We start from the raw sequence: 115,343 nt of genomic DNA on the forward strand, positions 1-115,343 counted from the left end.
AACAGGTGTCGGTTATAATCAGTTGAGTACTCCACGGCAAGGACAGTTCCGGCTGGTATTGGCAGACGGAACAAAAGTCTGGCTGAATGCTGCCAGCTCTATCCGCTATCCAACAGCGTTTACCGGAAAAGAAAGAAATGTGGAAGTAACCGGGGAGGCCTATTTTGAGGTAGCAGCGAACGCGCATCAACCATTTATAGTAACAGTGAACAATACAGCCATACAGGTGCTGGGGACCTCTTTTAATATTAATGCTTATCCCGAGGAAGGCCATACAAGTGCCACTCTGGTATCGGGATTGATAAAGGTAAATACCGGGCAGGAAAGTCTTTTGTTACAGCCCGGCAAAACAGCGGCTGTAATGCCCAATGGAAGCACCACTGTTTCAACTGCTAATCTGAAAGCGGTGATGGCCTGGAAAGATGGCTTCTTCTGGTTTGAGAACGCAGATATTAAAACAGTGATGCGGCAACTGGCTCGCTGGTACAATATAGAAGTGGAATTCCGGGGAGCAGTGCCCAAGACCACTTTCAGCGGAGAAATTGAAAGATCGCTCACCCTCGAACAGGTATTACAGGGGCTGGGATCTAATGAATTACATTATATTTTCGGGAATGGAAATAAGCTTATCATTCAACAGTAACATAATGCCATAATAGAAGCCAAAATCAAGCAGCGGAGAAAATTCTGAAACAAGTTGGTGAACAAAATGAAAAAACCGGGTGTCAGTGAGGCGTCCTGCCCCCGGCTTGTCATGACGTTTAACTTGAATCAGCATAAACCGCTGCTCATTTCTTAAACTCAAATGATGCAAGCGTATGCAAATTAAAGGTGACAATGTCCCTATCATCCTTCCTATGAGGAGAAGAAAGCCTACAACAATCAAAAACCAATCATTCAGTAAAGCCGGCAGCGTGGTGCTGCTGGCGCTACTACTGCAACTCAGTACGGCTGTGCAGGCACAAAAAGTCAGCTATTCAGGGAAAGCGTCGCCTGCGCAACTGTTTTCCATGCTCTCCGAGCAAACGGGGTACAAGTTCTTTTATACGAATGATGGCCTTAGCGGCATGAAACCTGTCTCGGTGCAACTAAAAGACGTGCCGCTGGAAAAAGCATTGAGCACTATACTGGAGGGGCTGCCATTGGAATATGTGATCCAGGGCAAGACCGTATTTATCCGGAAAAAGGGTGGGGCAAAAAATTCACTTGTTCAGGAGCAGGAACAAGTGCAGCAGGAATTGCCACGTGTACATGGTGTTGTAACAGATGAACAGGGAAACCCACTGCCTGGTATTACAGTCATGACAAAGCGCGACAAACGTGTTGTTGCAACAAATGAAAAAGGCTTTTTTGTGTTTCCCGCAGAGAAAGGCGATACGCTGATATTCAGGAGTATCAGTTATGAAACGCGCCTGGTACCAGTAAGATTCGGTGAACAGATGAGTGTGACGCTGAAACAACAGTTGTCACAATTATCAGCTGTAACCGTAGTATACAATACCGGTTACCAGCAGGTGAGCAAGGAAAGGGCTACTGGCTCTTTTGCTAAACCTGACATGGAGATTTTCAAGAATAGGGTAGGCAGCCGGGATGTAACAGATATCATTGGCCGATTGGATGGACAGGTGGCAGGTCTCAATGTGAGCGCTGGTCTCAACAATGTAAAGGCCAGGTCCAATGCTAATGGCATTGTATCAAGGAAAAGCCTGATCCGGGGAAATAGCAGCGTGATGCTGGATATGGAGCCGTTGTACGTGATCAATGGTATGGTTTCCCCTGATTTCAGTGCTGTGAACCAGGATGATATAGAAGACATCACGGTGCTCAAAGATGCGGCGGCAGCTGCCATCTACGGTGCCCGGGCAGCTAATGGTGTGGTGGTCATCACTACCCGTGAAGGTAAAAAGAACCAGCGCATGAACATTGATTATAGTGGTTCTGTAACTGTTCAGAGCAAGCCGGAGTGGGCTCATGATCCAATGCTTAACAGCAGGCAGTTCATACAGGCGGCACGGGAAGTATTTGACCCGGTACGCTATCCATGGGCCAGTGTTTCCTCTGGTTATGTAGCTCCTCACGATATGATCCTTTACAACCAGTATCGGGGACTGATTTCCGCAGATCAGGCCAACAAGAGCCTTGATAGTCTGGCCAACATTGATGGAAGATCACAGATGTTAAGTCTTACCACCCGGCCTTCTGTAACTACCAGCCATACCATCTCTGCCTCCGGCGGTACCAATATTTATTCCTATTACCTTTCCATGGGGTATGTAAATGTTCAGGGCATCAATAGAGGACAGGAGAGCAATAGTTACAGACTGAACCTCACCCAGCATTTAAATGCCGGCAAACGCGTCACCATTACCTTGAACACTGCACTGAACAACACCGTCAATACCAGTAAGGCCATATTGAGCCTCATGAATGATGTGTTGCCTTATCAGCAGTTCCAGGATGCAAATGGCAGAAGTATCAATATGCCTTATATGACAGGTTATGGCGATTCACTTCGGCAGGATTACCAGGCCCGCAGCCGTATTAACCTGGACTATTACCCACTGGAAGATCTAAACTATCAGCAAAATAAACAGACCAATCTGAGCGCGAATGTAAACGCCAGAGTGGGCGTGAAGCTGTGGAAAGGGCTCCGGTTTGAGGGCGCTTATGGCTATCAGAAAACCCCTGGTACCTATGATACTTATACCGACAATAGGAACCTCAACCTGCGGAAAACGCTGCTGAGCTTTACCGTGGCGCCTACCGCTGCTTCTACCCCTGTGTATTATCTGCCGGTGACGGGAGGCACTTACAATACCAGCACCAACGACCAGCATAACTGGATGGTGCGTAACCAGCTGGTGTATGAGGCCAAGCCACGGCAAGGAAAAGATGCACTTACCCTGCAGGCAGGACAGGAAGCGCAGGAACAATACGCTTTTAACTCCAGTACTTACATATATGGATATAACCGGGATTTGGGTACGTATCCGGTGCTCGACTATCTTACCATGTCCAAAGGAGTACAAGGTACTGTAACCGGCACAGGGTATCTGAACGGTACTTTCTACACGGTTGCTAAAACTGTCACACGTTTCAATTCCTACTTTGCGATGGCAAGCTACTCTTTTAACCAGAAGTACAGTGCTGACATGAGCTGGAGACAAGACCAGAGCAGCCTTTTTGGTAGTGACGTGTCTTCACAGAACAAACCGGTATGGAGCTTGGGTGGCAAATGGAGGATAGATAAGGAATCATTCATGTCTGGGGTCAAATGGATTGATGCGCTTGCGCTGAGAAGTACTTATGGCATTCTGGGAAATTCGCCTTACGTAGGGGCTGCAACGTTGTATGATGTACTGAGTCCCAATTCACAGGCATCGAGTGGTGGTATAGCCGGAGATGGCATGAGCATCAGAAGTGCGGCCAATAGAAAACTCTCCTGGGAAAGTGTGAAAGTTATCAATATGGGGATCGACTTTGCCTTGTTCAACAATCGCATCAATGGTAGTATTGAAGGATATAGTAAGACAACAGTTGACCTGCTCAGTTATCTTCCTGCAAATCCATTTACAGGATTCACTCAAATCGCCGGTAATCTCGGAAAGGCAAACAACAAAGGGATAGAGATCACGTTGAATTCAGAGAACATCCGCACGAATGATTTCAGGTGGACTACCCGGTGGGTATTCGGCTATAACCAGAATAAACTGCTATCCTGGGGCGTAAATTCACCGATGTACAACACAACAAGTTCTAAAATAGGGTCCGCTAAGGTGGCTGGTTATGCACTCGGCGCGGTGTTCGCCTACAATTATGCAGGGCTCGACAGTTTAGGCGATCCGCAAATAAAGCTGGCCAATAATAAGGTGACCAAAAATCCCAACATCGCAACTGGTGACGACCTGGTATATAAGGGCGTTTCACAGCCTAAATTCAGCGGAGGACTTACCAACACTTTCAGTTATAAAGGTATTTCCCTGTCTGCAAATCTCATCTACAACCTTGGTCATGTGATGCGCAGGGTTGTGACCTATACAAGCTCCGGCCGTCTTGCCAACCGTGCCTACTTCGGTGGTAATCTCAGAACAGATTTTCTTGACCGCTGGCAAAAACCAGGTGATGAAGCATTTACCAATGTGCCTTCCTATGTTTCCAGTCCGGCAATTGATTATAACCGCAGAAATATGGACTACTTTAACTATGCAGACATAAATGTGGTAAGCGCTTCCTATATAAAACTCAGGGATATTTCCTTATCATACGAGCTGCAGCCGGCTTTGGTGAAAAGTTTAAGATTACAACGTGCCAGTGTCTTTGCGCAGGCCAGCAACTTTATGATATGGAAAGCCAATCATTACGGTATTGATCCGGAATACAATGCGGACCCGAGTGTCGGAAGTTCATTTGTTCCATTGTCTAAACACAGCTATAGCCTGGGGTTAAGAGTAACACTTTAATCTGATTTTAAATAACACAGCATGATGAAGAAATTACTATATATCCTGATCTGCGTCACAACCCCTGTAGCTTTTACCGCTTGTAGCAAAAGCTTTCTGGAGATGGTGCCACTGGGCAGTCAGGTGGCATCTTCTACATCCGATTATGATAAACTGATGAACAGTCCTGATTTCTATCAGTCCCGTAATGCAGGGGGATGGCAGGAAGTCGTATTAATGGAAGATGACCTGGCGGCAGAGGATGGACTGTTCAGTCCTGTTTCCCAACATATGACCAGGCTTTTCCAGTGGCAGGATGTGATCTACTATCCGAATGATTCATATCAGCGTCAACCATTGTTGCTGAGTGGCCTCATGAGCAATATGTACCAGTTGAACAAGATTATCAACGAGGTCATGAATTCCACCGAAGGAACGGACGCGCAGAAAAGGAGCATCCGCGCGGAAGCCCGTGCAACCCGTGCCTGGAGCAATTTCCAGCTCATTAATCTTTATGGAAAACCATATCAGGCTGCTACGGCAGGCACTGACCTGGGTTTCCCTATTATTACGCAGGCGGATATCACAGTTACCGAATTTAAAAGAGGTACTGTGCAGGAAATGTATGATTTTATTATCAAGGACCTTACAGAAGCCCTGCCCGACCTGCCGGTAGTTCCTGCTATCCGTACCCGTATGTCCAAACCGGCAGTAGAAGGTTTGTTAGGTAAAATATACCTGTTTATGGGTCGGTATAATGATGCCTTGCCAATGCTGAATGCAGCTTTCAACGACCTGGGAGCAGGCAGTGCCCAATTGTATGATTATAACCAGACCATGGGAACCGGCGGCTCCTTCCTGCCTATGGACCCCAATCTTGGTCCAACCAAAGGGCCTGGTAATAATTTTATTGACCTGAGAGAATCCGTGCTCTTCAAGGTCTATTCTAATGGCCGATATAATGGGAATTTGTATGGTAATAACGGGCTGGTGCTGACACCGCAAACAGCAGCCCTGTACGGAGCTTCCGATCTTCGCTTGCTCCTGTATACCAACAAGAATCCTGACGGGTCCCTCAATGCCGGTGGACGCCTGAGAAAATATGGTGTGCAGTACACCAGGTATGGGCTGGAGTTATCGGAATTATATCTGTTGCGAGCCGAATGCAAAGCACGGCTCAACGACCAGCCGGGTGCTGTAGCGGATGTGGAAACACTGCGTCAGCATCGCATGCCGGCTGCCGACGCAGCGGTGCCGGCTGTTGTAACGGGCGACCAGGTTGCACTGATCAAATTCATTATTGAAGAGCGTATCCGTGAATTTGCCATGGAAGGTTACCGCTGGTTTGATATGCGCCGCCTTTCTGTAGACCCACTGTTCGCCGGAATAACGTTTACGCATACACTGTATAAAAAGGATGGCAGCACAACGTCATATACGCTGCGCCAACCAGACCGCCTGGTCTTGCAGCTACCGTACCTTTTCATGCAATACAATCCAGGCATGCCTAACAACCCATAAATCATAGCAATCATAGCAATAAACATAATGAACAGCATCGTAAAAATTGAGCATCTCTCTCACAAATATTCCGCTGCCTGGGCGATCCGTGATATCAACATGGAGTTCAGCCAGACAGGCATAGTGGGACTATTGGGTTCTAATGGCGCGGGAAAGTCTACCACAATGAATATCCTTTGTGGAACGCTTAACCAAACCGAAGGACAGGTGTATATTAATGGATTCAACATGAGAGAACAGCCGCAACTGGCCAAAAGAGAAGTGGGCTTCCTGCCACAGCAGGCGCCCCTTCACCTGGAGCTGACGGTAGACGAGTATCTGACCTATTGTGCCAACCTGCGGCAGGTGCCGAAAGATAAGGTGCAGAAAGCATTAGCGGAAGTAAAGGAACGTTGCAGTATTACCCATTTCAGCAAGCGGTTGTTGCGTAACCTCTCCGGTGGCTACCGGCAGCGTGTGGGCATCGCTCAGGCTATTATTCACCGTCCCCGCCTGGTAGTGCTGGACGAACCTACCAATGGTCTGGACCCTAACCAGATCATAGAGGTGAGAGCACTGATCAAAGAGATAGCGAAGGATTGTCTCGTAATCTTTTCATCACATATCCTCACAGAGGTACAACTGCTCTGTAAAGACATCAGGATGATTGAGGGTGGCAAGATTGTTTTTGCTGATACGATGGACGCCTTTAATAATTACGTAGAACCCCGCAGTGTAGTCATACACCTGGAAAACGCACCGGCTGAGGCTGCACTGCATCAAGTAGCCGGTGTGACCAGGGTGGAGTTCCTCACAGAAAAGCTGCTGCGGGTACATTTCGACTGCGACCAGGAAATAGCTGAAAGGCTGACTGCTGCTGCAGTGCATAATGGCTGGCGCCTGCGTGAGATCAACTTCGATAAGACCGCGCTGGATACCATCTTCAAACAACTGTCTATTAAATCCTCTCAATCTTAATTCTCTGATCATTCATAAATGAAAACGATTATCAAAATTGCAAAGACGGAACTACGTACACTTTTCTATTCGCCGATAGTCTGGTTCCTGATGATTGCGTTCCTCGTACAGTGTGCCCTGACCTACATGGGCCTGCTGGAGCGTTACCTCAATTACCAGGAAGCTGGTGGCATATCTGCAACGTTCATAGCGAACCTCACCCAAAGAATATTTCTCAGTCAGGATGGCTTTTTTAATTCAGTGATGGATAAGCTGTATCTCTATATACCATTGCTGACAATGGGGCTTGTCAGCCGGGAAACCAGCAGTGGTACCATGCGGTTGCTTTATTCTTCACCAGTAAAGGTATGGCAGATCGTACTTGGGAAGTATGCGGCCACCATGGTATATAGCCTGATGATGGTCGGAATTGCCGCCATTTTTATGGTGGCAGGCGTCTTCAATATCCAGTCGGTAGATGTGGGTATGCTGCTTTCCGCTACCCTGGGCTTTTATCTGTTGCTGTGTACTTATGCAGCCATCGGTCTTTTCATGTCATGCCTCTCCACTTACCAGGTAGTAGCGGCCATCAGTACATTTGTAGCGATTGCAGCCCTGAGTTATGTTGGTTCTCTTTGGCAGAATATTGATTTTGTAAGAGATCTTACCTATTTCCTTTCGTTGTCAGGACGTGCACACAAGTTATTGGGAGGGTTAATCTCCACAGGCGACGTACTTTACTTCGTACTGGTTACGGCCATGTTCCTGGCTTTTAGTTATCTCAAACTGAAAGGTGGAATGGAGTCTAAGCCAATGATCGTAAAAGGTGCGCGGTATGTTGTCGTGTTCATGCTGGTGCTGTTATTAGGATATTTCAGCTCACGCCCCCGTTTTACCGGTTACTATGATGCCACTGCTCTGAAATCCAATACACTTACGCCTAAATTGCAGAACATTACTAAAGCGTTTGACGATGGTCCTCTTGAGATAATTGCTTATAACAATCTGTTAAACCGGAATTATTATATGGGCCTGCCTCAAGCCCGGAACGGATTTATCGGGAGATGGGGAACCTATTTAAGGTTCAAACCGGACATCAACTTCCAGTTTGTAAACTATTATGACAGCACATATGATGACAGCCAGGACGACCTCAAATACTACAAGGGTAAAAGCCTTAAGGAAATAGCAGAGCAGAAAGCAAAGGCACAGAAGCTGGATATAAATATTTTTAGAACACCAGCAGAGATCCGGAAAATGATAGACCTGAAGCCGGAGCTCAGTCGCTTTGTTATGCAACTGCGCTATAAGAATAAAACCACCTTTCTTCGTGTCTTTAAGGATATGGAATTTTTTCCGGGTGAATCGGAGATAGCTGCTGCCTTTAAACGTCTGCAACAGTCTAGGATGCCCAAAATCGCTTTCCTGACAGGAGAACTGGAACGTAGCATTCATAACTCAGGAGACAGGGAATACAAGAAGCTGAACAATGAACCCACCTTTAGGCATGCTCTGATAAACCAGGGGTTTGATGTAGATACGGTTAATGCGCAAGCAGCCGATATTCCGACCGATATTACTGCCCTGGTGGTGGCTGATCCTAAGGCATCCCTTAGCGAAACTGTCCTGACAAAACTTAGAAAATACATTGATAACGGTGGCAACCTGTTGATAGCCGGTGAGCCCGGAAAACAGGCAGTGCTTAATCCCCTGCTGCAAAGCCTGGGTGTACAGCTGATGGATGGTATCATTGCGCAGCCAGGCAAAGATATGGCGCCCGACATGGCACTACCTTACCTGACCAGTACAGCTGCGACGTTTACGCAACAAGTAGGCAAAGCTTATAAAGACAGTTTGCGTGTATCCATGCCTGGTGCAACTGGCCTTACATGGGATAACAATAGTGGCTTTACTGTAAAACCGCTGTTAATCTCCGATGCTACTCAGAGCTGGATTAAAAAGGACAAGCTGGTGACTGATTCTGGTCAGATCGTTTTTTCTGCCGCCAATGGCGATGACAAAAGATCAGTGCCGCTGGCCCTGAGCCTTAGCCGGAAAGTGCACGGTAAAGAACAACGCATCATTGTAACAGGTGATGCAGACTGCATCTCCAACAGTGAGTTGACTGCTGTGCATGGAGATAAGCAATTTGCCAATTTCTATTTTAGCACCTCGCTTTTCAGTTGGTTAAGCTATGGTGAGTTTCCTATCTATACCATCCTTCCGGAAGGTAATGACAAAAAAATAAACATAACAGCCAGCGGCCTTGAAGTACAGAAGATCTTTTTGCTGTGGGTGTTGCCAGGATTGTTGCTGGCTCTTGGAGCTGCTATATTGATCAGACGCAAAAGAAGATAAACACAATGTTATTTGTCACAGATAAGGAACACAGGACGATTAGCCATCCAGCGTATTCCTTATCTGTGGCCTTGTTGACTAAATATCTTGATTCTGTTTTATAATCTGACAATGCAAATTTCCTATATATCTCATTGTCATAAAAATTATTAAAACAATCATGATGCATCATTTAAATAATAGTTTTCTGATGGCTGATTGTCCAGGTATCTGAAACCTGCTCATTGGATTTGATCCCATTTATAACGGGATAAAGTACATTTGTTGGGGTTTTATCAACCTCACATGATTATGCCATACTTATTTGTATTCCTATTTACCCTGACAGGAGTGATATTTCTGTCTATCAATCAATACAAACGCAGGAGAAGCAGGCAGCTTCATATGATACGCCAGCAATGGGGAATGATGAAGGATGAGTACTTCAACTTCAATAGGATTGGGAGTTATCTGGCATTGAATATTGGTGATGACTTTCATCTGTTATCAAGTCAGACTAAGGCTGATATTGATTTTGATGACGTATTCCGTTTTATAGATCGCACCAGCACACCTGTAGGACAACAGTTCCTATATGATTTAATGAGTAAGCCCGGAAATGATGCCGCCAGACTGAGACTGCTGGAGGAGCAGGTGTCTTTCTTTGCAGGCAATACTGCCACACGGGAAGAAGTCCAATTACTCATGACAACTTTACAAAGCAATGATGCTGCTTATATCTCGAGCCTGCTGGAAGATAATCTTCCATCCCGGCCGGCCTGGTATAACCTTGTGGTGGCTTCCCTGGCTAGTGTTGTGCTGCTGTTGGTGTTATCGCCGCGATATCCTTTTTTGCTGATATGGTTGTTGCTGCCGTTGTTTTTTAATGTCTTCCTGCATTACTGGAATAAGAATAATACTGCACGTTTTATCCGGTCGATCCCACAACTTCATCTTTTAATGGAGCTGACGCGCAAATTGTGTGCGCGGGAACTGCCATTTAACAATGATGAGGCATTACAAAGTTTACGGCGGATGAAAACCTTCAGGCGTAAAAGTCTTTTTATCAATTTTGGATATAGTGGTAGCCAGGATGATATCAGTAGGTTGTTTGCTTATCTTTTTGAATATGTGAAAGCTTTCCTGCTTGTAGAGTTTTTTGCCTTTTATTCCCTGGCAGATGAACTCCGGAAAAGGAGGCAGGATATTATGGTGATCTTCCGTTTTATTGGGAATATGGATGCCTGTATTTCCATTGCTTCGCTGCGTGCGGGCGTTGCAGAAACCTGTGTTCCGGTTTCCTTGCCTGTGTCTCGTGTACTGGAAGCAACAAAGCTTTGTCACCCGCTGATACCAGATTGTGCGGCTAATGATATCAATGTGAATGGTAAAAGTGTTTTAATTACAGGGTCAAACATGTCTGGTAAAACTACTTTTCTGCGTACGGTTGCACTTAATATAGTGCTGGCGCAAACGATCCACACTTGTTTTGCGACATCTTTCCATGCGCCTTTCTTCCGGCTTTTTTCCTCTATCCGGATTGATGACAGTCTGCAGGATGGCAGGAGCTATTATTTCCAGGAGGTAGAAGTAATGCATGCCCTGATCCGGGAAGTGGTACCTGCTCCACAAAGCTTCTTTATACTGGACGAGGTTTTTAAAGGCACTAATACCGTTGAGCGTATTGCTGCAGCCAGTGCCATCCTTTCTTATCTGAACAGGTACAATAATCTCGTATTTGTTTCCACGCATGATATAGAGCTATCTGCAATGCTGTCCGATGATTATGAGCTGTATCATTTTTCAGAAACTATAATAGGAGATCAGCTTCATTTTGATCACAAGTTGAAACATGGTCAGCTTACGACGAGAAATGCTATTAAGCTGCTGGAAATAGCTGGTTATCCACGGGAGATCATCGATGAAGCAACGGAGATTAGTAGTAAACTCCGCATACAACTGTGATGGTATAAGGCTCACAGAAGGCATTCTGAAAAAAAGTGTCTCCCGAAACCAGGAGACATCCTTAAATATTTATATCATATAGGCAGATCATAACTGCGCAACTGACCTTCACCGGTCGTCAGCAACAGCTTGTCATGCACAATCATTACATTGATAATACTACTGCTGTAATCAAAGATATAATCCGGGTTGGTAGTAGGATTACCATCCAGGTCATATGCTGTAAATTCAATACCCTCTGGCATTACCTCTGCCTTACAACGTAAATCTTTTCTGTCGAGCAATAATAATCTCCCAAACTGGGAAACTACCAGGATGTTATTATCATCTACAAAGAATACACTGTAGTTGATATTATCCGGTTCTGACGCAGGAAAATCTTTACTGCCATCGAAAATAGAATCCTGGTCCTGCTCCGCTATTCTGTCAATTTCAGGGAAAGAGTAAATTTCCAACGGCCCATCATAATGAGGAGCCATAGCAAACTCTTTTCCGGAAGGTGCAAAGTTGCCCATGATCACATTCTCACATTGGGTAAGTTCTGTCAGCGAGATGATACCCTCGTTCAGCTGCAACTGCATCAGTATCGTTTCCTCCTGGCCGGCAGAGGCCTCCAGCAGGATAATGCCATTGTCTGGCGTGGCATGAAATGTATAGGCGTATTGATGGCTTTCCAGCAGTGGATAAGAAGCAATTACTTCAAAAGTAGCAGCATCCATTATCTGCAGCTCGTCAGTTTCATTTTCTTCACCTGGCAATACATACCAGATTGTTTTATTATCCTTGGCGAAGTAACAGGCAGCACCCAGGAACCAGCCCCAGGAGCCATGTTCCACAGTATGTAATACGGTAGTCCCTTCTGCATCGAGGATCCGCATATCGCTCATGCCCGCAATAGCAATCAGGCGGCCATCAGAAGAGGCAGACAGCTTACTGCTTACATAGTTTGTATTCTGTCCCTGCATAATTTTTTCCCAAACAATCTCAAGGTTGGAATTGAGCTTTGTAATCAGTGGCTGACTCGCAAAGTTCATCAGGATCTCTCCATTTGGCAATGGCACTACATTTACCGGGTTAGCGGTGAATGTCAGTTTGTTCTTTAATGGCAGGTTTATATGCGGAAATTGACTCATGTTTTTTGTTTATACCGTCGCAAAGGTAATACACAAATCACTTTTCCGGCAACCTGGATCTTTTATTTTATTCCTCCGCCCACATCCCGGTACGCTTTGCCAGGTCAATCTTTTCCTGGCCATGCGCTGTCATCAGTCCCTTTGCGATCATTCGTTCTGCCCGTTCTATATTAGGTTTGCTCCATTTGCTTTTCGCCTTGCGGGGGGTAAATGTCAGATAGAAACTTTCCTCATTACGTTTTTTGGCTTTACTGTCTATCCAGCCGAAGCACAGCGCTTCTTCAGTTGCCTCAATAAGGGAGATGCAGGGAACTGTACTTTTTTTATGATACTGGATGAGCCATACACCGGTTTCTGCCTGGCAGTTTTCTTCCAGCCATTTCCGCCACTCAGCTCTGGTGGAGGCGTATACGGCTTGTCTTCCATCAAGTGTTTCCATCGCTATAAACTGTTTTTTTGTTGCAGTATTTGCAGATAATGTGGGTTGGTCATGATACCGATAATATTACCGAAGGGGTCTGTTACGGCTGCTGTAGCAAAACCGCTCCCTTCCTGGCCGCGTTCGGTGATGGGTTCAAATTCAATGGCTCCCAGTGCTATCAGTTGGTCGAAAGTAACTTTAATAGCATCCACATGCCAATAAGTAATAGCGCCACCGGTGTCAGCTAATCTGGCTGGAGGAGCGTATTTGAGGTCAATTACCCCTAACTCATGCTGGTAGTCACCCAGGCGGAATTCAAAATAACCAGGCATGTCAAAATAGGGTGCTACGCCGAAAAATTCCGAATACCATTTCTTTGCTGCTGCGTGGTCTGCCGCATAAAATGTAAGAGTGGCTATGCCGCGTAATACTGATGATTGTGCCATTTGGATAGTTTTTTGGTTATTGTTTTAACAAAAATAGAACCCGGGTTCGACAACCCTATGTCAGTAGGCTTGATAAAAATTTAAAAAATGTTCTGATCCATATATCGGGGCCGGCATAAGGCAAGGCTATACGAAACAAAAGGGAAGAGGCCATCTCAGTATTAATGAGACGGCCTTCTTCTCTATTTTGGCATTAAAAATGAATGATTTATATATTAGAAGTACGAAGAAACCAGGACTACAGATGGATTATTCTTTTGTAAACAGGAATACTTGTCCTTTCTGCTTTAAAGTCATTTGCTTTTTTTCTGTATTAAATTCAATGACTACTCCGGCTGTTTCAAATTGAAAAGTGTTTGCAGATATCGCTTCCAGTGGAAAGGATGACTGTCCTGTGGCCTGGCCAAATAGTTTATTTCCAATCTTCTTTATCTGAATTTTTAAAGGAATTTGCGTACTGGCGTAGTTGCCTAAGAATTGATCTAATTCCTCCGGTTTTAGCTCCACTGTTTTAAAAGTTGGTATTTCAAAAGGTCTGTTGAAATAGCAGCTTAATGCGCATAACAGGATATCATTGTTTGCATATATCAATCCGTTTGAAGTTAAGGCCACCGACAGTTTCTCTTCAGGGAAATATACTAAAACGGACTGGAACCCGTCAATTCCACCGGTATGTCCATAACAGTACTTTTCGAAATAGGGAAGCTTAAACATTCCCATTCCAAATGTTCCGTTGAAGGTTTTCATGGAATCCAATGATCTGTCTGAAACGATTTTGCCGGCAAAAAGTTTTTCGATGAAAGTCGTTAAGTTCGCAGGGGTTGATACAATGGTTCCTGCTCCCATGGGTATGGATGGATCTGTTTCTGTTTCTTTAGTCCATTTATCATTAAATCTGTATGAGTAACTCTCGTTTTTCCGGAGATCGGTTTTGCCTCCGAAATAGGTGCTGGTTAAACCTGCCGGTGTTGTGATTTTAGTCTTTAGGATATCAGCATAAGGCTTACCATAGAGCTTCTGCAGGATATAGCTTAGTACTACATAGTTCGAATTGCTGTATTCGGATTGTGTATCCGGTTCAAAATCACTTTTCGGCCCGGCAATGATCTCTATCATTTCTTTCTCTGACTTGGCCTGTGTATTATATGTCATATAGGCCTTATCGTTAGTAAAGTTATGAATACCGCTTCTATGCCTGAGCAATTGTGTAATCGTTATTTTATTTGCATTGGGGATTTGAGGATAATATTTATCAATTGTTTGATCTAATGATAGTTTATTTTCTTCCACCGCCTTCAGGATAAGTGCGGCGGTAAACATTTTAGAGATAGACCCGATTTTGTATTTGGTTTTGGTGTCTGCTTTAAGGGAAGATTCAATATCACTATACCCGATAGCTCTTGTGTATAGTGTCTTGCCGTTTTGTGAAACAGCTATGCTACCCATATATTTATCTTTTGCTTCCAAAATATTAAACAGGCTATCCAGACGTTGGTGATTAAAATTTTGGGAAAATGAAGTGTTGGCGGTTAACGTCAACAGGCTGGCAATAATTACTCTTTTTAACATAGTTTTTGATTGAGGCTTTTTTTCAATTTTAAGAGAGCGGTGATGAGTATATAAAACAAAACAATTGCGAACAGCATAGTAGGAATAAACCAAAAACCCAGTACCTCTTTTAATCCCTCCTGATCCTTGTTACTGGCCATTCCCAGCACTACGAAGGAAGCATCCCTGTAAAACAATCCAACTCCGGATGGATTTATCAGTTTGGCAATAATCAGGAATACAAATCCGAATAACAGAAGATAGAGCACCAGGAAGATGATATAGGAAACACCATTGGTGATGTTTAACAATAGAGCTTTAAAAACATGGATGGGGTTGAAGGTTTTGGTGGCTTGTTCCAGTTTTTTATCGGCTACCAGGGGTTTTAATACTTCTTCCGGAGGCCCCAGCTTTTCTAAAATATCCAGTAATGAATCTATTTCATTGGACTTGTCTTTATGTTGAATAGCTTCAAAAATATGACTGTTAAGTTCCATGTAGATATCATCCTGGTTCTCCGTCGAAAGGGAACGGGTAGCTTTCTTAACACGCTTCATGTAATCATTGTATACTCTATTTGAAGCTGGCAGGTTAAATTTTATGTTCTCTATTTTCATTTGATTATTTTATGGATGGAGCGTTCCAGATTTTTCCAGTATTCGTTCATAGGGGCCAGGGTTTTAGCGCCCATGGTGGTCAGGCAATAATATTTCCGGGGGATGCCCGTTTCCTGTTCCACCCACTTTGAATCGACCAGGTTTTCGGCTTTTAACCTGTTCATCAACGGATAAAGTGTTCCTTCGGCGATTTCCATATCAGTATGCTGCTTTATCTGTTCAATAAGCTCGTAGCCGTAGTATTCGTTGTCTTTAAGGATATTCAGGATGATAAAAGTTAACGTTCCCTTTTTAACCTGAGATTTCCAATTTGCCACAAAGGTTTCATTCATATTTCAAATGTATAACAAAATACATAGCATTACTAGGTATTTTAAATGTAGATAAGATGATGTTGTTTAGCTTTTGTTTATCAGGTGATTAGATGAATGTATTCCGGAGATCCGGAGACGGCGGGATGCTTGAATGTGAGAGGAGACTTATCTTTTTTGTAATCAAAAGATCACTTAAATTACCGGCAGGCAAAGCATAATAGCTCAAAAAGTAAAAAAATGGACGCTAAAATAATACTTCCGATATCATCCCTTCGAAAATACATTCGTTTCTTTTGGGTATTGGAAAATGACAGCACCGACCTTATTGAGAAATTTAAGATAATTCCTGAGGGAGTACCAGGCTTTGTTTTTCAGGAAAATCCAACAGCTATTTACAATAAAGACAATCAGGTATTGCCTCAGTCTTTTTTATTCGGACAAGCTACGCAATATGCAGAGCTTAGTGCAAGAGGGTGTTTCCGGAATATAGGGGTTAGTTTTCAGCCCACAGCATTGAAGAGTGTGTTTGGAATAGAGGCAATAGAATTAACACAGCAGCATATTGATATCAACGATCTTGTTAAGACTACCATCAATAATCAACTTTTAAATTCATCATCATTAGCGCAGCAAATCGCGGCACTGGAACAGTTTTTCCTGCAACAAACGGCTGGCTGTAAAGAAGAAGGCGATAAAATAACCGTTGCGATCCTGCAGATTCAGAAAGGCAGGGAACTAAAACAGGTACAGGCGGATTTAAAAATATCAGAACGTTCATTGGAACGCTTGTTTAAAAAGTACGTCGGAATTTCTCCTAAATTATATTCAAGAATATGCCGTTTTCAGGCATCTCTAAAAATGCTGCGCAAAGCCAGCGTTGCATCTCTGACAGAAATTGCTTACCGGGAAAACTATTTTGACCAATCTCATTTTATAAGAGAATTTAAATTTTTTGCAGGCACCACGCCTACATCTTTTCTGCTAGATGCAAATGAGCGATTCCCTGATTTTCCGGAATGGAGATGATAGCAGCTGTCGGTTTTATCCAATTGTATAAAAAGAATGCTACTTAATTTTGACGGGTTAACTGAAATCAATATAAAGTGAGAAAATGGGAACAAATAAAATAATACAGCCTGATAATACGGCAGTCAGAACAGCATTATGGAGAGCTTTACATGTTCAGATAGATGCAAAGCCTTCTATACTTGAAGATGAAATTGGATTGAAACTGATAGTTCCGCCTGACGATTGGCAGGAGCGTCCGGACATGAAATATACCAAACGGCTTCGGGCTTCTATTGTAGCGCGTTCGCGCTTCATTGAAGATGTCGCCAAAGAACAAATTGAAAAAGGAGTTAAACAGTATGTTTTGCTGGGTTCAGGACTTGATACTTTTGCCCAAAGGAATACAGACATCAGTTCGCAGGTTGATATTTATGAAATCGACCAGCCCGATACGCTGGCATGGAAAGAAGAGAAGCTCATTGAAAATGGATACAAAATTCCCGGAAATCTCCATTTTGTACCTGTCGATTTTGAAGTTTCATCCTGGTGGGACGAGTTATTGAACAAAGGATTTGATATTCACCAACAGGCCTTTGTATCCTGTACGGGTGTTACGCTCTACCTTACCCGGGAAGCAATTACAGACACCCTGAAAAAAATGACTTTGCTTGCATCCCGTTCTACCATCGCAATTGCGTTTTATCTGCCGTTGGAATTACTGGAGGAAGAAGACCGGCCTCTGTTGGAAATGGCAATTAAGGGAGCTGCCGCTTCCGGAACTCCGTTTGTAAGTTTTTTTTCAGTCGAAGAAATAGTAGAACTTGCGAAGGATGCAGGTTTGAAAGAAATTCAAACCATTTCTACAAAGGATATGACAGATATGTATTTTAAGGACAGAACCGATAATCTCTTGCCTGCAAGCGGAGAGGTGTTTCTGGTAGCAACTACCTAAGTGCCGTTTAATACCTAAAATCCGAATATTATACCCATACTTATCCGGGCATATCTGCTATGGGCTCCGTTGAACTGTGTTACTACCTGGGCATTGTTGGATAGATAGGCAATATCGGTGCCTGCTTTGGTGGTTGATCTGCCAAGGACACCATTGGCCATTACGCCCAAATGGGTATTGAGCTGGTATATTATTCCGAGTTTAACATCCAGGCTATTGCCATTGGCTTCCTGTTTAAAGCTAACCGGATGCTGAAATTCACGTGCAAGGTTCCAGTTGGCTACAGCATTGTATTGCAGCAGTCCAAATGTAAAAACACCCTCCAGGTACAAGGATTGGGTGATATGGTATTTCCCGCCTGCTGAGAGGGTAGGACCTCTCCACTTTGCCAGATATGTAGTCCTGAGTTTTTCATTATCCGGACTTAACAGAAAATAATTCTGCTGCGTATTGTTATAGCCAATACCTATGTTCAGGGTGTAGTTCTTCCTGATAAGTCCATTTAAAACAACACGGGCTGAAAAGGCTTCGAGGTGTCCCTGATTGCTTTGGAAATATTCATCATAGGTGATTTTACTTCTGTTGTCGCCATTGTAATCCGCGTCATGCACTGTGCCACTTATGGTACCATTTTTCTGATAATGGCCCTGTATTTCTATTCTTTTGAAAGGCCGGAAAACACCTTCTGCGTAAACACCCAATGCGGTGACCTGGTTAAATTTCAGTTCAGATAAAATATTGGGTGCCATGCCCTGTATGTTTCCCGCAATGGACCAATTGAAGCTGTTTATGTTTGCAACACCACCAGTGGAGATGCTAAAGCGATGCTCCTGACCTTTGCTTTCCAAAGCAAACAAAATCAGGATAAAAAGCCGTGTTAATCTTTTTATGTTGCAGGATAGATAGAAAGGAAACATCCGTTATTTTTTATGATGTTGAAAAATTTCAGGACATGCTCAACTATGTTGGCATGTCCTGAAACATGGATGAATAGTAAAATGAATCTATGGTAATATTTCATATCCCTGGCCCGGACGTGCTTCATACCAGCTGGTTGTTTCCGGTTGGCCGTTGACGTAAGCCTTATAGGAGCCATAATCCCTTCCTATATACATTCTGTTTGCATCTACGATCCTGATGGTGCTCGGCGGATTAGAAGAATAGGATATTATACCGGTCTTCATATCTTTTGAAGCACGAACATATGGAACGGTAATATCCCTCACGGTAGCAGGAGTAACTTTATCTTCCTTGTAAAAGTTAACGTAGTAGTCATAGAATGTTCCTTCTCCCCATTGGTCCTTTTTGAAAACGGGATTCTCCGCCGTAATCTTTACATAGGTCCGTAGCAGGAAGGCTGCATTGTTTTGCAGATAGTTTCTGAGATAATCGATAACAGCCTGTTTCTTTACAGGGTTGTCGATAAACTCGTAAATAGGGATCATTCCTTCTTTGTTGAAGTCAATCAACTCTGAATTGTTGACAGAGGAAGATGCTTGCCAGGCTGAGATATCCACGGCTGGTGCGGTGCTGCCTGCAGGGATATCGCCTATCACGCTTTTAGACGGATCACCTCCGATTGTTTCATAGTGCAGTGCCTGGGAGAAGTTGGCTTCTGTTTCCTTTTTGGTATAGGTATAGTTTAAGCCAACGCTTACACTGAACACTTTATTTACACTAACGTCAACGCCTATCTCGGAAGCTCTCTCTCTGGCGCTGTTGGTGGTTTCAGACCGGTACATCACACTCAGTTTGGCGCCCAATGTAATGTCAGTCAGCACGTGGGTGCCGTAAGCGCTGACAATCCATTCCGGACTTTCATTTTCGATGTCCCATACAAAACTGGGTTGGAGATACTGTTTCAGCAGCGTAAGACCTCCGCTGATCTTACCTCTCTTCTGCTGGATCAGCAGATCAAAACTACTGTAAACATACTTGGAAGAAAAGGCGTTGCTGTCTGAATATGCTGCTTTGATACTTCCCTTAAAAATGCCAAAGCCAAAAGTGCCGTCCAGATTGACTTTGAGTTTGTCAAGATAAGAAACTGCATTCTCACCGGATACCAGTTTTCCAATCTGCTTTTTGGAGAGGTCCCATTCCATGCGGGTAGGATTATCTTTTTGAAAAGCTGTTATATTCAGTACGCTGAACTTGGAGGCACTGGAATGCGCATATTCTCCGGTGACATCGTATCCGTAGCCCAACAGATCATTTTTACCATCTCCGGCGCTGCGGGGCCTGGTTCTTTCATAAGGGTTGCTTTTAGGTTTTTCTTCTTTCTTACAACCGGGCGTTACAAAAAATGCGAGACATGCCATAACCAGCAACCAGGGCATATTTTTTTTAAAATATTGTGGTATCATTTTTTTAAAAATTTGTCGTTATCAAACATTGTGTTATTCGGGCATAGGTTCGTAACCATTTCCTGGCAGCACTTCCAGTTTTTTAAATGTAGTGATGGAATAACTATCGTAGCGATCTGTGTTTTGGTATACATCCCTGCCTAAACTGATATAGTTGGAATTGGTGACCTGATAGGTTTTTGTGGCGCCGGTTTGGTTTAATCGGGGATCATCCGAACTGGAAGTATTGATCCTGTAGTTAACGGTCAGGTTGTTGACTGTCACCGGAGTAACTTTATCTGCTTTGTAAAAACGAATGTAATAATCGTAAAAATAAGAAGTCCAGGAATAGTCGTCGCTCGTAGACATACCAGGGTTTTCATAAGAAATCTTTGCATATATTTTGTTCGGCAATTCCACTAAAACCACCTGACGGTCTTTCAGATATTGATCGATATATGCTTTTAAGGCAGCCTGTTTGACAGGATCGCTGACCAGGTCATAGAGCGGGACCAATGATTCAGTATTAAAATCGATCATTTCAGCGTTAGCAACAGTGGAAGAAGCCTGCCAGTCTGTAATGCTCACCTTGGGGACTGTTTGGCCGATAGGGATCTGGCCGATCAGTTTTTTCGAAGGATCTCCGCCGATGGTCTGATAGTGCAGCGACTGAGAGGAATTCGACTGTGTTTCCTGTTCGGTGTGACTGAAACCGGTATTGATACTGAATACCTTTCCAACGCTTACGTCTATACCGGCTTCTGAAGCTTTCATTTTATCGGAGCTGCTGGTCTGTGACCGGTATAATACCTGTAGTTTAGCCCCCAGTGTGATGTCTCCCAGAACGTGTGTTCCGTAGGTCTTTACGATATACTGTGGCGTTTCATTCTGAATATCGGCCACGAAGTTCGGGGTCAGGTATTGCTTCAGCAAAGCAATGCTGGCATTCATTTTTACTCTTTTCTGCTGAATGATCAGGTCAAAGCCGCTGTACACATACGTCGATGAAAATGCATCGCTGCTACTGAAGGAAGTGGTAATGGTGGCCTTAAAAACCCCTATACCAGCGGATCCTTTAACTTTCAGCGATTTTTTTTCGAGAAATGATTTGGCATTTTCTCCGGCCACCAGGTTGCCCACCTGTCTTTTAGACTGGTCCCATTCTATACGGGTGGGCTGGTCCAGCTGTAATTGCTCAACATTGATCACCTTGAATCGGGATGCGCTGGAGTTGGCGTATTCGCCGGTAACATCATAGCCATAGCCCAATAGGTCATTTTTCCCATCTCCGGCAGACCTGGGCATGGTACTGGATTGTGGAGATGTTTGCGATAGGTCGTTCTTTTTACAGCTGTAGAAGCTGAATGTAGTTAGTCCTGCTAACAGTAGTAGCGTTTGAGATGTTCGGGTAACTGATTTCATATGGATTTTTTGTTCTTGACGGTATATAGGAGTGCCTGCCCGATTGGTAGTCGGGCCAAACTATGTTTGACAGATTATTTTATCTGGTGGAAAACCTTTTAACTAATAGATAGGGTGTTATAGGTATTTTGAATGCTTATAGGCGTTTGATTTTATAGGTTATGGGTAACGGGTTATCAATTTACAGTACAGTATAGCAGACTGCTATTATAATTCAAGATATGTATAAATGAAATTAATTATCGTTAGGATGGATTAACAAATTGTTAAGTAGATATTCTTCTGGTGAAATAGTGTAAGTGCATGGTAGTTTTCCTTAAAACCGAACAAGGAAAGATGAGTGCTCATCTTTCCTTGTTCAGTTAAGTTAGCGGCTATAAGAAAATTATATCCGCCGATATAAGACATTTGGTTCTACTGAGTGTTACTTTTCTAATTAAACAATAGTTCATCCACAAATACCCAGGCATGTTTTCCTTTGCCGGGATGCCAGGATGGAAGTATGGCTGGTGTCATCATTATCTTCATACAGGATACCTGTGTGAGGGGAAATGAACAGTCAATATCCATGGCTGTAACCGGATCATCTTTTTTGCCTGCGGGAGGAGTGATCTTTTTCAACAATTTGAGATGCTGCGGATCGGCGCCGCCCCATATCTGAATCTGCTGCGGCAGGAAGATGTATGAACCGACGTTACGCAGCGCGCCTATTGTTACAGATTTAAGTGGTACTGGTTGAGGGAACCGCACAATAGCTTGCAGTTCGTTTTTCGTATAGCCGAGCCATTTACCATTGTTATAGTCCATGCCGCCCTTTTGTCCGTCTGTTAGCGTACTGCCACCGTTGGCAATATACGCGCCTTCAGGCTGGTTTAACAGTGAGATGCTGTCGGGTGCATAAGCCGTTTTGTGGAAGGAGAACTGTACAGGATCGCTGGCATACCAGCCTTGTTTACAGGCGATAGCACGCACTGTGGTATTGGCGGTAATCAGGAGACTGTCTTTGAATACAGGCGAGTGCAGGCTGTCGGGAGCGCTGCCATCGGTGGTGTAATGTATCTCTACTCCTTTTACGGGATGTTGCAGTATCAGTTGCATACTGTTCCTGAAAACAGCCAGGGTATTGAGTATAGTCGGCTGATTCAATTTCAGTTGCTCTCCCTTGTCATTAGTGAAGCCTTTCACCACGGTGACCTGTTGGAGATTTTTTTGCACCTGCAGGATATCGGCGGGGGATAGGCCGGTATTCCATACATACAGTTCTTGTAAGGCAGGTGCAGATTTCAGGCTCATGAGCTGTTGTAGTGTAACCGGTGTGCCAGACAAAGAGAGGCTCCGCAGGTGTGGCAATTTAGCGAGTGCGGTTAGTGTTTGCCCGGTGATATTGGTGAAACTCAGATTGAGTACCCGCAACTGTTTAAACTGCGCCAATACGTCAAGATCAGCATCTTGTACCGGCATCTTCTGCAAATGCATTTCTATCAGCTGTTCCTTTACAGGCAACAGTTCACTGACAGATTTGATGTTGAACTTGTCTTTATTATACCAGTTCGCCACCAGGGGCGCGGCATGTAACGCTATCGGGTACACGACGCGATAGTTGTTATTCAGCTGCTGTACCAGTTTATCATCTGCGGGAGAGAAATTATATACCGGCTCTTTGGATACTGCGGGTTGCAGGCGTGCAGCGGCGAGTAACCGCAGGCTATCATGCGCTGGTAGTGATGCCACCGGTGTTTTGAAGTCGGCACCTCCTTTGATCCAGTAATAAAGCAGGGCCACTTCTTCTTCGCTGAGCTGTGGCTTGCCGGTGGGAGGCATATGTTTTTTATCTTCCGCCGGAAGATGCAATCTCTCCATCATCAAACTGATGGCGGGATTACCGGGGATGAACAACTTACCGGTTTTACCGCCGGCGAGTAATTGTTGTGGTAACTCCATCGACAGGCCACCTTTCGCTTTCCCTGCATTGTGGCAGTTCATACATTTTTCTTCCAGAATGGGCTTCACGAGATGTTCATACACAAGAGCTTTCTCCAATGGCACAGCTGTATTACGCGGTGTAACAGGTGCCAGTACGAAATTATTACCATGTGTGACGTTGGCACCGAAATGGCCGGTCACGAGTAACAAGACTACAGTTGCGAGTGCACTTGTTTTCGGTAACCAGGGCTTGCGGTAGTCGCGCAGCCAGTATAAGGCGGAAGCGCCCCATAACACAGCTATCCCGCCCCATTTATGCCACTGTATATTGCCATTGTCAGTATAACCTTCTTCCCGCGCGAGCAGTAGTCCCATGATAACGGTGACGGCTGTACTGATTGCTGCCCCGAGTATGAGCCAGGAAGTAAACCGGATTTTCCAGCGGTTGGCCTCCGGCTCGCGCAGCTGTATAAACAGCAGCAGTCCGCCCAGTATGAGCAATACGATCGGGAAATGCAGCACCAGAGGATGCATACGCCCCAGTACCTGCAACCATGCCGGCACCAGGATCCTGCTACCAGCCACGAATAAGACCAGCACGAAAATATTAGTGGCGAATAAGAGCTGGCTGCCGGCCTCCTGCCAGCGGATACGATTCCACTTCATCATACCCTCCTGAGTTTATATGGATACACTTTGCCAGCGGCCCATTGCGCTACATAAATATTTTCATCGTTATCTACACATACATCATGCGGGTGAACGAAGAGTTTCTCTGCCTGCTGCATCGGTTGCAATTCACTGCCGTTATACACTGGTGCGGTACCGCCAATATTGGATACTACCTTGTTGTTTTTGTCGAGAATGGTAACAAAGCCGCTGCCGCTGACATTCATGTCGGGTGAGCGCAATACGGCCGCATACAGATGATCACCCTTAATCACCGGACGACATACACAGGCACCGGGCAGGGATATCACTTCCTGTAGTTGACCACTCATGCTGAAACGCTTGAAACAATTGCGGGTGCGGTCTGTCACCAGCAGGGAAGGAGCGCCCTGGCGGCGGTCGATACAGATACCGTGAGCATTGTCCAGATGTGCATCGCCCTGGCCACGGCCGCCAAAAGTATTCAGGAGCTTGCCATTGCGGTCATAATGTATAATATACTGCGCGCCATAACCATCTGCAATATAGATATCGCCATTATCCGCGATGGTGGTTTCGGTAGGCACAAATTCCTCTTTCTTGGTGTAGTGTCCTGTTTCTGCCGGATAGTCGATTGTCATTATTATCTTGCCATCCATGGTAGTTTTATAGACCTGGTGTTTTTCCGTATCAGTGATAAACAGGTATTCGGTACCGTTTTCATTGGCGAGCGTAAGACCATGTGCTCCGGGAAACTCATGCCCCCAGTACTCCAACAGCTTACCGGATTTATTGTAAACGAGGATATTGTTTTTTGTTTCATTGGTGAGCAGGATAATACGGCCTTTTTTGTCCTGTACCATCTCATGGCAGTCCTTTACGGGATGCCGGCTGCTGTCGAGTGTGCCCCAGCGGGTATCGAGCGTGTAGCGCATATCCTGGTGGCCATACACTGGTCCTTTAGGATGTGCAAAGAGATCACGGGAAATATAAAAAGATGCGGCAACTAACGCAGACGATTGTATGAATTTTCTTCTCTTCATGAATAATGTTTTTATCAGGCCATGAGCCCTGGTATAACTTTTCCGGCGACGTCGGTGAGGCGGTAACGGCGGCCCTGGTGTTTGAATGTGAGTTTTTCGTGATCAAGTCCCATGAGATGTAATACGGTGGCGTGGAAATCGTGTACGTGCACAGGATCTTTCACGATATTGTACCCAAACTCGTCGGTTTCGCCATAAACGATCCCCGGCTTTACTCCGCCGCCGGCCATCCAGATGGAGAAGCAGCGTGGGTGGTGATCGCGGCCATAATTGTCTGCTGTCATTTTACCCTGGCAAAAGTTTGTTCTGCCAAATTCACCGCCCCATATCACAAGTGTTTCATCGAGCAGGCCACGTTGTTTGAGATCGGTGATTAGTGCAGCGGAGGCGCGGTCTACATCCTTTGCCTGGCCAGCCATTTCATTGGGCAGGTTGCCGTGCTGGTCCCATCCCTGGTGATAGAGCTGCACAAAACGCACACCACTTTCAGAGAGTTTTCTTGCGAGCAGGCAGTTGGCTGCAAAGGTGCCAGGAACAAGGCATTCAGGTCCATAAAGTTTAATGATGTCATCCGATTCCTTTGAGAGATCGGTCAGTTCGGGCACAGCTGTTTGCATACGGTAGGCCATCTCGTATTGCTGGATCTTGGTGCTGATTTCCGGATCGCCAAAGTCTTTGTACGACTGGTCATTCAAAGCAGCCAGCTGGTCGAGCATCTGGCGGCGGTTGGCCATATCAATACCTTCGGGATTGTTGAGATACAGCACCGGGTTATCGCCGCTGCTGAACTGCACTCCCTGGTGGATACTGTCGAGGAAACCGTTGGACCACAGTTTGGAATACACTCCCTGACCGTTGCCTTTGCCGCGTGACAGTAAAACGCAGAAGGCGGGCAGGTTCTTATTTTCGCTGCCGAGGCCATAGCTCATCCAGGAGCCAAAGCTGGCGCGGTTTCCCTGCTGTGCACCCGTCTGGAAAAAGGTGAGCGCCGGATCGTGGTTGATCGCTTCGGTAAACATCGACCGCACGATACAGATATCATCTACAATCTGTGCAGTATGCGGAAAGAGATCACTCACCCATGCCCTGGCTTCTCCATATTGTTTGAAGTCAAAATGGGAACCTACCAGCGGGAACGACGACTGCCCGGAGGTCATACCGGTGAGCCTTTGTCCCATACGTATGGATGGGGGAAGCTCCTGGCCCATCATGTCGCGCAGTTTGGGTTTGTAGTCGAAGCTCTCCAGTTGTGAGGGTGCGCCGTTCTGGAACAGGTAGATGATCCTTTTGGCCTTGGGTGCGAAGTGTGGCATACCGGGGATGAAGGGCGTTTCATTAGTACTGCTCTTCCCGAACAGATCGGGTATCAACAAAGAACCAAGTGCTACGCTGCCGATACCTAAACTGAGCCGTGACAGGAACTTCCGGCGGTTCATATTCAGGTGATGCTCTATGAATTCGTTTTTCATCTTGTCATTTTTTTAAGAGAGAATGATGGTGAAGCGGGTATGATCATCGCCGGTTTATGTTTTGGACAGTGTTTCTTCCAGGTTATAAATGGTGGTGATCACCTGCATCATAGCAGCCCAGGAAGCCTGATCCAGGTTGGCTGCCATCGGGTATTCTCCATGGTGCAGCAGTTTAGCGGCATTGGCCGGTTGCTTTTTATAATACGATTGTTGTTGTTCATAGTATTTGAGCAGGGCGGCAGTTTCCTGTGCTTGCGGTGTGCGGCAAACGATCATGCGAAAGGCCTGTTGTATGTCCTGTTGTGTGTTGCCTCCTTGCTGCAGCAGGCGGGAAGCCAATACCCTTGAAGCTTCCAGCACGGTAGGATCATTGAGCATCATGAGGGCCTGCAGCGGTGTGTTGGTAGCGGAGCGTTTCACTTCACACTGATCGCGGTTGCTGGCATCGAATATCATCATAGAAGGTGGCGGCACCGTTCTTTTGATGAATGTGTAGAGCCCTCGGCGGTAAAGGCTTGGGCCATGATCCTGCCGGTAGGTGGAAAGCTGCCCCCGACCCGAGGTGGCCATTTCCCATAGTCCTTTGGGCTGGTAAGGTTTTACGCTGGGGCCTCCGATTTCATGTACGAGCAGCCCGCTGCTTTGTAACACGAGGTCACGCACTGTTTCCGCCGGGAGACGGAAGCGCGGCCCTCTCGAAAGGTATATGTTCTCCGGGTCAGCCTTCAGCTTCTCCCTGGTAATCACTGCTGATTGACGGTAGGTGGCCGACATCACCAGTTGTTTTACCAGTCTTTTGATGTTCCAGCCATGTTGTCCGAAATCCGCAGCCAGCCAGTCGAGCAGCGCGGGGTTGCTGGGGAGGTCGCCCTGCATACCAAAATCACCAGTGCTTTTTACAAGACCTCTGCCAAAGAATTCCTGCCATAGCTGGTTCACAAAAACGCGCGCGGTGAGTGGGTTCTTTGCGTCGAACAACCAGTTAGAGAGACCCAGCCTGTTGGCCGCGTAGCTGGTAGTACTGAAAGGCAATATGGCCTGTGGTGTACCAGGTGTTACTTCGATAGTGGGATTGTCGTAGTTGCCGCGGCCTAAGATAAATGTCTTTCTTGTTGTATCTCTTTCTCCCATTACAGATACGATCAGCCTGGCAGTGTCCTGTTTGTTGAGGAAGTGCAGTACGCCTTTGAGATCTTCTTTGGTGATCTCCATGAAAGGCTTTTTGGCATATGTTTCAGGGCCACCTACGGTTGATTCCAGTCCTACTTCCTTTACGTTGTTGAAGAAGGCAAAGAGCTGGTAGTATTCTTTCTGTGAGAAGGGATCGTATTTATGGTCATGGCAGTGGGCGCACTCTATGGTGATGCCCAGCAGGCTTTTGCCAAAGGTGTTGGTGCGGTCGGTCACATATTCGATGCGGTACTCTTCATCTATTACGCCGCCTTCTTCCGTGATTTTATGATTGCGGTTGAAACCTGATGCCAGCAGTTGTTCGCGGGTGGCGTTGGGGATCATGTCACCGGCAAGTTGCCAGGTCACAAAATCCTTGTAGGAGAGATTGCTGTTGAAAGCATGTATTACCCAGTCGCGCCAGGGCCACATGCTGCGGTAGTTGTCGTCCTGATAACCGTGGGAGTCTGCATAGCGGGCAACATCCATCCAGTGAACGGCCATTTTCTCTCCATAGGCGCTGTCTTGCAGCAGTTCATCCACCATTCGCTCATAGCCTTTGTCGCTTGTATCTTTAGCGAAGCGCTCCATCCGATCCAGGGTGGGAGGGAGGCCGGTGAGGTCGATACTGAGACGTTTCAGCAGGCGTTCGTGATCTGCCACAGGATTGGGTGACAGACTTTTTTCCGTCATCTTTGCGAGTGTGAAAAGGTCGATCTCGTTGTGTGCCCATTTGGGGTCCGTTACCTTTGGTAATGCGGGTAATACCGGTACAACGAAAGCCCAGTGTGGTTTATATTTAGCACCTTGTTTGATCCATTTCTCAATGAGTTTTACTTCAAAACTGCTGAGCGCCATATTACTAGTTGGCGGCGGCATGCGCATGGAAGTATCGGTGGTGCTGATGCGCTGGTACACTGCCGATGCCATGGGATTGCCGGGTACCAGCGCATGTGCGCCAGGGTCGTCTTTCAGTGCTTTGTAGGCGCTGTCGGCGATGTCGAGACGTAGTCCGGCTTCCCGCTTGTTAGCGTCGGGGCCATGACAGGCAAAACATTTATCGGAAAGGATTGGCCGGATGTGGAAGTTATAGTCCACTATCTCAGGCACCTTTTCAGACGACTGGTCCTGCGTATCCTGATGATTGCAGGCCGTAAAGATGGTGAGGATGCAGGCAGCAGCCTTTACATAACGTTGGAACATAATGTGGTTATCGATATACTATTGTTCACTATTGACCTGAATGATATTCCTCTTTCCGGGCTATAGGCGTGGTATGCCCGGTGCCGGGCATATCTATGCTATTTTGATTCTGATTGATGTTTTCTTTACTTTTCCTAGCTGACCAACAATTCGTTCATATGTATGAACATAAACAAATATAGTGTTTCTATTTACAAATCAAAGGGAAGAAATATATTTTTTTATGAACGGCGGGTCTGATGATTCTCTGCGCATAAATAACATATAATTATGTCAATATCCTTGTAGTATTATGCTGACTTCTGCCCGATATTTAAGGCTCTCTGCTTTACTTAATATATATCGCATGATATTGGTACATTTTCGATGGATAGTTTCCCGGAATATGATTTCCAGGTTTATTGTATGTTTTCTGTTTTTCCTGTCGGTCAGGTTGGTTGTTGGTGCGCAGGATAGGGCGGAGATGATTATCAGTCGTCATAAATCTGTGTTTAATGCTGTTCCTGTAAAAACACCCAATAATGTTGCAGTAGACGGTCCTCTTTTAGGTAATGGTTCCGGAGCTGCTGCTCTGGGCGGAGCTCCGGATCGTTTGTCGTTTTATCTGGCGAGGAACGATTTCTGGAGATTGAAGTCTGGATTCGATGAGTCATTTCCTGCATCTCTTGCCAGCCTGGTTATTCATATACCCTCCTTACAATCCGCGACCTATCATGTAGAGCAGGACTTTTATAATGCAGTAACCACCGGGGATTTTCTCAAAGGAGATACAGCATTGCATATGGTTGCCTGGATGGCTGCACAGCATGACTGGTTGATTATTGAGTTAAAGAATACCGGGCATACGATGCTCAGTGGTAGTATCGAATTGGTTTCACCAGAGAAGGGGGACCATAAGTTTGCAGACAGCATAACAAAAGGTGTTGGCCCTGATGGCATACTGTGGTTGAAGCGTGGCTTTTATGAGGATGTTGATATAAAGACCCGTGCCTGTGTTTCTTTTCGTGTAGTTGGAAGTACTTCAGGAAAGATAAGTCTTCAGCCTGGAGAATCCAGAACTATCATTTGCGCCAGTACATCGGGTTTCAAAGGTGATAAAGCTGTGGACAGGATGATGACGGAGCTACGGAAAATGAACCCCGAAGGTATCAGGGCTGCCGGAAAAAAGCATAAAGACTGGTGGCATAACTTCTGGCATCAAAGCTATGTTTCAATCAATGATAGTGTGGTGGAAGCTCAATACTACAGGTCGCAGTATACAATGGCTTCCTGTAGCCGCGATCCTAAATTTCCACCTGGGATTTTCGGAAGCTGGATCACACGCGAAATTCCAGCATGGAACGGCGATTACCATCTCAACTACAACTACATCGCTCCATTTTATGCATTGTATTCGAGCAATCATCTTCAGCAGGCCATTCCCTATGAAGCGCCGCTGCTGGATTTTATGGAACGTGGAAAATATTATGCAGCCCGTATTACAGGGATATCGGATGGCATACTGTATCCGGTGGGAATTGGGCCATGCGGTATAGAAACGACCAGGAAAAATGGAATCATGATGCGGCAGCACCCGGACTATATCTCCGGAGGACAGGTGGAGGACGAAGGGCTTTTCTTTGGACAGAAAAGTAATGCAGCCTACTGTGTGACCAATTTGTCTTTCGCCTTCTACACCACATATGACCCAGTATTTGCGGAAAGAGTTTATCCTTTCATCAGGGCAGTAGCTGAATTTTGGAGACAGTACCTGCAGCTGGACAACGGCAGGTATGTAATTAAAAATGACGCCATCCATGAAGGAACAATTGGGACCGTTAATCCCATTCTTTCCCTGGGGCTTGTAAGGATGGTGTTTACAACGGCAACGGATATGGCGAAATTCCTGAGAAAGGACAGCGAATTGCAGGGACAGTGGCAATACATGCAGGAGAAGATGGCAGCCTATCCTGAACAGATAATGAAAGGACGAAGCGTTTTTCGATATACAGAGGAAGGCACTGCCTGGTGGGGAGATAATACGCTCGGAATCCAGCATATTTACCCAGCCGGACAAATTGGGCCCGACAGCGATACCGCCATACTTCGCACGGCCTTCAATACGGTAGATATAATGAAACGCTGGCGCGATTTTAATGGATCAAATAGTTTCTTCCCCGCTGCTGTACGCATTGGTTATCCGGCAGACAGTATCTGGAACGAACTCCGGACATATAGTAATCATACTTACCCTAATGGCTTCCAGCTCAATAATCCGCATGGGATTGAAAATTGTAGTACCGTTCCGAATACCGTTAATGAAATGCTGTGTATGTCGAATGGAAAAGGCTTGCGCATTTTTGGGTGCTGGCCGCAAAACAGGGACGCTTTTTTTGAAAATATCAGGGCCAGCGGTGCATTCCTGATATCCTCGGCAATAGAGAGTAATCAGGTTGTATTTGTTCGGGTGAAAAGTGAAAAAGGCAGATCCTTAAACCTCCGGAATCCCTGGAGCGGCAAGCCTGTGGAAGTTTATTCGAATAAAAGAGGTACTCGAATCGCAGAAGGCGAATGGTTAAATATAAATACGCTGGCCGGGGAGATGCTGGAATTCAAGCCTGCTCAACGGAGCCCTGCACATTTGTAATCACACATAGCATGCACAAAGAGGTTTGGGAGTTTTTTGTTTAATATAGAACTATACTTGATTAATCAATTGGTTCCCAAAGCTCAATGGCGTTGCCTTCCGGATCAAGAATATGGACGAATTTTCCGTATTCGTAGGTTTTAATATCATCTGTAATGACTACACCATTACTTTTTAGCTCTTCCACCAGCCTTTCAATATTTTCAACGCGGTAGTTGATCATGAAATTCTTTTGTGAGGGGGCAAAGTAGCTGGTGTCATCCGGGAACGGACTCCATGTGGTGGAACCCGTTTTTTCAGGGTTATCGATATCCCTCCAATAAAACGTGGCGCCGTAATCGGTAGCTGGGATACCAAGGTTTTTTGTATACCAGTCATTCATCGCGGCGGCGTCATTACATTTAAAAAATATGCCGCCAATCCCGGTAACTTTTTTCATAAAAATGATGGTTTAAATTGTTCTCTAATTTAGGTACTGGGGAGCATTGATTTATATCTTTTGCGAAGAAAATTTGGTGTTTGCTCAAATTTTTTTGTTTACCAGTCATCTCCTTATATTAAGGAGCCAGATTTATCCCGGCGGGCGATTCGCCTGCCGCTTTTGATTTATCGTGAATATACTTTTTTACTTTTATTATAAGTAATAGCGATATCGATGAACATTGGTATTTCAGGTTCATATCTATCTTTTATGAAGTGACAATCCGCAATCACCTTATCTGTAGCAAGCATATCAATACTCTTACCTCCTGACAAATAAATGATAGTTTTTTTCTAAAAAAGAGACTTTTCATGTCCTCTTTTGAAATATTCAATCGTCATGGTAATAAACATATCATTCTATGACGAAGAAGAAGACGGTTTTGCACATTATTTCCAGTGCCCGGGAAAACGAGTCGTACAGTAAAGGCCTGAGTTTGGCTATTGTTGATAAATTAATCAGCAGGCAGGAAGTTGATGTTGTAATTGAAAGAAATCTGGCAAAGGAATTACCACCATTTCTTCATGGGAATCTGATCGGAGCTTTTTATAAGGACCCGCGGTCAGTAAATGAAGAGGAGCGCCGGTTGTTGGAATATGCCGATGCTGTGGTCAATGATGTAAGCAATGCAGATATTCTGGTACTTGGTACTCCCATGTATAACCTGGGTATGTCGGCCTTACTAAAAGCCTGGATAGATCAATTGGTTCGGGTTGGTGTTACTTATGGTTTTGATGAGAATGGCATGAGAAAGTGCAACCTGAATGGCAAAAAAGTGTATCTGGCTATAGCCTCTGGCGGGAAACTGGAATATTGGCCTAAGGATTATGAGTTTATTGCCTCCCATGTCAGTGCCGCGTTTAATGCGTATGTAGGAGCTACAGAAGTTCATACGTTTAGGGTAGAAGGAACAGCAATGCCTGGTTTTCAGGCAGACTATCAAAAGATTTTAGAGAGCTTGTAAAAATATAAGACCATGAAAGAATTCACATTAATATTTAGATTAAACGATATCGCCGATTTTAAACCATCTCCTGAACAGATGCAGGAACGTATGGCTTGGCTGGCCGGTATCGCCGCTCAGCATAAATTAGCAGACAAGGGAAACACGCTGCTACCAACTCCTGGAAGCGCAAAAGCGGTGAAGGCTGTTAATATGGTCATTGACGGGCCTTATACAGAAGTCAAAGAGTTTATTGTTGGCTATGTGGTTGTTAAAGCAGAAGATATAGATGAAGCGGTGGCCATGGCGAAAGAGAACCCGATCTTCAAAATTGGCGGATCTGTTGAAGTGCGGGAAATACTAAAAAGGGATTAGCCTGGATCAACAGAAGGTCAATATTCTATTACCACATTTTATCCGGCAGGAATATAGCAGGATGACGGCATTGTTATGCCGTAATTTTGGATTGTTCAATGAGGGTTATTCTTCTAAATCAGATAGACAATTGATCCGTAGGGAGCTGTGTTCAGAAAAGACCCCAGAAAGAAAAAGAATAGTCCCTGTGTTTGCATTTGCACAGGGACCGTAAAGCCATGACTTTTATTTCTAAACAAGACACTTAGTGTTTTTGCTGCCCCGGTGCATATGGTCTGGCAGATTGAGAACCAGTCATTTTTTTAGCCTGTCCCGGAGGTATTTTCCCGCTATTGCCCGCAGGGGATACTGTATAGCAGGAGCTGAAAAGCATTACAGTTACAGTGGTTATAAACAGATATATTTTTTTCATTAAGTGATTTTCCCATATAACCACCAGAACTGTGCCATTGTTTGCGGCCGCTAACATTTCATTTTACAGAAGTGGCTTCCTGCCCACCAACCGCACCACAGCACCGGTCCCGGTATGATAAATGCCTTCCTTCTGCTGTACTTCTGTTTCTTCCAGCAGTTGTATATCGTAATGTCCGAAACTTTGCAGCAGTTCTTTGGCGGAGTACAGATGTTCCTCGTTCTTTGGCCCGCCTGCAGTAGGATTGAGTTGCTGGTGTTTTACATGCTGTTTACTGTATGCCTCGAAGATCACGTATCCTCCTGGCTTCAGGCTGCGGTCTACCATCTGGAATAAAAGAGATTTCTGATCCGGCTGAACATGCGCAAAGATGAGCCCTGCGGCATCGAACGCCGATTCCGGAAAACTGAGCTCCTCGAAGTTACCCACCAGGTATTCCAGCGTAACGCCTCTCTCGGCTGCCAGCTGCAGGGCTTTTTTGCGGCCTTCCTGGCTCAGGTCGCAGGAAGTAACGGTCCAGCCGTTTACCGCAGCATACACGCCATTGCGGCCTTCCCCATCAGCGGGCATCAATATTGATCCTATCGGGAGACGATCAAGCTGTAATTTGAAAAAAATGTTAGGCTCCTTGCCGTAGACGAATTCCTGGTTCGCGTAGCGTTCATCCCATATGTTTTGCATAGTAGATAGTTTATAATTTATACAAATCTACCCGATATGGATAGCCGGAAGTAGGACAAAAACCAAAATTGATAGGATTTATCTGAAGTTGTTGCGATAGGATTTAGGGGAGAAGCCGGTATGTTTTCTGAAAAAGCGAATGAAGTAGGAGATGTCCTCGTAGCCGAGCATCGCGGCGACCTGGTTTACCTGGTTGGTAGTGGCGAGGAGTAGTCTGCGGGCTTCGAGAATAATCATGTCATTGATGAGTTCAGAGCAGCTTTTACCCAGCAGTGTTTTGGTGACAGCATTCAGCTGGTAGCTGCTGAGATGTAGTGCTGCAGCATAGAATGCAACCTGTTTATGCTCCGGTAGATGTTTTTCTATCAGTTCCAGCAATTCATCCAACCGTTTCTGCATATATTCCTGATGTTCATCGGGCGATTCCTGTTGCCCCTCCTGTCGCAGCATTTCCAGAAAGACGATATCCAGCGCGGATTTTATCGCTTGTTTATATCGGTCCTGCTTTTCGGTGTATTCGCGGTGTATTATTTCAAGTACCTGGTATAGTCTTCTGAATTGTGCCTGCTCCATGGGAAAACAGTTCCTGGTGCTGATACGTCGTAATACTTGTCTGGCAGCTGCTTCAGCTGGTGCGTAGAAATCTTCCGTAAAATGTATGAGGTAACCCCGGCTGCTCTTTTTCAGGAATAGTTGATGTATCTGCCCGGGCCGCATAAAAAATACAGTATCATCTTTGACAGGGTAGGGCGTGAAATCGATACTGTGTTCGCCAGTGGCTTTTTTCAGTACCAATACGTAGTAGAAGTTATGCCGGTGCAGTTCCTGCAGCATATCCTTTTTTTCCATGAAGTCTTCAAGGGCCCGCATACTGAATCCACCGGAGAAGCCGGGTTCCTGAAGTGCCTGGTTGATATATCGGACCGGGATCTTTTGCATTGTACTGCAAATTAGGAAAAGTTGTCTGATGCAACAATTGTGGAAGATAGAACGACTGCCATGACTATAACATGGGCTCCTGTTTCTTCATGCCCCGGATTTTAAAGTAAATTTAATTTGTAACTATACCTACTTAATTAATTTGATATTACTTTTGAGCCCAAATGATGAGAATAATAATCGGATGTATTCTGTCATTGTTTTTTATTTTATTGAAGGGGTATGCGCATACGCATGGAGCCAGTGTCGATTATTCTTTCAAACAGAACTTTGGAAAATCGGTCCAGAGGGAGTTTGAAGCCATGAAAGGCCACAAAGACCATCTAAGCAAAGTACCATCTTCCGGTAAAAGAAAAACAAGTGATAGAATAAAAGAAACGGAAATCGAAGAGGAAAGTGAATCGGGCTCTTTCAAAAAATTGTTAGAGACCGGTATCTGCCATATTTCCTCTTTTTATGCACTCGAGCCTGGATGTATTTTTCCCAGCCAGAACACTACCCACCCACCTTTCTTCGCCCTCTTTTCCTATGCGGCTACTGATAAGGTTATCGTAAACCGTGTCATAAGGATTTGATTCCTGTCTTACTAGGCAGGCTGAAAGCACGCGTCTGACCTTTTCCATATTTTATTTACAAAACATTGTCCGGTTGTCTGCATGGCACATTGCTGTGTAGTCCGGGATGTCATGTGCCTATCAACAAGAATGATCAAACCCACCTGAATCAAGTATAACATACTATGAAAAGAATCACCATGCTCATGGGCTTGTATGCCTTGCTATGCCATACAAGTTGTAAATCATCAAAAGGAGAAGAAAAGGAAGCTGATACCAAGTTCCTTGTTACTAGTCCTGTAAAAATGGATACTTCCGTTACGAGGGAGTATGTATGTCAGATCCGTTCTATCCGAAACATTGAACTGAGGGCCCAGGAAAAGGGCTATCTGCAGGGTATCGCCGTAGATGAAGGCCAGGCCGTGAAAACAGGACAGCTGTTGTTCAGGATCATGCCCAAGCTCTATGAGGCTGAGTTAGCCAAGGCAGAGGCTGAAAACAAAGCGGCAGAAATTGAAGTACAGAACACACAAACGCTGGCCGACAAAAATGTAGTGTCCAAAAATGAACTGGCACTGGCGAATGCCAAGCTGCAAAAAGCCCGGGCAGAACTCTCGCTGGCCAAAGTGCACCTGGCCTTTACTGAAATAAGAGCCCCCTTCGATGGTATCATCGACCGCCTCCATTTAAAACTGGGAAGTCTGGTAGGAGATGGTGATCTGCTGACCACTTTATCTGACAACAGCCGCATGTGGGTATACTTTAATGTTTCTGAACCTGAATACCTCGACTACCAGGCCAGCCTGAAATCAAAAGGAGCTGTAAAAGTAAACCTGCTGATGGCTAATAAACAGGTGTTCAAATACCCTGGTGAAGTAGAGACCATTGAAGGCGAGTTTAATAATGAAACCGGCAACATCGCGTTCAGGGCTACTTTCCCTAATCCCGATAAACTGCTGAGACATGGAGAAACCGGTAGCATACTCATGAATATGCCGCTGAAAGATGCGCTGATCATTCCTCAGAAAGCGACCATGGAAATCATGGACAAGAAATATGTTTTTGTAGTGAATAAAGATAATGTGGTGAAGTTAAAACTCATCACTATCAGTGCTGAAATGCCCGATTTGTATGTAGTGAAAGAAGGTGTTTCTGAAAATGATAAAATATTGCTGGAGGGTTTACGGAAGGTGAAAGATAATGATAAGATCTCCTTTGACTATGAAGAGCCAGCGAAGGTGATCTCCCATTTAAAATTACCAACGGAATAATGTAAACCTCCAAAAGCAATAGCCATGTTCAATATATTCATGAAAAGGCCGGTCTTTGCGATAGTGATATCCCTTGTCATTATCTTCATGGGCGTACTGGCAATTAATACACTACCTACCTCACAGTTCCCTTCCATTGCACCGCCAAGGGTTATCGTGAGTGTAGCCTATCCGGGGGCCAGCGCAGATGTGCTGGTCAAATCGGTGCTCATTCCACTGGAGAAGTCGGTTAACGGCGTACCCGGGATGAAATACATGACTTCAGACGCTACCAGCGCCGGTGAAGCAAACATACAGGTGGTTTTTGATCTGGGTACAGATCCCAACCAGGCTGTGGTAAACGTAAAAAACCGTATTGAGCAGGTAACAAACCGCCTGCCCGAACTGGTGCAGCGCGAAGGGATTGTGGTGAATATCCTGCAGCCCAACATGCTGATGTATGTTAACGTATACAGTAAAGATCCCAAAGCGGATGAAAATTTCCTGTATAACTTTTCCAACGTTAACATCTTACGCGAGCTGAGCAGGGTAAAAGGTATCGGTAATGCCCAGATCCTGGGTAGCCGGCAGTATGCGATGCGTATCTGGCTGAAACCCGACAGGATGCGTGCTTACAACGTATCAACGGATGAGGTGATGGCCGCACTGGGAAGCCAGAGTGTGATCGGTTCCCCCGGACGTCTTGGCCGAAGTGATGGTAAACGTTCGGAAGCGCTGGAATATGTACTCACCTACCAAGGCCGGTATAATCAGCCGGAACAATATAAGGATGTGATCATCCGGGCTAATCCAAACGGAGAGCTGCTGCGACTGAAAGACATTGCAGACGTGGAGCTGGGTAGTGAGTTCTATGATATTTATTCCAACCTCAACAATCATCCTTCTGCGGCGATTGTGCTGAAGCAGACCTATGGCAGTAACGCCAGCGATGTGATTAAGGAAGTAAAAGCGAAACTGGAAGAACTGAAAGGCTCTTTCCCGCCGGGGATGGACTATGAAATCAGTTATGATGTGTCCAGCTTCCTTGATGCTTCTATAGAAAAGGTAATCCATACACTGGCCGAGGCTTTTGTGCTGGTTGCCATTGTGGTGTTCCTGTTCCTGGGTGACTGGCGTTCTACGTTGATTCCTACACTGGCTGTTCCGGTATCACTGGTTGGGGCCTTCTTTTTTATGCAGCTTTTCGGGCTTACGATCAACCTCATCACCTTGTTTGCACTGGTACTGGCAATCGGTATTGTGGTAGATAATGCGATTGTGGTGATTGAGGCGGTGCACGCCAAAATGGAGGAGGAACATCTTTCTCCTTATGCGGCTACCAAAAAAGTATTGCATGAGATCAGCGGTGCTATCGTGGCCATCACTTTTGTAATGGCGGCGGTATTTATTCCGGTGGCGTTTATGTCTGGACCCGTCGGTATTTTCTACCGTCAGTTCTCCATTACTATGGCTACTTCCATCGTGCTCTCCGGTATCGTGGCGTTGACGCTTACACCGGTACTTTGCGCTATCCTGCTGAAGAATAACCACGGAAAGCCTAAGAAAAAAACGCCGATCGACAAATTCCTGGATGCTTTCAACAGAGGATTCGAAAAACTAACGGGCAGGTATACACGACTCATGGAAAAAATCGTGAACCGCCGGGTGGTCACTTTCGGTATCCTGCTGGCTTTTGGATTCGGCATATTTGGTGTCGGCAAAACGCTTCCTTCAGGCTTTATCCCCAGTGAAGACCAGGGTATGATCTACGCCATTATCCAGACCCCGCCCGGTTCTACGCTGGAAAGAACAAACGAGATGGCCAAGAAGGTACAGGAGATTGCTGAACATGTGGAAGGTATTCAGTCTGTTTCTGCACTGGCAGGGTATGAGGTGCTGACCGAGGGTCGCGGCTCCAATGCCGGTACCTGTCTGATCAACCTCAAAGGCTGGTCTGAACGTAAACATTCCGTTAACCAGGTCATCGCTGAGCTGGAAGAAAAATGCCGGGACATTCCCGGAGCCACTATCGAATTCTTCGGTCCACCGGCAGTACCCGGTTATGGTGCAGCAGGCGGTTTCTCGCTGCGTCTGCTCGACAAGACTAACGGAGACGACTATAAGGAGATGGAAAAGGTAAACGATGAGTTTATGGCGGCATTGAGAAAAAGGAAAGAGCTGACAGGCTTATTCACTTTTTACAGTGCCAACTATCCGCAATATGAGCTGCAGATCGACAACCAGGCCGCCATGCAGAAAGGTGTTTCTATCGGCAAAGCGATGGACAACCTTTCCATCCTGATCGGTAGTACCTATGAACTGGGCTTTATCCGGTTTGGTAACTTCTTTAAGGTATATGTGCAGGCTGCGCCCGAATACAGAAGGCTGCCCGACGATCTGATGAACCTGTACGTAAAAAACAACCGTGATGAGATGGTACCTTATTCTGCTTTCATGAGTATCAAAAAAACACATGGGCTGAATGAGATCACCAGGTATAATATGTACAACTCGTCTGCTATCCGTGGGGAGCCTGCTGCAGGATACAGCAGTGGTGAAGCAATTAAAATCATCCAGGAAGTGGCCGCTAAAACGTTGCCCCACGGCTATGGTATTGACTGGGAAGGCCTTTCCAAAGATGAAGCCGGCAGGGGAAATGAAGCGATCTACATCTTCCTGGTGGTGCTGTTCTTTGTATACCTGATCCTGGCGGCACAATATGAAAGTTTCGTATTGCCGTTGGCGGTAGTGCTCTCGCTGCCTGCAGGCGTTTTCGGTTCCTTTTTGCTGATTAAGGTAATGGGCTTGTCTAATGATATCTATGCACAGGTGGGCCTGATCATGCTGGTAGGTTTGCTGGGTAAGAACGCCGTACTGATCGTGGAATTTGCAGCACAGCGTCATCGTGCAGGCGTGTCCGTATACCAGGCGGCCATAGAAGGCGCCCGCACCCGTTTCCGTCCGATATTGATGACTTCCCTTGCATTTATTGCGGGCCTGATTCCGCTGGTGTTTGCTACCGGTCCGGGTGCCATTGGTAACCGTACCATCGGTGCGGCATCACTGGGCGGAATGCTGATCGGAACGATGTTCGGGGTGGTCCTCATTCCGGGCTTGTACTACATATTTGGCAGCATCGCCGCGAAACGCAAACTCATTAAAGACGAAGATGAGAAACCGTTAACCGAACGTAAGATCATCATTCTGGAAGAAGATACCATTAACGCGAGAAACTGATCATAATGCCAAGAAGAAAATATAAATATATAGGAATAGCCTGTCTTTCTCTGACCTATGCGGCCTGTAAAGTGCCGGCGCTGGTTGGGAAAACAGCTGACAAGACCGTTCCTGCGAGTTACAACAATTCACAGGATACCGTCAATACTGCCCAGGTGAAGTGGAACCAGTATTTTACCGATCCTTACCTGGTGGCCCTGATCGATACTGCGCTGAAGAATAATCAGGAACTGAATATTGCCTTACAGGAAATAGAAATATCCAGAAATGAGGTAAGGGCCAGAAAGGGTGAATATTTACCCTTCGTGGGCATAAAAGGCGCTGCTGGTTTAGACAAATCAGCCCGGTACACCAATATCGGTGCTATGGAAGCTAATACAGAGATCAAGCCGGGAAAAGAAATGCCAGACCCATTACCGGACTATCTGTTAGGGGTATACGCTAACTGGGAAGTGGATATCTGGCATAAGTTGCATAATGCCAGCAAAGCGGCCGTGGCCCGCTATCTGTCTACAGTAGAAGGCCGGAATTTCGTGATCACCAACCTGGTGGCTGAAATCGCGAACTCCTACTACGAACTGCTGGCATTGGATAACCAGCTCGACATTGTAAAAAAGAACATGGAGATCCAGCACAATGCCCTCGAGATCGTAAAACTGCAGAAAGAAGCCACCCGGGTAACGGAACTGGCTGTACGTAAATTTGAAGCGGAGGTGCTGAATACCCAAAACCTGCAGTATGGCATTCTGCAGAAGATCACGGAAACAGAGAACAGGATCAACTACCTGCTGGCCCGGTATCCGCAGCCCGTCCTCAGAAACGGCCAACGTTTTGATGAGCTGGTTCCGGCTTCCATTCATGCCGGTATTCCTTCACAGTTACTGGCCAACCGCCCCGATATCAAACAGGCGGAGCTGGCGCTAACTGCTGCCCAGCTGGATGTGAAAGTGGCAAGAGCCCGTTTTTACCCTTCTCTGGGTATTTCCGCTTCCGTCGGCTATCAGGCATTTAATCCGGGCTATCTGTTAAGAACGCCGGAGTCCCTGCTGTATTCATTAGCAGGAGAACTGGTGGCGCCGCTGGTCAACAGGAACGCGATCAAAGCGACCTATTACAGTGCCAACGCTACGCAGATACAAGCCGTTTATAATTATGAACGTACGATTCTGAACGCATACGTGGAAGTGGCCAACCAGCTGGCTAAAATCAATAATCTTGAAAAAAGCTACGATCTGAAATCCCAACAAGTAGTGAAGCTGACCCAGTCTATTGACATTTCCAACGACCTGTTCAAATCGGCCCGTGCTGATTACATGGAAGTGTTGATGACACAGCGTGATGCACTGGAATCGAAGTTTGAACTGATCGAAACAAAAAAACAACAGTTAAATGCGATGGTGAATATTTACCAGGCATTAGGTGGAGGATGGAATTAGTTTTTGCTGATCAGAAAATTAAAAATAGGACGTTTCTACAATTGAAGTGCCCCCAAAAAGCCAAGGAGCTTTTGGGGGCACTTTCAGTTTAAAGTGTTCAGTGGAAATCCGGAAGATGATGAATGAATCGATGGTTATCATTGATATGCTAGTACTGCTTACCTTCTCTTCTTAATAATGCCTCAGTTAATTTAAAGTAAATAAAAAATAAGTGTAATTTTTCAAGGGTTATATAACCTGTTGATTTATAGTTTAGGGAATTAAATTTGCCCAACGAATAACGTTAGTATTTATTTTCTTGCTGGTTTTCTATTTTGAAAATAATTTTTCTTGTCCTATCATTACATAAAATAACCAAAGTCAGAATAATCATTTATTAGTATTTCCTCGTTTCCATCATTGTAAACCTATATTTGAGTTAACCATGAATTATCCCTTGTTGCCTTTGCTGGTGAAAGCCAGACTATGCCATAAGTTTAAGTACTGGCGGAGTATTGCCTGTACAGTCTTTTTTTGTGGTATCCTCTGTCTTTCGCTGTTAACTGCCTCCATTGCGCATGCGCAAATCGATGTCAGTAAACCTGTAGGAGGAACAACCGCTTTCCTTGATCAGACCGCCACTGGCGGAGCTGCCTACACGGTTCCCATACAACTGCCGCCAGGAACAAATAATGTGGAGCCCCAACTGAATCTTTCCTACAACTCCCATGCAGGGAGCGGTATTGCCGGCGTTGGATGGAACCTCAGTGGATTGCCCTCCATTGCCCGGGCCGGCCGGAATAATTATTATAACGGTATTACCTATCCTGTTTCTTATGAAAACAGTACGGACGCCTTTGTGATGGATGGCATGCGAATGTTTCCCACCACCGGCAGTAATGGCGCCAATGGTACCGTGTATGGTTTTGAGAATGAAAATTATTCTAAAATAGAATCATTCGGAGGTACAGAGTACACCGGCCCCACCTCGTTCAAAGTGACCAGTAAAGATGGGACCATCATGGAATTCGGGAACACTGCCGATTCCCGGCTGATGACTGAAACTGCCACTACAGGCGGTTCACTGGCAACTATGGTATGGTATCTGAATAAACTAACTGACCGGAATGGTAATTACATCCTTTTTAATTATACAACGATCAACTTTTCACGGACAGTAGTCATCAATGAAATCAGCTACACGGGCAATACCGCCGCGGGACAGGCTCCGTACAACAAGATCAAATTTAATTACGACAGTCGCCCGGATGTAACCACCACCTATGAATCCGGCTTCTCCTCCATATTGGGAGCTCTGTTGTCTTCTATTGTGATCACTACCTCCGGGCAGACATTCAAAACCTATCAGCTGGCGTACAACAATGTACAAAGCCAGCCCTTTCTGCAAACCATCACAGAAATAGGTACAAACGGGGTGGCATTGAACCCGCTCCGCTTTTACTATGGAAACAATGCTACCGCAGAAGATGTACGCATACTACCTCCTTATCCTTTTTTGCCTTCGCAGGATTGTATCGCAGGGGATTTTGATGGAGATGGCCAGACAGATGTACTAACAGCCTCCTATAATTTTGATAATAACGGTTTTAAGTACCATACCAAATATCAGATATTCAGAAACTTTAATGCTTTCGGATCGGTAGGTATGGTATCTGCCCTTTACACTTATCCTTCTTTGCCCTCCAATGTGGAAGTAATGGGAGTGAAGGAAAATTCCTACTATAATTTCCTTGCACAGGATTACGATGGTGATGGTAAAGATGATGTGGTATTCATGCAAACAGGACAAACCGGTAGTGGTAGCAGTGCCAGGAGATACCTGCAGCAGATCACTATCAACCATACCCGGACCTATACGCCTTCTTCCGGTTGGGGTTACCTCTCCAAAGTCTACAACCAGCTGCCGCAGAAAGCATTGTATGCGAACCCCTGTAAATATATCAGCCAATCAGGCCGTTTCTTTATCCCCGGCGACTTTGACGGTGATGGCAGCCAGGATTACCTGCTGATACTGGGTATTAATCCTGATAATTCATACGGCGCATTTCTCTCCAGTCCCGGAAAGCAGGTGCTGAACCGCGAAATAGCCAACTTCGGGGTTGGCGCTAATACTTTTGGCGACTTTTACGCTACCAGCATCGCAACTGCTGACGATATCATTCCCTTTGATGTAGATGGCGATGGTAAAACGGAGCTGCTGGTGATAAAAGGAAGTACATCCTATGTGGTGTCTATCTACCCTGTATCCGTAGCCACCGGTTATAGCTATGCTGCCAAGGTATTATTCACCACCAATGAAATTGCAGCTGGTTATCGTGTATTTCCGGGAGATTTTAATGGAGATGGCAAAACAGATTTGTTTGTACGCAATACCAAAAATAACTCCTTCGGTACCTGGAAAATGCTGATCAGCAAAGGTAACGGCCTGGTGTCATCTGCTATCCCCTTGCTGAGAAACAGATTTATCCTGCCGGGTGACGATGTTTATCCGGTAGCACATCAGTTGGTGGTAGGCGACTTTAACCAGGATGGTAAATCTGACCTGCTTCATTGCCTGGACGAGTCCGGCACTTCTGCCAGATACAATATTTATTATAGCACCGGCAATGGGTTTATTGGGGAAACGTATACCAAAAATGGTAGCATCAACGGAGATAATGCTATCAGCGGAGATCTCAATGGCGATGGGAAAATGGATTGTGTAAGCCTGAAAGGACAAACCGGTTTGATTGTAAGTCTGAAGCCAGATAAGGAAGAAAGGCTGCTGTCAAAGGTGGTAAACGGCTTCGGTGCGGAAAACACCATCACTTACTCGCCTCTTTCCAAAAGTGCATCCGCTGTTTACAGCCGGTCTCCGGAATATGAGTATGCCAATGCAAGTGAAATAAACGGCGGATCATCATACCTTTATGCTTACCCTTATCAGGTAATTCAACCCAGTCTGAATGTAGTTACTTCCATCGGCTCTCCTGATGGTATTGGAGGGACTGCCTATAACCGCTATACCTATCAGGACGCCATGTTTCAAAAAACAGGCCGCGGTTTTCTGGGCTTCCGGAAAATAGCGGTTGATAATGGCAGCAATTATTCCACTACCACCACACTAAGTGAAATCAATACCCAGTTCCTGGCGCCGTATGTCACTAAAAAAACTGTGACCTATGGTGGCAATGTTTCAGAGACACGCCCCACCTATACTTTCGTGCCGGTTGGATCAGGATATTTTGATAAACGTTTTGAACAACGGCTGACCAAACTATTGGATATTGACTACATTACCAACACTGGCCGACAAACGACCAACACCTATGATAACACTGGTAATATCACTAACAGTGTAATCGTCAAAGGTGCATGGAATGGAACAGACATCGCAGCTACTGAAACCAATACGCAGGACATTACTTATGGTAACTATGGATCTCCTGTTCCTTCCAGCCCGGAGTCCATTACCGTTACCAATACCAGACAAGGCTCACCCGCTGTAACAAAAAAAATAGCATATACCTATAAACCTAATGGCCTCACTGCCACCAAAACAGAGTTTGATGGTAAGCCCAAAGCAGTTACCACTACATTAACCTACGATGCTTTTGGCAACGTGACGAACTCTGTGTTGTCTGCAACAGGCCTTACATCGCGCTCTGAAACATTGGCATATGATCCTTCCGGCAGATTTATGCTGAAGCGCACTGGTGCTGGTGGTGGTATCAGCCGTAGTGAAACCTACACTTATGATCCGCTGTGGGGTAAAATGGCTAGCTATCTTTCTGTAGATGGTAAATCCACTACCTATGAATATGATGCTTTTGGCAGGATGGCCAAAACATCGGTACCTGATGGATTTGCCATCAGCCAGTCACTATCCTGGGAATCATCCGGTGGTGTATACTCTGGCTCTACCAGTCAGCCTGGCGGTGGTAATGATGTGAAAATATGGTACGATATCCTGGGTAGGGAAGTGAAAAGACAAACCAGCGGCTTCGGCAATACGGTGATGTTACAAACAACGACCTACGATGTCAAAGGTAATGTGAATAATAAGACCGCACCTTATTATGCCAGCGAAATGCCGGCCACTACCAGCTATACTTATGACGGTTACAGCCGCTTGTCCACACAGACGGAGGGCCGGGGAATTTCCAACTACAGTTATCAGGCGATGCCCGGTGGTCTGCTCAAAGTGAGTATTACCAATCCCGCAGGCCAGGTAACCAGTCGCACCACCGATGCCACAGGCAAAGTTGTAGCTGCCACCGATAATGGCGGGCAACTCGATTTCAGCTATGACAGCTGGGGTAACCAGTTAAAAGTGAACCACGGCAGTTTTGAGCTGATTAAAAACCAGTATGATGACTATGGCCGCCAGACACAGATGACCGACAAGGATGCAGGTACAGCTATCTATGATTATGATGCATTTGGCCAGCTGACCGGCCAGAAAGACAATATGGGAAATACCTACAACCTCACCCTCGATGGCCTGGGTCGTGTTACCCAGCGCCAGGGGCCGGACGGTATTACCTCCTATACCTATTTCAATGACCCTGCCAATGGGTATAACAATGATAACCTTGCCAGCGAAACCGGGCCTAACGGCGTAGTAAAAGAATATGAATATAACGCCAAACGAAAATTGTCTAAGGTAAAGCAGAAGGTCGACGGTCTTGAGTTCGTGTTTCAATACGAGTATGATACTTACGGTAACCTTAGTAAAACGACTTATCCTTCCGGCCTCATTATTAATCAGGCCTATGACAGGAATGGTACCGTAACTGCCATCAGCACCGGAAGTGGCCTGGGCTTGTTTACCGCCACCTCTATGAATAGTCTGGGCTATTATACCGGCTATACTACCGGCAATGGTAAAACCAGCATAGCAACGTTTGATCTTCCTACGGGTAGGCCTAAACGTTTTTATACTCCTGGTATACAGGACCTGAACTTTACCTATGAAAACACCAGTGGTAACATGACCAGTCGTTATGATGCCATTCAGGGGCATACAGAAGTGTTCACTTATGATAACCTGAACAGGCTGGCCTCCACCAAACTGGATGGAACGGTTACGCAGAATATTACCTACGACAACACCGGCGGTGTATCATTAGGTAATATTACCGCCAAAACAGATGCCGGTAATTATGTCTACAATGACCAGCTGATTCATGCGGTGAACTACATCACCAACCCGGCGGGAGCAACCACCCCGCCACCGGTGATTCCTTCCGCACAGCAGGATATAACCTATACGCCCTTCCTGAAAACGGCTACCATCAAGGAAAACGACTACCAGCTGGCATATACCTATACACCTGCCGGTCAGCGTATCAAATCGGAGCTTTCACAGAATGGGACTTTCCTGGAAAGGAAATTCTATCTGGGTACTTACGAGAAGTATGTTGCCGCAAACGGTACCGTAAGGGAAGTGCACTATGTAGCTGGCGGTAACGGTCTTTGTGCGCTGATTGTGAAAACCAATGGCGTTGAAAAAACCTATTACGTATACGTAGACCATCTTGGCAGCCTTCTTTCCATCACGGATGAAAACGGCGCCATAGTAGCACAGCAAAACTTCGATGCTTGGGGACGCAGCCGTAATCCATCTACCTGGGCCTATAGCGGCGTTACACCCAATCCGGAATGGCTCAGCAGAGGTTTTACCGGTCATGAGCATCTGGATAAGTTTTCGCTTGTAAACATGAACGGTAGGATCTATGATCCGGTACTGGGCCGCATGTTGAGCCCGGACAACTATGTACCTTTACCATACGGCACACAGGGGTATAACAGGTACGGCTATGCGAATAATAACCCGATGATCTATGCTGATGAAGATGGTAACTTCTGGAATCTCATCATTGGCGCATTGATTGGCGGAGCGATGAACCTGTTTGCCAACAAGGACAAGATCAATAATTTCTGGGACGGATTAAAATACTTTGGTATTGGTGCAGCAGCAGGGGCCATCGGAGCGGGTGTAGGCGCAGGCGTTAGTTCCGCGCTGGCAGGAGGCTCTTTTGGCGCTGGTTTTATGGGTACTTCCGCAGCAATGACAGCTACCTCCAGTTTCATTAACGGAGCGATTGTTGGGGCTGCAGGAGGGGCTGCCGGTGGGTTTGTCGGAGGATTGGGCAATGGGCTGGCTGATGGACAGAACCTGGGCCAGGCATTTGGCAGTGGTTTGAAAGGAGGCCTTTATGGCGGTTTGATAGGTGGTGTCACCGGTGGCCTTGCCGGCGGTATTGATGCAGCCATTCGTGGAAGAAGATTCTTTGATGGAGCCACTGTTACTAAAGTGGTGGAAGCAGACCAGTCTATTCCTATAGTTGGTCAAAGAGGAGACAATAACTGCCTGCCCGCTTCTGCGGAATCTGTAGACAAATCGTTGGGTGGTAATATGACACAGGAACAGGTGAGGAATGCCGTAGCGCCTGGTACAGACCCTAAAACAGTTCCACTGGGAGACGGGGATGTGTGGAGCGGATACGCGAATGAAGCAGGAAGGCAAGTGCAGGGTCAGAGTGCTGCTAATGTAAGCTTCTGTGAAATCGCAGATAAAATGAATGCAGGTAACAGGGTATCTGTGGGACTTCGTCCAACCAGTGGACAGACGGTTGGTCACTCAGTGGTTGTAAAAAGTGTTATCTCCAAAACAATCACCAAAATAAGCGGTAAAGTGATATATCAGTCTATCCTGAGGGTCATGGACCCGGCAAACGGAGGTCATTTGAACCCTATCAAAACAACAGGTTGGCAAACCCTGCCCGTAGAGAAACTGAGTAATATCTTCTTTTTAAGATAAACTATTTTTATGAAATATACCAGGATGCTTATTGGCATACTTGCAATCATCAGCTTGCCGGATTTTGCAGTCGCACAATGCCACTTTATCTGTAATGAAGCGATACATGCAACCAGTGAAGAGAATACCCTTAAACTGATCGCTCGTAGCCTGAAAAGCCAGCGCTCTTTTCAGGTACCGGCAGGTTATCGCGTTATTCCTATTTATAAAGTGTCTGCCGACAGTCTGAAAAAAACTGACTTTACGCCCGGCCAGCTGCCCCGGAATCTGAAATATACCTATCAGCAGATTCCCGGCAGACGCACCATATACCTGCTGCAGGACGCGCTGCTCGTAGACAGTACCGGTCAATTATTCGGATACGCTCAGGGATATGAAGTCTTCGGGATAAATAGTACTGTCAGTAAATTCCAGCAAGGATTAAAAAAACTTGCCGCTGATATTAAAAAGGAGAACATTACCTGCCTTTGTACTATTATCAACCTGAAATCATTTAACATTTTCAGGGTGGCTGGTACTCAGATCTCCGTCAGTGAACAGCTGGAAAGTAATATTGTGTATCCATTACAAGTATTCCTGGACACGAGATGGGATATTACCACCTCATTGTAAATCATTAAACCTTTCATCAACATGCACTGGAAATATATAAGTGCCCTGCTGATTATGATACACTGTAATATAGCATTACAGGCCCAGTATCCCGTAACGCAGGCCGTTCAGCAAGTTAAACTGTCTCAAATAAAAATGTCAACGCCGGCAGCATTGCCTTTCTCCGGTATTGACATCAGCACTGCTGCTATGCAGGATTCGACCGCCATCGGTTTTGTCACCGCGGATGAAATTGGTCAGGCTGCCAGGCTGGTGCCGGACACCAATATGCATCGCTGGTTGCAAACCTGTATAAAAGAACAATATGCTCCGCTTTATACAGCCACCGCACCCCGCCTGCTTTGTGTGATACAGGACCTGCGTATACAGGAACAGAAAAACGGCAACGACGGATTTCTGCGCCTGAAAGCTGTCACCTACAGCACCCCGATACGGGAAGACCGCTACCAGCTGATCAACACCATTGACACCGTTATGATGGTCAGCAAAAATTCCGGTACCTCAGCCATAGCACAGGCGATAAACCTGCTATTGCAACCTTCAGCATCGCTGCAAAAAAATAGTAAAACCTTTACACGCCTGGCGATTGCAGAACCGGTCAACATGAACGGAAGAGCACCGGTCATGCTTACCCGGGAATATAAAACAGGCGCCTACCTCAGCTATGAAGACTTCCGCAACAACAGACCGTCAGTGGAAAATATTACGGTTAAAATCGATACAAAAAGCGGAAAATTTAATGTGTATGAGCTTACCAAAGATAGCGCGCTCGCTGCGATACCCGCCTGCTGGGGCATCGCCTTTGCGAACGAACTGTATATCTGTTATCAGGACATGCTGGTACCTGTAGAGAAAAACAATAATTCCATCATGCTCTCTTCCTGGGTAACACCTGATAAAAGGCAAAACAGAGCCATGTTCTGGCGGTGGATACTGGAAAAAGCAGGCCCTGAAAATAACGCCTTACGCAATGATATTTTTGACAGAATTTACCGTAAAGGCATAAACGTACCCGGTACTTCAGCACTGGCCACACGACTGGATCTTGACAAAGGAGGACTCAGCTTTTAATATTCATCTATTAACCTGGTTAAATATGAAACAATTTCTGTTATTTATTATACTGCTGACTGCAGCCGCTGTAGCAGAAGCGCAGACTATCCCACAGGGTAGCTGTGGTGTCATGTTCTACTATGACGGCGCCGGTAACCGCGTAAAAAGGCAGTATATCTGCAATAATACAGGTCGTTTAAGCGCTGCGGCCTTACCAGCCAGCGAAACGGTCATTAAAACAGAGGCCATGTATCCCAACCCAACCCCAGGCCCTGTTACCGTTATCTTCGCCGAACCACTCAAGGGAGCAAAGATTACCTTATTAAATATTTCCGGTAAAGTGATACGCTATCTTGTAGAAGAGTCCGCCCGGCTTCAGCTCGACCTGAGCGATCAGCCCGATGGTATTTACTTTATCCGTGTCATCAAAGATGGTAAACCTTATACCAGGAAAATAGTGAAGACCGGTACAGCTGGCGACAATGCATATTGATAGTACATTCATAAATCATTAAAATGAAGTGCCCCCAAAAGCGTCTGGCTTTTGGGGGCACTTCACAATACGGAAATGTCCTCTTTGAATATTATTTGGAACCCCGCTCTACACTTTTAATATCTTCCTGCCTGTTTTTCTTAAAGTCAAAATGATCAAACTCCGGCGTAGACGGAATTTGCACGGTATAGCTGTCGAGTATACTGATGGTGATGGTTACATCTTCTGCAACAACATCGACGATATGCCCTCCTGCATCTTTGGTATCAGACAGATAATGGAAATGATAGCCGGCAATATTGGTGTTATCCATATAGGATGGTAACCGGTATCCCACAAGATCCCCCTGACATTTATCGAAGGTAAAGAAGCGTTGCTGATTCAGCATACTGGCTAGCGTAGGATAGGGGTGCTCTTTTACCGGTGGAAAGGCCCTTGTTTTCAGGTGGGTAAACCTGCCTTTCAGGTGAATCGCATACATCCCGTTTGTATTGGGTAAAAGGCTGTCGAGATAGTGATACAGCGCTGCCTTGTCCATTGGTTGTTGTACCCGGAAAACCATATCTGTATGGAAAAAATTGACCATGCTGAAAGGCGTACGCTGGCCGGGCAATACCTCCGCTGTTTTTCCGGTGTACTGTGTCTGATAAGCTTTGCCGTCTAAAAATAGCAGTTCTCCATCTATTTTATCCGGTGCGCCCAATCCAAAATCGCCTTTTGTTTTCAGTGAGTCTATCGGATAAAATCCTTCATAGAGGCCGCCCATTAATCCACTGGCTACCCCTGCGGTGAAGAGTGGTTGGTGTGTAGTATCCGGCGATGGTGAACAGCACATCAAAAGCGCTATAAGTGGGGAATACATGTTCTTGCTTTTGTAAAGGGTGATAAAATGAATAACGAAAGATAGATAAAAAGCGGCGCCATTCAAAATGACCCGCCTTTAGTATCTTTGGGTGTCTGACATCAGCTGTAACAATCAATGCCAGACACTGTTAACATGAAGCGTGTAACTGGGTTACTGATTTTATTTTTATTGATCATCATGGAAAATAATGCGCAGGGGCAGAAATATAACCGCGTGATACCAGGTTATTACAATGCCAGCCGGATGGAGGTAGCGGAAGAGCTATGTATTTTTGAAAACAACCGCTTTGTATATGCCATGAGCTATGGCGCCCTGGATGTTTTTGTGAAAGGCATATGGACACAACAGCACGATACTATTTATCTCTCCACTGATAAAGTGAAGGGAAAGTATGTGGTCACTTCTTCAACAGATGAAAAAGTTCCCGCTGGTAAAATGTTGTTGGTATTTAAGTTCGGCTATCAACATGCATCGTATATCAACTTTAGCTTCGCACCACATCCTGCCGTAACGGAGCATCCTGAAATGACACAAACAACCGAAGGTTTTAAAACCCTGGTCAGCCGGCCCGCTTCCCGGCAGCTGTGGCTGATTCATACTATGTACGATACAGAATTTTCATCGTATACCCTGCCAGAGAACGTCAATAAAGTAATCATTGCACCCGGCGATGGCCTGGGAAAACCGGTATTCAACAATATACCTTTTCTGGTAAGCGATAGCGCTGTCATCAACATCAATGATGATCACCGGAAGTTCAGATATACAGGTCCGGTATCGGAAGAAGATAAACAATACGCACAGCCAGGCAACAAATAACTCCCCTTTAAGAAGAGGCCCGCCACACCGATGCTGATCCGCATTTTATTTATGCCAATCAATTTGCTTTGTCCTGTACGCAAATACTTTTACGATTTATGATGGCGTGGTATGGCGGTTAAGTCATCCGGATGGATCACCATTGGGGCAGGCTGCACTTTTCTGGAATAGTGAGCAGGAAAGGCCTGCGTGGTATATAAGTGTCAGATAAGACCTAAAAGTATAAGGCTGCGCCAAAAGCATTTTTTGCTTTTGACGCAGCTCCTTGAACAGGCATGAACGATTGGTTAGCCAACAAGTTCGATGCTTACCGGGATATTGTTCCGGGTGGCTTTGGAATAAGGACAGTTGGCATGTGCACTGGTAATAAGCTGTTGAGCCAGTGTAGCTTCCAGTCCGGGTAATTCAACGTATAGCCGTGCCTGTAAGTTATATTGACCATCTTTTGTTACGAGGTCTATTTCTGCATTAACAGCCGTATTCTCCGGCAGCCTGATTTGAAGGGCATGTGCGGCAAGTCCCATGGCGCCTATAAAACAGGCGGACCATCCGGCTGCAAACAGCTGTTCCGGATTGGAGCCTTTGCTGCTGCCCGGTAATCCGAGCGAAATATCAAGCTGGCCGTCATTGCTGACTGCTTTCCCTTCACGGCCGCCGGTGGTGCGTGTTTTTCCTGTGTATATTACTTTCTGGTCATTGCTGATAGTGTTCATCTGTATGTGTTTTTATGGTGAAGTTCTATTTGTGTCTTTTTAGATAAATTATTTGAGTGTTGCTTTTGCTGCGGCGATGATCTGGCCGTCAGTATCCCTTTGTACAAAACCAATCAGTTCCCAGTCTTGCATATTAAATCCTGCCGGAAGTGACAGTGAGGTGCGGACGTTTCGTCCGGGATCCACACTAGTGAGCTGTTGTACGATCTGCACATGGGAGAGTTTTCTTCCTGCATTTTCGCCCGCCCGTACCTGACTTTGTCCGTTTTTTTGAACGAAGGCAAGCAGCAGCCTGGTATTTTTAGGCTGGGGCAACAGTTGCCAGGATACTTCCAGCTGTTGGCTTTCCAGTTTTGTTTGCAGTAAGAGGTTCGTAGATGCTGGTTGGTTGAGGGATTCGTTGATTGCATATTTAACGGCTGCTACATTGGATCCTACAAATTCACTGCTGCCATTAATCACCATCTGTGGTGTGTAGATATTCGGGCGTTTTAGCCATGCCGCATATTGCTGCTGTCTTTCGGAGAAGCTATGTTGGCTGTAGCTGTCGCGCCATCCCTGATGGTCCCAGTAGTCTACGTGGAAGGCGAGCAGATAAACCGGCTTGCCGTTGCTCTCCTGCTCCAGCCTGGAGAGCAGCGCATCTGCCGGCGGGCAGCTGGAACAGCCTTCTGAAGTGAACAGTTCTACCACTGCAAAACCTTTGGTACTGTCGGTGGTGTTGATCAATGGTCCTGAACAGGAGGCGGAAAGGCTGATAAGGCACATGCTGATAGCGGATATGATAAGTGATTTCATGATTTTAAAATATTTGATTGTAATTAATAAGGATCGCAGGGATACCAGGCTGGTTGTAATGTCTGGATGAATGCTGTTCTGGTGGCGGCGTTATAGTCTGTTGCCGGAGAACCGTTATACTGCTGAATACTATAGTGAGGTGGTTCTCCCTGGGATAACGGCGCCATATCCACTGTTTCCACGCTGAGCAGCTCACCGTTGATATAGCTGCCATACCAGTATTGATTATCCTGTTCCCGGTAGGTGACAAACTTATACAGCTCCTTAGGAGAATTGACAGTGGCGTGTTGTGCATGAAAATTCATGGCTGCATTGTTGCCGTATAACATAGATACAGTACCGGCTTTTTCGTTGATAACGGTGGTGATTACACGAAGACCGCTGTCATTGAAAACATAGGGCCTGATGGCGGGGAGTTCCCGTTTTGTCTGGGCGCAGCTCATAAAGACTACAGTAGCAAGGGCCAGGTATATGATACGCATATATGAATGATTTAAAGAGTGGAAAGATCGAATATGCCGCCTGTTTTGTTGGCAGCGCGGTGGCAGGAGCTGCATCCCTGGAAGGTCATCACGGTGCCGTAGGGTTTTAAGGCTGGTGTTTCAAATTTCGCATAGCCCCATCCATCCGTTTCGCTGTAACGTTTTGCATCTCTGACCATATATTGTATGTTCAGAAATTTTCCCGGATGAATGATGCCGCTGCTGTCCTGTGTTTTCTCCCACACCACTTTTGCGATGATGGCGCCGTCCGGCCAGGGCTGTATCTTTTGTTCCCGGATGGCTTTCATGGCTACAGGATTGGCATACATCACACGCATGGTGGTATTGTCAAAACGGGAGGTGGTGCTCATCACCTGCCACTGGCGGTATTCAGGCATATAGCGGATACCGTTGGCAGATACCGGATAGTTGGTGGTCCTGGATGCCGGCTTTTCCCATTGTTGTTTGGCTTCAGCTTCTTTAGTACTATCCGGCTTTACTGTTACCCGCATGGTATTAAGATAATTACGCAGCGCGGAAAGCTCTTCATCGCTTACTTTGGCATTGCTGTGCAGTGCGGCATAGGAGGGAAGTGGCATATTACCAGAGCGGATCATATTATAGGCTTCCCATAACGCTGCTTGTTGGGTGGATGGAGGAAGTTTATCCCATTCAGAAAAGTTGAGATGCTCTCTGGCGGCCAGAATATCTTTCCGTACAAGTCCTGCTACAACAGGCAGTTTATCAAACCATTTCAGGTTGCTGGTGTTGGAATGACAATCATAACACGCATGTCTGAATAGCTGTTGTACTTCGGCAGGTGCCTGTATTTCGCCGGTTACCGGCGGATTGTCTACCACTGTGGAGGTGACAGTCATAGCTGTTGTTACCAGTGTTACTGCACCTGCGGCGATGAAAAGGATTTTAAGCGGCTTGGATATTTTCATGGTTCGTTGTATTACAACACAAATAGACTGGAATCCGCTTGCCCCTGAAAATGGAATACCCTGTACCCGGCAAAAGAAGGGGTGTGCCGGACAGAATCGGCGCTGAAAAAACAGGATGCTTTTTAGCCGGTATGCGGCCGTATGGCCTTTGTTGCCTGGTTAATCCGGAGAATGCCGGGATCAGGGGCTAATATGCCGGGTTGGCCCTGATTTTTGTCCTCAGTAGCCTAAATCCGTATATCTTTGATGCCATATGAAGAAGAGACAGACATTTAAAATCTCTGGCAGGATCATCTGGCTGAGTTCTTTGTTTCTGGGTGTGATCGTATCATTGCCCAGCCTGATCCAGCATCAGTTCAATATATATGAAACCATCGCCAACTCACTGATTACCTTTGTATTCTCCTTGTTTGTCTGGTATTATAATATCTTCACCTTACCCGTATATACTTCTCAGGAAGTAAACCGTGGCTTCGCTGTTTACCCGTTGGTAAAAAACCTGGCGGTGGGCCTGGTGGTGATGTTCCTGTTATCTTATTTACAGCAGCAACTGCTTACTCATCTTAACTTTGGGCCGGTCATGCTGATGTTTGAGGTAAGAGGAGTGCTGATTAATTTAACGTTCTATATGTTTATTCATCTGCTGTATCAAACGTATCAGAACCAGCGGGTGAGCATTGAACTGGAGCGTACCCGGATGGACAACCTGGCGGCCCAGTTTGAATTACTGAGACAACAGGTGAATCCTCATTTTCTGTTTAATACGTTGAATACCCTGAAATACATGGTGGAGGACAAGGATGAAAATTCCGTCGATTTTATCCTTAAACTATCGGACTTCTACAGATTTACCCTGGAGAACAGAAAAATGGACCTAATCAGGTTTTCAGAAGAGATGAAGATATTGATGGCATACTTATTTTTACTGAAAGCTCGTTTTGAAGAAGGCATTGAAGTAGACATACAGGTGCAGGAAAGTCATGAGCAGTCTATGATTCCGCCATTTACCCTACAGTTGCTGGTGGAAAACTGTATCAAACATAACATCGTTGCATTGGATAAACCACTGCGTATAGCGATTTATTCAGATGGGAATTATATTGTTGTAAAGAATAATATCCAGCCGAAGATGACGCCGGAATCATCGACTGGGATTGGGTTAGATAATATCAATGAACGGTATTATCATCTGCTCAATAAGAATATTGTGATCGCACCCGATACCGAAACGTTTGTAGTTAAATTGCCGATAATCCATGAAGATACTCATAATTGAAGATGAAATAAAAGCAGCAAAATCGCTTGCAGGTATGATTGCCAAAATAAAGCCGGAAGCCGTTGTGGAACCCATACAACAGAGTATCGAAGGCGCGGTGGCCTATTTATCAGCTCATGAAGCGCCAGACCTGATATTTATGGATGTACAATTATCTGATGGTTTATGTTTCGAAATATTCAGGCAGATAAAGGTGGTGTCCCCGGTTATTTTTTGTACTGCATTTGGCGAATACGCTATGGATGCCATTAAATCGAATGGCGTTGATTATTTGCTGAAGCCCTATTCTGCTGCGGATCTGGAAACGGCCTTTGGGAAAATAGACAGTTTCCGGAGCTTCTTTCAGCAACAGTCCCAACCAGACTGGCAGGAGCTTGTCCGGCGTCTGGACCGGAATGATGGAAAAACCAGCTTCCTGGTTTTTCACAACAACCGGTATATTACGGTACGTACAGAACATATCGCATACATCTACATCAAATATGATTCTCCTTACATCGTTACCTTCCAGGAGCAGAAATATACCATTTCACAAACGCTGGAGCAGCTGCAATCCCAGTTGTCTGTCAAACAGTTTTACCGGCTCAACAGGCAGTACCTGGTTAACTTTGATGCCATCAAAGAAGTGGAACATTACTCAGCCCGGAAGCTGGCTTTACACCTGACAACGCCTACACCGGAACCACTGCTGGTTGGGAAGGAGAAGATCACTCATTTCCTGCAGTGGATGGAAAATCGTTAGGCAGGCTGTAATTGTTTGCTCCGGCTGAAGCGGTGACTTTTATATTCGGCCAGCCGATTATCGATTAAGGATTTTACGATGGCATAGTTGGCTTCATCATAAATAACTGCATTCAGTTGTTGGGTAGCTGCTTCCCCGGAATAGTTTTGTTTTAATTCATTGCTGTTTAAAAAAGCGTATGAAACATCCCGGTTATACAGTATATCGTGTCCGCTTAAGTTGTTGATGTAAGCCTTGATGAACGGCCGTTCAGCAGCAAAATCCGAAGACAATATAAATCCTCTGTCAAGGGCGCTGACCCAGTCTGTAACAGGTGCTGCACCCGCTTTAACCTGCCGGATTGCTTCGGCCGTACTATCGGTTGTTTTTATCAAATCCCTTTCGATGGCCCATTGCAGGAACATCAAATAAGAAGTCTTGTTAAAATTTTTCCATTGCAAAAAGCGGTCAACATCTTCGTATACCCATTCATCGTATAGATAAAAGAGCGGATTTTTATATTCCAGTCCAAGGGTAAAATCGTTGATCGTTTGATCGTCAGTAAACTCAAGGCCCCAGAAAATGTCTTTGCCTTCATCCAAACAGATGCTCCAGCGGTAAAAACTTTCGCTGCCATCGTCGTTTAACCATACAGGTGAGATATCACTGCTTTTTAAGGTAGGTTCGCCCAGCTTCAGCTTCAGGGACTCAAAATCATGATTGAAATCCAGGCCCTGTGGGAAGATGGTATTCGATTTATTGTTATACCATCTTGCCCTACCTAGCACCGGTACATAAATTCCTTTTTTATCTCCTGGTATCAGCGGATAGTTATCAAGATAGGTGCGTGCACTGAATAGTAAATCAATACCCAGTTTTTTATTTTCTACCCAATAGGTAGTGTCTGTAGAGCGATTGGAAATAAAGGGTTTCTTAGGGTACTTGAATCCATTCTTCTCTATAAATTCAATCATCCTGCTATCATCAATCCTTAATCCTATCAGATCGGTAAGTGTGTTGAACATGCTACTTTATTTTATAAACATGCCGGAAGAACATGTTATTGCAAAATAAAAAATATTCCCGGTTGTGTCAAGAAGCAGGACAAGTCCTGTATTCCGGGACTTGTCCTGTTTATGTTTAGCGTAGCAGTATTGGCACACTTACACAAAAAATTCTTCGGCTGGTACTTTTTGAGTGGTTTTGGTTTTACTATCAGGCATAATCAGCAAAAAGCCAATCACTATGAACAGCATAAAAATACTCAGGATAGCAGCAGCCTTGTAGGCCGTAAGATAATCAGTGAGTAATGGGGTATCACCGGTGAAGTAAAAAAATACGCCGCCTACAATACCGGCGCCCATGGCAATCGCCGATTGTTGCGCCGTGTAATAAGTACCTGATGCTGCGCCTGCAAATTGTTGCGGGATACCTTTTAAAGAAAACGCCAGCAGAGAAGGCAGCACAGAACCGCATCCTACACCGTATAACAGCAGAACGAATGAAAAAGTAAAGGCAGATGCGTCTTTGCTGACCAATAAAAAGATATGCAGGATAAAAGACAGGATCATGATCAGTACGCCAGCTACCAGGACTTTTTTGCCATAGGACTGAATTAGTTTTACAGAAAGGATAGAGGCGATCACATAACCGATACCCTGAAAAACAAAATAAGTGCCGGTTGTATACGAGGGGATGCCCAGGCCGTCCTGAAAGAATACGCCGGTGATCAGGAAATACGACTCCTGTACCAGGAAATAGAATATCGAAGCGTATAGCCCTATACGAAAGTCTTTATAATGAAAGAGGCGTGCGTTGATCAGCGGCTCTTTTCCCTGAGCCAGTTTTTTCTGCTGGTTCCGGTTGAAGAGGAAAAAGAGTGCGACGGCTGCCAGGAGCATGACTATACTCCAGGCTGGCCAGCCTAGTTCACGGCCCTGTATCACCGGGAAAACCAGGCAGAAGAGGGTGGGGGTGAGTAGTGCTACACCACCATAATCAAATTTCAGGGAAGTGTTGCGGGGCGTTTCTTTTAAAAAAAGTAAAGCAAATACCAGGGCAATTATTCCAACCGGTACATTGATAAAGAAGATCAGCCGCCAGCCTTCCACTGCAAAATGAGTGTCTGGTAGCATTCCGCCCAGAAACTGCCCTATCACTGATGCAGAGCCGGCAATGATACCATAGATACCGATGGCTTTCATGCGTTCTTTCTCCTCAGGAAACAAAACCTGAATATAGGAGACACCTTGTGGTGTCATCATTGCGGCGGTAATGCCTTGAAAGAAACGGGCGACATTCAATTGCCAGGGTGACTGTGCCAGTCCGCAAAGAAAGGAGCTGATAGTGAAAAGCAACATGCCGGCGACAAATATTTTTTTCCGGCCGTAATAGTCACCCAGGCGGCCACCCGTGATAAGCAGACAGGAATAGCCAAGTAAATAGATAGCTACTACCAGTTGTAATTCACCATTTGTTCCATGGAGCCCTCTTTTGATGGCGGGCAAGGCCACATTCACCACAAATATGTCGATCACCGCCAGGAAGATAGCGGAAGACACAATGATCATGGATAACCATCTTGATGCTTTTGTTTTCATAATATATAGATAAATCTATCTATTTTAAAGTAAAAAAAATTATATAACCGGAATGATGTGTTGTGTGGGTTTTCCTACCGGGTTGAGGCCGAGAAACCGGCTGAGCAGCCATGCTATTGCATCGGGGGCATCTTCAGGGCTATAGTGGCCGGCCTGCGGTAGCTCATATACCTGTCCATCGGGAAAAAGGGAACGGAACAGGGGAATGAAGTATTTGCCGTGCAGGGTTTGATCGGCGGAGCCCCAGATACACAAGGCTGGCAGTCGGCTGATTTTTTCTCTGGCGATGGTATCGGGGTTTTCAAATTGATGCATGCCTGCCGCAAAACCGGCGGCCCATCCCAGTACCCCGCGGCAGTCGGCAGGTGTGGCAAATGGCGCGGCATAGGCTTTCAGCCAGGTAGCCGTGATGAGCTCATTACGCTCAAATCCGTTGAGTTTAAGGGTACTCAGGATGTTGTAATGACTTTCATTTAATACGCCTTCCAGCCGGCCTTCCTGTGCTGCCCGGATGACCCAGGTGAACCAGGGCGATTCCGCGGTATTGGCTTCCAGTGTGGCTCCCAGGGTGGGCTGACCAAATGCTGCCGGGGCATTGATACTAACTATCCTGGCTATACGATCAGGATGTCTGGCTGCCAGTCCCATGCCCATTGGGCCACCGAAGTCGTGCATCACCAGGGTGATGTCCTGCAGGTCCAGGTCCAGCACCAGTTTCTCCAGATTGTCAATATGGTCCTGCAGCCAGTAGGTCCTGTCGGCTGGTGTTTCACTTTTCCCGAACCCCATATGGTCTGGTACAATTACGCGGTGATTGGTGCAAAGTTGTGCGGTCAGATGCCTGAACAGATACCCCCAGGTGGGTTCTCCATGTAAACACAGTACTACCGGGCCTTCCCCTTCATCTACATAGTGCATGTCAAAACCCGGGGCTGCTGTAAAGTGAGCCGCAAACGGATAGGTACCGTTAAACGTTTCGTGACGGTGTATCATAGTTTTAATTTTATGAATTTTACAAATAGATAGATATATCTATTTATTTTAGCTTAAAAAAATAGTCCCGTTGAAGGGACTTAAAAAATCAGGAGATCATTTTTTTGATAAACTTCCGCACGCTTTCCAGGGCTTGTATATTTCGGGAAATAGTAGAGTTGATGGTAGCTCCCTCCACCATTAAAAAAAAATTATCCGCCAGCAGCTTCTTATCCATCGGGCCATCGTAGTCAAGCTGCCGGAACAGCCCGTGCAACAGCATACGCTGCCGGTACTTATGATCTTCCACCAGTTGCCGTACTTTTGGATCCAGGGTGCCTATCTCCGCGATGATCTTTGTAAAAGGACAGCCGGAAAAGTGAGACTGCTCCTGTTGCTCAATCCTGAAGTCAACAAACTTCAGTATCCTTTCCTTTGGATGGTTTGCACCTTCACTGAATTTCTCCATCCCTTCAAACCATTCATCTTCCTGCTTTTTCAGATAAGCCAGTAGCAAATCGTTTTTGGAGGGAAAATGATTATACAGGGAACCAATCGCGATATCAGCTTCCGCAATGATCTGATTGATCCCAGTTTGATTAAATCCCTGGTGGTAAAACAATCTGGTGGCCACATTCAGGATCCGGTCCCGCACTTTTACTTTTTCAGGCATAAACTCAATTATGCAACAAATGTATGATTTTTTATAAAAATAGATAGATCTATCTAAAATTTTATAAAAACTGAGCAGAGGACGTTAAACAGATGATTGTGAAGAATTTGAAATATAAGAGGTATACAAAGCGGTAGTAATCGTCTGAACGATTTCTTTAGGATGATCATAGATAAAGAAATGTTTGCCTGGGAAAACCTTTACCGTCACCTTCCCGGAGGTTTCCAGTGCCCAGGTGCAGGCATTTTCGTAAGTCGTTTTATCTTCCTGGCCAATCATTACCGTTATAGGTACCTGCAATGCCGCGGGACCCTGGTAGCTATAATTCTCTACGCCCCGGAAATCGGACCTCAGAATGGGACCGAAGAAACGCATGATATGTTCATCTGCCAGCAGATCTTCCGGAAAACCGCCGTATTCCTTCAGCCTGTCGATAAACTCCGTATGAGGCAGGGATGATACCAGCGTCGTGGAGGTCCTGATAGTAGAGGGGGCGCTTCTTCCCGAAACAAACAGATGAATGGGGTTATTCAACCCTTCCTGCATGATCCTGGCAGATACCAGGTAGGCCAGGAGGGCGCCAAGACTATGGCCGTAAATCGCGTAAGGTGTATGAAGCTGCTGTTTGATCTGTTGGAACATATCTTCCACCATGAGATGAACATCAGTCAGCAGCGGTTCCTGTATCCTGTCGCCTCTGCCGGGCAACTCTACCGGCACAATATTCAGTCCGGCCGGCGCTACCGCATTATACATATGATAGGAGAAGCGGCTACCACCTGCAAAATGAAAACAAAATATATTAATTCCCATATCCGTTACCGTTATTGTATTCTTTGTAAAGCATCATTATTACCCAGTTTTTTAGGTGGCGTGGCTATTTTGGTTTTACCAAAGTTATAGGTAAACCCAATACCCAGCCTGCGACTATCTACGTATCTGTTTTTCTGTGAGCGGTACATATCAAAATATTGCGCGGAATAATATACGTTCCTTTGCAGGATATCTGTGCCTGAAATCCTTATCTGTCCTTTGTTTTGGAGGATGTTGATCAGCAGGGAGGCATCTATGTTACCCACACTGCCAATTTTGGTGAGTTCTGAAGTCAGGGCTGAAGTATAATAAGCTACTATTTCGAGTTTCACATTTTTCGAACATTCAAAAGTATGGCTGGACTTCACATTAAACCAGGTGGAAGATAGGCTGAAAGATTTTCCCAGCACCGTTCCTTCTGCGTTGGAGTATCCAAAGGCAGATCCGCTGTTCTCTGTACTCCACCAGCTGGTGATACGCTGCGGATAAAAGATGTCTATATGGAAATCACTGGCATTGTCCAGATTCTGAGTGGCGAAGTAGGTGACCTTGGAATCATAGTCCTGTCTGAGTGGAAACTGCCCGAACATACCTTTGGTAAGGGTATAAACGAAGGATATGTTCACCTTTTTTAAAGTTGTATTAAGGGCGATGATCTGATCGATCTGAGGCTGTAGCGCCGGATTGCCGGTGAATACGGTATATTGATTGATAAAGATGGTATAGGGGACCAGCTCATTATATGGTGCACGGCTGATCGTTTTTTTGTACGACAGATTGAAGTTGTACTGATCATTAAAATCGTGCTGAAAGGTAAAAGTGGGGAAGAGCTTAAAATAGTGTTGTGAGAAATTACCTATATATTCTGCACTGGTGTTTTCCGCTCTTACACCGGCTTCTATCTTATTTTTGCCCCAGTCTTTGGAGGCAATCGCATAACCCGCATAAATGGACTCTTTCAGGTGATTGTTGCTGGAGAAGTCAGGTGTCTTCACAAACTTACCGCTGCTGTTGTCCTCATACAGAATATCGTTTGCAGAATTGGTATACTGGTATTTAAGTCCGCTTTCCAGTTTCCATTTTCCGGAGAAGCTGTGGGTGTAGTCAGCCTGCGCAATGTAGATGTCAATATCTGTTTTGTTGTCAATGCGGTAATCTGCCGGAGTCCGGATGGTATTGCCTTTGGCATCTGCTAGCCTGGAGGTGAATGACTGGAAGAAGTCACTACGGTAAGGGGTATACGTAGTGAGTAATGTCAGTTCGTTTTTACCGGAGTCACTGATTAAATGGTAGTTCAGATTAAAATTATAGGTAGCGCCTTTGTTGTTAAGCGGGCTGCCGGTGAATAAAGAAGAGTCCAGTGGGGAATGTAGTCTGCTGAAGTCATTCTGTGATTCAAAGAGGCCGGTGCTGCGGTTGATCCTGCCGGTGGCCAGTATGCCGAGTGTCTGGTTGTCTGTCAGGCCGAATTCGGCGCCTGCCTGCAGGGAATAAATATGCTGATAGAATGTTCTGGTGATGTTTTCTGTAATAAGGTCTGTGTTTTGCGTTGGACCCAGTTCTTTGTCCATGCCGTTAAAAGACTGCTGGTCTCTTTTCGTATAGCCGGCCATGCCAAAAAGTGTTGTCTGGTTCTTTTTATAGGTGAGCCTGCCGTTGGCGCCGTATTCTCCATATTTGCCCTGTGCACCTTCAGCGCGTATATTGCCGGTGATGCCTTCCAGTTGTTTTTTTCTGGTGATGATATTGATGACAGCGCCGTAAGCGGCATCATATTTAGAAGAGGGATTGGTGATCAGTTCTATCGTAGCGATGTTGCCGGCGGGGATCATTTGCAGGATATCCTGTACAGAGGCTTCCGGCACGGGTTTACCATCAACGAGGAACATTGTTTTCCGGCCTTGCAGTTTTACTTCATTGGATGAAGACAGCGATACAAAAGGTGTTGATTTAAGAAGGTCTATGGAGTTGCCGGCAGCCATGGCGCTTTTTTCTACGTTCAGGACAAAACGGTCGGCTTTTCTTTCGACGGTAGCTTTCCGGCCTGCTATCTCTACTGCGCTCAGCGTGGTGACCGAAGGCGTAATGGTGATGGTGCCTGCGTTGAAAGTGGCGTCAGCTGACAGCCTGATTAATCCGGAATAGGCAGTATTAAAGCCCAGCACGGTTACTTTTATTAAATAGTCGCCGGCAGCTATACCGGAGAACTGGTACTGCCCTGTGGCATCGGTTAGCATGCGGCCAACCACCGCAGAATCGGTGGCTTTTATGAGGTATATCGCGGCAAATGGTACCGGCGAATTACCTGCATCCATTACCTGGCCGTTGATCTGTCCTTCCAGGATGGAATGTGTTTTAGCCGGTGTGGCCTGCGCAAACAGGATAAGCAGCAGCATAACCATCCCTGCTAAAATTTTATAATTCATACGCATGTTTTTTAAGGATGCTGTCGGCTTATGGAAAAGAGCTGTCGGCATAAGTATTGATATCTTCTCTGATCAGATTGCCATAGTCCATCTTATAAAGTTTATCGGCGGTATGATAATATTTATCATCATGTGTGATGGCAATGGTACTGATACCTTCTTTCTTTAACAGTGGAATAATCTCGGTATAAAATTTTTTCCTGAAGTATGGGTCCTGATCTGCGGCCCATTCGTCCAGCACCAGCAGCGGTTTGTTTTCCATCAGGGCGGCTATCAGAGCCAGACGTTTCCTTTGGCCGGTGGAGAGACTGGTGGTAGAGAAATGACGTCCTTCTATTTTTATTTTGTCTTCCAGCTCAAACAAACGCAGATAATACGCCCATTTACTGGCATCTACTTCCGGAACACCTACCAGTTCATCAAACAGATAAAAATCGCTGAATACCACGGCAAAGGCAGTCTTGTATTCTGGCAGATCAGCCGCAGTGACTGGTGTACCATTTAAGATAAGCTGCCCTTCACTGGGAGTTCTTATACCGGTGATGTTATGGATGAAGGTCGTTTTGCCGCTACCGTTACCGCCATAAATAAAAATTGTTTCACCTTTCCGGATCTCCATATTGACAGGGCCTATTTTGAAAGCGCCATTATGATAGGAGTAACAGAGGTCTGCAATTTCAAGGCTTTTGAATTCATCTTTTAATATATACCTGGCAGGAAGTCTGTTTTCTGTGCTTTCACCGGCCAGTTTTGTCTGCAGGTCCTTGATATGTATGGCCGCCACTTTGGCTCTTGTGAGGCTGGGTAAAGCGCCCAATACGGTTTCTATGGAACTGAGCAGATAAAGCAGGGTGAATACAAAACTAACGACACTGCCAGCTTTGATATGCAGTATAATGCTGAAAACGAGCAGCACGGTGGCAATGAGCAGATAAAAGAGCACTTGCCCGATCATCTGGTTATTCAGAAATCCCGTATGTGCGGCAACGTTATTTTCGTAGGATTCATTGTTGACAGGGCCTATCTTATGTTCGTAGATATCATTGCCTTTCCTCGGGTCCATATTGATTTCCTTAAAGCCATTGAGTATGGCGTTGAAATACTCCATGAACCTGTCTTCCAGCACACGGCCCTGATTAAAGCGCTGGCTGTTGGTTTGGTTGTTCAGGGAATAAACCACCACGCCTGTCACCACCACCGCTATCGTAACTGCAAAAAGCCAGATTGAAATGACAGCCAGGTAAATCAGACAGCCCACACCCATTACCAGCGCTGTAAAGAATTGTATAATGCTCATAGAGGCTTCCGTCAGCACATATACATCCCGGAGGATGGCGGTATTGATATGATTCCTTCTTTCAGTCAGCTGCTGATAGCCGGAATTCAGTATACGTGCGAGAATTTCCTGCCGCAATGTCCGGAAGAGTTGTTGGGAAGATTGAATAATACCAAGCGTTAGCGCTCTTCTGGCGCCTATCAGTAACAAAATGATAGCGGCGCACAATAGCAGATACCTGGGCTCTATACGGGTCAGTGAACCGTTAATGGCCAGATCAATGAATCTGGTGATAGCGGTGATAAAAGCGAAGCTGCAGGCGCCGGCAAAAATTCCCAGCAGAATATACCGGATAAGCCTGCTTCTGCCAAACACCGGTGATATCAAATAAAGTATCTGTTTCATGACAAAGATGTTAAGGTAAAAAGAGAACCGGTAGAGAACTACCAGTTTTACGGTTAAGGTTTTGTGTTGTTAGAAAAAAATTTATAACGCAGCTACTTCTGCATATTCATACAGTAATTCTTTTTCGCCAAAGAGCCTTTCCGCAATAATTCCGCGTTTGCCACATTCTTCAACGAGCATATTGGATTGAATGATCGGATTGGATTCATCCGTGTATTTGATACTGCTGATGAATTTGAGCCATGGTTCCATGCCCATCGCATAAACGTATGCTTCTTTGGGATGGAAGGTTTCTATGAGGTGCAACCCTTTCCTGAAGTCAGATCCGGAGAGTCTTCTGGACTGGTCTTTATCACGTGGCATATCTTCCGTCAGCAGCGGACCATACAGCCAGGTTAATGGTGCTCCGTCACATTCCATGCCCAGGAACACTACGTCTACGTTGCCGATAATCTTATGTACATGTTGGTACAGTTTGGCTTCGAGTACTCTGGAGTCAGCCACAAAGAGGAAAGAGAACTTATTGACGGCAATGTGGAAGCAGGATTTGGCTTTTACATTGAGATCGCTGTGCTCACCGGTGAAAGGTATGCCGGTGATAGCGCAGTTTTTGAAGCGGATGGTTTCCAGTTCATCGATCTCGATGACGTTATTGAAACCGATTTTGTTGAACATCAGCTTCAGGTTAGGATCCTGCAGGGCACCGCTGGTAGTACGGGGAACGATAATGTTCTTTATTTTATGTCTTAAAGGAAGCAGTGTTTCAAACAGGATGTGGTCCTGATGGTTATGGGTGATCAGCACATAGTCGATTACATCGGGTACATCGATATCGGAGAAGTGTGAAACGCTGGATTCGTATCCATAGTAGCTGATAACCGGGTCCACGAGTACACTGATATCTTTTGTTTCGATGAGAATGGCGGCATGACCAAAGTAGCGCATTCTTACTTTATCGCCTTCATATTTACTGTAAGTGGGATGTTCCTGTTGTGTAAAGAAGGTATTAAACAGATCGCGGTTGCTGTCCTGTACGCCCAGTATGGCAGCTACTTCATCGATAGAACCGCCCTGACGCTTCATCTTGCCGAGCATATCAATACCTTCATGGTTGAACGGAATGTTTAAATGCAGAACATTCGGCTCATCGAGTTTCGGGGTACTTAAGCAAAACGGGCGGTCATCGTTGTCTGTAAGCCAGAGGGCGATACTTTGTGAGGCCGGATTATAAAATTCGCTTTCATACAGTAAGGACTCAAAAAAGCGGAACGAAGGATTGTTGTTCAGATCATATACCAGTTCCACGTAGCCTTTCAGGATTTCGGGTACTTTTTCGTATAGTGTTTCGAGTGAATGTCCATTGGCGTTTGCTTTCAGCATTTTGTCGAGTTCCTGCACCGCTGCAGCAAAGGCTACCAGGTTGGCCTGGTTTTCCAGGGTACGTTCTTTGAGCGCTTTGATTTCTTCCACGCGAGGCACCTGATAATCCATGAATGGGCCGCCTAGCATTTTAGGGTTTTTTACGGCTGCGGCATGGATTTGTTCCGACTGAATATAGGAGTTCATGATTTTAAGATGTCTGCCTACTGTATTCATCGCAGCAGTAGCCGGAGAGATCAGGTGAGACCAGGCATACCATCTTTCAAATAGTGGTTCAATTACGACATTAGGCTTCAGATACCACTTGTTGTCTTGCATAATCTACGGATTTAATTGGTGTGGAATAAATGATTTAAATAAGTTGTGAGGTGACGGCCGGAATTTTTTTCTGTGCGAAAGACCGGATGATCATCTCTATATTTTCAAGGCCTGAGGGAGAGAATATCTCCCAATGGTCGCCAGTAATCGGAATGATGGTTACGGTACTATATGTACATTTTCTCCATTGGTCCATATCGGCCTGGTGTTTACTACCAGTCGATTCAACAACATATATCGGGCTCTTAATTTTTGTGGTATTGCGATACGCATTGATACTGTTAATGTTGTTGGTCAGGAAGCGGGACAGCATTTCCCGGTCAGTATTGTATGCCGGCATGATGGTATCATATTTTCCCAGCAGTTCTCTGACAGTGGAAGCTGTCTGGTTTTTGCCAGGTATACGGAAACCTGTTGCGGGCGCTTCTCTGTCAACCAGCATCAACCGGAAGGGGATATGCTGTGCTTCCAGTATTTTAGCCATTTCGAAGGCGATCAGTCCTCCCATGGAATAGCCGATCAGTATAAATTCCTGTTCCGGCTGATGGTTGATGATTTTATCGCAGAAGTCTGCTGCGGCCTGTTCTATGGAATTGTAAGGTGTTTCTCCTGCTTCTGTTCCACTGTATTGCAGTCCATAGCAGTTATAGTCTGCCTCCAGTTTTTCGGCAATGGGCCTGAAGAGGACTGCATTTCCGAAGATGGGTGGAATGAAGTAGATGGTGTTAAGATGACTGATATGTTGTCTGCTCAGTCTGAGCAGCGCCTGGCTGGAAGACCTATTCAGCGCCATTTCCCGGATGGTGGGCTGATTATAGATGTCCTGTAATTTCAGCTGATAGCCGTGGTGTTTGCTCAGGGCATGGTGCAGACGCAGCGCGGTGAGGCTATGTCCGCCGATATCAAAGAAGTTGTCATCGATACCGATCTGATCTCTTCCCAGGATTTCGCGCCAGATGTCCACGAGTTGTTCTTCGGTGTCATTGGTAGGAGCAGCATATGCGGCGCGGCCGGAAGCCTGTTCTGTTGGTATGGGCAGCTTCGTTTTATCAATTTTTCCATTATGCGTCAGCGGTAGTGTATCCAGCTGGATGAGGTAACTGGGATGCATATACGCAGGGAGCTGTGTTGACAGGAAGCTCTTCAGGTCTGCTGCTGATAAGGCCAGTGCGCTGACGAAGTAGGCTGCCAGCTCTTTCTCACCGGCTTTATTATTTACCGTGATCACAACAGCCTGGGTGATATCCGGATGAATGAGCAGTACATTTTCAATTTCACCGGGTTCTATACGGTAACCTCTGATTTTCACCTGTTCATCTTTTCTGCCGATAAACTGTATCTGTCCGTCTGGTAGCCATCTGCCGAGGTCACCGGTTTTGTACATGCGTTGTCCGGGGCGGAATGGATTGGGGACGAATTTTTGTGCGGTGAGTTGAGGATTGTTGAGATACTGTCTTGCCAGGCCCGCACCGCTGATACAGATTTCTCCGGGCACCCCCACAGGGCACAATTGACCCTGGGTAGAAAGGATGAATATAGTGGTTTCAGAAATGGGTTTGCCGATGAGGATGGGTGCATGTTCATCGAGTTCTTTCACAATGCATCCCACCGTTGTTTCCGTAGGTCCGTATTCGTTATAGACATGCATCTGCGGATTCAGTGATTTCAGTGCACGTACCTGCTCTGTGGTTACCTGTTCACCTCCTAGAATAGCGGTATGGATGGCTGTTTCAGCAAGATTCAGCTGTGCTATCATGTTCACATGCGAAGGGGTGACCTTGATGGCATTCACACCACTACGTGGGTCACAGCATTGCTGTAGTACATCTGCCATGTCCAGCTGCTGGTTGTATACGGTGATGGTACCTCCGGATGTAAGCGGACAGAATATACTGGTAATAGACAGGTCGAAAGAGATAGAGGTAAAGAGCGCAAAATGAGGCGGCTGCCCGTTTTTGAAGTACCAGGCATTGGCCCATTGTATATAATGAGACAGGTTGGCGGCGGTCATAGCGCAACCTTTAGGCTGCCCGGTAGATCCGGAAGTATAGATCACATAGGCCAGATTGTCTGCAGCGCCGATAGATAGTATTGTTCTATCGGCAGCCGGCAGCCCATCCAGCTGCGCATCTATGGCGAACATGGGACCCTGGTAATAATCAATATCAAAGATATAATCTGTTTGAGTGATCAGTAGTACCGTCGCTGCATCCTGTATGATATACTGTTTGCGTGCCGGCGGATATACCGGGTCTACGGGCACAAAGGCAGCGCCAGCCTTTAAAACCGCCAGCATAGCGATGATGGTCTTTTCTGAACGGTCCATCATGAGCGCTACACGTTGATCGGGCTGAACATGATAGACTGTTTTCAGATACGATGCCAGTTTATCGGATGTTTCATCGAGCTGCTGGTAGGAGAGGGAAGTGTTTTCAAAGACGATGGCAGTTGTATCTGGCTGATGTTGCACCTGTTCAGCGAATAATTCCAATACCGACGTATAGTCGTTGTAGAGTACCGGTATTGTATTGAACTGATTGAGCAGCTGCTGTTGCTGAGTGGCTGCGACAATACCGGCCTGATACAGGGGCAGTGAAGGACTAGTAATGATATGTTGGAGTATCGCAGTATAGATCGCTACTAAATCTTCCGGCTGCAGGCCAGACTTGAGTTCACGCGTCAGGCGGAGCGACAGTACATAGTTGCCGCCGGTACGGTTGATCATGAAGTCCAGGTAAGTATTAGTGAGGTCCACGCCACCGGTTACATCCAGGGCGGGCAGACTGGAAGGCAGCTTTGATTCTTCTATATTATCGAAGACATGGAAGTCAACATAGTCGAAGAGTACATCAAAGAAAGGATTGTCTGCCTGTTCTTTATTATGCAGCCTGGCAATTTCGAACATGCTGAGTCTTTCGTTGTCTTTCAGCATGACCATTTTTTCCTGTACGCGGGTGGCGAGTTCGGCGCCTGTCTGAAGCTCGTCTACAGCGAGGTAGAAGGGAATGGTATTTAAGAAACAGCCGAGCAACTGATCGCTGCCTGGCAGATTAGGCCGCATATGGGAGACCAGTCCGGTCAGTACCTGCTGATCAAAGTTGAGTACCTTGAGTAGGTAGAGGTAGGCGCTGAGGGCAATTGCTTTCTCAGAGGTGCTGAGTGTGGCAGCGGTTTGCTCCAGTTGCCGCATTAAGGCGCCATCAAAGCGATGATGCAGGATCTGTAATTTACTTTCGGTCGTGAAAATATCGAGTCGTACCGCATCGGAGAGGTCTTGCTTCCAGAACGTTTTGATGTTGTTATCCGCCTTGTCTATTTCATGTTGTATGATGAAATCTTTATAGGAGATGTTTAATTTTTCAGGGATGCAACCCGGATTGGTGGCCAGTTGTAAATACAGATTGTTGAGCTCTGTCATAAAGAGCGCATCGCTCCATCCGTCGATAATAGCGTGGTGGCATTGGAAAACGAACACGATTTCCGTGCTGCCAAGTTGGAAGGCCGCCATTCTCCATAGGGGAGCAACGGTGGTATCAAACGGCTGCTGCATCTGATCAGCCAGGAAGTCCCGGATAGTGCTTTCCTGTATTTGCCTGTTCAGCTTAGTCAGGTCTTCGTAATGTAATGCTGCGTTTATTTTTTTATAGACAATCTGCAGCTCTCTGTCAAAATCGGTGATATTAAAGGCTGTTCTCAGAATAGGATGTTTGTCCGTAAGCAGCTGCAGCGCCTGTTGGAAACGATCCGGGTTGAAATCAGAGAAGCTGCGCTGGTGTACCATTTGATCATGGTACATGCCCTGTTGCCGGTGCAGCACTGATTCAAAGACCATTCCTTTTTCAATATCACTCATCGGATAGATGTCTTCGATATTGTCGGCATCTTCAATCTGTTGCAGGACAGTTTCTTTCAGCGTCTGAATAGCCGCTTTTACTGCTGTTTCCTTTTGTAGTCGTTCGGCCTGTTGCTGTGTTCTCTGCGGTGCACCGGATTGTACATATGCCAGCAGATCAGCGATGGTATTGTGTTTATATACATCCGCTACTGAAATATCCAGCTGTGTAGTTTTTTTAACGGCAGCGAGCATACGTAGTATTTTGATGGAGTCGCCGCCGAGGTGGAAGAAACTATGAGCTGTGCCGATGTTTTCTTTACCCAGGATCTCCTGCCAGATATCAACGAACTGTTGTTCTGTTTCGTTGACAGGTGCAATATACGCAGCATCGGTAGATAATGCGCTGCTGGGGGCGGGCAGTTTTGATTTGTCCACTTTCCCATTATGTGTGAGGGGTAATGTCTCCAGTTGAATAAGGTAACCGGGATGCATATACGCCGGCAGTTCTGCGGTCAGGAATGCCTGTATGTCTGTTGTAGATAGCTGTTGCTCACTTACCAGGTAAGCCGCCAGTTCCTTATCTCCGTTTTTATTATTGACAGCGATCACAACAGCCTGGGAGATATCCGGATGTGTGAGTAACACATTTTCAATCTCGCCGGGTTCTATACGGTAGCCTCTGATCTTTACCTGCTCGTCTTTTCTGCCGATAAACTGTATCTGGCCGTCTGGTAACCATCTGCCAAGGTCACCGGTTTTGTACATGCGTTGTCCGGGCCGGAATGGATTGGGGACGAACTTTTGTGCTGTGAGTTGAGGATTGTTAAGATACTGCCTTGCCAGACCTGCGCCGCTGATGCAGATTTCTCCAGGAATACCCGCCGGGCAAAGCTGTCCCTGCGGAGAGAGAATGAAAATCTCTATGCCGGATATGGGTTTGCCGATGAGGACCGGTGTATGTTCATCGAGTTCTTTGACGATACATCCTACGGTTGTTTCCGTAGGCCCGTATTCGTTATAGACCTTTATCTGCGGATTGAGGGACTTGAGAACACGTACCTGCTCAGTTGTTACCTGCTCGCCGCCCAGAATAGCCGTGTGGATGGCGGTTTCAGCAAGGTTCAGCTGTGCGATCATGTTCACATGCGAAGGGGTGACCTTGATCGCATTTACGCCACTGCGCGGATCACAGCATTGTTGCAGCACAGCCGCCATATCCAGCTGCTGATTGTAAATAGTAATAGCACCTCCCGCTGTGAGCGGACTGAATATACTGGTAATAGACAGGTCGAATGAGATAGAGGTAAAGAGCGCAAAATGAGGCGTCTGGCTATTATGGAAGTAGTAAGCATTGGCCCATTGAATGTAATGGGACAGGTTGGAATGGGTCATAGCACAACCTTTAGGCTGCCCGGTAGATCCGGATGTATAGATTACATAAGCCAGATTATCCGCATTAGCTACAGATAGTATTGTTTTATTCGCTTCCGGAAGCCCATCCAGCTGGGCATCTACTGCAAATACCGGTCCCTGGTAATAATCTATATCAAAAATATAATCCGTCTGAGTGATCAGTAACACCGCCTCGGCGTCCTGTATGATATACTGCCTACGTGCAGGAGGATACACCGGGTCTACGGGAACAAAAGCAGCTCCTGCCTTTAAAACCGCCAGCATGGCGATGATGGTCTTTTCAGAACGGTCCATCATGAGCGCAATACGTTGGTCAGGCTGGATATTGTACTGTGTTTTGATATGAGATGCCAACCGGTCAGAAGCCTCTTCCAACTGGAGATAGGAGAGAGTGGTATTCTCAAATATTACAGCTGTGGCCTGCGGATGTTGTTTTACCTGTTCTCTGAATAACATTAATACAGGCGTATGTCCATCATAAAGGGCGGGAGTGGTATTGAATTCTTTTAGTAACTGTTGCTGTTCTGCTTCCGGAATATAGGAAAGCTGGCTGATAGCCTTGTCAGGTGTGCTGATACCCGCTGCTATCAGTTCTTCCAGCTGGGTAAACATACGATGGACAGTTGTTTCTTCAAACAGGTCTGTATTGTATTCTATCAGTAGATGAAGTCCTTCAGGGTTATCGATGAACATAAAAGTAAGATCAAACTTGCTCACCGGATGTACTTCCGCTTCATACCCACTCACTTTCAACCCCTGCAGTTGTCGTTGAGTGGTCGCTTTTTCCTTGTTGTGATGATAGTCGATGAGTACATCAAACAGTGGGCTGCGGCTCATGTCCCGCTGTAGCTCCAATGTATCAAGAAGCTGGTCAAAAGGATATACCTGATGCTGATATGCCTGTAATGTCACTTGTTTGGCATGTTGCAGAAGTTCCGCAAAAGATGTTTTTTCTCCCGGCTGCAGGCGCAGTGCGAGCGTATTCAGATAAAACCCTATCTGATCGGCCAGTGCAGCATGTTCCCTGCCGGCAATAGGACTGCCGATGATGATATCCTCCTGGTTGCTGTAACGATGGAGGAGTGCGGTCACTCCTGTGAGTAAGCCCATAAACAGGGTGGCATCCTGCTGACGGCAGATGTTGGTAAGCTGTTCCGCTACCCGGGTATTCAGCTTTTTATAAATGTTATTGCCATTATAGGTTTTGAGTGCAGGCCTTTGTTTGTCAAGCGGCAGTTCCAGCACCGGCAGCGGTGCCTGTAGCTGCTGCATCCAGTATTGGCGATGCTGTAGCAGGGATTCTCCGCTAAGTTGCTGCTGTTGCCAACAGGCATAATCTTTATACTGTATGCTCAGTGGCTGTAATTCAATCTGCTGGCCGGTGACGGCGCTATTGTAAAACAGCAGCAGTTCCCTGATCAGGATATCCATAGACCATCCATCGCTGCAGATATGATGAATCAGATAAGTGAATATCCATTTGTCGTCAGCGATCTGGTATAAGGCGGCGCGCAATAATGGACCGTTTTTCAGGTCAAATGGTTGCCGGAAATCCTGCTGGACATATTGATTCACCAGCTGTGGTGTGGTCCTGAGGTCCTGTATATTGACCGCAAAAGTAGTGGCTTTATCTGCGGGGAGTATCTGTTGTCTGGGCTCTCCCTGTTCATTCTGTACAAAAACAGTACGCAAACTTTCATGCCTGTCAATCAGACAATTAAAAGCACTATTGAGTGTGTCAATATGAAGATTTCCTTCAAACTGATATACGCCAGGCATATTATAGGCTACACTGCTTTCGGGGAACTGGCTCAATACCCATAATCTATGCTGGGACGAAGATAGGGGATAGTCCGCCTGCAAGGTGGCAGGAGCAATAGTTGCAACCGTCTTCAGGTTAAGCGCTGTTAAATAATTAATGAGGTCCGCTTTATGCAAACCGATTTCATCTAAAAGCGCTTTGTCTATATTGCCTTTTTGATATTTGACAGATAGTTCACCGTTGGATAATTTCAGTTGTATGTTATTCTTCCTTAATTTGGATAGCAACGCTCTCATAACATTAGTATTAAAATCATTTGATTTTATTTGATTGTCTTCACGCCTATGGCCGCACTACAGCTTTATTTCGCTATACACGTCATCGTTTTCTTCCATAGAATCCTGTAGCCAGAGATCATTATTGATGAGGTCTGCCAGTACTTCAATGGTTGGATCTGCGAAGACATCCTTCATGTTTATTTCTATGGAGAATTCTTTTTTGATACGGGTGATCAGACGGATAGCGGTGAGACTATGGCCTCCCATATCAAAGAAGTTATCCCTGATGCCTATTTTTTCTTTTCCGAGTACTTCCTGCCAGATGTACACCAATTGTTGTTCAGTGTCATTGGTGGGGGCTACATATTCGGCGCGTCCGGTGGTCTGCTCAGATGGTGCTGGCAGCCTGGCTTTGTCAACTTTACCGTTAGGCGTGAGCGGAAGGGTGTCCAGCTGCAGGTAATAACCCGGATGCATATACGCCGGCAGCTGTACAGACAGGAAGGTTTTCAGTGCTGCTACTTCAATTGTTTGCTCACCCACGAGATATGCTACCAGCTCCTTGTCGCCTGTATGGTTAGTCCATGGCAGGACAATGGCCGCATTCACGCCGGGGTGGGCCAGCAGCACATTTTCGATTTCACCGGGTTCTATGCGGTATCCTCTGATCTTCACCTGCTCGTCTTTTCTGCCGATGAATTGTATTTGTCCGTCGGGCAGCCATCTGCCGAGGTCTCCGGTTTTGTACATGCGTTGTCCGGGGCGGAATGGATTAGGAACGAACTTCTGTGCGGTGAGTTGAGGATTATTGAGATACTGTCTTGCGAGACCTGCACCGCTGATACAGATTTCTCCCGGAATGCCTGCCGGGCAAAGCTGCCCCTGCTGAGAGAGGATGAAAATCTCTATGCCGGAGATGGGTTTACCGATGAGGATGGGGGTATGTTCATCGAGTTCTTTGACGATACATCCGACCGTTGTTTCCGTAGGTCCGTATTCGTTATAGACCTGCATCCAAGGGTTGAGCGATTTAAGCGCCCGCACCTGCTCTGTTGTTACCTGCTCACCACCGAGAATAGCTGTGCTGATGGCGGTTTTATTGAGATTCAGCTGCGCAATCGCGTTCACATGTGAAGGGGTAACCTTTATCGCATTTACACCACTATGTGGATCACAGCATTGTTGTAATACAGTCGCCATATCCAGCTGTTGGTTGTATACGGTGAGTGTACCCCCGGCTATAAGCGGACAGAATATGCTGGTGATAGACAGGTCAAAGGAGATAGAGGTAAAGAGTGCAAAATGAGGCACCTCATTATTTTTGAAGTAATAAGCATTGGCCCACCGGATATAATGAGACAGGTTGGCGTTGGTCATAGCGCAACCTTTAGGCAGGCCGGTAGATCCGGAAGTGTAGATCACATAAGCCAGGTTATCAGTGCCGCTGATAGACAGTGATGTTTTGTCAGCAGCCGGAAGTCCATCCAGTTGAGCATCTATCGCAAACACTGGTCCCTGGTAATAGTCAATATCAAAAATATAATCTGTCTGAGTGATCAGCAACACCGCCTCAGCATCCTGTATGATATACTGCTTGCGTGCCGGCGGATACACCGGGTCTACCGGTACAAAAGCCGCTCCGGCCTTTAAAACCGCCAGCATGGCGATGATGGTTTTTTCTGAACGGTCCATCATCAGCGCCACGCGCTGATCGGGCCCGACATGATAGGTTGTTATCAGATGCGATGCCAGGCTATCAGATGCATCATCGAGCTGCTGGTAGGACAGTGAAGTGTTCTCAAAGATAATCGCTGTTGTATCGGGCTGTTGCTTTACTTTCTCCGCAAACAATTCCAGGATGGATGTGCTGCCACTATACAGTGCCGGTATGGCATTAAAATCTGTTAACAATTGTTGTTGTTGCGCTGCTGCGATGAAATTGGCCTGATGTAGCGGAGCCGTCGGCGTGGTAATGATATGCTTCAATATGGCGGTATACATCTCCACTAAATCTTCCGGTTGGAGGCCGGCCTTGAGTTCACGGGTCAGGCGGAGCGACAGTACATAATTGCCACCAGTACGATTGATCATGAAGTCCAGGAAGGTATTGGTGAGGTCTACGCCACCGGTTACATCCAGGGCGGGGAGACCTGAAGGCTGCCCGGATTCTTCTATGTTATCGAAAACGTGGAAGTCAACGAAGTCGAAGAGCACATCAAAGAAAGGATTGCCAGCCTGTTCTTTGTTGTGTAAGCGGGCAATTTCGAACATGCTGAGTCTTTCGTTATCCTTCAGCAATATCATTTTTTCGTATACACGGGTGGCCAGTTCAGCGCCGGTTTGAAGCTCGTCTACAGTAAGGTAGAAGGGAATGGTGTTGAGGAAGCAGCCGAGGAGCTGATCACTGCCTGGCAGATTGGGCCGCATATGGGTAACCAGTCCGGTCAGTACCTGCTGATCAAAGTTGAGCACCTTGAGCAGATAGAGGTAGGCGCTGAGAGCGATTGCTTTTTCGGAAGTACCCAAAGTAGCAGCTGTTTTTTCCAGTTGCCGCATTAAGCCGCCGTCAAAGTGATGATGCAGGAGCTGTAATTTATCTTCAGTCGTGAAGATGTCCAGGCGTACGGCATCAGCAAGGTCCTGTTTCCAGAACGTTTTGATGTTGTCGTCTGTCTTGTCTGTTTCATGCTGTATAATGAAATCTTTATAAGAGATGTTTAATTGATCGGGGATGAAACCCGGATCGGTGGCCAGTTGCAAATAAAGATTGTTGAGCTCCGTCATGAAGAGCGCATCACTCCATCCATCGATGATGGCGTGGTGGCACTGGAATACGAATACGACTTCTGCACTACCAAGTTTGAAGGCCGCCATCCTCCACAGCGGGGCAATGGTAGTATCAAACGGCTGCTGCATTTGCTCTGCCAGGAAGTCCCGGATGGTGCTTTCCTGTGTCGGTCTGTTCTGCTTAGTCAGGTCTTCGTAATGTAACGCGGCTTCTATCTTTTTATAAACTATCTGCAGCTCCCTGTCAAAATCAGTGATGTTAAAAGCAGTCCTCAGAATAGGATGTTTATCCGTCAGCAGCTGCAGCGCCTGTTGGAACCGATCTGGGTTGAAGTCTGTGAAGCTGCGCTGGTGCAACATCTGATCATGGTACATGCCTTGTTGTTTGTGTAAGACAGATTCAAAGACCATTCCTTTTTCAATATCACTCATCGGATAGATGTCTTCGATATTGTCGGCATCTTCTATCTGTTGCAGAACAGTTTCTTTCAGCGTTTGAATAGTCGCTTTTACTGCCGCTTCTTTTTGCAAACGTTCGGCCTGTTGTTGTGTTCTCTGCGGTGCACCGGATTGTACATGTGCCAGCAGCTCAGCGATGGTGTTGTGGTTATATACATCGGCTACTGAAATATCCAGCTGTGTAACTTTTTTAACGGCAGCGAGCATACGTAGTATTTTGATGGAGTCGCCGCCTAGATGGAAGAAGCTATGGCCGGTGCCGATGTTTTCTTTGCCCAGGATCTCCTGCCAGATATTGACGAACAGCTGTTCTGTTTCGTTGACTGGCGCTATGTATGCTGTTTCCAGAGCTGAAGTGGGCGCCGGGAGCTTTGATTTATCCACTTTCCCATTATGGGTGAGTGGTAATGCCTCCAGTTGAATAAGGTAACTGGGATGCATATACGCTGGTAGCTGTGCCGTCAGGAATGATTGTAGTTCAGCTATAGAGATTGGTTCTTCACCTACCAGATAAGCTGCTAATTCTTTATCACCGGTTTTATTATTGATTGGTATTACGACAACGCTGGAAATACCCGGATATGTCAGCAGTACATTTTCGATTTCACTGGGTTCTATGCGGTAGCCTCTGATCTTTACCTGTTCGTCTTTTCTGCCGATAAATTGTATTTGTCCGTCAGGGAGCCATCTGCCGAGGTCACCGGTTTTGTACATGCGTTGTCCGGGGCGGAATGGATTAGGAATGAATTTTTGTGCTGTGAGCTGCGGATTGTTGAGATACTGCCTTGCCAAACCAGCACCGCTGATGCAGATTTCTCCTGGAATTCCGACTGGACAGAGCTCTCCCCGTGGAGAGAGTATGAAGATCTCTATACCATAGATGGGTTTACCAATGAGGATCGATGTATGTTCATCAAGTTCTTTTACGATACATCCCACCGTTGTTTCCGTAGGCCCGTATTCGTTATAAACCTTTATTTGCGGGTTGAGAGATTTGAGAACACGCACCTGCTCTGTTGTTACTTGTTCACCGCCCAGAATGGCTGTGTGGATGGCTGTTTCGGTAAGGTTCAGCTGTGCGATCATGTTCACATGCGAAGGCGTCACCTTGATCGCATTAACGCCACTACGGGGATCACAGCATTGCTGCAGTACGGAGGCTACGTCCAGCTGCTGATTATATACAGTGAGCGTACCGCCGGATGCGAGCGGACAGAATATGCTGGTTATAGACAGGTCGAAAGAGATAGAAGTAAAGAGCGCAAAATGAGACACCTGGCCATTTCTAAAGTAGTAGGCATTAGCCCATTGTATATAATGGGACAGGTTGGCGTTGGTCATGGCGCAACCTTTAGGCTGCCCGGTAGATCCGGAAGTATAGATCACATAAGCGAGGTTATCAGCATCGCCAATAGTTAGTATTGTTTTATCCGCTTCCGGAAGTCCATCCAGTTGGGCATCTACCGCAAACATCGGTCCCTGGTAATAATCAATATCAAAAATATAATCCGTTTGAGTGATCAGCAGTACAGCCGCGGCGTCTTGTATAATATACTGTTTGCGCGCCGGCGGATACACCGGGTCTACTGGTACAAAAGCAGCACCTGCCTTCAAAACCGCCAGCATCGCAATGATAGTCTTTTCAGAACGGTCCATCATGAGCGCTATGCGCTGGTCTGGCTGGATATTGTACTGTATTTTGATATAAGATGCCAGCCGGTCAGAAGCCTCGTCCAGCTGGAGATAGGAGAGGGCAGAGCTTTCATATACGACTGCCGTGTCCTGCGGATGTTGTTTTACCTGCTCTCTGAATAATGTTAATACATCTGTATGGCCTTCATAGAGGGCGGGAGTAGTATTGAAGTCTTTTAGTAGTAACTGTTGTTCTGCTTCCGGAATAAAGGAAAGTTGAGCAATAGCCTTGTCTGGTGTCTTGATACCCGCCACCATCAATTCTTCCAGTTGAGTAAACATACGCTGGACGGTTGTTTCTTCAAACAGATCTGTATTGTATTCTATCAATAAATGGAGGCCATCGGTATTATCGACAAACATAAAAGTGAGATCAAACTTACTCACAGGATGTACGCCAGCTTCATATCCACTCACTTTCAATCCTTGTAACTGTTGCCGGGTACTTGTTTTTTCTTTGTTGTGGTGATAATCGATGAGTACATCAAACAGCGGGCTTCTGCTCATATCCCGCTGCAGTTCCAGCGTATCAAGGAGCTGGTCAAAGGGATATACCTGATGTTGATAGGCCTGCAGGGTCACTTGTTTGGCGTGTTGCAGGAGTTCGGCAAAGGAAGTGTTTTCTTCCAGCTGCATGCGTAATGCGAGGGTATTCAGATAAAACCCTATCTGCTCGGCCAGATCAGCATGTTCCCTGCCGGCAATAGGGCTGCCGATGATAATATCATCCTGGTTGCTGTAACGATGGAGTAATGCAGTTACCCCTGTGAGTAAACCAATGAACAGCGTGGTGTCTTGTTGACGGCAAAGGGATTTCAGCGCCTCCGCGACTTTAGGCGTCACCGGTTTGATAATACTATTACCATTATAGGTTTTGAGTGCAGGTCTTTGTTTGTCAAGCGGCAGTTCAAGCGCTGGCAGTGGTGCCTGCAGCTGTTGCATCCAGTACTGGCGATGTTGTAGCAGGGATTCTCCGCTGAGCTGCTGTTGTTGCCAGCAGGCGTAATCCTTATACTGTATGTTAAGCGGCTGTAATTCAATCTGCTGGCCGCTGATAGCACTATTGTAAAACAGTAACAGTTCCCTGATCAGGATGTCCATAGACCATCCGTCGCTGCAGATATGATGCATCAGGTAGGTGAATACCCATTTGTCATCAGCAACCTGGTATAAGGTGGCCCGCAATAATGGGCCGTTTTTCAAGTTGAATGGTTGCTGGAAATCCTGCTGTATGTGCTGGTCCACCAGTTGTGGTGTGGCGCTGAGGTTCAGAACGTTGACAGCAAAGGTACCTGCTTTATATACGGGCAGTATCAGTTGTCTGGGTTCTCCCTGTTCATTCTGCACAAATACGGTACGCAGACTTTCATGTCTGGCTATGAGATTATTAAAAGCGCTGTTGAGTATATTGATGTTGAGGGCTCCTTCAAAGAGGTAGACCCCTGGCATATTGTAGGCGATGTTACTTTCGGGGAATTGGCTTAATACCCAAAGTCTGTGCTGGGAGGAAGATAGCGGATAGTCTGCCTGAACAGTAGCCGGTATTATGTGGTTAATTGCGATGTTATCCGTTTCGGCTATCAGCAATGCCTGTTGTTGCAGCGTTGTTCTCGCAAAAATATCTTTCAGATCTATCTTCACTTTAAACGCCCTCTGCAACTGGTTCACCAGTCTGATGGCCGAGAGGCTATGCCCGCCGAGGTCAAAGAAGCTGTCCAGTATACCGATGTTTTCTCTTCCGAGGACGTCCTGCCAGATATTGACCAGTTGTTGTTCAATTTCATTGGTAGGGGCCATGTATGCTACATTTCTTTCGTGAGTGGCATCCGGCGCAGGTAAGCGGCTTTTATCAACTTTGCCATTATGCGTGAGTGGCAAGGCCTCCAGTTGCAGGAAATAACCCGGATGCATATACGCTGGCAGCTGTGCGGCCAGGAACGTTTTGATATCTGCGGTTGCAAGCTGTTCTCTGGTGGCCAGATAGGCTACCAGTTCCTTATCGCCGGTATGATTGGTCCATGGCAATACGATGGCGGCATTTACTCCCGGATAGGTGAGTAATACATTTTCGATTTCACCTGGTTCTATGCGGTAGCCTCTGATCTTCACCTGCTCGTCTTTTCTGCCGATGAACTGTATTTGTCCATCGGGGAGCCATCTGCCGAGGTCGCCGGTTTTGTACATGCGTTGACCTGGCCGGAATGGATTGGGAACAAATTTTTGCGCGGTAAGCTGTGGGTTGTTGAGATAATGTCTTGCCAGACCTGCGCCGCTGATACAGATTTCTCCCGGAACTCCCACAGGACACAGTTGACCCTGGGAGGAAAGGATAAATATGGTTGTTTCGGAGATGGGCTTGCCGATGAGGACCGGTGTATGTTCATCGAGTTCTTTTACGATACATCCAACGGTTGTTTCCGTAGGCCCGTACTCGTTATACACCTGCATCCCGGGGTTGAGTGATTTGAGTATACTAACCTGTTCTGTTGTTACCTGTTCACCCCCGAGAATAGCGGTATGGATGGCTGTTTCAGCAAGATTCAGCTGTGCGATCATGTTCACGTGCGAAGGTGTGACCTTGATAGCATTGACACCACTGCGCGGATCGCAGCACTGCTGTAATACAGCTGCCATGTCCAGTTGTTGGTTGTATACAGTGAGTGCCCCTCCGGACGTAAGCGGACAGAATATACTGGTGATAGACAGATCAAAGGAGATGGAGGTGAAGAGCGCAAAATGAGGCGTCTGACCATTCTTAAAGTAGTAGCCATTGGCCCATTGTATATAATGGGACAGGTTGGCGGCGGTCATAGCGCAACCTTTAGGCTGTCCGGTGGACCCGGAAGTGTAGATCACATAAGCCAGATTATCAGCACCGCCGATAGGGAATATTGTTTTATCCGCGGCCGGAAGTCCATCCAGTTGAGCATCTACCGCAAATACCGGTCCCTGGTAATAATCGATATCAAAGATATAGTCTGTCTGTGTGATCAGCAGTGCAGCGGCTGCATCCTGTATGATATACTGCTTGCGCGCCGGTGGATATACCGGGTCTACCGGTACAAATGCAGCGCCAGCCTTTAAAACCGCCAACATAGCAATGATGGTTTTTTCTGAACGTTCCATCATGAGTGCTACACGCTGATCGGGTTGTATGTTGTATTGTGTGATAAGATAAGCTGCCAGTTTGTTTGAAATTTCATCAAGCTGCCGGTAGCTGAGCGAAGTGTTTTCGAATACGACCGCAGTAGCATCTGCATGATGTTTCACCTTTTCGGCAAATAAATCCACTACTGAAATATAACCATTGTATAAGGAGGGGATGGTATTAAAGTCCTGGAGTAATTGCTGTTGCTGTGTTTCAGGGATATAGCCAGCCTGATGCAGCGGGCGTGATGGAGTGGTAACGATATGCTCCAGTATCGCGGTATACATCGCCACTAAATCGGCGGGTTGCAGTCCAGCTTTCAGTTCACGGGTCAACCGGAGTGACAGCACATAGTTGCCGCCGGTACGATTGATCATGAAGTCGAGATAGGTATTGGTAAGGTCTACACCACCTACTACATTCAGGGAGGGCAGAGTGGAAGACTGATCGGTCTCCTGTATATTGTCGAAAACGTGGAAGTCAACGAAGTCGAAGAGTACATCAAAGAAAGGATTACCAGCCTGTTCTTTGTTGTGTAAACGGGCAATTTCGAACATGCTGAGTCTTTCGTTATCCTTCAGCAATATCATTTTTTCGTGTACACGGGCGGCTAGTTCGGCGCCGGTCTGTGGCTCGTCTACAGCCAGGTAGAAAGGGATGGTGTTGAGGAAGCAGCCGAGGAGCTGATCACTGCCTGGCAGATTAGGCCGCATATGGGTAACCACTCCTGTCATTACCTGCTGATCAAAGTTGAGCACCTTGAGCAGATAGAGATAGGCGCTAAGGGCAATTGCTTTTTCAGAAGTACCCAGTGTGGCAGCTGTTTTTTCAAGTTGCCGCATCAAGGTGCTGTCAAAGCGATGATGCAGGAGCTGTAATTTACTTTCGGTTGTGAAGATGTCCAGGCGTACTGCATCGGCAAGGTCCTGTTTCCAGAATGTTTTGATGTTGTCGTCTGCCTTGTCTGTTTCATGCTGTATGATAAAATCTTTATAGGAGACATTTAATTTTTCAGGAATGAAACCCGGATTGGTGGCCAGTTGCAAATAAAGATTGTTCAATTCAGTCATGAAGAGTGCATCGCTCCATCCATCGATGATGGCATGGTGGCACTGGAAAACGAACACGACTTCCGTAATGCCAAGCCTGAAAGCGGCCATCCTCCACAGCGGAGCCTGGGTAGTATCAAACGGCTGCTGCATCTGCTCCTCCAGGAAGCCCCGGATGCTGCTTTCCTGTGTTTGTCTGCTCAGGCTGGTCAGATCTTCGTAATGTAATTTAGCTTCGATTTTTTTATAGACTATCTGCAGTTCTCTGTCAAAATCAGTGATATTAAAAGCAGTCCTCAGAATAGGATGTTTGTCAGCCAGCAGCTGCAGTGCCTGTTGGAACCGGTCTGGATTGAAATCAGGAAAACTGCGTTGGTGCACCATCTGATCATGGTACATGCCCTGTTGCCGGTGCAGTACGGATTCAAAGACCATTCCTTTTTCAATATCGCTCATCGGATAGATGTCTTCGATATTGCTGGTGTCTTCAATCTGCTGTAGTACAGCCTCTTTCAGCGTTTGAATAGTCGCTTTTACTTCCGTTTCTTTTTGTAGCCGTTCGGCCTGTTGTTGTGTTCTCTGCGGTACACCGGATTGTACATGCGCCAGCAGATCGGCGATGGTGTTGTGTTTGTAGACATCGGCTACTGAAATATCCAGCTGTGTAGCTTTTTTAACGGCAGCGAGCATACGTAGTATTTTGATGGAGTCGCCGCCGAGATGGAAGAAACTATGGGCTGTGCCGATGTTTTCTTTGCCCAGGATCTCCTGCCAGATGTTGACGAACTGCTGTTCTGTTTCGTTGACTGGCGCTATGTATGCTGTTTCCAGAGCTGAAGTGGGCGCCGGGAGCTTTGATTTATCTACTTTTCCATTATGGGTGAGGGGTAATGTTTCCAGCTGGATAAGATAACCGGGATGCATATACGCTGGTAGCTGTGCCGTCAGGAATGACTGTAGCTCAGCTATAGTGATCTGTTCTTCACTCACCAGATAAGCTGCTAATTCCTTATCGCCATCTTTATTACCGATCGGTATTACCACTACACTGGAAATACCCGGATATGTCAGCAGCACATTTTCGATTTCACCGGGTTCTATGCGGTAGCCTCTGATCTTTACCTGTTCGTCTTTTCTGCCAATAAATTGTATTTGTCCGTCAGGGAGCCATCTGCCGAGGTCACCGGTTTTATACATGCGTTGTCCGGGGCGCAATGGATTAGGAACGAACTTCTGTGCTGTGAGCTGTGGATTGTTGAGATACTGCCTTGCCAGACCAGCGCCGCTGATGCAGATTTCTCCCGGAATGCCTATCGGGCAAAGTTCTCCCTGCGGAGAAAGAATGAAGATTTCTATACCATAGATGGGCTTGCCGATGAGGATGGGTGTATGGTCATCAAGTTCTTTTACGATACATCCCACGGTTGTTTCCGTAGGTCCGTATTCGTTATAGACCTTTGTCTGTGGATTGAGAGACTTGAGAACACGCACCTGCTCTGTTGTTACCTGCTCACCACCCAGAATAGCGGTGTGGATGGCTGTTTCGGTAAGGTTCAGCTGTGCGATCATGTTCACATGCGAAGGCGTGACCTTGATCGCATTTACGCCACTGCGCGGATCACAGCATTGTTGCAGCACGGAGGCAACGTCCAGTTGCTGGTTGTATACAGTGATGGTACCACCGGCCGTAAGCGGACAGAATATGCTGGTGATAGACAGGTCGAAAGAGATAGACGTAAAGAGTGCAAAATGAGGCGCCTCGTTATTTTTGAAATAATAGGCATTGGCCCATTGTATATAGTGGGACAGGTTGGCATGAGTCATAGCACAACCTTTAGGCTGCCCTGTAGAGCCGGAAGTATAGATCACATAAGCCAGATCATCAGCGCTGCCGATAGAGAGGATAGTTTTATCCGCTTCGGGAAGTCCATCCAGCTGGGCATCTACCGCAAACACTGGTCCCTGGTAATAGTCAATGTCAAAAATATAATCTGTCTGAGTGATCAGCAGCACTGCTTCGGCATCCCGTATGATATACTGTTTACGTGCCGGCGGATACACGGGATCTACCGGTACAAAAGCCGCTCCGGCCTTTAAAACCGCCAGCATGGCAATGAGGGTCTTTTCAGAACGGTCCATCATGAGCGCTATGCGCTGGTCTGGCTGGATATTGTACTGTGTTTTAATATAAGATGCCAGCCGGTCAGAAGCCTCGTCCAGCTGAAGATAGGAGAGAGCGGTGTTTTCAAATATTACAGCCGTGGCCTGTGGCTGTTTTTCTACCTGCTCTCTGAATAATGTTAATACAGGTATATGTCCATCATAGAGGGCGGGAGTGGTATTGAATTCTTTTAGTAATTGTTGCTGTGCTGCTTCCGGAATATAGGAAAGCTGACCGATAGCCCTGTCAGGCATGCTGATACCGGCTGTTATCAGTTCTTCCAGCTGGGTAAACATACGATGGACAGTCGTTTCTTCAAACAGGTCTGTATTGTATTCTATCAATAAATGAAGACCTTCGGGGTTGTCGATGAACATAAAAGTGAGATCGAACTTGCTCACCGGATGTACATCTGCCTCATATCCACTTACTTTCAGTCCTTGTAACTGCCGCTGGGTGCTTGCTTTTTCCTTGTTGTGGTGATAGTCGATGAGGACATCAAACAGCGGGTTCCGGCTCATATCCCGTTGTAGTTCCAATGCATCAAGGAGCTGGTCAAAAGGATATACCTGATGCTGATAGGCCTGTAGCGTCACTTGTTTGGCTTGTTGCAGGAGGGCTGCAAAAGAGGTGTTTTCTCCCGGCTGCAGGCGCAGTGCGAGCGTATTCAGATAAAAACCTATCTGCTCGGCCAGTGCGGTTTGTTCCCTGCCGGCAATAGGGCTGCCGATGATGATATCGTCCTGGTTGCTGTAGCGATGGAGCAGTGCTGTCACTCCTGTAAGTAAGCCCATGAACAGGGTCGCATCCTGCTGGCGGCAAATGTTGGTCAGCTTCTCTGCCACCTGCGTATTTAGCTTCTTATAAACGTTGTTACCGTTGTAGGTTTTAATCGCAGGCCTTTGTTTGTCTAGTGGCAGTTCCAGCACTGGCAGCGGTGCCTGTAGTTGCTGCATCCAGTATTGTCGATGCTGTAGCAAGGTATCTCCACTAAGTTGCTGCTGTTGCCAGCAGGCATAATCTTTATATTGTATGGCCAGTGGCTGTAACTCAATCTGCTGGCCGGTGACGGCGCTATTGTAAAACAGTAGCAGTTCCTTAATCAGGATGTCCATAGACCATCCATCGCTGCAGATATGATGCATCAGATAGGTGAATACCCATTTGTCATCAGCGGTTTGGTATAAGGCGGCGCGGAGGAGTGGCCCGTTTTTCAGGTCAAATGGTTGCTGAAAATCCTGTTGTATGTGCTGGTCCACCAGTTGCGGTGTGGACCTAAGGTCCAGCGTATTAATTGCAAAAGCGGTTGTTTTATCTGCGGGGAGTATCCGTTGTCTGGGTTCTCCCTGTTCATTCTGCACAAAAACAGTACGCAAACTTTCATGCCTGTCAATCAGCCGGTTAAAGGCATTGGTAAGTGCATCGATGTCAAGATTGCCTTCAAACTGGTACACGCCAGGCATGTTGTAGGCAACACTGCCTTCGGGAAACTGGCTCAATACCCATAATCTGTGCTGGGAGGAAGATAGTGGATAATCCTCCTGAAAGGCAGCTGGACTAATGCCTGCATCGGATTGTTTATTGATGGATTGCAGAAATTCCAGCAGTCCGGCTTTATGCTCCCTGATAAGCTGGATGATTTCAGGTGTAATATTTTCCTGGGAGCCTGATATTTTGAGATCATTGCCCTGAACGTGTATATGTATATTCAGCTTGATCAGCTGATCGATGATATGCTGTAGCTTTTTCATATTGTAACCGTTAACTTTTCATTCAATCCTGAGTGCGTATTTCCTGTGGTAGCCCATTGATGTCTGGCTATTTCGAGCGCGATAAATTCAATGGTAGGGTTGCTGAACAGGATATCCATTTTGAGGTCTGCATTATATTTATTGCGGATTTTCGAAAGAATCCGGACTACAGAAAGACTGTGTCCGCCGAGGTCGAAGAAATTATCTTTGATACCTATTCTTTCTTTTTCCAGGACTTCCTGCCAGATGTCTACCAGCTGTTGTTCTATGTCATTGGTAGGAGCTACATAGACGGCCCCTCCGGAAGCCTGTTCTGCAGGGGATGGCAGCCTGGTTTTGTCAACTTTGCCGTTATGTGTCAGTGGCAATGTTTCCAGCTGGACAAAATAACCCGGATGCATATACGCAGGTAGTTGCGTAGTAAGGAACGATTTGATGTCTGCTATGGAGAGTGCTTGTTCTCCTAAGAGGTATGCCACAAGATCCTTTTCTGCCGCCTGGTTGGCCCATGGCAGTACAATGGCGGCATCCACACCGGGGCAGGCGAGCAACACATTTTCGATTTCACCGGGTTCTATACGATAACCTCTGATCTTCACCTGTTCATCTTTCCTGCCGATGAACTGTATCTGTCCGTCAGGTAGCCATCTGCCGAGGTCTCCGGTTCTGTACATGCGTTGTCCCGGACGGAAAGGGTTCATCACAAATTTCTGTGCAGTAAGCTGAGGGTTGTTGAGATACTGCCTTGCCAGCCCGGCACCACCGATACAGATTTCTCCCGGTGCACCTATCGGGCAAAGCTGTCCCTGGGAGGAGAGAATAAAAATCTCCGTTTCGGAAATCGGTTTGCCGATGAGGATGGGTGTATGTTCATCAAGCTCTTTTACAATACATCCTACAGTCGTTTCCGTAGGTCCGTACTCGTTATAGACCTTCATCTGCGGATTCAGGGATCTGAGTACACGCACCTGCTCTGTCGTTACCTGCTCTCCTCCGAGAATAGCCTTGCTGATGGCGGTAGTTGTCAGACCCAGCTGTGCAATCATATTCACATGTGAAGGAGTGACCTTGATGGCGTTTACGCCACTGTGCGGATCACAGCATTGCTGTAGTACCGTCGCCATGTCCAGTTGCTGATTGTACACGGTGAGTGTACCGCCGGAAGTAAGCGGACAGAAAATACTGGTGATAGTCAGGTCGAAGGAGATAGAGGTGAAGAGTGCAAAATGGGGAGCGCCGTCCGCTCCAAAGTAGTAGGCGTTAGCCCAGCGGATGTAATGGGATAAGTTAGCAGCAGTCATCGCACAGCCTTTAGGTTGACCTGTAGATCCGGAAGTATAGATCACGTAGGCCAGCCACTGTGGAGACTGCTGCAACTGCCCCTCATGCTTAGCAGGTAGATGATGATTGTTTGTTATAACTTCCAGCTCCGCGTCAATAGCGAAAACCGGGCCTTGATAAAAACCTATATCGAATATATAATCTGTTTGAGTGATGAGTAGTGCCGTGTCTGCATCCTGTATGATAAACTGTTTACGGGCAGGCGGATATACTGGATCTACCGGTACAAAGGCAGCTCCTGCCTTTAAAACAGCCAGCATGGCGATGATGGTTTTTTCGGAACGGTCCATCATGAGCGCTATGCGCTGATCGGGTTGTATGCTGTATTGTGTGTGCAGATGTGATGCCAGTTTGTTTGACATGTCATCGAGCTGCCGATAGGAAAGTGAAGTGTTTTCAAACACAACTGCGGCAGCATCTGCATGCTGTTTTACCTGTTCGGCAAATAAATCCAGTACTGAAGTATAACCACTATATAACGCCGGCACTGTATTAAACGCCTGGAGTAATTGCTGTTGCTGTGTTTCAGATATATAGTTGATTTTATGAAGTGGCAGTGACGGGGTAGTAGTGATATGCTCCAGTATACCGGTAAATATCTCCACCAGGTCTGAAGGCCGCATACCTGCTTTAAGTTCATGTGTAAGCCGCAGGGACAAAATATCATGACCTTTGGTACGATTGATCATGAAGTCCAGGTAAGTGTTGGTGAGATCAATACCGCCGGTAATACCAAGGGAAGATATAGCTGCAGCTCTTTCCTGTTCCTGTACTTCATCAAAAACGTGGAAGTCCACATAGTCGAAGAGTACGTCAAAGAAAGGATTGCCGGCCTGTTCTTTGTTATGTAACCTGCCGATTTCGAACATGCTGAGTCTTTCCTTGTCTTTCAGCAAAACCATTTTTTCATGTACCCTGAGGGCCAGTTCGACGCCGGTTTGCTGTTCGTCTACCGTCAGATAAAAAGGAATGGTGTTTAAGAAACAACCGAGCAACTGATCGCTATTAGGCAGATTAGGCCGCATATTGGTGACCAGCCCTGTCAATACCTGCTGATCAAAGTTGAGCACCTTGAGCAGGTAGAGGTAAGCGCTGAAAGCAATAGCTTTTTCGGAAACCTGTAGTGTGGTGGCTGCCTGCTTCAGCTTTTGCATTAATGCCTTTTCCAGTGGATAGTGCAGGACCTGTAGTTTCTTTTCGGTCGTGAAAATATCGAGGCGTACGGCATCGGAGAGGTCCTGTTTCCAGAACGTCTTGATGTTATCATCTGCCTTGTCTATCTCATGTTGTATGATAAAATCTTTATAGGAGATATTTAATTTTTCAGGGGTGAAACCTGGATTGGTGGCTAGTTGTAAATAAAGATTGTTGAGCTCCGTCATGAAGAGCGCATCGCTCCATCCATCGATGATAGCGTGATGACACTGGAAGACAAAGAGGATGTCACTATTGCCCAGATTGAAGGCTGCCATTCTCCACAATGGGGCAACGGTGGTGTCAAACGGCAGCTGCATCTGATCAGCCAGGAAGTCGCGGATAGCGCTTTCCTGGGTTTGTTTGTTTAGATGGGTCAGGTCTTCGTAATGTAATCCGGCTTCTATCTTTTTATAAACTATTTGCAGCTCTTTATCAAAATCAGTGATGTTGAAAGCAGTTCTGAGAATAGCATGTTTGTCAGCCAGTAGCTGCAGCGCCTGTTGGAAGCGCTGTGGATTGAAGTCAGGGAAGCTGCGCTGGTGCACCATCTGATCATGGTACATGCCCTGTTGTTTGTGCAGCACGGATTCAAAGACCATTCCTTTTTCAATATCACTCATCGGATAGATGTCTTCAATATTGTCGACATCTTCGATCTGTTGCAGTACCGTGTCTTTCAGCGTTTGGATGGCTGCTTTTACTGCTGTTTCTTTTTGCAGTCGTTCTGCCTGTTGCTGGGTTCTCTGTGGAGCGCCGGATTGTACGTGTGCCAGCAGCTCAGCGATGGTATTGTGTTGGTATACATCCGCGACTGAAATGTCTAGCTGGGTAACTTTTTTAACGGCAGCGAGCATACGTAGTATTTTGATAGAGTCACCACCAAGGAGGAAGAAACTATGAGCTGTGCCAATGTTTTCTTTGCCCAGGATCTCCTGCCAGATGTCAACGAACTGCTGTTCTGTTTCGTTGGCCGGTGCTACATATGCCGTTTCCAGCCCGAGCGCTGAAGTAGGTGCTGGCAGCTTTGATTTATCAACCTTTCCGTTATGGGTGAGCGGCAATGTTTCCAGCTGAATAAGATAACCCGGATGCATATACGCCGGCAGCTGTGCAGTCAGGAATGACTGTAGTTCCGTTGTAGAGAGCTGTTGATCGCTCACCAGATAAGCTGCCAGTTCCTTATCCCCATCTTTATTATTGATCGGTATTACTACTGCGCTGGAAAGACCTGGATATGTCAGCAGCACATTTTCGATTTCACCGGGTTCTATACGATACCCTCTGATCTTCACCTGCTCGTCTTTTCTGCCGATAAATTGTATTTGTCCGTCGGGAAGCCACCTGCCGATGTCACCGGTCTTATACATGCGTTGTCCGGGGCGGAACGGATTAGGAACGAACTTCCGGGCTGTGAGCTGCGGATTATTGAGATACTGCCTGGCCAGACCTGCGCCGCTGATGCAGATTTCTCCCGGAATGCCTATCGGACAAAGCTGCCCCTGCGGAGAGAGGATAAAAATCTCTATGCCGTAGATGGGTTTGCCGATGAGGACAGGGGTATGTTCATCAAGTTCTTTTACGATACAACCTACAGTTGTTTCCGTAGGTCCGTATTCGTTATAGACTTTTACCTGTGGGTTGAGCAGTTTAAGTGTACGTACTTGTTCTGCCGTTACCTGTTCACCTCCGAGAATAGCCGTGTGGATGGCTGTTTTGGCAAGGTTCAGCTGTGCGATCATGTTCACATGCGAAGGCGTGACCTTTATCGCATTTACACCGCTGCGCGGATTACAGCATTGCTGCAGTACGGTGGCAACATCCAGTTGTTGATTGTACACGGTTATCCTTCCACCGGACGTGAGCGGAGAGAATATGCTGGTAATAGACAGATCGAAGGAGATAGAAGTAAAGAGCGCAAAGTGAGGTGCCTTGCTGTTATGGAAGTAGTAAGCATTGGCCCATTGAATATAATGGGATAGGTTGGCATGAGTCATGGCACAACCTTTAGGCTGCCCGGTAGATCCGGAAGTATAGATCACGTAAGCAAGGTTATCACCGGGGATATCAGTCCAAACAATCTTATCTGCTTCCGGAAGTCCATCCAGCTGGGCATCTACCGCAAACACCGGTCCCTGATAATAATCAATATCAAAAATGTAGTCTGTCTGAGTAATCAGCAATACTGCGGCTGCATCCTGTATGATATACTGTTTGCGCGCAGGAGGATACACGGGGTCTACCGGCACAAAGGCGGCTCCGGTCTTTAAAACCGCCAGCATGGCAATGATGGTCTTTTCGGAGCGGTCCATCATGAGTGCTACACGCTGGTCCGGCTGGATATTGTGCTGTGTTTTGATGTAAAATGCCAGTCGGTCAGAAGCCTTTTCCAGCTGTAGATAGGAGAGAGCGGTGTTTTCAAATATGACAGCCGTGGCTTGGGGATGTTGTTTTACCTGCTTTCTGAATAACGTTAATACATCAGTAAGGCCTTCATAGAGGGCAGGAGTGGTATTGAACGCTTTTAGTAATTGTTGCTGTTCTGCTTTTGGAATATAGGAAAGCTGGGCGATAGCCTTATCAGGCATGCTGATACCCGCTATCATCAATTCTTCCAGCTGGGTAAACATACGATGGATGGTCGCTTCTTCAAACAAATCAGTGTTATACTCCATCAGCAGGTCCAGTCCTTCTGCCGATTCCATAAAAATAAAGGTGAGGTCGAATTTGCTGACTGCTGGCGCGTCTGCCTGATATTTGCTGATGGTCAGTCCGGATAACTGTTGCTGGACATTGGTTTTTTCTTTGTTATAATGATAGTCGATCAGCACATCAAACAGTGGGCTTCGGCTCAGATCTCTCTGTAAGTTCAGGGCATCCGGTAGTTGATCAAAAGGAAATGCCTGATGCTGGTAGGCCGTTGTAGTGACTTGTTTGGCTTGTTGGAGGAGTTCAGCAAAAGAAGTGTTTTCGTTTAGCTGTATGCGTAATGCAAGGGTATTAAGATAAAACCCGATCTGTTCCGTCAGGTCTGCATGCTCCCTGCCGGCAACGGGGCTGCCGATGATAATATCTTCCTGGTTGCTGTTGCGATGCAGCAAGGCTGTAACGCCTGCCAGCAGGCCCATGAACAGGGTTGAACTTTGCTCGAGGCAAAGGGATTGTAGCGCCGCTGCCACTTTAGGTGCAACAGGTTTAATGATACTGTTGCCGTTATAGGTTTTGAGTGCAGGCCTGGGTTTGTCAAGCGGTAGTTCCAGCACGGGCAAAGGCGCCTGTAACTGCTGCAGCCAGTATTGCCGATGCTGCTCCTGTGTTTCGCCACTAAGTTGCTGCTGCTGCCAGCAGGCATAGTCTTTATATTGTATAGCCAGCGGCTGTAACTCCATCTGCTGGCCGGTGATAGCGCTATTGTAAAACTGTAGCAGTTCCTTAATCAGGATGTCCATAGACCATCCATCACTACAGATATGATGCATCAGATAGGTGAATACCCATTTATCATCAGCGAGCTGGTATAAGGCGGCGCGCAGCAGTGGTCCGTTTTTCAGGTCAAACGGTTGCCGGAGATTCTGTTGTACATGCTGGTCTACCAGTTGCGGCATGGCACGGAGGTCTAGTATGCTAACAGCGAAGGTGCTTGCTTTTTCTACGGAAAGTACCAGCTGTCTGGGTTCTCCCTGTTCGTTCTGCACAAATACGGTACGCAGACTTTCATGCCTGGCTATCAGGTTGTTAAAGGCGGTGTTGAGTGCATCGATACGAAGGCTGCCTTCGAACAGAAACACCCCGGGCATATGATAGGCCACACTGCTTTCGGGGAACTGGCTGAGTACCCAGAGTCTGTGCTGGGAAGACGATAGCGGATAATCTGCCTGAGGGGCAGCGGGCGTAATATTATTAAATGAGATGCTGTTGGCTGCCGCTACAAACATTGCTTGTTGTTGCAATGTTGTTCGGGCAAAAATATCCTTGAGGTCTACTTTAATTTTAAAAGTTCGCTGCAGCTGGTTGGCTAAACGGATGGCCGAGAGGCTATGTCCCCCAAGGTCGAAGAAACTGTCCAGCATACTTATTTTTTCTTTTCCGAGAACTTCCTGCCAGATGCTGACCAGTTGTTGTTCCGTTTCGTTGGCCGGAGCTACGTATACGGCGCGGCCGGAAGTTTGTTCAGTAGGAGAAGGTAATCCGGACTTGTCGACTTTCCCGTTGTGGGTAAGGGGCAGTGTTTCCAACTGAATGAAATAACCAGGATGCATATACGCCGGCAGCTGTGTAGCCAGGAATGACTGTATATCGGCTGTAGATAGTGTCCGTTGGCTGGTAAAATAGGCTGCCAGTTCTTTGTCACCCTCTTTATTATTTACCGCAATGACTACTACCTCACTAATGTTCGGATATGTCAGCAACACATTTTCAATTTCACCGGGTTCTATGCGGTAGCCTCTGATCTTTACCTGTTCGTCTTTTCTGCCGATGAATTGTATTTGTCCATCAGGGAGCCATCTGCCGAGGTCACCGGTTTTGTACATGCGTTGTCCCGGGCGGAATGGATTAGGAATAAATTTTTGTGCGGTGAGTGGTGGATTATTGAGATACTGCCTTGCCAGACCTGCGCCACTGATGCAGATTTCCCCGGGTATACCTACCGGACAAAGCTGCCCCTGCGGAGAGAGAATGAAGATCTCTATGCCGTAGATGGGTTTGCCGATGAGGATGGGAGTATGTTCATCGAGTTCTTTGACGATACATCCTACTGTTGTTTCCGTAGGTCCGTACTCGTTATAGACTTTTACCTGCGGATTAAGTGATTTGAGTGTACGTACCTGCTCCGTTGTTACCTGCTCTCCCCCTAGAATAGCGGTGTTGATGGCCGTTTCGGTGAGGTTCAGCTGTGCGATCATGTTCACATGCGAGGGAGTGACCTTTATCGCATTTACACCACTGCGGGGATCACAGCATTGTTGCAGTACGGAGGCAATGTCCAGTTGTTGATTATATACTGTGAGTGTCCCTCCGGATGTGAGCGGACAGAATATACTGGTGATAGACAGATCAAAAGAGATGGAGGTAAAGAGCGCAAAGTGAGGCGCTTGGCCATTGTTGAAGTACCCGGCATTAGCCCATTGTATATAATGAGATAGGTTGGCATTGGTCATAGCACAACCTTTAGGCTGCCCTGTAGATCCGGAAGTGTAGATCACATAAGCGAGATTATCGCCGGGAGTATCAGTCCCAACAGCCTTATCCGCTTCCGGAAGTCCGTCCAGCTGGGCATCAACCGCAAATACGGGTCCCTGATAATAATCAATATCAAATATATAATCTGTCTGAGTGATCAGCAGCACGGTGGCTGCATCCTGAATGATATACTGTTTGCGTGCTGGTGGGTATACCGGATCTACCGGAACAAAAGCAGCACCAGCTTTTAAAACCGCCAGCATGGCAATGATGGTCTTTTCGGAGCGGTCCATCATGAGCGCTATGCGTTGGTCCGGCAGGATATTGTACTGTGTTTTGATATAAGATGCCAGCCGGTCAGAAGCCTCGTCCAGCTGGAGATAGGAGAGAACAGTGTTTTCAAATATTACAGCCGTGGCCTGCGGGTGTTGTGTTACCTGTTTTCTGAATAACGTTAAAACAGGAATATAACCATCGTAGAGTGCGGGAGTAGTATTAAAATCTTTTAGCAACAACTGTTGTTCTGCTTCCGGAATATAGGAAAGCTGACCGATAACCTTGTCAGGTGTGCTGATACCCGCTGCCATCAATTCTTCCAGCTGGGTAAACATGCGATGGACAGTCGCTTCTTCAAACAAATCAGTATTATATTCCAACAACAGGTCTAGTCCTTCTGCTGAATCTATAAAAATAAAGGTGAGATCAAACTTACTGACTGCTGGGGCTCCCGTATCATAAGTGCTAATCCTGAGCCCCTGGAGGGTTTTAGCCGTGGTTAATGCCCGATGTTTATTATCATGATAATCTACCAGGACGTCAAACAGCGGGCTGCGGCTCATGTCCCGCTGCAGTGCCAGATCATCCAGCAATTGATCAAAAGGATAGGACTGATGCCGGTATGCCTGTAGGGTTGTTTGTTTTGCGTGTTGCAGGAGTGCTGCAAAAGAAGTGTTTTCACCCAGTTGCATGCGCAGTGCGAGCGTATTCAGGAAAAAGCCGATTTGTCGTTCCAGGTCAGCATGTTCCCTGCCTGCAATCGGGCTACCGATAATAATATCCTCCTGGTTGCTGTTGCGATGTAGTAAGGCTGTAACACCTGCCAGTAATCCCATGAACAAGGTAGCATCCTGCTGGCGGCAGAGCGCATGCAGACCGGCAGCTACCTGCGGGCGGACTGTTTTTCGGATGCTGTTGCCATTATACGTCTTCAGTGCAGGTCTTTGTTTGTCAACCGCTAACTCCAGCACAGGCAGCGGACCTTGCAGCTGCTTTAACCAGTATTGTTTATGCTGTTGTAAGGCCTGTTCACCCAGCTGCTGTTGTTGCCAGCAGGCATAGTCTTTATATTGAATAGTCAACGGTTGTAGCTCCGGCTGCTGGCCGGCTGCATAACTGTTGTAGAACAATAACAGTTCCTGTATCAGAATATCCATCGACCAGCCATCGCTACAGATATGATGCATGACATAGGTAAACACCCAATGGTCATCTGCAATCTGATAGATGGCTGCATGCAATAGCGGGCCTTGGGTAAGATTAAAAAACCGCTCGAAATCCTTTTGTATATGTTGTTGTAATAAGTCCTGTTGCTGTGGTGCATTCCGCAGATCTGTATAAGAAGGGCTGAAAGCAGCTACCGCTTTTTCTGCGGGCAGAATCACCTGTCCCGGCTCACCTTCTTCATCTTGAAGAAATATTGTCCGCAGGCTTTCATGACGAGTGATGAGGTTTTTAAAAGCAAAGGAGAGTGCTTCCATTTCAAAGGTGCCTTTAAAGGAATAGGCCGCCGGCATATTATAAGCCCTGCTGACATCCTGTAACTGGCCCAATACCCAGAGTCTGCGCTGCGCTGAAGAAAGGGGGTAGAACGCCTGCGGCTGTGCAACCGGAATCCTTGCACCAGACATGTCTGCAGCTGTGGTGGGTGCATTGTCCAGCAGTATCTGCAGGAGGTCCTGTTTTCTTCGTTTTATTTCTGCAATCAGTTCAGGGTCTACAGCAGCATTACTGGCAAATACTTTCAGCTCACCGTCTATGATCTCCAGAAAAATATTGTTGTCCTTTATTTTATCCAGGAAGTCTCTCATATCTCAATTTGTATTAACTGTTCTCTGTTTTGTGATTGTTTGTTTTGATGATGCAACAGCAGAATCTGTTCTGCCACGCCTTCAATTGTTGGTCTCCGGAATATTCCCTGGATATTGAGTTGTACCTGGAAATCTGCGTTGATCCTGGATATGAGCCGCATGGCTTTGAGGCTATGGCCGCCGAGATCAAAGAAGTTATCCTGAACGCTTATCTTTTCTTTCCCCAGCATTTCCTGCCAGATGTATTGTAACTGTTGTTCCGTATCGTTGCGTGGCGCTACATATTCCGTGGTACTTCCCGAATGGCCCGCTGTAGGAGGTGGCAGTTGTTTTTTGTCGATTTTACCATTAGCATTTAACGGCAGTGCAGGCAGTTGTATGTAATGCGCCGGTAACATATAAGCCGGAAGGCTGGCCGACAGATGAGAACGGAGCTCGGCCGGCTGCAACTCCTGGGCGCTGACGATATAGGCTGCCAGCTCTTTTTCACCATCCGGGGTGGTGGTGGCAATAACGACTGCATCGGTAATATCAGGGTGTTGTTGCAGGCAGTCGGTTATCTCACCGGGTTCTATACGGTAACCTCTGATTTTTACCTGTTCATCTTTGCGGCCCAGATATACGATGTTGCCGTCAGCAGTCCATCTGCCGAGGTCTCCCGTTTTATACAGGCGTGTGCCTGGTTTGAAGGGATTAGGAATGAATTTTTCGGCTGTCAGGGTCGGGTTATTCAGATATCCCATGGCCAACCCGTCTCCGCTCAGGCAGATCTCTCCGGTGATACCCAGTGGTAACAACTGTTGCCCTTCTCCCAGGATATATGCCTGTGTATTGGCGATAGGTTTCCCGATAAGTACGGGGGCTCCGGTATGTAGTCTGTAAAAAGTACTGTAGGTGGTGTCTTCCGAAGGACCATAGAGATTTCGTACTTCCATACGCGTTGTATCCAGTAGCTCCAGAAACTGCGGTGGTACCGGCTCTCCGGCCATATTTAATGCAGTGACAGAGCTGAGGTCCACCTGGTCGTTCAGTAAGGTAGCTACAACACTGGGTACAGTGTTTAATAATACCTGGCTGGCAGCGGGTAAATATTGCGGAAGATCCAGTGCACTATCCAGTACCCGGATTTTTTTACCGGTAGATAATGGAAAGAAGAGTTCGAAAATAGAAAGATCAAAACATACGGATGTAGCACTGAACAGTGTTTCAAAGACTGTGTCGCTAAATTCCTGCTGACACCATTTGATGAAAGCGAATGCATTACGGTGTGTGATCATTACGCCTTTAGGCCTTCCGGTAGAACCGGAAGTATAGATCACATATGCCATATGATCCTGCTGTGGATGATCGACAGGATTGTTGTGAGAATATTGTTGTTGTACACTACAGAATGTATCCAGCAGCTGCTCATCTACTACTACCGCACATTGCGAATCTGCCAGCATATAATCCTTACGCTCTTGCGGATACACCGGGTCTATAGGTACATAAGCAGCACCTGTTTTGAGGACGGCCAGTATGCTGATGACGAGCCACTGGCTGCGGGGCATACAAATAGCCACCAGGTGTCCAGGCTGTATCTGATGTTGTTCCTGTAAGAACGCAGCGAGCTGATTGGCCTGCTCATTCAGTTGCCGATAGGATAAAGCATGTTGTTGGTATAACAGGGCTGTGGCCTGTGGTGTAGCAACAGCCTGTGTTTCGAACAGGCTCAGTATAGTCTGGCCGGATGGAATGTTGAGCTGGTTATCATTAAAAGTAACCAGCTGTTGTTGCAGCTCGGCCTGTCCAAGATATTGTACTGTATTAACAGGCTGGGATGGAATAGCGCTAACGCTTTCCAGTAGCTGTGCCAGATGGTCTGCCAGTCTGTTTACAGTTTCTTTTTTATAAAGGTCTGTGTTGTACGACAGATGCAGTGTCAGGCCTCCGTCGACCTCTGTAAATTCAAACAGCAGATCAAACTTACTGGCTTCATTGGCTGCCTGTTGGTATTTAGTGATATTAAAGGAACCGGGTCCCTGAATATTTGATTCGAGATTAAAATCATTGTTCTGCAGAATGATCATCACGTCAAACAATGCACTGCGGCTCAGATCCCGTTGAAGTGGCAGCTCATCGATCAGTTGATCAAAGGGGTAGGCCTGATGCTGATATGCATCCATGGTCACTTTCCGGGCATGTTGCAACAGACCGCTGAAAGTAATGTCTTTATCAAACTGCATGCGAAGCGCCAGGGTATTGAGATAGAAACCTATCTGTCCTTCCAGGTCGGAATGTTGCCTGCCGGCAATAGGAGTGCCGATAATGATATCCCGCTGATTGCTGTACTGGTACAACAATGCATTGACACCCGCCAGCAATCCCATAAATAAAGTGATGTCCTGTGTCAGGCAGTTTGTTTTGAAGGCATGGAGCAGGGCGGCCGGAATATGTTTGCTGACAGTGCTGCCGTTGTACGTTTTTAGTGCTGGTCTTGGAAAGTCCGGCTGTATCTCCAGCACGGGAACAGGCCCCTGCAGCTGTTGCAGCCAGTATTGACGGTGCTCCTGTAATATGTCACTGCTGAGCTGCTGTTGTTGCCAGCAGGCATAGTCCTTATACTGGACAGGCAACGGTTTTAAATCGGCGGCCGTTTCTGTGATATAGGCGTTGTAAAAAGAGAATAATTCTCTGATAAGAATACCCATTGACCAGCCATCACTACAGATATGATGCATCACATAGGTGAGTATCCACCGGTTATCTGCCAGCTGATATAAACCGGCCCGCAGCAAAGGTCCGCGGCCGAGATCGAAAGGCTGCTGGAAATCCTGTAGGATGTATGGATCTGCTGCTGATGGTGTATGCCGGAGATCATGATAGCTGATTTGGAAAGCGGCATTGTCAGCAGGTTGTATCTGTTGCCTGGGCTCACCTTGAGCGTCCTGTATAAAAATAGTCCGCAGACTTTCATGGCGTGTGATCAGACTATTGAAGGAAAAGTCAAGTGCAGCTTTGTCTACCTGTCCTTCCAGCATATAGGCCCCTGGCATGTTATAGGCCACGCTGCTTTCGGGGAACTGGCTCAATACCCACAATCTGCGCTGTGCAGAAGAGAGGGGATAATTTTGTGCGGGGGCAGCAGGTGTAATCGCCACAAAGGATGTTTTCTGCGCCTGTGCTATCAATGCTGCCTGGTCTTCCAGTACGGCTACTTCAAAAAGATCTTTCAGATCAATTCTTACCTCAAACACTTTATGCAGGCGGGTAGCCAGATGTGTGGCCTTCAGGCTATGTCCCCCGAGATCAAAGAAGTTATCCTTAACGCTGATGTGTTCTTTTTTAAGAATGTCTGCCCATATGGCTTGCAGCTGCTGTTCTGTTTCATTGCGGGGTGCGATATAGGGCACGCCATTTTGAGTGCTGTCTGCTGCTGGAAGCGGTAGTCGTTTTTTATCTACCTTGCCGTTTGCATTCAACGGCAATACAGGTAACTGTATGTAATGCGACGGCATCATGTATGCCGGCAGGGCATCCGACAAATGATTACGTAGTTCGGTCGTCTGTAGTTCCTTCGTACTCACAAAATAGGCTGCCAGTTCTTTTTCACCTTCCTGGCTGGTAATAGCGGTGACCACCGCATCGGTAACATCCGGATGTTGCAGCAGGCAGGCGGCTATTTCGCCAGGTTCAATACGATATCCCCTGATTTTCACCTGTTCATCTTTACGGCCGAGAAATGCGATGTTGCCATCCGGCATCCATTTGCCCAGGTCTCCTGTTTTGTACATGCGGTCCCCGGGCCGGAAAGGGTTAGGGACAAACTTTTCGGCCGTGAGTGCCGGATTGTTGAGGTATCCGTCTGCCAGTCCGTCGCCGCTGAGGCAGATTTCTCCGGTAACACCTACAGGTACCAGGGCATCCTGTTCATCGAGGATATACGCCGTTGTATTGCTGATAGGCTTCCCGATGGGGATATCCGTAAGTGGTGCATTAATACGGTAGGTGAGTGAAAAGGTGGTATTCTCCGTAGGTCCGTAACCGTTAATAATGTTCAGTTCCGGATAATGATGCAACAAAGTATTTACATGCTGTGGAGATAACTTGTCGCCTCCGGCCAGTATGGTTTTGAGACCTTCAAAAATAGTGATGTCTGCATCTATCAGCTGGTGGAACCAGCCAGCGGTGAACCAGATGGTGTCCACTTTATTTTCCCTTAGTGTTGCTGCCAGCAGGTGGGATTGCAGCAGTGCTGTTGTGGGGCAGATCACCAGTTTGCCTCCATTCAGCAACATGCCCCAGTATTCAAAAGTGGTGGCATCAAAAGAGAAGGCGCCGGTGGCCAGCAGGGTTTGTTCAGGGGTAAAGGTAATATAGTTGGTATCCTTTACCAGCCTGACCACATTACGATGGGTTACTACCACTCCTTTGGGAGTACCGGTGGTGCCGGAGGTATACATCACGTAAGCCGGGCTGACAGGTGCGTAGTTTACACCGGTGAAAAGCGCTGTGGTACCAGGCTCCAGCACATCGATGGCCAGCATCTTCCCGGTATAATAATCCAGGTCAAAGATAAAATCCGTTTGTGTGACCAGTGTTTTAATGCCGGCATCCTGTATGATAAAGGCTATACGGGATGCCGGGTAGTTTGTTTCTATGGGCACATAGGCGGCGCCGGTCTTCAGCACAGCGAGTATGGCCACGATCATTTTTTCTGATCTGCTGAGCATGATGCCAACCCTTTCTCCTGGCGCTACCTGGTATTGCTGCTGCAGATGAGCTGCCAGCTGACTGGCTTGCAGGTGCAGTTCTTTGTAGGTAAGCTGGCATTGTTCATATACAAGCGCAGTATGGTTTGGTGTATGATTGACCTGTGTTTCAAACAGTTCGAAAATAGTTTTATCGCGGGGATAGTCAGTCGTGTTCTGGTTGAAGGTTTCGAGTAGCAGTTGTTGTTGCTGCGAGGGTAGATAGTTTAATTGTTTCACCGGCGTACCTGGCTGCTGAAGCATAGCCTCCATGAGGCTTTCCAGATTGTCGGCCAGCTGGAGGATAGTAGCTTCACTAAACAGGTTGGTGTTGTAGATGAAAAGCGCTTCTATTTCATTATCAACTTCAGCAAATTCAAATGAAAGATCAAATTTGCTGGTCGTATGTTCCTTTATATAATTTTGAATATGCAGATGATGAAACTGTTGCAGATATTGATAGTTGGCATCCATATTCTGCAGTACTACCGTTACATCAAAAACAGGATTTCTGTTCCTTTCAAATTCAATACCCAATTCATCTATCAGCTGGTCAAAGGGATAGGCCTGATGTCTGAAAGCTCCCAGTGTAGTGTCTTTGGCCTGCTGTAATAAACTGCTGAAAGAGCTGTTTTCTTCCAGCTGCATCCGTAGTGCCAGGGTATTCAGGTAACAGCCGATCTGTTCTTCGAGATCGCTGTGTTCTCTGCCAGCCAACAGGCTGCCGATCATAATCTGCTGCTGATGCGCATAGCGATGCAGTAACGTGGTGACTACTGTGAGTAACCCCATGAAGAGCGTGGCCTCCTGTTGCCGGCAGTATGTTTTTAGTCTGGTCGTCAGACTGCTGTTCAGTTTTGTGCAGACGCTGCTGCCATGGTAGTTTCGGGTGGCGGGTCTGGGATAATCCAATGGTAACTCCAGTACTGGTAAAGGTCCTTGCAGTTGTTGCAGCCAGTATTGCCGGTGTTCCTGCAAGGCGTTGTCCTGAAGCTGCTCCTGCAGCCAGCAGGCATAATCTTTATACTGGATAGGCAGTGGCTGCATATCCGCTGAGGTACCACTGATATATGCATTGTAAAAGCTAAGCAGTTCTTTGATGAGAATACCCATCGACCATCCATCACTACAGATATGATGCATCACATAGGTAAATATCCACCGTTCATCAGCCAGTTGATATAAACCAGCCCGTAATAAAGGCCCCTGGCTGAGTATAAAAGGCTGCTCAAAGTCCTGTTGGATGAATAGTTCAGGAGCAGCTGTTTCCAGCCGCAGGTCAAGATAGCGGATGCTGAAATTTATTTCTGCTGTATTCAGTATCCGTTGTCTTGGTTCTCCCTGTTCATGCTGTATAAAAACCGTACGTAGTATTTCATGACGGGCTATCAGGCTGTTGAAAGCAAAATCCAGTGCGGCCTTGTTGACAGGCCCTTCAAAGAGATATGCCCCCGGCATATTATATGCCACATTGCTTTCGGGGAACTGGCTTAGTATCCATAACCTGTGCTGTGCGGAAGATAGGGGATAGTCCTGTGCTGGCGCAGCAGAAGAGATGGCGTTAAAGGTACTTTTCTGCGCGCTGGTTATCAGTGCGGCTTGATCTTCCAGTACTGCAACCTTAAAGAGGTCTTTAAGGTCTATTGCCACTTCAAATGTTTTATGGATCTGAGTTGCCAGCCGGCTGGCTTTCAGGCTATGGCCGCCCAGCTCAAAGAAATTGGCTTTAACACTTATTTTTTCTTTACCCAGCATTTCCTGCCAGATCTCCTGCAGCTGCTGTTCGGTATGGTTGCGGGGAGCAACATATTCTGTTAGGCCGTCAGCATGATTAACATCAGGAAGAGGCAGTTGTTTTTTATCGACTTTACCATTGCTGTTTAAGGGCAGAGCAGGCAGCTGTACATAATACGCTGGTACCATGTATGCCGGAAGGCTTTCCGACAGGTATTGACGGATCTGTGCTGGTGCCAGTTCCCGGTCGCTCACGAAATACGCGACAAGTTCTTTTTCTCCTCCGGGTGTGGTAAACGTAGTGGCCACCGCCCCGGTGATATCGCTGTGCTGTTGCAGACAGATGGTTATTTCACCGGGTTCAATACGGTACCCTCTGATCTTTATCTGGTCATCTTTACGGCTGACAAAGATGAGATTACCATCTGGCAGCCATCTGCCAAGGTCTCCTGTTTTATACAGGCGTGCGCCCGGTATGTAGGGATGGGGAACGAATTTTTCAGCAGTGAGGGTTGGATTGTTGAGGTAACCGTCCGCCAGCCCGTCACCACTCAGACAGATTTCTCCGGTAACACCCACCGGCATCAGCTGTAGCTGATCTCCCAGTACATAGGCCTGTGTGTTGGTCATGGGCTTGCCAATGAGTACCGGATATGCCGGGTCTAACCTGAAACCGGTGCTAAAGGTGGTATCTTCCGTAGGGCCATACAGACTGCGAACTTCTATGCGCAGAATATCCAGCAGCTGTATAAAGCTGGGTGGCGTTGCTTCTCCGGCCATATTGATAGCATTGACCATGCTAAAGTTTGTCTGGTCGTTCAGCAATGAGCCTATTACACTGGGTACCGTGTTTAAGAATACCTGTTGGGCTGTTGGCAAATATTGCGGAATAGCCAGGGCATTTTCCAGCAACCGTATTTTTTTACCGATAGATAAAGGGTAAAACCATTCAAAGATAGAGAGGTCAAAGCAGGCGGAGGTGGCACTGAATACGATATCGAATACGGTGTTGCTGAATTCCTGCTGGCTCCATTTAATAAACGTATATGCGTTCAGGTGAGTGAGCATCACCCCTTTGGGTTTGCCGGTAGATCCTGACGTGTAGATCACATAGGCCACATCGTTTTGTGAAGCACGATGGACCGGATTGGTGACAGGATATTCGTGCTGCAGAGACCTGAATGTGTGAAGTAGTTGTTCATCCACTACCACGGTACATTGTGAGTCGGCCATCATATAATCCCTGCGTTCCTGCGGATACAACGGATCTATTGGTACATAGGCAGCACCCGTTTTGAGGATAGCATACACACTGATCAACAGCCACTTATTACGGGGTATACACAGGCCCACCAGCTGACGCGGTTCTACCTGATGATGCTGTATCAGGAAAGCGGCCAGCTGATTGGCCTGTTCATTCAGTTGCTGATAAGATAAGGTCTGTTGCTCATATAGCAGAGCAACGGCTGCAGGAGTCTTTGCAGCCTGTATTTCGAAGAGGTCAACTACTGTTTGGTCTGATGGTAGAGATATGCTGGTATCATTAAAAGTAACCAGCAGTTGATGTTGCTCTTCTGCTGACAGGAATGAAATATTGTGAATGGGCGCAGTGGGTTGTTGTAGCAGTGTTTCCGTCAGATGGATAAAATGCTGCATGATTTTATCAATGCTGTAGCCGGAAAATAAATCCTGACGATAGTCTACGGATAAAAGGAGGTCCGCTTCATCTGAATAAGACAACAAATGGAAAACAAGATCTTCCTGCTGCTCTCCGCTATGAAGATAATGGATAGATGAGGAAAGATCGCTCCAGCCTGCATCATAGGTGTTTTTCTGAAAAGAGAAAACGATGTTGTAGATGTTGCCTTTTTTGTCCAGCGCCTCCAGCAGGTCGTACAATGAAAAACGCTGGTGCCGGTAACATTCCTTCAGCTCATTTTTGATCTGAACGATCAGTGTTGAAATAGAATGGTCGTCCTGTAAAGGTGTTGTAAAGGGTAATGTATTGACGCTGGTTCCGATCATGCGCTTAAACCCTTTGCTACGGCGGTTAAAGACCGGTAATCCGATTATAGGTGTTTCGTTACCATAACATTTGTTCAGGACGAAAATAATAGAAATGAAATAATGAAATACAGTGCAGTTATGGGTTGTGCAGAATTTTTCTATTTGTTCGTATAATGTTCTTTTGATGCTGATTTCCTTGCGTGCTGAAATCGTGGAAGCAGTAGGGGCGGTATTCATGCAGGACTGGAAGGCATTGGCGGCCGGGTGGTTTTTCAACCGGTTTGTCCAGAAATTACGGTCGCTCTGAAAATCAATAGAGCCGCGGTATTGCTCATCGTCTTCAATAAAATCCTGATAGGGTGTTAATTTTTCGATATTCTCATTTCCTTCATATAGCCGTGCTGTATGGTTAAAGAAGAGAGACATGGAATATCCATCAAATATCAGGTGATGCGCTTTGGCATACCAGAAGTATACATCGTCGGAACACTGAATGATAGTGACTTTCAGCAGATTTTTATTGACGTCAAAAGGCTGCTGCATATCGTGTTGCATCCAGCTGTGCGCGCTGTCTGCCGGGGAAGGATTGTCGGAAAAGTTGAGCCTGCTGATATCACATTTAACAAAGGAAGGATTTTCTTCCAATGGCAAATCGTTAAATGCAGTATATCCGGATGTAATAATGTCCATATCCACCAAAGTGGCTTCTATGGCCGATATTAATATGGGGACGTTCAGGTTTCCTTTTATTTCGGCGTAACCGCCTACATTAAAAAGGGCAGATGCAGGAAATATTTTTTGGGTAATCCAGATCGTTCTCTGGACACTCGTTAAGATTTTCATAAGTAGCAATTATTGTCGGCACAAACAATCCTTATTCCCATTGCAGGCAGGGAATAAGGCACCGGTAATGTGGTGTAAGCACAATACGGCGACATACATTTCGAAGGAAATGTTTAAATGATCACTGTCACTTCTTATAAAGGAAAATAAACAGCAGCAGTTACAAAGATCACCTGTTGGCTACAGGATGGGCGTTACTTAATATTCCGGGTTTAATGGATACTAAATAAAAAGGGCATTGAAACAGGGTCCAGTTTTGGTGAAACATGATAATAGTTATTTTTGAGTTTTGTTTTAAATGGCTAACACATACGATACGGGCAGAGTGCTTTCTGCTACTGCTGTATTTAGAATATAATAGTCAGCTATAATTCTTTTCTGAAAATGATTGAGCCAATTTGTCTGTTCCGGGGGGGACGGGGACAGCTATTCGCTTCGGGATTTTTTGTATTAAACGTGTGTTTGTAAATGAAAAGAACTATTCGCTGTAAATGATTTGGTGGCCTGACTGCAATCAAAAATACAAAGATTTGCTAAATAACCAAATCTTTGTCTGGCCGTGATAAAGCTGCAGTATTGATGGAATTTCTTGTAATCCTTTGCAGTATTGAGTTTTGGAAATGCTTCCTGCGGTAATTTTTCAGTGTAATTTTTGCAGTGACGGTAGTATTAATGAATGGTTATATTGTAAGGACTGCAGATACTATGCAGTGGTGATATTGAATGCCTTTGTGGTATTGGGTTTGCCACTGCTGCGCTATTTTTGCAGCAAATTACTGAGTGATAAAAGATATCTAGTGGAGTTGGAGAGATAGATCTTATACCAAAAGAGGGGGTGAGCACATTAGCTCACCCCCTCTTTTGATCTTAAAAATGTTTTTATCGCTTAAAATTTAATCATCAGTTTCTGCGCAAAAAATGTATTGTCTTTATAGTATTCAAAATACCATTCCCCGTTTCTTTTCAGCACGATGCCGTGAGATATATCATTGTCAGCTATAAAATAATCCTGCGCGGAAGTTTTGAGGAGCGTTAAAACTATTTTCGGCGTGGTATCTATCAACTGATATCCATTGGCTGTTGCCTGAGCATACAAGGTGCCGGCTGCTGCCTTTATCTCTTCTGGTTTCGGAGCCGGGGCAGGAGCAGGAACTGATGTTGTAACAGGAGCAGGAGCCGGAGTGATGGCCACTACCTGAGGAACTGTATGAACGGTGCCGTTATAAGCATACGGTACTTCTTTCAGTGACTCAAAAGCATCTCTCAGCGCAAGATTATAGGAGGTCATAAATTCCTTCTCCCTGCTTTTACCTTCTTTACTTTTAAAAAGGATATTTCCCTGGCAATCCTTTAACAGGACTGTAAGATTGGTGACAAAGAGTGATTTCCGCTGTAATACCTCCACATTGAGGGCGTTACATTTATTGCCGGCCAGTTCCTGGGGTACTTTGGGATCATCAAAATAGGCGGTAAATCCTTTTTCTTCCAGGAGGGCTTTGGTCAGGCTGTTTAGCCCGTACTGGTCTTCTTCCTTTGAAAAACTGAATTTTTCCGGTATCAGCACGTATTTGTAGTTATTGATTGTGTTCTGGGCATACCCGGACAATGAAACAAACAGGAGAAGTAATAATGCGTATCCTTTCATATAATAATTTTATCTGCTAATAGTGACGAATATAAGTAAATTACTTGTCAATATTATTATGTATGCGATAAACCCGGGGGCTGGATGGGTAAGTATGTGCAGACATGTGAACTATACGTATATTCCTTTCCGTTAATGCTATCTTGATAAAATATGGGAAAATGGTACATTTGTGTTATTAGTATCATTAGCCTATGCGTATCCACTATCAAAATAGTAAGATTGTTATCCGTGAGTTTCTGCCAGCAGAGTTGTCTATCTTCTGCAAGTTGTTTAAAGATGACAGCGTAACCCGTTATCTGCCTTTCCGGACACCGGAACAGTATATAGAAGCTTTCCATGATGCGCTGGAAGATTATAAAAAAGGACCATTTGGCCGCTGGGGAATATTTGATGCGGTAAACAACGATTTTATCGGAATGTGTCTGGCAAGGTTTTTTGCAGATATGCCTTCACAGGTGGAGATAGGTTATACGCTTAGTCAGGCGTATTGGGGAAAAGGCATTGCTACCGAAAGCAGCAAAGCACTGGTGGATTACTGTTTTACCAATACAGACACCCATGAAGTAGTGGCCGTCACAGACCTGGACAATATCGGCTCTCAGAAAGTGCTGGAAAAGGCCGGGCTCAGGCGGGTGGATAATTTGAAGAGAGGAGATATAGAGCTGGCGTACTTTATGATCCGACGTTCTGACCTATAACTGTATTGTAAATACCAATCCTTATAAGACCATGCAAATAACAATAGCTGATAACAGCCTCCTGATGAATGGAGAGAGCATGCAGTTCCCACTAAACATACAAACATTGCAGCAGGTGTTGGGCAAAGCCAGATACACCAAAACAAAATACAATCATATCTACACATGGGACGAGCTGGGGGTACTGGCTTATTCCCAGAACGGACAGGCAGTGGAAGGGCTTACATTGGATCTGTTGCCCGCGGGTTATCCCTTTTCTCCTGATGCAGCTTTTACGGCGGAGTTCAGCGTAGAACAAACCGCTTATCAGGAGTATTATCAGCAAAATATCGGGCACGTAAGAAAAACGGTAAAAAACGATGACAGCGGAAGCCTGGTGGTCGGGGATATGAACCTGTGGTTTGATATAGAAGATAATGCTATCACCACAGTGGTGATCACTAAATATGTTGCTCCCGCACCAAAGGTCTATTCTGATAAATACAAGTACCGGAAAATTAAAGGAGAGAAAATTGAATTCACAGATTTTAACTTCAAACTGGCAGTGGTACAACAACTGATGTATGAACAAAAACTGCTGAAGCCGGAATTTAATTTATACGAGTTTGTAGAGAACCACCAGGAACGGGAAATAGATATTGAAGCAGAAGGATATGCATTTATACCCGAAGTGCTGGCCTATTTCCAGTCCCTGGAAGTAGATAAAAAATATGCAGAGAAGATTACCGAAATTCACCAGGATGGCGGAGATGAAATTTATGGTCAGCTGCTAAGGTTCTGGGATGGAGAGGACGATACGTTTAATATCAGGGATTTTGAAGATGTTAAACATTTCCCCCATCTCCGGACCATGACGCTTTTTTATGATGCGGACCTCCCTGCCATCAAGGAACAACTGTCTCAGAAAAATATTGTTGTAGAAGAAATCTGAGGACTTGTGTTCTTGCTTTCGGGGAACCTGGTTAACGCATGCTTAGCAACTCCTGTAACCTGATATGTTGTGCTTCAACAATGGGTCTTTTCTCCTTTTCAGCAGCAGTAAGGGCCGCGAGACTCTGAGGAAGGTCTTCTTTTTTACCCTGCTGAAATTGTTCTTCCATGGTTTTTAAGATTGGCTGTAATTCGGTCAGGCCAACACCATTCATCCAGTTAACCAGCAGATGGCTGGTAATGGCGCCCTGCTTATAATCACAGTTCTTCATGGAGACTGTAATCTGTGTGAGGTACTGGTCGATACCTTCCAGATAATGGGCGAATATATGTTCGGCATATTGGGCGTTTCCGGCGTAAACCCTGTTTAATATAGCGGTATCCAGCCTTTCGTCGAATGGGATTGATATCATAGAAACTATAAATAAATTTTATTCTTTTGGCGGTAAAAGTAATTTTAGTAAATTTAAATGTAATGTATAATTTATCCTAATCTGTAATTTTCCTGAAAATTTTGTGGGCAATATATACCTGTCATCGGAAACTGTAACCTCAAAATAAGAGCTTCGGTAATGCATAACGTGATCAAAACCCATATAGCTGGTTTGTATCTTGATTTTATTAATATTGGCACCCAATCGGCTCCTGTAGAGGATAAACCGGCTATCCGGATTATTAATATTCTGGGACTTTTAACGGGTGTGATGGTACTGGGCATAGGCCTGTATTTTTATTCGCTGGTTCCGTCTCTGGCTTTGTTATGTGGCGTAATCACGGAAGGGACTGCTTTTTTGTTTTTAATCTATTTAAATCATAAGGGGCTAAGCAGCATCACGAAATATGCTGTGCTGGGAATACACTGTGCAGGCGCCATTTATTTCGGGGCATTGCTGGGGGCGGTATTGCCTACTACGCTGATGGAAGCTCTCCTCTTTGTGTTTTTGATCGGAGGTTCCTCCCTGATATTCCGTAAAAACAGGGATAAATGGCTGATGGTCCTGATAGGCGCCGTAATACTGATGGAGGTAAACGATTATTATCATGTGATCCGGCCATTGCCGCTCAATCCCGTCAACTACCACCGGTTTAGATGGTGGAGCAATGGTGGTGCTTTGTTTTTGATCATTGCAGTGATATGGTTGCTCATAGATGCCATTAAAGGACATGATAATGCCCGGCGCAAGTTTCTGGCAGATACTTGCCATGAGCTGAGAACCCCTGTCAATGCAGTGTTCCAGTCAGTGCAGCAGGCACAGCGGCATCTGAACAACATCGAAAATAAAGAGGATGCAGTAGTCCTTGAACAGTATATCAAAAGCACCCGGCCAGCCGTGCTTAATGCCATACAAATCCTGAACAGTGTAATAGAGATGTCCAGGATCGAAAATGGAAAATATCCGGTGAATAAGACCGATTTTCTGGTGGTGCCCTGGGTCAGTTCCATCATGGACATGCTGGCCCCGCTCGCAGAAAATCAGCATCAGCGGATTAAACTGACCTATCGGCAAATAGCACCGGTCATTTATACAGACCGGCTAATGGTCTCCCAGATACTCATCAATCTGCTGGCCAATGCTATCAAATACGGGGAAAAGAACGCTGATATTACGCTTTCCCTATCCAGCAGTCCTGAAGGATGGTTTTGTATGGAAGTACATAACAATGGTCATATCCCCGAAGCATTGCAGGCTGGCTTGTTTGAACGTTACCTGACCACCAACGACAATAACAACGATGGCAGCGGCATTGGCCTTGATATCGTACGGAACATCATCACCCGGCTGAATGGTCAGATCTCACTAAAAAGCAATCCGGTCTTCGGTACTTCTTTTCAGGTTGTTCTAAAGGACGTGAAAAGTGAAATGATGAATAATGCTACACTGATTGATGATGAACAACAGCCAGCCACCCATTCTTTCTCAGGCAAGAGGATTCTGATTATCGACGATGACCTGTCTACCTTTAACAGTGTAAAAGTGCTGACCCGTGATTGTTCACTGATACAGGCACAGGATGGGGAAGAAGGTTTAATGAAAGCCCGGACCTTTCATCCGGATCTTATTCTGATGGATCATAAAATGAGTAAGATCACCGGGCTTGAAGCACTTAGGTCTATTAGAAAAGATGAGGTGCTGAAAGAGATTCCTGTAGTGCTGGTAAGTGGGGAAGTGTTCTTCAAAGATGAGTTTTTCAAGGCCGGGGCCGACGGTTTTCTCAGCAAGCCACTGGAACATCAACAGCTGGCATCTGTACTTTTGAATATGTTGCATAAGCCTTCGGTGATGCAATAACGCCAACGGATATACTGTAAAACAACAAATATTATTGACTCAGCGCCGTAGCCTGCCCGGCAGTACACCGAATTTTCTTTTAAAAGCGGCCGTGAAATGATGTGGGTGCTGATAGCCCATCCGTTCCGCCACTTCATTGACATACCATTTCTCTTCCTGCAACAGCCTTCTGGCTTCCTCCATCCTCAGATCATTGAGATAACCGAAAACTGTACAGTTAAACAATGTCTTAAAACCAGCCTTGAGTTTGGTTTGATTGATACAGGCTATGCGCGCCAGGGAGCGCAGTGTACAAGGTTCTTTATAGTGCATGTCCAGATAGGTTTTGACGGCATGCAGGCTTTCGATGTCGGTAGCACTGAGTTTTATACCGGCCGGTTGGTGGTCCAGCTGCTGCACCTGGAGCAGAAACAGCTCCGTGGCCTTCGCTTCCAGATAAATACCCTTGAGATGGCCGGTGTACGGCGCATGTTGCATATCATGGATGATAGTACGCATCGCAGGGGTTATGGAGGCCACAAAATCAAACGCTGGCGCCTGTACGAAATTGGTGTCGCGGAAAGTTGTCATAAAACGGCTGTCTTCCGTATACAGCTGGTCAAAAAAATCTTCCGGTAATGCCAGCTCAAAGAACGACCGGGTCTTATTGCCGGTGGCAGATACCTTCAGGTCGTAAGCCTGGGCGTCTTCGCGGTATACAACAAACTGCTGCGCACCGAAGCTGCGGGTGCTGACAGGGATATGGCCCAGTGGCTCTTCCAAACGAAAATGAGAGACGATGGATGGGCGCTGTGGTTGAAAGGCCAGTGTCTTCTCCTGCATGTTCACATAGCTGGCCCACCGGAGATCGATCTGATGAAAGCCAATAGTGTGCATGCTGAGCTGGTAGCCCGGCTCCTCATGGATAACTTGCCGTTGTTCATACAATGGAGATAGATGCCCTGATTTCATTTCGTCTTTTTACGTTGGTACTGCGTCGTTTTACGTTAACAGACCCGCGGTTTGTAGTGTTAGGTTTGCGCCCATAAAAATAATAAATACATATGGAAAGTAAACAGTACATCACGGTGTTTGGAGCCACCGGCAGGGTGGGCGGAGCTGTACTCCGGCTGCTTTCACAGGCGCAGATGCCTGCCGTTGCAGTCACACGTAACCTTGACAAAACAACCGAAATGCCAGGCGTCCAATGGATGGCCGCTGAAATGGCCGCCAGGGATACATTATACCGGACCATGGAAAACAGCAGCACGGTTTTTCTGGCTTCGGCCACAGACGAGCAGATGGTTGAGGCCCAGTGTAATGTGATAGAAGTGGCCAGGGAACAGGGAGTGCAGCATATCGTAAAATTATCATCAGCCATGGCCGATCCGGATGCATCCCTTTTTATCGCCAGGGCCCATGGCCAGATTGAAGAACAGCTTCGGTCTTCCGGACTGGCAGGTACGCTGCTGAGGCCCAATGGCTTTATGCAGAACTGGCTGCTGGGAGTAGCCCATACCGTCAAAACACAACGAAAGATATTCGAACCCACTGGCGATGGTAAAAGGACTTATATCGATATGCTCGATATTGCCGAAGCGGCCAGTAAGATACTGATGAAACCTTCACAACACAAGGGGCAAGCCTATTTACTCAGTGGGGGCGAAGCCATTAATTACTACGAGCTGGCTGCCTTGCTCAGTACGGTTTTACAGGAAGACGTCGTTTATGTGCCGGTCAGTGAAGAGGCGGCAAGGCTACAAATGGAACAGCGTGGTCTGCCATCCTGGGCTATAGAAACTTTCCTCGCCTATGCAGCCGAACAGCGGCAGCACCAGGCAGGCTGGATAAGCCCTGATCTGCCCGTTTTGCTGGGTAGGCCGCCCCGAACAGCTGCCTCGTTTATATCCGCACATAAATATGCCTTCCAATAATTTATCAAAATATACCGAATGGTATATTTTGATAAAATTGACTTACCTTTGCCGGGTAGCAGCATTATAGTTGCTTCTTTATCTGAGATTAAACTATGTAAGATGAATACAACCAATTACGACATTGTTGTGATAGGCTCCGGTCCGGGCGGTTATGTATCTGCTATCCGGTC

At 46.3% G+C, this 115,343-nt stretch carries 63 protein-coding genes (2 of these 63 only partly in view); 27 read left to right on the plus strand and 36 right to left on the minus strand.

Annotated features, from left to right (window positions below):
• The 6 genes from DF182_RS27590 to DF182_RS27615 all read left to right on the plus strand — a co-directional run.
• Positions 1-643: the 3' portion of a FecR family protein gene (locus tag DF182_RS27590; protein WP_113618979.1), read on the plus strand. It extends 539 nt beyond the left edge of the window; 643 of the gene's 1,182 nt are visible here — the last part of the coding sequence; the start codon falls outside the window, past its left edge; it ends in the stop codon at positions 641-643.
• Between the two features lie 214 nt (positions 644-857).
• Positions 858-4,460, plus strand: a complete 3,603-nt coding sequence (locus DF182_RS27595; protein ID WP_161964289.1) for a SusC/RagA family TonB-linked outer membrane protein — start codon at positions 858-860, stop codon at positions 4,458-4,460.
• 21 nt (positions 4,461-4,481) lie between these two features.
• On the plus strand, positions 4,482-5,960 hold the full coding sequence (locus DF182_RS27600; RefSeq protein ID WP_245957578.1) for a RagB/SusD family nutrient uptake outer membrane protein: 1,479 nt from the start codon (positions 4,482-4,484) through the stop codon (positions 5,958-5,960).
• Between the two features lie 27 nt (positions 5,961-5,987).
• A complete protein-coding gene (locus DF182_RS27605; protein WP_211327225.1) occupies positions 5,988-6,917 on the plus strand; it encodes an ABC transporter ATP-binding protein in 930 nt (309 codons plus the stop codon).
• Between the two features lie 18 nt (positions 6,918-6,935).
• A complete protein-coding gene (locus DF182_RS27610; protein WP_113618983.1) occupies positions 6,936-9,254 on the plus strand; it encodes a Gldg family protein in 2,319 nt (772 codons plus the stop codon).
• Between the two features lie 291 nt (positions 9,255-9,545).
• The gene (locus DF182_RS27615; protein WP_161964290.1) at positions 9,546-11,198 is read left to right on the plus strand and encodes a MutS-related protein; all 1,653 of its coding nucleotides are present in this window, start codon (positions 9,546-9,548) and stop codon (positions 11,196-11,198) included.
• A 74-nt stretch (positions 11,199-11,272) separates the two neighbouring features.
• On the opposite strand, the gene DF182_RS27620 is transcribed toward DF182_RS27615, so the two are convergent.
• From DF182_RS27620 to DF182_RS27645, 6 genes are all read right to left on the minus strand, one after another.
• Entirely contained in the window at positions 11,273-12,331 is a 1,059-nt protein-coding gene (locus tag DF182_RS27620; protein WP_113618985.1) for a WD40 repeat domain-containing protein, read from the minus strand.
• A gap of 67 nt (positions 12,332-12,398) precedes the next feature.
• Entirely contained in the window at positions 12,399-12,770 is a 372-nt protein-coding gene (locus DF182_RS27625; RefSeq protein ID WP_113618986.1) for a YdeI/OmpD-associated family protein, read from the minus strand.
• A 2-nt stretch (positions 12,771-12,772) separates the two neighbouring features.
• Positions 12,773-13,198, minus strand: coding sequence for a VOC family protein (locus DF182_RS27630; RefSeq protein ID WP_113618987.1), 426 nt, complete (start codon positions 13,196-13,198; stop codon positions 12,773-12,775).
• A gap of 249 nt (positions 13,199-13,447) precedes the next feature.
• On the minus strand, positions 13,448-14,767 hold the full coding sequence (locus DF182_RS27635) for a serine hydrolase domain-containing protein (RefSeq protein ID WP_113618988.1): 1,320 nt from the start codon (positions 14,765-14,767) through the stop codon (positions 13,448-13,450).
• Positions 14,761-15,303 (minus strand): HAAS signaling domain-containing protein, encoded by a 543-nt coding sequence (locus tag DF182_RS27640; protein WP_211327226.1) that lies wholly within the window; start codon positions 15,301-15,303, stop codon positions 14,761-14,763. Before DF182_RS27640 ends, DF182_RS27635 begins: the two co-directional genes overlap by 7 nt.
• Positions 15,304-15,359: 56 nt before the next feature.
• On the minus strand, positions 15,360-15,695 hold the full coding sequence (locus DF182_RS27645; RefSeq protein ID WP_113618990.1) for a PadR family transcriptional regulator: 336 nt from the start codon (positions 15,693-15,695) through the stop codon (positions 15,360-15,362).
• Between the two features lie 219 nt (positions 15,696-15,914).
• On the opposite strand from DF182_RS27645, the gene DF182_RS27650 reads away from it, so the two are divergent.
• Positions 15,915-16,703, plus strand: coding sequence for an AraC family transcriptional regulator (locus DF182_RS27650; RefSeq protein ID WP_113618991.1), 789 nt, complete (start codon positions 15,915-15,917; stop codon positions 16,701-16,703).
• Positions 16,704-16,788: 85 nt separating this feature from the next.
• Complete coding sequence (locus tag DF182_RS27655) at positions 16,789-17,637, plus strand: class I SAM-dependent methyltransferase (protein ID WP_113618992.1); 849 nt, start codon at positions 16,789-16,791, stop codon at positions 17,635-17,637.
• A 14-nt stretch (positions 17,638-17,651) separates the two neighbouring features.
• On the opposite strand, the gene DF182_RS27660 is transcribed toward DF182_RS27655, so the two are convergent.
• From DF182_RS27660 to DF182_RS27690, 7 genes are all read right to left on the minus strand, one after another.
• Positions 17,652-18,554, minus strand: a complete 903-nt coding sequence (locus DF182_RS27660; RefSeq protein ID WP_113618993.1) for a hypothetical protein — start codon at positions 18,552-18,554, stop codon at positions 17,652-17,654.
• An 87-nt stretch (positions 18,555-18,641) separates the two neighbouring features.
• Positions 18,642-20,000: an MAC/perforin domain-containing protein gene (locus DF182_RS27665; RefSeq protein ID WP_113618994.1), complete on the minus strand. Its 1,359-nt coding sequence runs from the start codon at positions 19,998-20,000 to the stop codon at positions 18,642-18,644.
• A gap of 33 nt (positions 20,001-20,033) precedes the next feature.
• Positions 20,034-21,401, minus strand: a complete 1,368-nt coding sequence (locus DF182_RS27670; RefSeq protein WP_113618995.1) for an MAC/perforin domain-containing protein — start codon at positions 21,399-21,401, stop codon at positions 20,034-20,036.
• Between the two features lie 432 nt (positions 21,402-21,833).
• A complete protein-coding gene (locus tag DF182_RS27675) occupies positions 21,834-23,993 on the minus strand; it encodes a DUF2231 domain-containing protein (protein WP_113618996.1) in 2,160 nt (719 codons plus the stop codon).
• Entirely contained in the window at positions 23,990-25,015 is a 1,026-nt protein-coding gene (locus DF182_RS27680) for an NHL repeat-containing protein (RefSeq protein ID WP_113618997.1), read from the minus strand. Before DF182_RS27680 ends, DF182_RS27675 begins: the two co-directional genes overlap by 4 nt.
• 14 nt (positions 25,016-25,029) lie before the next feature.
• A complete protein-coding gene (locus DF182_RS27685) occupies positions 25,030-26,484 on the minus strand; it encodes a DUF1501 domain-containing protein (RefSeq protein ID WP_113618998.1) in 1,455 nt (484 codons plus the stop codon).
• Between the two features lie 54 nt (positions 26,485-26,538).
• Entirely contained in the window at positions 26,539-28,857 is a 2,319-nt protein-coding gene (locus tag DF182_RS27690; RefSeq protein WP_113618999.1) for a PSD1 and planctomycete cytochrome C domain-containing protein, read from the minus strand.
• Positions 28,858-29,242: 385 nt separating this feature from the next.
• Here DF182_RS27690 and DF182_RS27695 point away from each other — a divergent pair, with 385 nt between their 5' ends.
• Positions 29,243-31,483, plus strand: a complete 2,241-nt coding sequence (locus DF182_RS27695; protein ID WP_113619000.1) for a glycosyl hydrolase family 95 catalytic domain-containing protein — start codon at positions 29,243-29,245, stop codon at positions 31,481-31,483.
• Positions 31,484-31,544: 61 nt separating this feature from the next.
• On the opposite strand, the gene DF182_RS27700 is transcribed toward DF182_RS27695, so the two are convergent.
• Entirely contained in the window at positions 31,545-31,922 is a 378-nt protein-coding gene (locus DF182_RS27700) for a VOC family protein (protein WP_113619001.1), read from the minus strand.
• 403 nt (positions 31,923-32,325) lie between these two features.
• Here DF182_RS27700 and DF182_RS27705 point away from each other — a divergent pair, with 403 nt between their 5' ends.
• Together DF182_RS27705 and DF182_RS27710 are read left to right on the plus strand one after the other, a co-directional pair.
• Positions 32,326-32,928, plus strand: a complete 603-nt coding sequence (locus tag DF182_RS27705) for an FMN-dependent NADH-azoreductase (protein WP_113619002.1) — start codon at positions 32,326-32,328, stop codon at positions 32,926-32,928.
• Positions 32,929-32,940: 12 nt separating this feature from the next.
• A complete protein-coding gene (locus DF182_RS27710; RefSeq protein WP_113619003.1) occupies positions 32,941-33,282 on the plus strand; it encodes a YciI family protein in 342 nt (113 codons plus the stop codon).
• A gap of 475 nt (positions 33,283-33,757) precedes the next feature.
• On the opposite strand, the gene DF182_RS27720 is transcribed toward DF182_RS27710, so the two are convergent.
• Positions 33,758-34,375: a class I SAM-dependent methyltransferase gene (locus tag DF182_RS27720; RefSeq protein WP_113619005.1), complete on the minus strand. Its 618-nt coding sequence runs from the start codon at positions 34,373-34,375 to the stop codon at positions 33,758-33,760.
• A gap of 78 nt (positions 34,376-34,453) precedes the next feature.
• On the minus strand, positions 34,454-35,314 hold the full coding sequence (locus tag DF182_RS27725; RefSeq protein WP_113619006.1) for a helix-turn-helix domain-containing protein: 861 nt from the start codon (positions 35,312-35,314) through the stop codon (positions 34,454-34,456).
• A 164-nt stretch (positions 35,315-35,478) separates the two neighbouring features.
• On the opposite strand from DF182_RS27725, the gene DF182_RS27730 reads away from it, so the two are divergent.
• From DF182_RS27730 to DF182_RS27765, 8 genes are all read left to right on the plus strand, one after another.
• Positions 35,479-35,889, plus strand: coding sequence for a hypothetical protein (locus DF182_RS27730; RefSeq protein WP_147243567.1), 411 nt, complete (start codon positions 35,479-35,481; stop codon positions 35,887-35,889).
• A 164-nt stretch (positions 35,890-36,053) separates the two neighbouring features.
• Positions 36,054-37,139: an efflux RND transporter periplasmic adaptor subunit gene (locus tag DF182_RS27735; RefSeq protein WP_113619008.1), complete on the plus strand. Its 1,086-nt coding sequence runs from the start codon at positions 36,054-36,056 to the stop codon at positions 37,137-37,139.
• 24 nt (positions 37,140-37,163) lie between these two features.
• Positions 37,164-40,355, plus strand: coding sequence for an efflux RND transporter permease subunit (locus DF182_RS27740; RefSeq protein WP_113619009.1), 3,192 nt, complete (start codon positions 37,164-37,166; stop codon positions 40,353-40,355).
• Between the two features lie 5 nt (positions 40,356-40,360).
• Positions 40,361-41,791 carry a TolC family protein gene (locus DF182_RS27745; RefSeq protein WP_113619010.1) on the plus strand — a complete coding sequence of 477 codons (1,431 nt, stop codon included), beginning with the start codon at positions 40,361-40,363 and terminating at the stop codon, positions 41,789-41,791.
• Between the two features lie 424 nt (positions 41,792-42,215).
• Positions 42,216-48,596: a SpvB/TcaC N-terminal domain-containing protein gene (locus tag DF182_RS27750; RefSeq protein WP_113619011.1), complete on the plus strand. Its 6,381-nt coding sequence runs from the start codon at positions 42,216-42,218 to the stop codon at positions 48,594-48,596.
• 9 nt (positions 48,597-48,605) lie between these two features.
• Positions 48,606-49,208: a hypothetical protein gene (locus tag DF182_RS27755; RefSeq protein ID WP_113619012.1), complete on the plus strand. Its 603-nt coding sequence runs from the start codon at positions 48,606-48,608 to the stop codon at positions 49,206-49,208.
• A 21-nt stretch (positions 49,209-49,229) separates the two neighbouring features.
• Positions 49,230-50,279, plus strand: coding sequence for a hypothetical protein (locus tag DF182_RS27760; protein ID WP_113619013.1), 1,050 nt, complete (start codon positions 49,230-49,232; stop codon positions 50,277-50,279).
• Positions 50,280-50,304: 25 nt separating this feature from the next.
• Entirely contained in the window at positions 50,305-50,754 is a 450-nt protein-coding gene (locus tag DF182_RS27765; protein WP_113619014.1) for a T9SS type A sorting domain-containing protein, read from the plus strand.
• Between the two features lie 91 nt (positions 50,755-50,845).
• On the opposite strand, the gene budA is transcribed toward DF182_RS27765, so the two are convergent.
• The gene (budA, locus tag DF182_RS27770) at positions 50,846-51,616 is read right to left on the minus strand and encodes an acetolactate decarboxylase (protein WP_113619015.1); all 771 of its coding nucleotides are present in this window, start codon (positions 51,614-51,616) and stop codon (positions 50,846-50,848) included.
• Positions 51,617-51,796: 180 nt separating this feature from the next.
• Between budA and DF182_RS27775 the strand changes: the two genes are divergently transcribed.
• On the plus strand, positions 51,797-52,438 hold the full coding sequence (locus DF182_RS27775; RefSeq protein ID WP_147243568.1) for a hypothetical protein: 642 nt from the start codon (positions 51,797-51,799) through the stop codon (positions 52,436-52,438).
• Positions 52,439-52,725: 287 nt separating this feature from the next.
• Here the strand turns inward: DF182_RS27775 and DF182_RS27780 are convergent, their stop codons facing one another.
• From DF182_RS27780 to DF182_RS27795, 4 genes are read right to left on the minus strand one after another with little or no spacing between them, the layout of a single operon-like run.
• Complete coding sequence (locus DF182_RS27780) at positions 52,726-53,151, minus strand: organic hydroperoxide resistance protein (RefSeq protein WP_211327227.1); 426 nt, start codon at positions 53,149-53,151, stop codon at positions 52,726-52,728.
• A 48-nt stretch (positions 53,152-53,199) separates the two neighbouring features.
• A complete protein-coding gene (locus DF182_RS27785) occupies positions 53,200-53,949 on the minus strand; it encodes a DUF1223 domain-containing protein (RefSeq protein WP_113619017.1) in 750 nt (249 codons plus the stop codon).
• A gap of 23 nt (positions 53,950-53,972) precedes the next feature.
• On the minus strand, positions 53,973-54,431 hold the full coding sequence (locus DF182_RS27790; RefSeq protein WP_113619018.1) for a hypothetical protein: 459 nt from the start codon (positions 54,429-54,431) through the stop codon (positions 53,973-53,975).
• An 11-nt stretch (positions 54,432-54,442) separates the two neighbouring features.
• Entirely contained in the window at positions 54,443-55,378 is a 936-nt protein-coding gene (locus DF182_RS27795) for a heme-binding domain-containing protein (RefSeq protein WP_113619019.1), read from the minus strand.
• Between the two features lie 253 nt (positions 55,379-55,631).
• On the opposite strand from DF182_RS27795, the gene DF182_RS27800 reads away from it, so the two are divergent.
• Both DF182_RS27800 and DF182_RS27805 read left to right on the plus strand, forming a co-directional pair.
• Positions 55,632-56,654 carry a sensor histidine kinase gene (locus tag DF182_RS27800; protein WP_113619020.1) on the plus strand — a complete coding sequence of 341 codons (1,023 nt, stop codon included), beginning with the start codon at positions 55,632-55,634 and terminating at the stop codon, positions 56,652-56,654.
• A complete protein-coding gene (locus DF182_RS27805; protein WP_113619021.1) occupies positions 56,635-57,396 on the plus strand; it encodes a LytR/AlgR family response regulator transcription factor in 762 nt (253 codons plus the stop codon). Before DF182_RS27800 ends, DF182_RS27805 begins: the two co-directional genes overlap by 20 nt.
• Here the strand turns inward: DF182_RS27805 and DF182_RS27810 are convergent.
• The 13 genes from DF182_RS27810 to DF182_RS27870 form a co-directional block, all read right to left on the minus strand.
• Positions 57,393-58,400, minus strand: a complete 1,008-nt coding sequence (locus DF182_RS27810; protein WP_113619022.1) for a hypothetical protein — start codon at positions 58,398-58,400, stop codon at positions 57,393-57,395. The genes DF182_RS27805 and DF182_RS27810 overlap by 4 nt on opposite strands.
• A 138-nt stretch (positions 58,401-58,538) precedes the next feature.
• On the minus strand, positions 58,539-59,975 hold the full coding sequence (locus DF182_RS27815; RefSeq protein ID WP_113619023.1) for an MFS transporter: 1,437 nt from the start codon (positions 59,973-59,975) through the stop codon (positions 58,539-58,541).
• 39 nt (positions 59,976-60,014) lie between these two features.
• Positions 60,015-60,968, minus strand: coding sequence for an alpha/beta fold hydrolase (locus DF182_RS27820; protein ID WP_113619024.1), 954 nt, complete (start codon positions 60,966-60,968; stop codon positions 60,015-60,017).
• A gap of 88 nt (positions 60,969-61,056) precedes the next feature.
• Positions 61,057-61,620 carry a TetR/AcrR family transcriptional regulator gene (locus DF182_RS27825; protein WP_113619025.1) on the minus strand — a complete coding sequence of 188 codons (564 nt, stop codon included), beginning with the start codon at positions 61,618-61,620 and terminating at the stop codon, positions 61,057-61,059.
• Between the two features lie 84 nt (positions 61,621-61,704).
• Positions 61,705-62,433 (minus strand): thioesterase II family protein, encoded by a 729-nt coding sequence (locus tag DF182_RS27830; protein WP_113619026.1) that lies wholly within the window; start codon positions 62,431-62,433, stop codon positions 61,705-61,707.
• A gap of 11 nt (positions 62,434-62,444) precedes the next feature.
• Entirely contained in the window at positions 62,445-64,859 is a 2,415-nt protein-coding gene (locus DF182_RS27835) for an outer membrane beta-barrel family protein (RefSeq protein ID WP_161964291.1), read from the minus strand.
• Between the two features lie 28 nt (positions 64,860-64,887).
• Positions 64,888-66,540 carry a cyclic peptide export ABC transporter gene (locus tag DF182_RS27840; protein WP_113619028.1) on the minus strand — a complete coding sequence of 551 codons (1,653 nt, stop codon included), beginning with the start codon at positions 66,538-66,540 and terminating at the stop codon, positions 64,888-64,890.
• 81 nt (positions 66,541-66,621) lie between these two features.
• Entirely contained in the window at positions 66,622-68,238 is a 1,617-nt protein-coding gene (locus tag DF182_RS27845) for an MBL fold metallo-hydrolase (protein ID WP_113619029.1), read from the minus strand.
• 34 nt (positions 68,239-68,272) lie between these two features.
• Positions 68,273-75,544, minus strand: a complete 7,272-nt coding sequence (locus DF182_RS27850) for a non-ribosomal peptide synthetase (RefSeq protein ID WP_113619030.1) — start codon at positions 75,542-75,544, stop codon at positions 68,273-68,275.
• 57 nt (positions 75,545-75,601) lie between these two features.
• Positions 75,602-88,573 carry a non-ribosomal peptide synthetase gene (locus DF182_RS27855; RefSeq protein WP_113619031.1) on the minus strand — a complete coding sequence of 4,324 codons (12,972 nt, stop codon included), beginning with the start codon at positions 88,571-88,573 and terminating at the stop codon, positions 75,602-75,604.
• Positions 88,570-98,376 carry a non-ribosomal peptide synthetase gene (locus DF182_RS27860; RefSeq protein WP_113619032.1) on the minus strand — a complete coding sequence of 3,269 codons (9,807 nt, stop codon included), beginning with the start codon at positions 98,374-98,376 and terminating at the stop codon, positions 88,570-88,572. The genes DF182_RS27855 and DF182_RS27860 overlap by 4 nt, the downstream gene beginning before the upstream one ends.
• Entirely contained in the window at positions 98,373-107,690 is a 9,318-nt protein-coding gene (locus tag DF182_RS27865) for a non-ribosomal peptide synthetase (protein WP_113619033.1), read from the minus strand. Before DF182_RS27865 ends, DF182_RS27860 begins: the two co-directional genes overlap by 4 nt.
• Before the next feature lie 886 nt (positions 107,691-108,576).
• The gene (locus tag DF182_RS27870) at positions 108,577-109,335 is read right to left on the minus strand and encodes a hypothetical protein (protein WP_113619034.1); all 759 of its coding nucleotides are present in this window, start codon (positions 109,333-109,335) and stop codon (positions 108,577-108,579) included.
• Positions 109,336-109,529: 194 nt separating this feature from the next.
• Between DF182_RS27870 and DF182_RS27875 the strand changes: the two genes are divergently transcribed.
• Together DF182_RS27875 and DF182_RS27880 are read left to right on the plus strand one after the other, a co-directional pair.
• A complete protein-coding gene (locus DF182_RS27875; protein WP_113619035.1) occupies positions 109,530-110,036 on the plus strand; it encodes a GNAT family N-acetyltransferase in 507 nt (168 codons plus the stop codon).
• A 31-nt stretch (positions 110,037-110,067) separates the two neighbouring features.
• Positions 110,068-110,967, plus strand: a complete 900-nt coding sequence (locus DF182_RS27880) for a DUF6892 domain-containing protein (protein ID WP_147243569.1) — start codon at positions 110,068-110,070, stop codon at positions 110,965-110,967.
• Between the two features lie 31 nt (positions 110,968-110,998).
• Here DF182_RS27880 and DF182_RS27885 read toward each other — a convergent pair whose 3' ends face one another.
• Positions 110,999-111,379: a hypothetical protein gene (locus DF182_RS27885; protein WP_113619037.1), complete on the minus strand. Its 381-nt coding sequence runs from the start codon at positions 111,377-111,379 to the stop codon at positions 110,999-111,001.
• A gap of 159 nt (positions 111,380-111,538) precedes the next feature.
• Here DF182_RS27885 and DF182_RS27890 point away from each other — a divergent pair, with 159 nt between their 5' ends.
• On the plus strand, positions 111,539-113,257 hold the full coding sequence (locus DF182_RS27890) for an ATP-binding response regulator (RefSeq protein WP_113619038.1): 1,719 nt from the start codon (positions 111,539-111,541) through the stop codon (positions 113,255-113,257).
• A 39-nt stretch (positions 113,258-113,296) separates the two neighbouring features.
• Here DF182_RS27890 and DF182_RS27895 read toward each other — a convergent pair whose 3' ends face one another.
• Positions 113,297-114,208 (minus strand): helix-turn-helix transcriptional regulator, encoded by a 912-nt coding sequence (locus DF182_RS27895; RefSeq protein ID WP_113619039.1) that lies wholly within the window; start codon positions 114,206-114,208, stop codon positions 113,297-113,299.
• Between the two features lie 92 nt (positions 114,209-114,300).
• Between DF182_RS27895 and DF182_RS27900 the strand changes: the two genes are divergently transcribed.
• Complete coding sequence (locus DF182_RS27900) at positions 114,301-115,170, plus strand: NmrA family NAD(P)-binding protein (RefSeq protein ID WP_113619040.1); 870 nt, start codon at positions 114,301-114,303, stop codon at positions 115,168-115,170.
• A 102-nt stretch (positions 115,171-115,272) separates the two neighbouring features.
• Positions 115,273-115,343, plus strand: the start of a protein-coding gene (gene lpdA / locus DF182_RS27905) for a dihydrolipoyl dehydrogenase (protein WP_113619751.1). 1,336 nt of this gene lie beyond the right edge of the window; the window shows 71 of its 1,407 coding nt (coding positions 1-71); its start codon is at positions 115,273-115,275; the stop codon falls past the right edge of the window.

The organism is Chitinophaga flava, assembly GCF_003308995.1.
In the GTDB taxonomy this organism is placed as follows: Bacteria; Bacteroidota; Bacteroidia; order Chitinophagales; family Chitinophagaceae; genus Chitinophaga; species Chitinophaga flava.

What these genes read in the sequence shown, in the direction of transcription:
- DF182_RS27680 (WP_113618997.1), bottom strand. Translation starts at nt 25,015, where the DNA reads ATGAAGAGAAGAAAATTCATACAATCGTCTGCGTTAGTTGCCGCATCT.
- DF182_RS27810 (WP_113619022.1), bottom strand. Translation starts at nt 58,400, where the DNA reads ATGTTCAACACACTTACCGATCTGATAGGATTAAGGATTGATGATAGC.
- DF182_RS27720 (WP_113619005.1), bottom strand. Translation starts at nt 34,375, where the DNA reads ATGCAAAACATATGGGATGAACGCTACGCGAACCAGGAATTCGTCTAC.
- DF182_RS27670 (WP_113618995.1), bottom strand. Translation starts at nt 21,401, where the DNA reads ATGAAATCAGTTACCCGAACATCTCAAACGCTACTACTGTTAGCAGGA.
- DF182_RS27615 (WP_161964290.1), top strand. Translation starts at nt 9,546, where the DNA reads ATGCCATACTTATTTGTATTCCTATTTACCCTGACAGGAGTGATATTT.
- DF182_RS27805 (WP_113619021.1), top strand. Translation starts at nt 56,635, where the DNA reads ATGAAGATACTCATAATTGAAGATGAAATAAAAGCAGCAAAATCGCTT.
- DF182_RS27660 (WP_113618993.1), bottom strand. Translation starts at nt 18,554, where the DNA reads ATGTTTCCTTTCTATCTATCCTGCAACATAAAAAGATTAACACGGCTT.
- DF182_RS27675 (WP_113618996.1), bottom strand. Translation starts at nt 23,993, where the DNA reads ATGATGAAGTGGAATCGTATCCGCTGGCAGGAGGCCGGCAGCCAGCTC.
- DF182_RS27630 (WP_113618987.1), bottom strand. Translation starts at nt 13,198, where the DNA reads ATGGCACAATCATCAGTATTACGCGGCATAGCCACTCTTACATTTTAT.
- DF182_RS27760 (WP_113619013.1), top strand. Translation starts at nt 49,230, where the DNA reads ATGCACTGGAAATATATAAGTGCCCTGCTGATTATGATACACTGTAAT.
- DF182_RS27820 (WP_113619024.1), bottom strand. Translation starts at nt 60,968, where the DNA reads ATGATACACCGTCACGAAACGTTTAACGGTACCTATCCGTTTGCGGCT.
- DF182_RS27635 (WP_113618988.1), bottom strand. Translation starts at nt 14,767, where the DNA reads ATGTTAAAAAGAGTAATTATTGCCAGCCTGTTGACGTTAACCGCCAAC.
- DF182_RS27650 (WP_113618991.1), top strand. Translation starts at nt 15,915, where the DNA reads ATGGACGCTAAAATAATACTTCCGATATCATCCCTTCGAAAATACATT.
- DF182_RS27800 (WP_113619020.1), top strand. Translation starts at nt 55,632, where the DNA reads ATGAAGAAGAGACAGACATTTAAAATCTCTGGCAGGATCATCTGGCTG.
- DF182_RS27860 (WP_113619032.1), bottom strand. Translation starts at nt 98,376, where the DNA reads ATGAGAGACTTCCTGGATAAAATAAAGGACAACAATATTTTTCTGGAG.
- DF182_RS27780 (WP_211327227.1), bottom strand. Translation starts at nt 53,151, where the DNA reads ATGAACACTATCAGCAATGACCAGAAAGTAATATACACAGGAAAAACA.
- DF182_RS27785 (WP_113619017.1), bottom strand. Translation starts at nt 53,949, where the DNA reads ATGAAATCACTTATCATATCCGCTATCAGCATGTGCCTTATCAGCCTT.
- DF182_RS27725 (WP_113619006.1), bottom strand. Translation starts at nt 35,314, where the DNA reads ATGCAAAAGATCCCGGTCCGATATATCAACCAGGCACTTCAGGAACCC.
- DF182_RS27745 (WP_113619010.1), top strand. Translation starts at nt 40,361, where the DNA reads ATGCCAAGAAGAAAATATAAATATATAGGAATAGCCTGTCTTTCTCTG.
- DF182_RS27730 (WP_147243567.1), top strand. Translation starts at nt 35,479, where the DNA reads ATGATGAGAATAATAATCGGATGTATTCTGTCATTGTTTTTTATTTTA.
- DF182_RS27710 (WP_113619003.1), top strand. Translation starts at nt 32,941, where the DNA reads ATGAAAGAATTCACATTAATATTTAGATTAAACGATATCGCCGATTTT.
- DF182_RS27690 (WP_113618999.1), bottom strand. Translation starts at nt 28,857, where the DNA reads ATGTTCCAACGTTATGTAAAGGCTGCTGCCTGCATCCTCACCATCTTT.
- DF182_RS27815 (WP_113619023.1), bottom strand. Translation starts at nt 59,975, where the DNA reads ATGAAAACAAAAGCATCAAGATGGTTATCCATGATCATTGTGTCTTCC.
- DF182_RS27605 (WP_211327225.1), top strand. Translation starts at nt 5,988, where the DNA reads ATGAACAGCATCGTAAAAATTGAGCATCTCTCTCACAAATATTCCGCT.
- DF182_RS27830 (WP_113619026.1), bottom strand. Translation starts at nt 62,433, where the DNA reads ATGGGAATTAATATATTTTGTTTTCATTTTGCAGGTGGTAGCCGCTTC.
- DF182_RS27695 (WP_113619000.1), top strand. Translation starts at nt 29,243, where the DNA reads ATGATTTCCAGGTTTATTGTATGTTTTCTGTTTTTCCTGTCGGTCAGG.
- DF182_RS27735 (WP_113619008.1), top strand. Translation starts at nt 36,054, where the DNA reads ATGAAAAGAATCACCATGCTCATGGGCTTGTATGCCTTGCTATGCCAT.
- DF182_RS27895 (WP_113619039.1), bottom strand. Translation starts at nt 114,208, where the DNA reads ATGAAATCAGGGCATCTATCTCCATTGTATGAACAACGGCAAGTTATC.
- DF182_RS27795 (WP_113619019.1), bottom strand. Translation starts at nt 55,378, where the DNA reads ATGAAAATATCCAAGCCGCTTAAAATCCTTTTCATCGCCGCAGGTGCA.
- DF182_RS27665 (WP_113618994.1), bottom strand. Translation starts at nt 20,000, where the DNA reads ATGATACCACAATATTTTAAAAAAAATATGCCCTGGTTGCTGGTTATG.
- DF182_RS27750 (WP_113619011.1), top strand. Translation starts at nt 42,216, where the DNA reads ATGAATTATCCCTTGTTGCCTTTGCTGGTGAAAGCCAGACTATGCCAT.
- DF182_RS27875 (WP_113619035.1), top strand. Translation starts at nt 109,530, where the DNA reads ATGCGTATCCACTATCAAAATAGTAAGATTGTTATCCGTGAGTTTCTG.
- DF182_RS27850 (WP_113619030.1), bottom strand. Translation starts at nt 75,544, where the DNA reads ATGAGAGCGTTGCTATCCAAATTAAGGAAGAATAACATACAACTGAAA.
- DF182_RS27835 (WP_161964291.1), bottom strand. Translation starts at nt 64,859, where the DNA reads ATGAATTATAAAATTTTAGCAGGGATGGTTATGCTGCTGCTTATCCTG.
- DF182_RS27840 (WP_113619028.1), bottom strand. Translation starts at nt 66,540, where the DNA reads ATGAAACAGATACTTTATTTGATATCACCGGTGTTTGGCAGAAGCAGG.
- DF182_RS27880 (WP_147243569.1), top strand. Translation starts at nt 110,068, where the DNA reads ATGCAAATAACAATAGCTGATAACAGCCTCCTGATGAATGGAGAGAGC.
- DF182_RS27625 (WP_113618986.1), bottom strand. Translation starts at nt 12,770, where the DNA reads ATGGAAACACTTGATGGAAGACAAGCCGTATACGCCTCCACCAGAGCT.
- DF182_RS27610 (WP_113618983.1), top strand. Translation starts at nt 6,936, where the DNA reads ATGAAAACGATTATCAAAATTGCAAAGACGGAACTACGTACACTTTTC.
- DF182_RS27845 (WP_113619029.1), bottom strand. Translation starts at nt 68,238, where the DNA reads ATGCAAGACAACAAGTGGTATCTGAAGCCTAATGTCGTAATTGAACCA.
- DF182_RS27655 (WP_113618992.1), top strand. Translation starts at nt 16,789, where the DNA reads ATGGGAACAAATAAAATAATACAGCCTGATAATACGGCAGTCAGAACA.
- DF182_RS27620 (WP_113618985.1), bottom strand. Translation starts at nt 12,331, where the DNA reads ATGAGTCAATTTCCGCATATAAACCTGCCATTAAAGAACAAACTGACA.
- budA (WP_113619015.1), bottom strand. Translation starts at nt 51,616, where the DNA reads ATGTATTCCCCACTTATAGCGCTTTTGATGTGCTGTTCACCATCGCCG.
- DF182_RS27645 (WP_113618990.1), bottom strand. Translation starts at nt 15,695, where the DNA reads ATGAATGAAACCTTTGTGGCAAATTGGAAATCTCAGGTTAAAAAGGGA.
- DF182_RS27755 (WP_113619012.1), top strand. Translation starts at nt 48,606, where the DNA reads ATGAAATATACCAGGATGCTTATTGGCATACTTGCAATCATCAGCTTG.
- DF182_RS27685 (WP_113618998.1), bottom strand. Translation starts at nt 26,484, where the DNA reads ATGAAAAACGAATTCATAGAGCATCACCTGAATATGAACCGCCGGAAG.
- DF182_RS27640 (WP_211327226.1), bottom strand. Translation starts at nt 15,303, where the DNA reads ATGAAGCGTGTTAAGAAAGCTACCCGTTCCCTTTCGACGGAGAACCAG.
- DF182_RS27870 (WP_113619034.1), bottom strand. Translation starts at nt 109,335, where the DNA reads ATGAAAGGATACGCATTATTACTTCTCCTGTTTGTTTCATTGTCCGGG.
- DF182_RS27825 (WP_113619025.1), bottom strand. Translation starts at nt 61,620, where the DNA reads ATGCCTGAAAAAGTAAAAGTGCGGGACCGGATCCTGAATGTGGCCACC.
- DF182_RS27765 (WP_113619014.1), top strand. Translation starts at nt 50,305, where the DNA reads ATGAAACAATTTCTGTTATTTATTATACTGCTGACTGCAGCCGCTGTA.
- DF182_RS27705 (WP_113619002.1), top strand. Translation starts at nt 32,326, where the DNA reads ATGACGAAGAAGAAGACGGTTTTGCACATTATTTCCAGTGCCCGGGAA.
- DF182_RS27775 (WP_147243568.1), top strand. Translation starts at nt 51,797, where the DNA reads ATGGAAAATAATGCGCAGGGGCAGAAATATAACCGCGTGATACCAGGT.
- DF182_RS27790 (WP_113619018.1), bottom strand. Translation starts at nt 54,431, where the DNA reads ATGCGTATCATATACCTGGCCCTTGCTACTGTAGTCTTTATGAGCTGC.
- DF182_RS27855 (WP_113619031.1), bottom strand. Translation starts at nt 88,573, where the DNA reads ATGAAAAAGCTACAGCATATCATCGATCAGCTGATCAAGCTGAATATA.
- DF182_RS27740 (WP_113619009.1), top strand. Translation starts at nt 37,164, where the DNA reads ATGTTCAATATATTCATGAAAAGGCCGGTCTTTGCGATAGTGATATCC.
- DF182_RS27700 (WP_113619001.1), bottom strand. Translation starts at nt 31,922, where the DNA reads ATGAAAAAAGTTACCGGGATTGGCGGCATATTTTTTAAATGTAATGAC.
- DF182_RS27890 (WP_113619038.1), top strand. Translation starts at nt 111,539, where the DNA reads ATGCATAACGTGATCAAAACCCATATAGCTGGTTTGTATCTTGATTTT.
- DF182_RS27900 (WP_113619040.1), top strand. Translation starts at nt 114,301, where the DNA reads ATGGAAAGTAAACAGTACATCACGGTGTTTGGAGCCACCGGCAGGGTG.
- DF182_RS27595 (WP_161964289.1), top strand. Translation starts at nt 858, where the DNA reads ATGAGGAGAAGAAAGCCTACAACAATCAAAAACCAATCATTCAGTAAA.
- DF182_RS27600 (WP_245957578.1), top strand. Translation starts at nt 4,482, where the DNA reads ATGATGAAGAAATTACTATATATCCTGATCTGCGTCACAACCCCTGTA.
- DF182_RS27865 (WP_113619033.1), bottom strand. Translation starts at nt 107,690, where the DNA reads ATGAAAATCTTAACGAGTGTCCAGAGAACGATCTGGATTACCCAAAAA.
- DF182_RS27885 (WP_113619037.1), bottom strand. Translation starts at nt 111,379, where the DNA reads ATGATATCAATCCCATTCGACGAAAGGCTGGATACCGCTATATTAAAC.